The 115,343-nt window shown below is 27.8% G+C and carries 90 protein-coding genes (1 of these 90 running past the window's edge); 61 read left to right on the forward strand and 29 right to left on the reverse strand.

The annotated features are described in order from the left end of the window. The first annotated feature begins 15 nt into the window (after nucleotides 1–15). On the forward strand, nucleotides 16–1,428 hold the full coding sequence (locus JM47_RS02700) for a hypothetical protein (protein WP_208894871.1): 1,413 nt from the start codon (nucleotides 16–18) through the stop codon (nucleotides 1,426–1,428). 304 nt (nucleotides 1,429–1,732) lie between these two features. Further along, nucleotides 1,733–3,067 carry a GA module-containing protein gene (locus JM47_RS02705; RefSeq protein ID WP_208894872.1) on the forward strand — a complete coding sequence of 445 codons (1,335 nt, stop codon included), beginning with the start codon at nucleotides 1,733–1,735 and terminating at the stop codon, nucleotides 3,065–3,067. A gap of 83 nt (nucleotides 3,068–3,150) precedes the next feature. On the opposite strand, the gene JM47_RS02710 is transcribed toward JM47_RS02705, so the two are convergent. From JM47_RS02710 to JM47_RS02720, 3 genes are all read right to left on the reverse strand, one after another. Further along, a complete protein-coding gene (locus JM47_RS02710) occupies nucleotides 3,151–3,849 on the reverse strand; it encodes a hypothetical protein (protein ID WP_208894873.1) in 699 nt (232 codons plus the stop codon). Nucleotides 3,850–3,971: 122 nt separating this feature from the next. Next, the gene (locus tag JM47_RS02715; protein ID WP_038103034.1) at nucleotides 3,972–4,493 is read right to left on the reverse strand and encodes an adenine phosphoribosyltransferase; all 522 of its coding nucleotides are present in this window, start codon (nucleotides 4,491–4,493) and stop codon (nucleotides 3,972–3,974) included. 11 nt (nucleotides 4,494–4,504) lie between these two features. Continuing rightward, on the reverse strand, nucleotides 4,505–7,519 hold the full coding sequence (locus JM47_RS02720) for a hypothetical protein (RefSeq protein ID WP_208894874.1): 3,015 nt from the start codon (nucleotides 7,517–7,519) through the stop codon (nucleotides 4,505–4,507). Between the two features lie 295 nt (nucleotides 7,520–7,814). Between JM47_RS02720 and ybeY the strand changes: the two genes are divergently transcribed. The 26 genes from ybeY (at nucleotide 7,815) to JM47_RS02845 (ending at nucleotide 38,342) form a co-directional block, all read left to right on the forward strand. Beyond that, nucleotides 7,815–8,255: an rRNA maturation RNase YbeY gene (gene ybeY / locus JM47_RS02725; RefSeq protein ID WP_038101881.1), complete on the forward strand. Its 441-nt coding sequence runs from the start codon at nucleotides 7,815–7,817 to the stop codon at nucleotides 8,253–8,255. Between the two features lies 1 nt (nucleotide 8,256). After that, the gene (gene era / locus JM47_RS02730; protein WP_208894875.1) at nucleotides 8,257–9,171 is read left to right on the forward strand and encodes a GTPase Era; all 915 of its coding nucleotides are present in this window, start codon (nucleotides 8,257–8,259) and stop codon (nucleotides 9,169–9,171) included. A gap of 2 nt (nucleotides 9,172–9,173) precedes the next feature. Continuing rightward, complete coding sequence (gene recO, locus JM47_RS02735; RefSeq protein ID WP_038101877.1) at nucleotides 9,174–9,890, forward strand: DNA repair protein RecO; 717 nt, start codon at nucleotides 9,174–9,176, stop codon at nucleotides 9,888–9,890. 17 nt (nucleotides 9,891–9,907) lie between these two features. Next, nucleotides 9,908–11,314, forward strand: a complete 1,407-nt coding sequence (locus tag JM47_RS02740) for a glycine--tRNA ligase (protein WP_208894876.1) — start codon at nucleotides 9,908–9,910, stop codon at nucleotides 11,312–11,314. Then, complete coding sequence (gene dnaG, locus JM47_RS02745) at nucleotides 11,298–13,409, forward strand: DNA primase (protein WP_208894877.1); 2,112 nt, start codon at nucleotides 11,298–11,300, stop codon at nucleotides 13,407–13,409. Before JM47_RS02740 ends, dnaG begins: the two co-directional genes overlap by 17 nt. A 90-nt stretch (nucleotides 13,410–13,499) precedes the next feature. After that, entirely contained in the window at nucleotides 13,500–13,664 is a 165-nt protein-coding gene (gene rpsU, locus JM47_RS02750) for a 30S ribosomal protein S21 (RefSeq protein WP_038101883.1), read from the forward strand. A 107-nt stretch (nucleotides 13,665–13,771) separates the two neighbouring features. Next, on the forward strand, nucleotides 13,772–15,421 hold the full coding sequence (gene argS / locus JM47_RS02755) for an arginine--tRNA ligase (RefSeq protein WP_208894878.1): 1,650 nt from the start codon (nucleotides 13,772–13,774) through the stop codon (nucleotides 15,419–15,421). 5 nt (nucleotides 15,422–15,426) lie between these two features. Beyond that, a complete protein-coding gene (gene pgk, locus JM47_RS02760; protein ID WP_208894879.1) occupies nucleotides 15,427–16,689 on the forward strand; it encodes a phosphoglycerate kinase in 1,263 nt (420 codons plus the stop codon). Nucleotides 16,690–16,736: 47 nt separating this feature from the next. After that, nucleotides 16,737–17,828, forward strand: coding sequence for a M42 family metallopeptidase (locus tag JM47_RS02765; RefSeq protein WP_208894880.1), 1,092 nt, complete (start codon nucleotides 16,737–16,739; stop codon nucleotides 17,826–17,828). A gap of 63 nt (nucleotides 17,829–17,891) precedes the next feature. Next, nucleotides 17,892–18,611, forward strand: coding sequence for a purine-nucleoside phosphorylase (gene deoD, locus JM47_RS02770; RefSeq protein ID WP_038101860.1), 720 nt, complete (start codon nucleotides 17,892–17,894; stop codon nucleotides 18,609–18,611). A 102-nt stretch (nucleotides 18,612–18,713) separates the two neighbouring features. Next, complete coding sequence (locus tag JM47_RS02775; RefSeq protein WP_208894881.1) at nucleotides 18,714–19,121, forward strand: HU family DNA-binding protein; 408 nt, start codon at nucleotides 18,714–18,716, stop codon at nucleotides 19,119–19,121. A 110-nt stretch (nucleotides 19,122–19,231) separates the two neighbouring features. Next, on the forward strand, nucleotides 19,232–21,382 hold the full coding sequence (locus tag JM47_RS02780; protein ID WP_208894882.1) for a RelA/SpoT family protein: 2,151 nt from the start codon (nucleotides 19,232–19,234) through the stop codon (nucleotides 21,380–21,382). After that, the gene (locus JM47_RS02785; protein ID WP_208894883.1) at nucleotides 21,382–22,998 is read left to right on the forward strand and encodes a CTP synthase; all 1,617 of its coding nucleotides are present in this window, start codon (nucleotides 21,382–21,384) and stop codon (nucleotides 22,996–22,998) included. The genes JM47_RS02780 and JM47_RS02785 overlap by 1 nt, the downstream gene beginning before the upstream one ends. A 10-nt stretch (nucleotides 22,999–23,008) precedes the next feature. Further along, nucleotides 23,009–24,298, forward strand: a complete 1,290-nt coding sequence (gene hisS / locus JM47_RS02790; RefSeq protein ID WP_208894884.1) for a histidine--tRNA ligase — start codon at nucleotides 23,009–23,011, stop codon at nucleotides 24,296–24,298. Further along, nucleotides 24,291–26,015, forward strand: coding sequence for an aspartate--tRNA ligase (gene aspS, locus JM47_RS02795; protein WP_208894885.1), 1,725 nt, complete (start codon nucleotides 24,291–24,293; stop codon nucleotides 26,013–26,015). Before hisS ends, aspS begins: the two co-directional genes overlap by 8 nt. Before the next feature lie 9 nt (nucleotides 26,016–26,024). Then, the gene (locus tag JM47_RS02800; protein WP_208894886.1) at nucleotides 26,025–26,846 is read left to right on the forward strand and encodes a DUF1266 domain-containing protein; all 822 of its coding nucleotides are present in this window, start codon (nucleotides 26,025–26,027) and stop codon (nucleotides 26,844–26,846) included. Between the two features lie 16 nt (nucleotides 26,847–26,862). Next, nucleotides 26,863–27,363 (forward strand): peptide-methionine (S)-S-oxide reductase MsrA, encoded by a 501-nt coding sequence (msrA, locus tag JM47_RS02805; protein WP_208894887.1) that lies wholly within the window; start codon nucleotides 26,863–26,865, stop codon nucleotides 27,361–27,363. A gap of 68 nt (nucleotides 27,364–27,431) precedes the next feature. Further along, entirely contained in the window at nucleotides 27,432–27,671 is a 240-nt protein-coding gene (locus tag JM47_RS02810) for a hypothetical protein (protein WP_038102986.1), read from the forward strand. 166 nt (nucleotides 27,672–27,837) lie between these two features. Next, nucleotides 27,838–28,260 (forward strand): hypothetical protein, encoded by a 423-nt coding sequence (locus JM47_RS02815; RefSeq protein WP_038102983.1) that lies wholly within the window; start codon nucleotides 27,838–27,840, stop codon nucleotides 28,258–28,260. Between the two features lie 30 nt (nucleotides 28,261–28,290). Then, complete coding sequence (holA, locus tag JM47_RS02820) at nucleotides 28,291–29,223, forward strand: DNA polymerase III subunit delta (protein ID WP_208894888.1); 933 nt, start codon at nucleotides 28,291–28,293, stop codon at nucleotides 29,221–29,223. A gap of 17 nt (nucleotides 29,224–29,240) precedes the next feature. Beyond that, nucleotides 29,241–30,608, forward strand: a complete 1,368-nt coding sequence (locus tag JM47_RS02825) for a hypothetical protein (RefSeq protein WP_208894889.1) — start codon at nucleotides 29,241–29,243, stop codon at nucleotides 30,606–30,608. Between the two features lie 153 nt (nucleotides 30,609–30,761). After that, nucleotides 30,762–31,688 (forward strand): ECF transporter S component, encoded by a 927-nt coding sequence (locus tag JM47_RS02830; protein ID WP_208894890.1) that lies wholly within the window; start codon nucleotides 30,762–30,764, stop codon nucleotides 31,686–31,688. Nucleotides 31,689–32,075: 387 nt separating this feature from the next. Next, a complete protein-coding gene (locus JM47_RS03975; protein ID WP_244870374.1) occupies nucleotides 32,076–32,441 on the forward strand; it encodes a type III restriction endonuclease subunit M in 366 nt (121 codons plus the stop codon). A gap of 16 nt (nucleotides 32,442–32,457) precedes the next feature. After that, nucleotides 32,458–33,744 (forward strand): site-specific DNA-methyltransferase, encoded by a 1,287-nt coding sequence (locus tag JM47_RS02835; RefSeq protein WP_244870396.1) that lies wholly within the window; start codon nucleotides 32,458–32,460, stop codon nucleotides 33,742–33,744. Between the two features lie 4 nt (nucleotides 33,745–33,748). Next, complete coding sequence (locus JM47_RS02840) at nucleotides 33,749–36,178, forward strand: DEAD/DEAH box helicase family protein (protein ID WP_208894891.1); 2,430 nt, start codon at nucleotides 33,749–33,751, stop codon at nucleotides 36,176–36,178. 781 nt (nucleotides 36,179–36,959) lie between these two features. Then, nucleotides 36,960–38,342: an RNA-binding domain-containing protein gene (locus tag JM47_RS02845; protein ID WP_208894892.1), complete on the forward strand. Its 1,383-nt coding sequence runs from the start codon at nucleotides 36,960–36,962 to the stop codon at nucleotides 38,340–38,342. 281 nt (nucleotides 38,343–38,623) lie between these two features. Here JM47_RS02845 and JM47_RS02850 read toward each other — a convergent pair whose 3' ends face one another. The 3 genes from JM47_RS02850 to rpsO form a co-directional block, all read right to left on the reverse strand. Next, nucleotides 38,624–40,513: a DUF31 family putative serine protease gene (locus JM47_RS02850; RefSeq protein WP_208894893.1), complete on the reverse strand. Its 1,890-nt coding sequence runs from the start codon at nucleotides 40,511–40,513 to the stop codon at nucleotides 38,624–38,626. Nucleotides 40,514–40,535: 22 nt separating this feature from the next. Next, nucleotides 40,536–41,999 (reverse strand): DUF31 family putative serine protease, encoded by a 1,464-nt coding sequence (locus JM47_RS02855; RefSeq protein ID WP_208894894.1) that lies wholly within the window; start codon nucleotides 41,997–41,999, stop codon nucleotides 40,536–40,538. A gap of 121 nt (nucleotides 42,000–42,120) precedes the next feature. Continuing rightward, entirely contained in the window at nucleotides 42,121–42,390 is a 270-nt protein-coding gene (gene rpsO, locus JM47_RS02860; RefSeq protein WP_038102964.1) for a 30S ribosomal protein S15, read from the reverse strand. 475 nt (nucleotides 42,391–42,865) lie between these two features. On the opposite strand from rpsO, the gene JM47_RS02865 reads away from it, so the two are divergent. From JM47_RS02865 to JM47_RS02915, 11 genes are all read left to right on the forward strand, one after another. After that, on the forward strand, nucleotides 42,866–44,344 hold the full coding sequence (locus JM47_RS02865; RefSeq protein ID WP_208894895.1) for an MSC_0624 family F1-like ATPase-associated membrane protein: 1,479 nt from the start codon (nucleotides 42,866–42,868) through the stop codon (nucleotides 44,342–44,344). 2 nt (nucleotides 44,345–44,346) lie between these two features. Further along, entirely contained in the window at nucleotides 44,347–44,889 is a 543-nt protein-coding gene (locus tag JM47_RS02870; protein ID WP_051749415.1) for a DUF2714 domain-containing protein, read from the forward strand. An 11-nt stretch (nucleotides 44,890–44,900) separates the two neighbouring features. Continuing rightward, complete coding sequence (locus tag JM47_RS02875) at nucleotides 44,901–45,788, forward strand: MSC_0622 family F1-like ATPase gamma subunit (RefSeq protein ID WP_038102413.1); 888 nt, start codon at nucleotides 44,901–44,903, stop codon at nucleotides 45,786–45,788. A 13-nt stretch (nucleotides 45,789–45,801) separates the two neighbouring features. Next, nucleotides 45,802–46,299 (forward strand): MSC_0621 family F1-like ATPase epsilon subunit, encoded by a 498-nt coding sequence (locus JM47_RS02880; RefSeq protein ID WP_208894896.1) that lies wholly within the window; start codon nucleotides 45,802–45,804, stop codon nucleotides 46,297–46,299. Continuing rightward, nucleotides 46,286–48,751, forward strand: a complete 2,466-nt coding sequence (locus JM47_RS02885; protein ID WP_208894897.1) for an MSC_0620 family F1-like ATPase-associated subunit — start codon at nucleotides 46,286–46,288, stop codon at nucleotides 48,749–48,751. Before JM47_RS02880 ends, JM47_RS02885 begins: the two co-directional genes overlap by 14 nt. Before the next feature lie 2 nt (nucleotides 48,752–48,753). After that, nucleotides 48,754–50,277, forward strand: a complete 1,524-nt coding sequence (locus JM47_RS02890; protein WP_208894898.1) for an MSC_0619 family F1-like ATPase alpha subunit — start codon at nucleotides 48,754–48,756, stop codon at nucleotides 50,275–50,277. A gap of 2 nt (nucleotides 50,278–50,279) precedes the next feature. Continuing rightward, nucleotides 50,280–51,752 carry an MSC_0618 family F1-like ATPase beta subunit gene (locus JM47_RS02895; protein WP_208894899.1) on the forward strand — a complete coding sequence of 491 codons (1,473 nt, stop codon included), beginning with the start codon at nucleotides 50,280–50,282 and terminating at the stop codon, nucleotides 51,750–51,752. 111 nt (nucleotides 51,753–51,863) lie between these two features. Next, nucleotides 51,864–54,026, forward strand: a complete 2,163-nt coding sequence (locus JM47_RS02900) for a putative immunoglobulin-blocking virulence protein (protein WP_208894900.1) — start codon at nucleotides 51,864–51,866, stop codon at nucleotides 54,024–54,026. 20 nt (nucleotides 54,027–54,046) lie between these two features. Next, entirely contained in the window at nucleotides 54,047–56,485 is a 2,439-nt protein-coding gene (gene mip / locus JM47_RS02905; RefSeq protein ID WP_208894901.1) for an Ig-specific serine endopeptidase MIP, read from the forward strand. Between the two features lie 87 nt (nucleotides 56,486–56,572). Further along, the gene (locus JM47_RS02910) at nucleotides 56,573–57,991 is read left to right on the forward strand and encodes an IS3 family transposase (protein WP_318023472.1); all 1,419 of its coding nucleotides are present in this window, start codon (nucleotides 56,573–56,575) and stop codon (nucleotides 57,989–57,991) included. 68 nt (nucleotides 57,992–58,059) lie between these two features. Then, nucleotides 58,060–59,439: an IS3 family transposase gene (locus JM47_RS02915; protein WP_318023476.1), complete on the forward strand. Its 1,380-nt coding sequence runs from the start codon at nucleotides 58,060–58,062 to the stop codon at nucleotides 59,437–59,439. Nucleotides 59,440–59,531: 92 nt separating this feature from the next. Here JM47_RS02915 and JM47_RS02920 read toward each other — a convergent pair whose 3' ends face one another. Beyond that, the gene (locus JM47_RS02920) at nucleotides 59,532–60,914 is read right to left on the reverse strand and encodes a GA module-containing protein (protein WP_208894902.1); all 1,383 of its coding nucleotides are present in this window, start codon (nucleotides 60,912–60,914) and stop codon (nucleotides 59,532–59,534) included. Nucleotides 60,915–60,940: 26 nt separating this feature from the next. Between JM47_RS02920 and JM47_RS03900 the strand changes: the two genes are divergently transcribed. From JM47_RS03900 to JM47_RS02930, 3 genes are read left to right on the forward strand one after another with little or no spacing between them, the layout of a single operon-like run. Next, nucleotides 60,941–61,135, forward strand: a complete 195-nt coding sequence (locus JM47_RS03900) for a hypothetical protein (protein ID WP_222702322.1) — start codon at nucleotides 60,941–60,943, stop codon at nucleotides 61,133–61,135. Nucleotides 61,136–61,165: 30 nt separating this feature from the next. Then, nucleotides 61,166–61,639 (forward strand): hypothetical protein, encoded by a 474-nt coding sequence (locus tag JM47_RS02925; RefSeq protein WP_208894903.1) that lies wholly within the window; start codon nucleotides 61,166–61,168, stop codon nucleotides 61,637–61,639. 12 nt (nucleotides 61,640–61,651) lie between these two features. Then, the gene (locus tag JM47_RS02930; RefSeq protein ID WP_456300622.1) at nucleotides 61,652–62,824 is read left to right on the forward strand and encodes an IS1634 family transposase; all 1,173 of its coding nucleotides are present in this window, start codon (nucleotides 61,652–61,654) and stop codon (nucleotides 62,822–62,824) included. A gap of 181 nt (nucleotides 62,825–63,005) precedes the next feature. Here the strand turns inward: JM47_RS02930 and JM47_RS02935 are convergent, their stop codons facing one another. From JM47_RS02935 to JM47_RS02950, 4 genes are all read right to left on the reverse strand, one after another. Further along, nucleotides 63,006–63,416: a hypothetical protein gene (locus JM47_RS02935; RefSeq protein WP_208894905.1), complete on the reverse strand. Its 411-nt coding sequence runs from the start codon at nucleotides 63,414–63,416 to the stop codon at nucleotides 63,006–63,008. A gap of 67 nt (nucleotides 63,417–63,483) precedes the next feature. Beyond that, nucleotides 63,484–65,142, reverse strand: a complete 1,659-nt coding sequence (locus JM47_RS02940) for an IS1634 family transposase (protein WP_208894774.1) — start codon at nucleotides 65,140–65,142, stop codon at nucleotides 63,484–63,486. Nucleotides 65,143–65,448: 306 nt separating this feature from the next. Continuing rightward, nucleotides 65,449–67,107: an IS1634 family transposase gene (locus JM47_RS02945; RefSeq protein WP_208894774.1), complete on the reverse strand. Its 1,659-nt coding sequence runs from the start codon at nucleotides 67,105–67,107 to the stop codon at nucleotides 65,449–65,451. A gap of 216 nt (nucleotides 67,108–67,323) precedes the next feature. After that, complete coding sequence (locus JM47_RS02950; protein ID WP_208894906.1) at nucleotides 67,324–67,689, reverse strand: hypothetical protein; 366 nt, start codon at nucleotides 67,687–67,689, stop codon at nucleotides 67,324–67,326. Nucleotides 67,690–67,970: 281 nt separating this feature from the next. On the opposite strand from JM47_RS02950, the gene JM47_RS02955 reads away from it, so the two are divergent. Genes JM47_RS02955 through JM47_RS02965 form a run of 3 tightly spaced genes read left to right on the forward strand, consistent with a single transcriptional unit; the run spans nucleotide 67,971 to nucleotide 69,682 of the window. After that, nucleotides 67,971–68,477 (forward strand): hypothetical protein, encoded by a 507-nt coding sequence (locus tag JM47_RS02955; RefSeq protein ID WP_208894907.1) that lies wholly within the window; start codon nucleotides 67,971–67,973, stop codon nucleotides 68,475–68,477. Nucleotides 68,478–68,519: 42 nt separating this feature from the next. Next, a complete protein-coding gene (locus JM47_RS02960; RefSeq protein WP_038102195.1) occupies nucleotides 68,520–68,978 on the forward strand; it encodes an HIT family protein in 459 nt (152 codons plus the stop codon). A gap of 2 nt (nucleotides 68,979–68,980) precedes the next feature. Beyond that, nucleotides 68,981–69,682: a hypothetical protein gene (locus JM47_RS02965; RefSeq protein WP_208894908.1), complete on the forward strand. Its 702-nt coding sequence runs from the start codon at nucleotides 68,981–68,983 to the stop codon at nucleotides 69,680–69,682. Here the strand turns inward: JM47_RS02965 and hemW are convergent. Together hemW and JM47_RS02975 are read right to left on the reverse strand one after the other, a co-directional pair. Beyond that, nucleotides 69,679–70,755 (reverse strand): radical SAM family heme chaperone HemW, encoded by a 1,077-nt coding sequence (gene hemW / locus JM47_RS02970; RefSeq protein WP_244870375.1) that lies wholly within the window; start codon nucleotides 70,753–70,755, stop codon nucleotides 69,679–69,681. The genes JM47_RS02965 and hemW overlap by 4 nt on opposite strands. Nucleotides 70,756–70,760: 5 nt before the next feature. Next, nucleotides 70,761–70,976, reverse strand: a complete 216-nt coding sequence (locus JM47_RS02975) for a hypothetical protein (RefSeq protein ID WP_038102200.1) — start codon at nucleotides 70,974–70,976, stop codon at nucleotides 70,761–70,763. Nucleotides 70,977–71,137: 161 nt separating this feature from the next. Here JM47_RS02975 and JM47_RS02980 point away from each other — a divergent pair, with 161 nt between their 5' ends. Both JM47_RS02980 and JM47_RS02985 read left to right on the forward strand, forming a co-directional pair. Continuing rightward, nucleotides 71,138–71,725, forward strand: coding sequence for a hypothetical protein (locus tag JM47_RS02980; protein ID WP_051749389.1), 588 nt, complete (start codon nucleotides 71,138–71,140; stop codon nucleotides 71,723–71,725). A 149-nt stretch (nucleotides 71,726–71,874) separates the two neighbouring features. Then, entirely contained in the window at nucleotides 71,875–72,855 is a 981-nt protein-coding gene (locus JM47_RS02985; RefSeq protein ID WP_244870376.1) for a nicotinate phosphoribosyltransferase, read from the forward strand. Nucleotides 72,856–72,994: 139 nt separating this feature from the next. Here the strand turns inward: JM47_RS02985 and JM47_RS02990 are convergent, their stop codons facing one another. The 13 genes from JM47_RS02990 to JM47_RS03050 form a co-directional block, all read right to left on the reverse strand. After that, complete coding sequence (locus JM47_RS02990; RefSeq protein ID WP_208894910.1) at nucleotides 72,995–74,539, reverse strand: hypothetical protein; 1,545 nt, start codon at nucleotides 74,537–74,539, stop codon at nucleotides 72,995–72,997. Continuing rightward, entirely contained in the window at nucleotides 74,523–76,667 is a 2,145-nt protein-coding gene (locus JM47_RS02995) for a S8 family serine peptidase (protein WP_208894911.1), read from the reverse strand. The genes JM47_RS02990 and JM47_RS02995 overlap by 17 nt, the downstream gene beginning before the upstream one ends. Before the next feature lie 286 nt (nucleotides 76,668–76,953). Continuing rightward, entirely contained in the window at nucleotides 76,954–78,474 is a 1,521-nt protein-coding gene (locus JM47_RS03000) for a hypothetical protein (RefSeq protein WP_208894912.1), read from the reverse strand. A gap of 282 nt (nucleotides 78,475–78,756) precedes the next feature. After that, nucleotides 78,757–81,177, reverse strand: coding sequence for an MAG6410 family transglutaminase-related lipoprotein (locus JM47_RS03005; protein WP_208894913.1), 2,421 nt, complete (start codon nucleotides 81,175–81,177; stop codon nucleotides 78,757–78,759). Nucleotides 81,178–81,442: 265 nt separating this feature from the next. Further along, nucleotides 81,443–83,449, reverse strand: coding sequence for an AAA family ATPase (locus tag JM47_RS03980; RefSeq protein ID WP_244870377.1), 2,007 nt, complete (start codon nucleotides 83,447–83,449; stop codon nucleotides 81,443–81,445). Beyond that, a complete protein-coding gene (locus JM47_RS03015) occupies nucleotides 83,449–84,426 on the reverse strand; it encodes a hypothetical protein (RefSeq protein WP_208894914.1) in 978 nt (325 codons plus the stop codon). The genes JM47_RS03980 and JM47_RS03015 overlap by 1 nt, the downstream gene beginning before the upstream one ends. After that, nucleotides 84,426–86,450, reverse strand: a complete 2,025-nt coding sequence (locus tag JM47_RS03020; protein ID WP_208894915.1) for a hypothetical protein — start codon at nucleotides 86,448–86,450, stop codon at nucleotides 84,426–84,428. Before JM47_RS03020 ends, JM47_RS03015 begins: the two co-directional genes overlap by 1 nt. After that, nucleotides 86,443–90,192 carry an AAA domain-containing protein gene (locus tag JM47_RS03025; RefSeq protein WP_208894916.1) on the reverse strand — a complete coding sequence of 1,250 codons (3,750 nt, stop codon included), beginning with the start codon at nucleotides 90,190–90,192 and terminating at the stop codon, nucleotides 86,443–86,445. The genes JM47_RS03020 and JM47_RS03025 overlap by 8 nt, the downstream gene beginning before the upstream one ends. A gap of 454 nt (nucleotides 90,193–90,646) precedes the next feature. Next, nucleotides 90,647–91,756, reverse strand: coding sequence for a YbhB/YbcL family Raf kinase inhibitor-like protein (locus JM47_RS03030; protein WP_208894917.1), 1,110 nt, complete (start codon nucleotides 91,754–91,756; stop codon nucleotides 90,647–90,649). A 126-nt stretch (nucleotides 91,757–91,882) separates the two neighbouring features. After that, a complete protein-coding gene (locus JM47_RS03035; RefSeq protein WP_208894918.1) occupies nucleotides 91,883–92,290 on the reverse strand; it encodes a transposase in 408 nt (135 codons plus the stop codon). Nucleotides 92,291–92,524: 234 nt separating this feature from the next. Further along, nucleotides 92,525–94,960 (reverse strand): SGNH/GDSL hydrolase family protein, encoded by a 2,436-nt coding sequence (locus JM47_RS03040; RefSeq protein WP_208894919.1) that lies wholly within the window; start codon nucleotides 94,958–94,960, stop codon nucleotides 92,525–92,527. Between the two features lie 235 nt (nucleotides 94,961–95,195). Further along, on the reverse strand, nucleotides 95,196–97,022 hold the full coding sequence (dnaK, locus tag JM47_RS03045; RefSeq protein ID WP_208894920.1) for a molecular chaperone DnaK: 1,827 nt from the start codon (nucleotides 97,020–97,022) through the stop codon (nucleotides 95,196–95,198). Nucleotides 97,023–97,132: 110 nt separating this feature from the next. After that, entirely contained in the window at nucleotides 97,133–97,720 is a 588-nt protein-coding gene (locus JM47_RS03050; RefSeq protein WP_038103631.1) for an O-methyltransferase, read from the reverse strand. Between the two features lie 130 nt (nucleotides 97,721–97,850). On the opposite strand from JM47_RS03050, the gene JM47_RS03055 reads away from it, so the two are divergent. The 6 genes from JM47_RS03055 to JM47_RS03080 all read left to right on the forward strand — a co-directional run bounded on the left by JM47_RS03055 (nucleotide 97,851) and on the right by JM47_RS03080 (nucleotide 103,721). After that, entirely contained in the window at nucleotides 97,851–98,846 is a 996-nt protein-coding gene (locus JM47_RS03055; protein ID WP_208894921.1) for a ribonuclease HIII, read from the forward strand. Between the two features lie 42 nt (nucleotides 98,847–98,888). Then, nucleotides 98,889–99,164, forward strand: coding sequence for a hypothetical protein (locus tag JM47_RS03060; RefSeq protein ID WP_208894922.1), 276 nt, complete (start codon nucleotides 98,889–98,891; stop codon nucleotides 99,162–99,164). Nucleotides 99,165–99,176: 12 nt separating this feature from the next. Continuing rightward, on the forward strand, nucleotides 99,177–99,428 hold the full coding sequence (locus JM47_RS03065) for a hypothetical protein (protein WP_222702323.1): 252 nt from the start codon (nucleotides 99,177–99,179) through the stop codon (nucleotides 99,426–99,428). 30 nt (nucleotides 99,429–99,458) lie between these two features. Then, nucleotides 99,459–99,818, forward strand: coding sequence for a hypothetical protein (locus JM47_RS03070; RefSeq protein WP_038103623.1), 360 nt, complete (start codon nucleotides 99,459–99,461; stop codon nucleotides 99,816–99,818). After that, a complete protein-coding gene (locus tag JM47_RS03075; protein ID WP_208894924.1) occupies nucleotides 99,805–100,137 on the forward strand; it encodes a 4'-phosphopantetheinyl transferase superfamily protein in 333 nt (110 codons plus the stop codon). The genes JM47_RS03070 and JM47_RS03075 overlap by 14 nt, the downstream gene beginning before the upstream one ends. Before the next feature lie 107 nt (nucleotides 100,138–100,244). Further along, nucleotides 100,245–103,721: a hypothetical protein gene (locus JM47_RS03080; RefSeq protein ID WP_208894925.1), complete on the forward strand. Its 3,477-nt coding sequence runs from the start codon at nucleotides 100,245–100,247 to the stop codon at nucleotides 103,719–103,721. A gap of 85 nt (nucleotides 103,722–103,806) precedes the next feature. Here JM47_RS03080 and JM47_RS03085 read toward each other — a convergent pair whose 3' ends face one another. Continuing rightward, on the reverse strand, nucleotides 103,807–105,204 hold the full coding sequence (locus tag JM47_RS03085; protein WP_208894926.1) for a hypothetical protein: 1,398 nt from the start codon (nucleotides 105,202–105,204) through the stop codon (nucleotides 103,807–103,809). Between the two features lie 184 nt (nucleotides 105,205–105,388). Here JM47_RS03085 and JM47_RS03090 point away from each other — a divergent pair, with 184 nt between their 5' ends. Next, entirely contained in the window at nucleotides 105,389–106,807 is a 1,419-nt protein-coding gene (locus tag JM47_RS03090) for an IS3 family transposase (RefSeq protein WP_318023472.1), read from the forward strand. A 122-nt stretch (nucleotides 106,808–106,929) separates the two neighbouring features. Here JM47_RS03090 and JM47_RS03095 read toward each other — a convergent pair whose 3' ends face one another. Further along, nucleotides 106,930–108,225, reverse strand: coding sequence for a putative sodium/potassium/calcium exchanger (locus tag JM47_RS03095; RefSeq protein ID WP_208894927.1), 1,296 nt, complete (start codon nucleotides 108,223–108,225; stop codon nucleotides 106,930–106,932). 305 nt (nucleotides 108,226–108,530) lie between these two features. Beyond that, complete coding sequence (locus tag JM47_RS03100; RefSeq protein ID WP_208894928.1) at nucleotides 108,531–109,685, reverse strand: hypothetical protein; 1,155 nt, start codon at nucleotides 109,683–109,685, stop codon at nucleotides 108,531–108,533. A gap of 565 nt (nucleotides 109,686–110,250) precedes the next feature. On the opposite strand from JM47_RS03100, the gene rpsF reads away from it, so the two are divergent. The 7 genes from rpsF to JM47_RS03135 all read left to right on the forward strand — a co-directional run. Then, on the forward strand, nucleotides 110,251–110,694 hold the full coding sequence (gene rpsF, locus JM47_RS03105; RefSeq protein ID WP_051749343.1) for a 30S ribosomal protein S6: 444 nt from the start codon (nucleotides 110,251–110,253) through the stop codon (nucleotides 110,692–110,694). A gap of 33 nt (nucleotides 110,695–110,727) precedes the next feature. Beyond that, nucleotides 110,728–111,216 carry a single-stranded DNA-binding protein gene (locus tag JM47_RS03110; protein ID WP_208894929.1) on the forward strand — a complete coding sequence of 163 codons (489 nt, stop codon included), beginning with the start codon at nucleotides 110,728–110,730 and terminating at the stop codon, nucleotides 111,214–111,216. Nucleotides 111,217–111,236: 20 nt separating this feature from the next. Beyond that, nucleotides 111,237–111,473: a 30S ribosomal protein S18 gene (rpsR, locus tag JM47_RS03115; RefSeq protein ID WP_038101460.1), complete on the forward strand. Its 237-nt coding sequence runs from the start codon at nucleotides 111,237–111,239 to the stop codon at nucleotides 111,471–111,473. A gap of 82 nt (nucleotides 111,474–111,555) precedes the next feature. Next, complete coding sequence (gene rplI / locus JM47_RS03120; protein WP_208894930.1) at nucleotides 111,556–111,993, forward strand: 50S ribosomal protein L9; 438 nt, start codon at nucleotides 111,556–111,558, stop codon at nucleotides 111,991–111,993. 37 nt (nucleotides 111,994–112,030) lie between these two features. Further along, a complete protein-coding gene (locus JM47_RS03125) occupies nucleotides 112,031–113,560 on the forward strand; it encodes a replicative DNA helicase (protein ID WP_197021664.1) in 1,530 nt (509 codons plus the stop codon). Between the two features lie 23 nt (nucleotides 113,561–113,583). Beyond that, nucleotides 113,584–115,308, forward strand: coding sequence for a hypothetical protein (locus JM47_RS03130; RefSeq protein WP_208894931.1), 1,725 nt, complete (start codon nucleotides 113,584–113,586; stop codon nucleotides 115,306–115,308). Next, nucleotides 115,287–115,343 carry the 5' end (the start) of a uracil-DNA glycosylase gene (locus JM47_RS03135; protein ID WP_208894932.1) on the forward strand. Its footprint extends 588 nt past the window's final position, so 57 of the gene's 645 nt are visible here — the first part of the coding sequence; it begins with the start codon at nucleotides 115,287–115,289; its stop codon lies beyond the right edge, outside the window. Before JM47_RS03130 ends, JM47_RS03135 begins: the two co-directional genes overlap by 22 nt.

A 115,343-nucleotide genomic window follows, 5' to 3' on the forward strand; every position in this document is an offset into this window, starting at 1 on the left:
AGGATTTATTAATATATGAGTAAATTCAAAAACAAAAAAGCACTAGCATTATCTGTTGGTGCGATTATGGCAGGGGTTAGTGTTATAGGAGTGGCTGCAGCTTGTGCACCAACAAAAGCAAAACCAAATAAACCTTCTCAAGGTACTCAAAACCCATCTCAATCTGGTGGGACTGAATCTACAAACCCGGGAAGTGGTAACACTACAGCTCCAAGTGGTCAAGGTTCAGAAAATAATACAACTAATCCATCAGCAGGTTCAACTAATACAAATCCAGGAGCAACTAATACAAATCCAGGAGCAACTAATCCAGAATCAGGAACTAAACAAGAAGATCCTAAGACAGCTAATCCAAATAACCAAGCACAGCCTGAAAATCCTAATAATTCAGGTGGCGACACCAATTCAAAAAGTGATTCAAAAACTGAAGAGAACAATCCAAGTGTAGGTTCTGGTTCTAATCAAGAAATGAAAGATGATAAAACACCAAATTTAGGTTCTAAACCATCTGAAGATTCTATGGGTTCAGATCAAAAAGGTGAAAAACACGGTGGTACTAATGATCAGAATCCATCAGAAAACCAAAAAGTAGACCCCTCAAGTCCAGGAAGTGGTGAAAAGCCTGATATGCAAGCTGAGTCTCCAAAAGAAAATGATGATAGTTCAAGCAAACAAAACGAAGGTAAGAAAGGAACTGAAGCACCACAAGATCCTAATACTGAAAGCTCATCACCACAAGCTGATGAAAATGTTAAACCAGCAGCAACAGCTAGCTTAGATCCTAATGCTAAACTTACTGAAAGTAATGGTGACTTTGTTTTACCTTTAAAATTTCAAAATGCTAATAAAAAATTTGTAGAAGTCGAACTTGTTGATAATAGCAACGATGAAACTGTTATCAAGTCTGATAAAGTTGAAGTAAAAAATAATGAAGCAACTTTTAAATTTGAAGGTATTAAATTGATTAGCAAATACAAATTTAAATCAATTAAATTATTTGATGAAATTAATTCAAATACAAGCCAAACAATTAAGTTGTCTGATGAATTATCACAAAGAATAATTGATGTTAATAATATGGTTTTAGAACTTGCTGGATTTAAACGAGATGCTCAAAAGTATCCAGAAATTACATTAAAAGTATCTACTAAGTTATTTTCACAATTTGATGGAAAACAATTTGGATTTAAAATTGAAAATAACAAACGAGAAACTGAAGCGGCTACTTATTTTGCAACAGTTGGTCCTACAAAAATTTGAACTAGAAAATTAGGTGAATCAAATGGAAAAACAACATTCTTAATTTTCACTGATTTTAAATATGAAAATGAGCAAGGGGCAAGTAATTGATACATCAAAAACCTTTGATTTGGTAATGATACTCAAAAGAACAACTTACTAAAGGATACTATTGAATTTAAATCATAATACAACCATCTACTTCCTCATTTTATTACTTAAGCATAAAAATTAAACATATAAAAACATAATCAAAACCGACAGAAAATGTTGGTTTTTTGTTTCTATACAATTACATTCTAAAGAAAAACAGAAACCAAATTATGAATCTACTAAAACACTTTTAACCGGAACATTTACCCAGAAAGTCCCTTTTTTTTTTTTTTTTTTGCAACCCGAAAAATTGAATTTAGAATTGCTCTATATTTCACAATCCAAACTTTTAAAAGGGAATTTTCAACATAATTTTAACTATCAAAGGATTTATTAATATATGAGTAAATTCAAAAACAAAAAAGCACTAGCTTTATCAGTTGGTGCGATTATGGCAGGGGTTAGTGTTATAGGAGTGGTTGCAGCTTGTGCACCAACAAAGGCGAAACCAGCTAAACCAACTGAAAAGAAAGTAGAACAACCACAAACAGGTGGTAATGAATCTTCAAACCCTGGTGGTGGTAACACTACAAATCCAACTGACAAAGGTTCAAACAGCGGTGGAACAACAAATGCTAATCCAGGAAGTGGTAGCACTACAACCGGAACTAAACAAGGTTCTGAAACTGGTGGTTCAACAAATTCATCAGGTGGCTCAACTAATAATACACCAGGTGTACCAAACCCTGACAACAAAGGTTCACAAAATGGTGGATCAACAGAAGGGTCAAATGGTTCAACTAATGGTAAACAAGGCGATCAAGGTTCTGATCCATCAAATAGTTCTACAAACCAAGGAAAAGATAATTCTAACCCACAAAATTCTGGATCAGAAGAATCTAAGAAACAAACAGAAAATCCAAAAGATTCAGAACAACCTAAAAATGACAAAGATTCTGTAACTCCAAAAGAAACTGATACAGAAAAAGAAACTAAAAAAGATAGTGATATGGGTTCAGGAAATGGTGATAGCTCAGAAGGTGATAATAAAAAAGATAAATTAAATGATGACCAAACAAAAGAAAAAATGAACGGTCAACAAGAAGGAGAAGAGGGTAAAGCCGGAGATTCTTCAAGTGGTAATGTTGATGGTGGAGCTAATGGAAAAACACAAGGTTCACAACAAGATGCAGCACCAACAGAAGATACACCTGAACAAAAATTAGCATCTGAAAAAGAAAAAGCTAAAGAAGAAGTTAACAAATTAACCAACTTATTACCTGAAGATAAAGAAACATTCAATAATCAAATTAACGGCTCTAAACAATCACAAGATATCAATGGTATTCTTGTAAAAGCAAAACAAAAAGATGAAGAAAGAAAAAATCAATTAACACCTGTTAACTTTTGAGTTGATGATGAAAAATATTTTTGATTAAGACTAAAAACATCAAAAGAGACTTTTGCTGAAATTGAAAAAGATCGATTAGCCTTTAAATTAGAAAAAGGAAGATTAGAAGTTGAACAATTAGCATCAGGTTTTGGTGTAGGAAAAACTGAATACTTTGTTAGAAAACAAGTAAATGGAGATATAGTAACATTTGATATTTCATCTTACTTACCATTTAACAAAACAGATGAAAAAGGAACTTACCAAGTTACAAGTGTGTGATTAACTAAAGATAAGAGTAAGAACTTATTAAGCAAGAACACTAAAAAAGTAACAATTAACTAATATTAACACAACAAAAACCTAGGGGCATTCCTAGGTTTTTTCATTACTATTTATTAATTAAATACTAATCAATAACTGATAAATTATTCACTCTTGTTTTCATTAAGATCTTTAAAATCAGTATTATCAACATCAACAACAAATGCACGGAAGAAAGAATCAATTTTAGTATTAATATCCTTTGTACTTAACTCTTTTTGTTCTAATTGATTAAAGTATATTGCAGCTTTATTTATATCAATACATTTTTTAAATTCAGTAAAGCGATTGTATGCGTTAAGGTTATTTGCATTAAGGTTTAATTGTATTATATTTCTAAGTTCTTGTTCTTTTCCTTCTTTAAGAAATGTTTTAGCTACTATGTCGATTTTATTGTTGCTAGCTTCAACAATATAATCATTAATATATTCTCTAATAGATTTATTAGGAATGATTTTAACTTCTCCTCGCTCTATATCCTTTAAGAAGATAGAAGCATACTTTTGCTCATCTTTTGATAGATAAGCAAAACTACTATGTAGTTGTTTTTTAGCTGCTTCTATATCTTCAACATTAGATCCATCATTTAAAGATTTAATATATTTTTCAAATCGAGAGTTAATATAATCAGTATCAATTGAACCAGTATTGACTTCTAAAATACTTGAAGTCATATCATAGAAGTTAACTTTATTTTTATTTCTATGATTTGTTTTTTGATTAAGATAATTAATAGCATCATGATATCTAGTTAATAAAACATCAAATGTTCCTCGAAAGTAAGTTCAATTGCAACACCGCACTTGGGCTTACTTTCGAGGAAGATCGATTGCAAAATCAAAACCAACAAGCAAAGCTAAATTAAGAATAAAAAGACAAAAGAAAAAGTGCCAACTTAAAGGCACTTTTTTGATTATTAATTTAATTAATAAGTAATTAAAGCATTTACTTTACCACTTAGCTTCTTTTCACCTTCTAAGAAGTCAAGTTTGATTAAATAAGTACTTCCAACAACTTCACATCCAGCTTGACGAACTAAGTCTTCAATAGCTTGAACAGTTCCTCCAGTTGCTAATAAATCATCAACTATTAAAACTTTTTGATTTGGTTTTAATGCGTCCTTATGAATTTCTACACGTGAACTACCATATTCAAGTGTATATTCAGCACTATAAACATCCCCAGGTAGTTTGTTTGGCTTTCTTACTAAAACAAATGGTTTGTTTAGTTTTAAAGACAATGGAACTGCAAATAAGAAACCACGAGATTCAGCTCCTAAAATTACATCCACATCTAAAGTTTTAGCAAAAGCTTCAAACTCTTCTACAATCTTATTAATGATTGCAGGTTCAAGAAATAAAGGTGTAATATCTTTAAAAATAATTCCTTCTTTAGGGAAGTCAGCTACATCTCTGATTTTTGATTTGATGTAATCGATTGAAATCATAATTTTTGCTCCTAGAATTGATTAATATTAGCAATACTTTGTTCATCAAACTTGTCATAACTTCAGTTTGCTCCATACTTGCTATTTGCTTTTTTGTAAATAGCATATGTTAATAAACTATTTAATACAACAATTGTGAACTTAGTAAATAAAATACCAAAGACAACCATTGCATTTAAGATTACTAACTCATAAGGAACAAAGATCATTAAAGTTAATAAACAAACTAACATTACAATGTAAATTATATTATATCTACTTAAATATTGAAATAAACTATGGTGTAAATGTGTATTGATTTGTTTATTTGTTCATTCTTGATTAAATTGTAAGATTTTAATTAAATTAGCATACATATTAAAGCTAATTACACAAATAAGAACAAATAAGCTATTAGCTGCAGTTATAACTGTTTGATAAACTGGTAAACGGAATAAAGAGTTAATACCAAAGAAAATTAAAGTACATGCAACTACATTACTTAAAATTACTAAACAAGATTTTAATTTAAATCAAATAGCACTTCATATTGTTACTATTACACCAATGATTAAATAACTATAAATTGTATTTTTAAGTTGATCAGTGAATAATGGGATATGGTTTGAATAAACTAAAACATTATCTAAACCATAAGTTGTTTTAATAGTGTTTAAATCAGTTTCAAAATCAGCTGCATTAGCATCTAAATAAAGTGATGTAATTAATTTATCACTATTACCATAATCAACTAAACTGTTGATTTTATCAAGTTCAGTTTGATTTAAGATCTTATTAACATCAACTTGAACTAAAGTATTAAATAGTTCTGAATTAGTTGGTAATCATAAACCTAACATTAAAAGTCCAGCTAAAGTAATAATACCTATTAGTACTAAATAAACATATTTATAACTATTATTATTAAATAGCTTTTGAGCTAATAATGAATAGTTCTTTTGTTCTTCATATTCATTTAGTTTAGAGTCAAAGATGTTGTTATTGATTTTTAGTGCAGTTGATAGATATGGTTCATATAAATGGGTTTGTGGTTTAAATTCAAAAATTGTTGCATATGAGAAATGCATTATTAAACCTAATAAGTATGTAGTTAGTAAATAAGCAATAGAACCAAAGATTAAACTATAACCAAAGCTAGTGTTTAAACCAATTCCAAAATACATAAAGACTAAAGACATTAAGATTATTAATAAGTACATCATTCCATTATTAGTAATCATTTTCTTATTAGCTAAATAATATCCATTCTTATATGAATAACCTTTATTCATAAACCGTTTTAGATCACTTTGTAAGTTTACAAAACCAAAGACTGGAATAATTAAACTAACTAATAAAGCTGCATATGTTTCTGTACTAAAACCAAAATTAGCTGCTTTAGCTATACTTAATTGAACTAAATAACCAATTCCTAATAATAGTGCAAATATCAATCCATTGAATTTGTATAAAACAGCAACTATAATACCAATAATACCAACCAAAACACCAAACCCAATTAAGATACTATCTTTAATAGATAAGGTTTTAATAATACCTTGTTGATATTTTGATGCAATAATTGATGGTGTGTTTATATATTGATAAAAAGCATCTTGGTATTTTTTATCTTTAACTAAGAATTGTGGATAACTAATGTAGTTAGAAATTAATGAATTCTTTAATAGTAAGAAGTTATTAGCTGTTGATACTGAAGTATTAGCTTGATTTAATACTAAGTGATCAGTTTCATATTTATCAGCTTGCGTTGTTCTTTTTGGTTCAGTGAAATAATTAAAGAAGCTATTGTAATCAATTGCATACACATAACCTCGAACTAATGCTAATTTATTAATGTTTCAAGAATAAAACATTTCATAATCAGCAAAAGTCATTGGTGTTTGTGATTGTCTTGGATTTTGGGGATTTGGTTGTTGTAATACTTTATGCTTATTAGATCGATAAAAAGCATTTAGTAAACTAATAAGTTTATTATCAATTGGATTATATTGCTGATTTAAATCATTACTTGTAATTAAGAAATGTTCATAAGGTTTAGTTTTTGTTTCAGCTTTGATTCAATCAACATATGCACGATCTTCACCATTTGCTGGTAGGTTTTGATACACATCATCAACATCAGCTCATTTTTTAGGATCAGTGAATGGTTCATTGTGTGCATATGCTAATAGTGCAAGCATATTAAGTTTAGATACTAATGCATCCCGATTAACTCACATTAACCAAGAATTAGTTGGTTTAGCTCTTGGTCTATTGGTTCTTTGGAAATTAGTAATAGCTGTTTGACGAGATGAAGAAGTAGTTGGAGCGTAGTTGTAGTTTTTTGAAAACTCTTTATCAAACATCTCTAATGAGAACTTTTGATCGCTTTGATTAAGTTTAATTTCAACATGTGGTTGTTGGTTACGGCTTGTTTTAATTTCAAATAAATCAGGATTTTGATTTAAGGTTTTTCAGTTTTGTAATAAAAACTCTTGATCATTTAAACTAGTAGCTAATGTTGGTTTGTGATTATATAAACTTGAAATATTTTGTAATTCAATTCTATTAGACGAACTAAAAGTTGATAATAGTTGTAATTTAGCAGCAACTTTTTGTTTATTAGTAAATTCTTTATCAAGTAAATTAACTGATGCAAATTGTCTATAACTTGGTAAATTAAAATCATAAACTAACTCACCAAATAAAGCATTACTATCTTTAATATCTTTACTTTGATGCTTAATTGCTGATTTAACTTCTAATTCTTTTAAACCGAACCGATTATAAATAGCTGTTGTTTTATTAGCTATATTATTTAAACGAGCTTGATTTTCTGATTCACTTAGTGTCGGATCTAAAGCAAAATGGGTTTTAATTTGAATCCGATCATCAAAACTACTAGCTGTTTGCTTTTGATCTTTACTAATATAGTATCCAAGTCCACCTGAAAGCGAAGCAACCGCCACTGCGGTTGCACCTAATGCAATCCCTGCAAGAAGTTTCTTGCTATTAACATATTTGCTTTTAAATGCTTTAGAACTCATTTATAACAACAGCTTCCTTGAAGATGTATTTGACCTTATCTAATTATAAAAAGAAATAAGATAAGGTTAACAACAAATAATTATAACATTATTAAGGATTAATTTACTTTTGCTTTCAAATTCTGATTAAAAGTAACTAATTAAGAAAATGAAAGGAATTAAATTAATCAACAAATTATTGCATTTTTATAACTTTTAATCACTTTTTATCATTCTAAGTTACTAACTTAACCATTAAATAATATAATTAAATTTATACATTTTAATTAATAAGTGGAACTTTGAGGATATAGTAGTGCAATTTAGTGTTAATAATGAAGTTGTTACATTTGATGAAAATGAGTATCAATCTGACTTCGATGATATTGTTGATTTAATTAATGTTAAGTTAAATTTAGAACATCAACGTTTATTTGAATGTCACTTTGTTGATAAAGCAACAATATTAGATATCAATACTAAGTATCGAAACAAAAACTATGTGACCGATGTTATTTCTTTTGCGTTTGATGATTCAGAAATCATTACACCACTATTAGGTGAAATGTATATCTGTTATGAGAAAGCAATTGAACAGGCTAAAGAATATAACCATTCACTACGTCGTGAAATTTGCTTCTTATTTACCCATGGTTTATTACATTTATTAGGGTATGACCATGAAAATGAAGCAGATGAAAAAGTAATGTTTAAATTACAAGATGAAATTTTAGAAGAATTAAAAATTAGCCGTTAGTATGGAAACAATAGTAAATAAAAAATATGGAATAGTAGCAATTGTTGGTAAACCAAATGTAGGGAAATCATCCCTTATTAATGCCATTAGTAAAAATAAGGTATCAATTGTTTCAGCTAAACCACAAACAACAAGAAATGCGATTAAAGAATTGTATGAAGATGAAGATAGCGTCATTATTTTTACAGATACACCTGGGTATCATAATGAAGCTAACAAACTTGATATTTTTTTAAATCACGAAGTTGAAGTAAGTTATAAAGAAGCTAATTTGGTTTTACTTTTAACAAGTATGGATAAACCATTAAGTGAAGATGATTATAAAATTATTGACCATATTAAAGAAAACAAAAAAGAAAAGATCATTTTAGTTGTTTCAAAAGCAGAAACAGCAAAAACACAAGAATTAATCGATCAACGTGTAGCTAGTTTAAAACAACATTTAGATTTTTTAGATGTAATTCAGATCTCATCAACTCATAACATTAATATTGATAAATTACTAAACACAATTAAGCAATATTTAAAAAGTGATGTAGTAACTGATTATTTTCGTTCAAAAGCTGATAAAACCGATAAGTTCTGAGTTCAAGAATTGATCAGAGAACAATGCCTTGAACTACTAAAATATGAAGTACCACACGGTATTGGTATTGAAATCAATGAAAGTAAGTATGATAGTGCAACTAATCACTGATTAATTAATGCAACAATCATTATTGAAAAAGATTCACACAAACCAATTGTGATTGGTAAAGATGGACAAGTTATTAAACAAATCGGGATGAATACTCGTAAACAACTATTAGCTACATATGATTGTGACATAACATTAAAATTATTTGTTAAGGTTGAAAAAAACTGACGAGACAATAACACAATTGTTAAAGGATTAGGTTATAAAATTAATCAATAAAGATGGCTGAAATAGTAACAAAAGGTTATTTGGTTGCACGATCTGACTACGATGTTTTTGATGAAATATTAACTTTTATTAATGAACACGGAAACCGGTTTGTAATGTTTGCTTATGGTACAAGAAGGATTTCATCTAAAAATGCACGAAGTTTATTCTTTGGTAATTATTTAGAGTTTGAATTCTTTCATGCAAGAGCTGAAAATAAAATGAGCAAACTCAAAAAAGTAGTTAGTTTAGATCAAATTGATTATAAATATGAGAACACATATAGCTTAATTATCTTAAGTCAATTAGTTAGTAGTGTTGTTGAATTTAACTATGATTATTATCTCTTTTATCAAATGATTTTAGGTTATGTTTTATTAGAGATAGATGATTATTATACAGCTTGTTTTTTAATCATTAAATTTATGTTAATGAACGGGATTGTATTTAATTTAAATAGTTGTGGTGTTTGTAATAGTAGGATGCAATTACAAACACTTGATTTAAATCAACAACATTTAGTTTGTCATGATTGTTTTGAATTAAACCCAGATTTAATCCAATATAACATTAAATGTTTAAAGTTGTGACATAAACTAGCAAAGCTTAGTAATATTACTAATAAGGATGAAGTAGATAGTAATACTGCAAAAGCACTTTTAAAAATATTAGGTCATGTTTTGTATGATAAATTAGGTATTTATTTACTTTGTTTAAAACATATTAATTAACAAAAAGGATTGAGATTATGAAAAGAAGATATCAAAATCAGGAAGAATTAGTTAATTTTCTAAAAACTAATGGTTTTGTATTTGCAAACTCTGAAATTTATAATGGACTAGCAAATGCTTGAGATTATGGTCCACTTGGTGTTTTATTAAAAAACAACTTAAAAGCAAGTTGATGAAAAACATTTGTTACAAAACAAAAAGATATTGTTGGTCTTGATTCTGCAATCATTAACAATCCTTTAGTATGAAAAGCAAGTGGACACTTAGATAATTTTTCAGATCCATTAACTGATTGTAAAGCTTGTAATGCTCGTTTTCGTGCTGATAAATTAATTGAAGACTTTGATAGTTCAATTCAAATTGCAGAAAATACAGATAATGAAACATTTGCAAAAGTTCTTAAAGAAAACAACATTAAATGTCCTAATTGTAAAGCGTTTGATTGAACACCAATTCGTCAGTTCAATCTAATGTTTAAAACATATCAAGGAATTATCGAAGATGCTAAAAATGTAGTTTATCTTCGTCCTGAAACAGCACAAGGAATCTTTGTTAACTTTAAAAATGTGCAACGGTCAATGCGTTTACATGTTCCTTTTGGTGTTGCTCAAATTGGAAAAGCATTTAGAAATGAAATTACACCAGGTAACTTTATTTTTAGAACTCGTGAATTTGAACAAATGGAAATCGAATACTTCTTATATGAACAAGAAGCATATAATAAATTTGATTGATTTGTAGATAAGATCACTAATTGATTAGTTAATGATTGTGGCTTAGATCAAGAAAATTTAAGATTACATAACCATCCAGTTGAAGAACTATCACACTACTCAAAGAAAACAGTTGATTTCCAATATAAGTTTTTACATGGTTTCTCTGAATTATATGGAATTGCTTATCGAACAGACTTTGATTTATCAGTACATATGGAATTATCTAAAAAGGATTTAACTTATTTAGATGAAGCTACAAAAACAAAAATAACTCCACACGTTGTTGAACCATCAGTTGGTGTAGAACGATTGTTATATGCTATTTTAACTAATAATACCTATATCCAAACCCTAGAAGATAACGAAGAACGAATCTTATTAGATTTAAAATATGATCTTGCTCCTTATAAAGTTTGTGTACTGCCATTAGTTAACAAACTTAAAGAACAAGCAAACTTGCTTTATGAAAAAGTCTTAGATCTAAATGTTTCAGCTACTTATGATAGTGCTGGAAGTATTGGTAAAAGATATAGAAGACAAGATGCAATTGGAACAGTATATTGTTTAACAGTTGATTTTGAAACCGATTTAGAATCAGATGATCCAACATTTACAATTCGTGAGCGTAATACGATGGCTCAAAAACGAATCAAACTAAGTGATTTAGCTTCATATCTAAACCAAACTGCTCATGAATCAAAATGATAAATCACTAAATGGTTTCTTTAAAGAAATTAAAGAACGATTAACTGTTTCTCAAATTGCTAATAACTTCGTTCAACTAATTGGTTCAAACGGTAGTTATCGAGCTCTTTGCCCTTTTCATGCTGATAGCAACCCATCTTTATCAATTCATGATAAAAAAGGTGTTTATAAGTGTTTTTCTTGTAATACTGCTGGGGATTTAATTAGTTTTTATGCTAACTATAAAAAAATTAGTTATTATCAAGCGGCTATTAAAATCAATGAAGAATTTAATTTAGGAATTAGTATTAACCAAAATTTATCTAAAGCTTTTAAAGAACAGAAAAAACTAGAAAGAGTATATAAAATCAATCAAATTGTTTCTAATTTATATACTCGTTTTCTTAAAGCTGAACAAAATAAAGATGCTTTAGCTTATTTATTAAAAAGAGGGATTAATCAAGAAATTATTGATTATTTTAAAATTGGTTATGCTCCAAAAGAAAACTTTATCAATGATTATTTTTTAAATCATCAAATTGATGATGTTGATGAGTTTGGAACTAATGATCTAGGAAATTGATCATTACTAAGTTTAAATGAAACAGGAGAATGAAACGATTTCTTTAAAAATCGGATCATTTTTCCCATTTGTGATCCTTATAATAACATTGTTGGTTTTAGTGCAAGATCAGTTGGTAATTACACTCCTAAATACTTAAACTCAAAAGATAGTGATGTTTTTAAAAAACAAGAACTATTATATAACTTTAATAATGTCCTTAAACTTAGTGAACAAGAAACTAATAACATCATAATCATTGTTGAAGGATTTATGGATGCTATTGCACTATATAAAGTTGGTATTAAAAATGTAGTAGCAACAATGGGTGTAGCTTTAACAACTAACCATTTAGAATTATTATTAAAACATCAATTCAAAAACATTATTTTTTGTTTTGATAATGATCAAGCTGGTATTAGTACAACGATTAATCAAATCAATAAATTAGCTGATTATAACTTTAATATCTTTGTAGTTGATCAATCATTCTGAAACACTAAAGATGTTGATGAATACATCCTAAAGTATGGTAATGATCAATCAATGATTAAGCAACTAATCAATGGTTTTAATGAACCATTGCATATTAGTGTTTATTTAATGTTAAATGAACTTAAAAAAACCAATAATAATTTAAATTCAATTACTAAAATCAATTTACAACAAGCTTGAAAAAAGATTATTAGTAATTATGGCGAAATGGCTCAATTTGATTTTTATAAACAATCTTTTTTAGATTATTTAAAGATTGAACTAAGTCAAGAAGATGTTAAACATTGATTATTTAACAAACAAACTTATACTAAATCAATTAAACAAGATACTAATCGATCATTTAATCAAAATTTAGCTAAAGATATTAATTATAAAAATGTAACAGAAGAGTACACTAAAAACAAAAAACCAATTACTAAGATTAAAGATCCAATCAATGATGCTAAAAAGAAATTAGAAAAAGCTTTTTATGCTTATTTATTATGAATTTTAAAAATCAATGAAGTAGTAATTAACCAACCACTTAAAGTAATGATTTTTAAAATTATTTGTGAAGAAATCAATGAATGTTTACTATTTTTATCAGAACGTAATGAATTAGTTTTCTTAGAGATCCTGGAATGATTACATGAACTTTTAAATGTTAATCAAACTAAAGCTATTAGTTTATATAATAATAAACAAGAATTAATTGCTTTCTTTAATGAATTTAAATCAATTAATAATATTACTCATAAATTTGCTAATGAACTAATAATTTCTTTAGAAATTGATCAATCAATAGTTGATCTAAAAGCTAACTATACTAAAAGAGGACATGAGTTTTTAATTAATAAGTTTAATATTGCTTTTGTTGAATTTAAAAAGCAATATTTAAACTATGAACTTAAATTAGAAAACAAGAAATTAGTAGAAATTACTAATCAAATGATTATGGATGAGAATAATGCTATTAAATATAATGATATATTAGGATCAATAACTAATAAAATCTCTGAAATTAATTCATCTAAAAATAGTTTAGAAGCTAAATTAAAAATCCTAAATAGTAATTGTTAAGTACTATATTATAAAAAAGTTGCAACACTTTAGTATAAATAGGAGTATAATAAAATATAATTTATTTTTTACAAGATGGTAGGTGAGTTTATGTCAAGAGGAGTAGTAGTTGAAGGCGACTTAGAAAAAGCTCTTAAGAAATTTAAAAGAATTTCTAATGAAACAAAGCGTGACTCTAAGCGTCATGAATACTATTTAAGACCAGGCCTACGTCGAAAAGAAAAAACTAAAGAGGCTAATAAATACCGTTATTAATACTAACGATATATTATAAATTCAGTCGCATTTGCGATTGGATTTTTTTCTTTTTATAAGGTTATTTATTAATGGTAAAATTTAAAGATTAAAGTTAAGGAGCAGTTATGATTTTTTCTAAAATAAATAATTTAATCATAGAAGCATTAAACAAACTAGAGATTGATATTTCAAACTTTGTAGTTGATAAAACTAAAAACATTAAGTTTGGTGATTTTTATTCTAATGTTTGTTTAGTTTTAAGTAAACAACTTAAGAAAAATCCACTTGAAATAGCTAACTTAATTAAAGAACAAATTAAAAGTGATGATTTTTTAGAAGTTAGTGTCCAAGCTCCTGGTTTTTTAAACTTTAAAATCAAACCAACTGACCATGCTCAACTATTAAATAGTATTTATCAACAAAAAAATGAGTTTGGTAATTTTACTAAAAAAGATTTAAAGATCAATATTGAGTATGTATCAGCTAATCCTACAGGATTTTTACATATTGCACATGCTGCTAATGCAATTTATGGAGATACTTTAGCTAATTTATTAAACACTTATGGATATAGTGTAGAAACTGAATACTACATTAATGATGCTGGTAATCAAATTGATAAATTAGCAATGTCTGTATTAGTTCGATATTTACAATTATTTAATCAATCAATCCAATTACCATCTGATGCATATCATGGTAATGAAATTAATTTAGTAGCAGAACAACTTAAAGCTAAATATAATGATCAATTTATTAATGCTACATTAAATGAAAATGAATGTATATCTGATCAAGAAGTTAATAGTCTTATTAAACAATTTTCAATTGATTTTATGTTAGCTGAAATTAAAAAAGATTTAGCTTCAATTAGAACTAATATTCAAACATATACTTCAGAATTAATGATTCGAAATTCTGGATTAATCGAAAAAACACTTAAAAAAATCGAACCATATACTTATGTATTAGATAATGCTAAATGATTAAAAACAACTTTATTTGGTGATGATAAAGATCGGGTTTTAGTTAAATCAGATGGTTCATACACGTACTTTACCCCAGATATTGCATACCATGATTATAAGTTTAGTCATGATAATAAAACAGTTGATAAATTAATTAACATTTGAGGAACTGATCATTTAGGTTATATAGCTAGAATGAAGGCAGCAATGCAAACTTTAGGACATAATCCTGATGATTTAATTGTTGTTTGTGCTCAAGTGATGAAATTAACTAAAAATAATGAAGAATTCAAATTATCAAAAAGAAGTGGTCAATCATTAACAATTAAAGAGTTAGTTGAAATTATTGGAGCTGATGCACTACGATGATTCTTAGGTTCATCATCAATGAACTCTCATGTTGTTATTGATGTTGATTTAGCTTTATCTAAATCAAACAACAACCCACTTTATTATGTTCAATATGCTCATGCTAGAGCTAATCAAGTATTAAATAAACAACATTTAGAATTTGATTTTAGTGTTGATTTATTAACTGATGAAAAAGAAAAAGAGTTACTTAATCAACTCCACTATTTCAAGCACACCATTGCAAATGCTGCACAATTATATGAACCACATAAAATTGCTACATATTTATATGATTTAGCTCAACTATTTCATAACTACTACGCTAATGTTAAAATCCATGATCAAAACAATTTAGCTGTTAGTGCACAACGATATAGTTTAGTATGATGTGTTAAACAAGTAATTGCTAATGGTTTAGCTATTATGAAAATTCAACCATATGATAGTATGTTTTAAATATTATGAATAATTTACGCAAAAGAGTATTACGTGATGTTGATGTCACAAATAAAACTGTTATTTGTCATTTAGACTTAAATGTTTTAATTCATAATCACCAAATTGTGAATGATAAACGGATTCGAGCTTCGATGGCAACATTAAGTTATTTAATTAACCATAATGCTAAAGTAGTGGTGATTTCTCACTTAGGTAGAATCAATACACTTGAAGATAAAACATCTGGTAAAAATAGTTTAAGAATAGTAGCTGATACTTTAGCAAGAAAACTAAAACGCTTAGGTGCTACAGTAACCTTCTCACCTGAGAACACAGGAGATAATGTTGTTGCTTTAGTTAAAGAACTTAAACCTAAAGATGTTTTAATTCTAGAAAACACACGTTATTGTGATGTTAATGAAAAAGGTGAGTATGTTGGTCTTGAGTGATTAGCATCTGCTAAACTTGGTAAATTCTGAGCTTCTTTAGGAGATATCTTTATTGAAGATGCGTTTGGAGTTGCACATCGACTATTAGCAAGTAATTATCAAACAGCATCACATTCTAAAGAAAGTGCGATTGGTTTTTCAATCATCAATGAAACTAATCACATCGATTTAGCTTTAGATCTACCAAAACGTCCTTATTTAGCATTATTAGGGGGAAATCGAGTCACTGATAAAATCGATGTGATCGAAGTCATTTGCCAAAGAGCTGATAATGTGATTATTGGGGGTGGAATTGTTTTTACCTTCTTACATGTGCAAGGATTTGATGTTGGACTTAATTTAGTTGAAAAAGAAGCAATTGAAGATTGTAAACAAATTCTTAACAACTATGGAAATAAGATCACACTTTGTTTTGATTTTTTATGTAATAATGATTTCTCAGACACTAGACCAATTTATCGTAAAATCGATGAGAACTTAGATGGATTATATGCTCTTGATATTGGTAAAAGAAGTTTAAAGATCATCAAACGTGCTATTAAACATGCTCAAACAATTCTTTGAAATGGTCCATTTGGTGTGATTGAAAACATTAAATATTATGCTCAAGGAACAACTGAAATCATTAAAGCTGTAGCTAAGCAAGCTGATAAGGGTGCTTATACAATTATTAGTGATATTGATACTTCAAACCATGCTGAATTCTTAGGGTTAGATAAACGGATTAATTTTATTTCTTCTGGTGGGGGAGCTAGTTTAGCTTATATTGCTGAATCCGTTTTACATGGGATTGATCCAATTGAAGATCAACCAATTAAACGACATGTATACAAGTAAACTAAAATAATTTATAATTTAACCATATAAAAGAAAGAAAAATAGATATGTCAAAATACACACAAAAACAAGTTAAAGAACGTGTTATTGAATATATGGAACTAGATGGGATATCACGTCATGAAGAACGTGTTGCTTCACGTCTAAAAACTAATTTAAAAGATGCTAATGTAACTTATTTAAGAGACCAATTAGGATCAATTATTTTTAAGCACAACCATGCTAAAAAAGGACCTAAGATCTTAATTGCTACACATATGGATGAAGTTGGTTATGTAGTTCAAGAAATCCTTGAATCAGGGCAATTAAGTATTTCACCAATTGGTGGAGTATGACCAAATGCTGTGATTGGAACAGCAGCTAAGGTAATTGTTGATGAAAATACAAGTTATGATGGTGTATTTGGTCATACATCAATTCATATTCTAAGTCCTGAAGATCGTTCAAAAGCATATCCAAATAAAGACTTATATGTAGATTGTGGATTTGTAAGTAAACAAGAAGCAATTGATGCTGGAATTAAAATTGGGACAGAAGTTTGTTTTATAAGTCCAAAACTTAATTTCAAAAATGAAGATTATTTAGTTGGTAAAGCAATTGATAATCGGGTTTCAGTTGGAATTTTAGATTTATTAGTTAATGCTTTAGCTGATCAAGAATTAGTTAATGAAACATATTTTGCAGCAACTGTACAAGAAGAAGTTGGATTAAGAGGGGCAAAAGCTGCTGTTAGTTTAGTTAAACCAGATGTTGGTATTATCATTGATACAACAGCATCACATGATACATATAAATGTCCAGAAGGAACAACTAAACTTGGAAGTGGGGTTGCTATTCGAATCAATGATGGGGGTACTTTAGTTCACCCTGGTTTATTAGAATACTTTGAAACTCTTGCTAAAAAACACAACATCGATTGTTATCGATATGTTGCCCGAGGTGGGGGAACTGATGCTGCTGAAGTTCAGTTTGGACCTGATGGTGGTGTATTAACAATTGGGTTCTCAATTCCACAACGTTATTTACACTCTCCACTTGGAGTAGCTAATATGAAAGATGTAATGGCTGCATTTAATCTTGTTTATGAATTCTTAAAAGTGTTTGATGAAAACGAATTTAATAAAATTAAATTTAAATAATTCAATATTTTTAATCAATAAGCTATAAAATATTTAATTATACAGACATTAAGGAGAATTTAAATGACTGCACATAATCATGCAAACAAAGGCGAAATTGCCAAGGTTGTATTAATGCCTGGAGATCCTGCTCGTGCTAAGTGAATTGCTGAGACATTTTTAAAAGATGCAAAACTTGTAAACAATGTTCGTGGTATGCTTTGTTTTACAGGTACATACAAAAACAAATTAGTTTCAGTAATGGGACATGGAATGGGAATTCCTTCAATTGGAATTTATAGCCATGAATTATATGCTTTCTATGATGTTCAAACAATCATTAGAATTGGTTCAACTGGGGCTTATACAAAAGAATTAGATGTTAATGATGTTGTTTTAGTTAAACGTTCATATTCTGATTCAACATATCCTAAATTTATGGGGGCTGAAGTTGGGGAGGATAAATTCTTATATCCAACACAAGCAATTAATGATTTAATTCTAAAAACTGCAGAAGAACATAACATTGCTCTTAAAGAAGTAACAGCACATGCTTCTGATGTATTCTATAACAATGATTCAGAAAGTTTAGACCAATTAATTAAAAGAACTTCATCTGATTGTGTTGAAATGGAGACAACAGCTTTATTTGCAAATGCACAAGTTTTACAAAAAAATGCTGCTTGTTTATTAACTGTTTCTGACTCACTTGTAACAGGAGATGCACTATCACCTGAAGAACGTCAAACAACATTTAAGAACATGGTAGAATTAGCACTAAACACAGCGATCAAGCTAGTTTAATAATTTTTTAAAATCGTTTATTTTCGCATTATTAATTAAAAATCACTTATAATCTAGTAATATAAGTTAATTATTTATTTGATAGGGAGATGTGGTTCACGCATGGAAAACAACAACAAACCTAAAACAAGAAGCCAATTGGTTGATGTATTATCTAAAATGATTGGTCAAGACAAAAAGACGACAAAACACTTTATGGAAACATATGAGGCTTTATTAGTTTATGAACTTTCAAAAGCTAAAGAAGTCCGTTTAGGATCTATTGGTAAATTTAAAGTTACTGAGCGTGCAGAACGTAAAGCAATCAACCCTGCTACAAATGAACACATCATTATTCCTGCAAAAAATATCCCTAAATTCGCATTTGCTAAGGGAATTAAAGAAATCGTTAATGCTGGAATTATCGTTGATGATGGTCAAGTAATGCTTGAAAATGAAGAAGAAGATTTTGATGGTGAAGATGAATTCGTAGATGAATACATTCCATCAAAAGATGAAGAATTAAACTAATTATCAATAAAATATAGAGATAAGAAACTACTTATGTGGTTTCTTATCTTTTGTTATTATTAAGTTTAGTATAATTTAAAGATATCAAAGAGCTTGAAAGTTAGTTATTTATGCCAAATTTAGTTCAAAGACAAGTAAGAGATTTGTTAAATTTTCTTAAAGAAAAAAAGTATAGTACACATACGATTGATCTAGTTCATAAATCTTTTGAGTTCGCTAACTATCACCATGGTGATCAAGTTCGTAAATCTGGTGAACCTTATATCATTCACCCGATTGCAACAACTAAAATCTTAGCTTCATGAGATATGGATGAGAATACATTAATTGCTGGGATGTTACATGATGTATTAGAAGATACATATTGTACTGAAGAAGAGATGATTAAAACCTTTGGTAAAGAAGTAACAACTTTAGTTAAGTTTGTAACTAAAGTATCAGTTTATTCTAAAAACAACCGTAAAAATAACCTTTATACGAATTTAGCTGAAAAGTATTCGATTCAGGTTTTTATGTCAATGTCTTATGATTTAAGAGCAATGATTATTAAAATTGCTGATCGTTATCATAATATGCAAACGATCCAGTATGTTAAACCAGAAAAAGCTAAAAAAGTAGCTCAAGAAACATTAGATATTTATGCAAGTATCTCAGGTCGACTTGGGATGTATAAAGTTAAAACTGAACTCTTAGATATGTCCTTTGCTATCATTGATCCAGAAGCTTATAAATCAACTAAAGAAGCAATTGCTAACTTAATTGAAACCAATAAGAAAAAATGAGATGAAATCTTATTAAGACTTAAAAATATCTTAGAAGCTAATAATATTCCTGCTCGTTTTGAAAGTCGGATCAAAGGAGTTTATTCAACTTATAAAAAGATGCAATCTGGATATGAAATTAAACAGATCCATGATATTTATGCGATCCGTGTCATTTTAAATGATGTTTATATGTGTTATCAAACCTTAGGGTTAACCCATATGAACTTTACTTATTTAGTCAACACTTTTAAAGATTATATTTCAGCTCCTAAATGAAATCTTTATCAATCAATTCATACTACAATTGCATTTGATGAAGTTTTATCTGAAGTTCAAATAAGAACTAATAAAATGGATGCTTTTGCTAATAATGGATTAGCAGCTCACTGAAAATATAAAGAAGCTAATCAAAACGATATCTTATTAACTGTTAATAACATCTTATTAAGAGACTTTTTAAACAGTAATGAAAAAGATATTAATTCAATTAAAGATATTACAACAGGAACGATCTTTGATGTTTTAGTATTAAACTCAAACAAATTCATCACTGTTTCAAATGGATCAACCTTATTAGATGTGGCTTATAAATACAATGTTGATAACTTCTTTAACATTTTAGCAATTTATCGAAATGGAGAAAGATCACACTTTGATACTCATGTTGAATCAGGAGATACGATTAAGATCAACTACACTGAGAATCTTGAAACAATCAAACCATCTTGAATCAACTCTGCTAATAATGATATTGTTAAAAAACATATTCTTAATCACACTAAAAAATATGAACTTAATAAACAATTAACTAAATCCCAATTCCTTGCTAATGCTGAATTCTTTTTAGAAGGAAGAATTGCAAGTGAAGAACATGTACTAAACCGATTAGAAAAAGAATTTGATATTAAATCGATTAATACATTCTTAGATAACTTATCTGAAACTAATATTCCAACAGATACGATCTATAAGGTTTTTTCTGAAAATAAAAAAATTGCTAATGAAGCAATTTTAAATATTAAAAACCAAGCTTGGAAATGATTAGCTAAATCTTCATATTTTACAGGACTTGAGAATATTTATTTTACAAGTTTTAAGATTACAACATGTTGTACTAAAATCCCTGGCATTGATTGTGTGGCTAAGATCACACGCAACAAAGCTGAAATCCACAGAAACGATTGTGTTCAAGTTCGCAATTCAAAAGCAAAAATTGTTGTTGTTGAATGATCTGATGAAAAACTAGCAAATTGACCACGTTACTTTAAAGCTGCTTTATTACTAAAAGGTAATTGAACAGAATCAATCGGAAACACGATTTGTAGTGTTTTAACTAAGATGAAAGTTAATCTAGTTAAGATTGATATTAAAAAACATAAAGAAACAAAAGTTCATGAAACTTATTTACTAGTGTATGTTAAAAACTTAGATCATTTACAAAAAGCAATTTTAGAACTAGAAGCTAAGAATGCAATTTCAGGTTGGAGGATTATTTAATGTTAAAGAAAGCAGACCAAAAAACAAAATATATTTTTGTAACAGGGGGAGTTTACTCTTCTTTAGGTAAAGGTGTTAGTGCAAGCAGTATTGGACGAATATTAGTTGAATTAGGATATAAGGTTGCGATGCAAAAACTTGATCCTTATTTAAATATTGATCCAACTTATTTATCTCCTTATCAACACGGAGAAGTGTTTGTAACTAAAGATGGTAAAGAAGCTGATTTAGATTTAGGAAGTTATGAACGATTCATTAATTTAGATTTAAATGAATATTCTTCAGTTACTTCAGGAAAAATTTATTATGAACTTTTATTAAAAGAACGTAATAATGGTTTTGAAGGAAAAACTGTGCAAACAATTCCACATGTTACAGGAGCGATCATTGATTATATTATTAAAATCAAAGATTCATTAAATCCTGATTTTGTGATCGTTGAAATCGGAGGAACTGTGGGTGATTATGAATCGCTTGCTTTTATTGAAGCGATTGCTCAATTTAAACACAGTTATGGGGCAAATAATGTATTATGCATCCACTGCTCACCTCTTATTTACATTAATAATGTCCAAGAACTAAAAACTAAACCAACACAAAATAGTGTTAAATTACTTCGATCACTTGGTGTAAACCCTGATTTATTATTAGTACGAAGTGAAGTTGAAGTAGATGATTCAACACTTAAAAAACTAGCTTGATCTTGTGCAATTGATGAATCAATGATCTTTGCTTCTTATACTGCAGATTCAGTTTATTTAGTCCCAAACAGCTTATTTGCTCAAAAGATCCATATTTCAATTCTTGATTACTTTAATATTGATTTTGATCAATCTAAAAACATTGATAATTGAACTAATTTCACTAAAAAAATTACTGAACCTAAAAAACATAAATTAAATGTTGGTTTAGTAGGTAAATTTGTTGAACTTCCTGATGCTTATAAATCAGTTATTGAAAGTTTATTATTAGCTAGTTATGAGTTAAGTCTTGATCTTAAAATCAATTACATCCAACCAAATGAAATCAATAAAGATAATATAGAAGAAAAACTAAAACGAATGCATTGTTTATTATTCCCTACTATTTCAGGGGATAATAAAGGATTTGATGGTGCTTTATTAGCAATGCAATTTGCACGAGAATTTGATGTACCAACGCTTGCTTTTGGAACAGGAATTAACATCTTAGTAGCTGATTATATTAAAAATGAATTAAACCAAGAATTAGTGTTTAATCAAACATCTAATAATAATGATTTTAGTTATGTGATAAATGGATTTGTTCTTAATGATAAAGAAATTTATCGAGTTGGAGAATATGAATCTAAAGTATTAGCTGATTCTTTACTAAATCAAGTTTATAACACTAATTTAATCTATGAACGTCATCGTCACCACATTGAACTTGATAGTTCATTTGTTAATCAACACTTATTAGCTAATCAATGATTAATTAATGCAACAAGTACTAAAAACAATTATATTGATGCTATTAATTACACACCAAATAAATTCCATTTAGGTTTAATTTACAATCCTGAATACAATTCAAAACCAAACAAGGTGAATCCTTGTTTTATTGCTTTACTAAAAGCTTGTTTAATTATTAAATAAAGGAACTATTATGAGTAATTATAACCGTGTTAGAGGAACTGTTGATCTTTATGGTTTAGATATGTTGTTATTTAAACAACTTGAACAAACCTTATTTAAGATCAGTAATCAATACCACTTCAAAATGATTCAAACACCAATCTTTGAAGAAGCTAAATTGTTTCAAAGAACTGCAGGTGATAGTTCTGATTTAGTTTCTAAAGAAATGTATTTGTTTAAAGATAAAGGTGATCGACTTTTAGCATTACGACCTGAAGGAACTGCAGGGGTTATTAGAGCTGTTGTTGAAGAGAAAATGTTAAACAACAATCCATACCCACTTAAGTTAATGTATTTTTCAAGTTGTTTTCGATATGAACGTCCACAATCTGGACGTCAACGTCAGTTTCATCAATTTGGTGTTGAACTATTAAATGCAAATTCAATTTATGATGATTTTGAAGTCATTAGTTTAGCTGATCAAATTCTTAAACAATTAAAGATTGTTGATTATAATTTAGAAATCAATTATATTTCAACACCAAAGCAAAGATTAGCTTGAATCAATGCTCTTAAAACTTATTTTTATCAATATTATGATCAACTAACACTTGTTTCTCAACAACGTTTAGAAACAAATGTATTAAGAATCTTAGATGATAAAGAAGAAGCACATAAAGACTTTGTTAAAAATGCCCCTAAAATTAGTGCTTTTATAAGTCAAGATGAACAACAAGAATTTGATCAATTACTTAAGTTATTAGATCAAGCTAATATTAAATATCAAATTAATTACAACTTAGTACGTGGTCTTGATTATTATGAAGGCGTTGTTTTTGAATTTGTATCAACAGCAAATGTTTTAGTAGGTCAATCAACGTTAATTGGCGGGGGAAGATATGGTTCATTAGTAAGTGAACTAAATGGTCCTAATGTACAAGGAGTAGGTTTTGGTTTAGGAGTTGAACGAATCTTAATAATGCTTAAGTATTATTTAGATCAAGAGCAAACTAATCAACTATTTAAAAAAGATGCACCTGTTTATTTAGTTGGTTGTTTAGATGCTAATTTATTAACAAATCTTAATCAATTAGTACACCATTTAAGAGCTAATTCTAAATTAGTTATTGAATCTAACTATAATAGTTATAAAATTGATAAACTCCTTAAACAAGGAGAGCGAATTAATGCACAATATTTATTATTATTAGCTCCAACTGAATTTGCTAATAATCAAATAATTGTTAGAAATTTAGTAACTAAAACCCAACAGTGCGTTGACTATCATCAATTTATTAAGGAGAACATAGATAATGAGTAATATCAAACAATTATATTGTGGACATGTTAATGCTTCTTATATCAACCAAACTGTTAAGATCAATGGTTGAGTAAAACGTGTTCGAAAAATGGGTAATTTAGTTTTTGTAGATATTAAAGATCGATATGGATTAGTCCAAGCTTTTGCAACTAGTAATGATCAAATTTTTGATCAATTAAATGCATTATCAAGAGAAGATGTTATTAGTTTAGTTGGTGTTGTATTAGCACGAAAACAAGTAAATAGTTCAATTCCAACTGGAGAAGTTGAAATCTTAGCTACTAGTTTAATCATCCACTCTAAATCTAAAACACCCCCATTAATCATCGAAAATAAAACTGATGCAAATGAAGAAGTGCGTTTAAAATACCGTTATCTTGATTTAAGACGTGATGTTAATTTACAAACTTTTGTACTAAGAAGTAAAGTAACAAAAAGTATTCGTGATTTCTTACACAATCAAAACTTCATTGAAACAGAAACGCCAATGCTAGCTAAACCAACTCCTGAAGGTGCAAGAGATTATTATGTTCCAACACGAACTAAAAAATTCTATGCTCTTCCTCAATCTCCACAAACCTTTAAACAACTTTTAATGTTAGCTGGGTTTGATCGATATTTCCAAATTGCTAAATGTTTTCGTGACGAAGATTTAAGAAGTGATCGTCAACCTGAATTTAGTCAAGTTGATATGGAACTATCATTTGTTGATCAATATCAAGTTCAAACACTAGTTGAACAACTACTACACCACATCTTTTTAGAATGTGCTAATAAAGAAATTAAGATTCCGTTTGATCGAATGGATTATAAAGATGCAATCCATTATTATGGAACAGATAAACCAGACTTAAGATATGGTTTAAAAATTAATGATGGTTGTGCTTTCTTTAAAGATACAACTGCTTTATTTATTAAAAAAGCTTTAGAAAACAAAGCTGTTGTTCGTTATTTATTTGTTGAAGATGTTCACTTAACTAAAAAACAAATTCAAGGGCTTGAGAAATATGCTAAAGATAATCAAGCTAAAGGATTAGGTTGAGTTTGTGTACAAGATAATAAAGTAGTTGATGGTTCATTAGCTAATATCATTGATGATCATCATATTTATTTAAAGATTGCACAAACTCATAACAAAACTAAAGGAACTATTTTAATAGTTGCTGATCAATATGAAATAGCTACACAAGCACTAGGGGCAGTGCGAGTCCAATTAGCTACTTTATTAGATCTAAAAGCTAACAAAGAAGATGCATTTGTTTGAATAGTTAACTGACCACTATTTGAATATGATCAAGATAATAAACGATATGTAGCTGCACATCACCCATTCACAGCTCCAACAATTGAATGTGAACATGATTTTGATACTAATCAAAGCAATGCTAAAGGGCAAAGTTATGATGTGGTATTAAATGGTTATGAACTTGGTGGGGGATCTGTACGGATTATTAATCCAGAAATTCAACAACGAATGTTTAATGCTATTAATATGCCAGCATCTGAAGCTAAAACCAAATTTGGTTTTTTACTTGAAGCATTTAGTTATGGTGTACCACCTCATGCTGGAATTGCACTTGGTTTAGATCGATTAATGATGATCTTAATTAATAGTGAAATGATTAAAGATGTTGTTGCTTTCCCTAAGAATAATGCAGGGGTTGATATGATGTTAGATTGCCCTTCAGAGATTGATGATAGTGAACTTAAGAGGTAGGATTAAAACGTGAAACTAAACAATCTTAATAATGCTTCTTATTTTTCTAAAAACATTAAAAACTACGAACAACATTTAAAAGTTTGAAATCAAGTTCATAATGAACTAATTTCAAATCTATCTAAACTAAAAACAGATTATAAAAACCAAATAACTACTAAGCAATTAGATGAAGCTACTTTTGAGTTTGGAATGTATTTATCAAACTTTGCAGCGATTGGTTTAGATCTAAACTATAAAAGCAAACCATTAATTGTTGATGATACTAAAAGTGAATACCAAATACATAAAGAATTATTTTCTTTATTAGAAGATTGTTATGGTATTTATGAAGTTGATCAATTCTACCCCTTCTTAAATGAGTTAATTCAGTTTACTAAAAGTGATCAACTAGCTACTTTATCATTATTCAATGATTATAATCAATTAACTAAAATAACTGAAAATGAACTTGATATTAATCCATTTGAATTTATGTTTATTAATGCTTTTAATGGATATAAAAACTCATTTTTTTATTATACTCAACAAGCAAGTGCAATTGTTCTTTTATTAAGAATTGGTTATCAATTACAATGAGTTAATGATGATATTTTAGTTAATATTACCCAAGTTATTAGTTTACAAATTACAGAACGATTTAATAGTTGATCTGAATTTATTTACAACTACATTTTAGCAATGGTATATGACCAATTAGATGAAGATAATCCAGATCAAGCACTAAATGTTGCATTATTTTGAATCAATCAATTACAACCATTGCTTTTAATGCTTAATTTAGAACAAAAAGATAGTTGAATTAAAAACGTTATTAAATATGTTGAATAAACAAGGAGTAGAATAAATGATTAAAAAAATTTATTTAGCTGCAGGCTGTTTTTGAGGAGTACAAAAGTACTTTGATAGTATCGATGGGATAGTTTCAAGTAATGTTGGTTATGCTCAAGGAAATGTAGCTAATCCATCTTATCAACAAGTTTGTACTGGTAATACAAATCACACTGAAACAATTGAAATTGAATACGATGATCAAATCATTGACTTAGTTACTATCTTAGATCACTACTTCCATATTACAGATCCTTTTTCATTAAATCAACAAGGACATGATATTGGAACACAATATCGATCTGGAATCTATTATTTAGATAGTGAACAAGAAACTATAGTTAAAGATTATGTAGCTAATTTACAACAACAAGTTAACAGAAAAATAGTTGTTGAAACACTTCCTTTTAGTTGTTTTTATTTAGCTGAAGAATACCACCAAAAATACTTAAACAAAAACCCTACAGGTTATTGTCATTTTAATGTTAATGCTAAACTAAATAGTTTTAAAAAATAATAAATAAACTAAAGCTAAAACTTAGTTGGTTTATAATATATATGTAATTAAAAGTTAGGAATTTTAAGATGACATATAATAAAATTGTTCGTAATCTAAATACAACTCCGCTTGATAGTAGTAAACACTATCATATTTATAAAATTCTTACTACTAAAGAAGAATTAAGTAAAGGTGTTGTTGAATTAGTAGCAACAAATGAAAAAACTTATAGCATTGATTTAGCTGATCAAGTAGATCAACTAAAAGATGGCGATTGCATCGTTGATGATGGACATGTTATTGTTGCTTTATATTTAGAACAATAATTTTGATTAAAATCAACAAAAAAGAAACCTTGCTTATTTTTTAAGTGAGGTTTCTTTGATTTTAATTCATATTTGTGCTAATATAGTAAAATTATATATAAATATAATATTAAAGATAAAAAACCTATCAGATAATAATTTATCATAGAAGAAAATAGGAAAAACAATGAGTAAGAAAAAAACCTTTAAAATCACTTTAACTGATACTGAAGCCGATTTATTATCTAAAGCTAAAAAAGCAATTGATCCAGATAATGTATTACCAATCGAAATTTATGTTGAAGATGTGATTCATAAATGTTTACAACGTCATTTTAATAAAGATGATAATCCCGAAAAATCTTTATATTCACTATTCTTAGGGGACGAAGTTGTTAATAATCCTTTTGTAGAATTATCAAAGATGTTTAAAGATCAAAAAATCGAACCACAAGATTTTATTAACTTCATTGAAGATATGGGTCAACAATACAACTTCTTTGAGGAGTTGCAAGAAACTAAAGCTAAAAAAGAAACTAAAAAACAAAGTGCAACTGAACAAGAAGAAAAAGAACCTAAAGCTAAAAAAGTAGTTAAGAAGTTTTCATAATTAATTTATTAAAAGTATGAGTGATTAGTAATGGATCTAAATAAAATATTTCATATCATTAATAGTTCTGATTTAGCTTTTAATAAAACCACTATTAATCAACTATCTAAAGGATATGATCTAGTTGAAATTAATGATCAATTTAATATTGATGATTTAATCAATAACTTAGATCAAGATATGCTTTTTAATCAACCATCTATTTGGCTTTTTAATAACAGTAATCACTTTAGTTCTAATGAACAATTTAAAAAAACTTACCAACTATTAACTAAATTACTAACAGCTAAGCAAGTTTGTATTTTTATAGTAACTAGTTTAGCTAAAAGCAAGGATGTACTTAATTTTATTGATCAATATGCTAATGTGTACACTAGTTTTGAATATAATCAAAAAACAGCTTTTAATTATGTTTTAAAATTATGTGCTGATTTACAAATTAATTTATCTGATTATCAAATTAATAGTTTAATTAATGCAACAGCTTATGATATTAATCTATTACATAATGAGATCCATAAAATTTCTTTACTTAATCAACAAACAATCAGTAATGAAGTATTTGATCTTATAGTAAGTGATTATAGTAATGAACTTGTTTTTAAAATTATTGAACACTTATATCATCAACAAATTAAACAAGCACTTAAAATAGTTGATTATTTATTAAGTGTACAAACCAATGAGATTACAATCATTAATGCAATTGCTACAATGATGTGTAAACATTATTATGTTAAAAAACTAACTGAATTAGATTATGATCAAGATCAAATAGCTACTAGTTTAGAAATCAAACCATTTGTTGTATCGATTCAACAAAAAATGCTTGTAAATTTTTCAAGTGATTGAATAATTGATAAAATTAAAATGCTGTTTAATTTTGATTATTTAATCAAAACCAACCAAATTGACAAAAACCATGCTTTATTTCTATGGATCTTGTCTTTTTATCATATTTAATTTAAAAAGGAGGGTTTATGTCTAATCAACTAAAAACATTAGATCAAAGCACTCAAGACTTATATTTAAAAAGTAAACTCCAACTAAACACGGTTTTTTTAAAGCCAGAATTAAATGCTGCTTTAAAAAATGATCAAACATTAAGATCACAAGTGTTTGGAGCTATTAATATTGTTCATTACATTGAATCTAACTACCAAACAGAAAATTCAACTTTTGATGAATATTCTAAAGCCATTACTGTTTATGAACCTTATAAACAAGTAATCTATAGTTTTGATGATCATGATAACTTATTAGATGCTATTAATAGTTTACGAGTTTATTTACTTAACACTTATCAAACAAATACAGATGAACTTGTTGATGTATATGGAAATGTTTTATTTATTTATACACCAACTTCAACTGAAACTGATCAAGTAGTTGTAACTGATGAAGTTGTTTATCAAACTAAACCAATTGAACAAGATCAAGAGCAAGAGATAAATCAAGAACAACAAAATGCTAATTTTAATCAAAGTACAAATAACTTTGATCCAACATCATTTGGTTTTAACCCTAAGATTGCAGATGATTTTAAAGAAATGCAAATCAATGCAGTTGTTAATAACATCTTTATGCATAAAGTAATGAGTAATGAAGTGTTTATTTACAACAGCAAACCAAAAGTGATTCCAATTCTTAAGATCTTATACATTGTTATGTTAGGATTAATGTTTATTTTCTCAATTGTCTCTTTTGCATTAATCAATGTCTTTGGTAAAGAAATGTTTACAATTGCAACTGCAACCACAATATCTGGACAAACACAAACAATTGTTATTCCCTTAGCTAGAGGAGCTACTATTCCCTTTGATTTAATTATTTTATTATTAGTTATTTCATGGTTTATTTATGGAATGATTAAGGGATGGAAAAATGATAATATAAGGTATCATTTCAAATTCATGGTTCCATTAGTTTTTGTAATCATTTTAGTAATTGTAAAATTAGTTGGAAGTTTTAGTGGTGTGTTTAGTTTTGCAACTGATGATATTTTAGATAGCTTTAATAAGATTTGAAACAAGCATGTGGAAGCTACAAACCATCCAAATGCAGCAGCTGCAGGGCTTAGACCAATTGCACCTGAAGATTTAGAATCAACAAAAGCTCACTACCAAAGCATTATTATGGGTTATTTTGCAACTACAATCATTGTTTTTGCTGCTTTATTATTTGCTTTAATTGTGATTGTAACAGCTATTTTCTTCAATCCTAAAAAAGACTTTGAACGAGTTAAAGAATTACATGAACAAATTAGAGCTGATTTATTAGCTGGTAAAATTGATCCAAGTTTATACCAAATCAAACCAGCATCAGCTCGAGATTCAATGTGAATATAAAAAAAAGGATAAATAAGTGAAATGAATTTTCGCTTTGAGCTTAAACCATTAGCAAATCAAAAAGTATTAACGACCAAAATAGATCAAATAAAACGGAAGTTCTTACTTTTTTTCTTCCCTTTTTACCCTCTAAAGCTATTTAAATCAATATCAATGATTACATTGTTTGCAGTTTTTTTAGCAATCCGATTAGGAATGTCATTTCTTAATGTACGTTTACCTGGTTTTGGTTTATCACTCTCTTTTGCATGATTACCATTAATGGTACTAAGTTGATATTTTGGTCCAGTGATTGGTTTGTTTGCAGGTGCTCTTATGGATACTTTAGCTTGAGCACTTAAACCAAGTACTTGGTTTTGGTTATATGCTATTCAAGAACCAATTGTTGGACTTTTAGCTGGTTTGTTAGGATCAATTGCAACATTAAGAAAAAGTGCTACTAAAACCTATTGGGATCTTATTATTGTTCAGTTTGTAATTTTAGTTTTTGGTTTTATTACAATCTATGTGCTTTTAACATTACTTAATGAAGGTAGTGTACAATATGATGCTAAAAACAAAAAGATTGCTCCTTTGTTTAGTGCAATCAGTCGAAATGATCCTGAGATCGGAGATGAATGGTTATATATCTTTAAATATTTAGCAATTGCTTTTATTTCAGCATTTGTTCTATTCATTGAAATTTTCTTATTATCTTATTATATTAATGCTAAAAAGAAAAAGAAACCAAGTAATAATTTAATAGTTACAATCTATACAGCTTTATTATGTATTTTAAGCACAATGATCTTCTCATTTGCTCTAGGTTCTTATACAGCTGTTAAATTCTTAGAATTTTTAGGTAGAAAACCTACTAATTATCTAAGGTATGGTATTAATTATTATTTATTACCAAGAGTAATAAAAGAAAGTATTAAAACACCAATTTATATTCTTATTCTTTCATCAGTTTTAATTACTTTTGAATATGTCTTTATTAATGTTAAAAAGATCAGTCAACTTAAATGATCTAAAATCGATCATTTTAATGAAAATAACTGATTTAGTAAAAGAAAAAACAAACAAAAAACATCCTTATAAAACAAAAGGTGTTTTTTGTTTGTAAATAGCTTAGTAGATTGATTAATTGTTGTTGGTGTTTGGTGTTTATATCATCACACTATAATATTAAAAATATCATTTAAATTAGTTAATTTTATGGGCTTTAATAAATTTTAGAGACGATAGTTCTTAAATAGTTTACGTACTAAAGATGATTATGTAACTAATAAACTTTTGAAAAACAAAAATCAAAAAGTGCTTTTTGTTGATAGAGAGCTATATCATTTAGCTTCTAATTCAATATTAGCTCAATTTGTATTAATGATGTAATTAGCTAGAGTTAAATGCACCAAAATAATAGTTGTTTCATAGAATTAGTCAATAATTAAATATAATAATAAAAAATAATTAATTTATGGAGGAAATATGACTAAAAGTTTAAAAAGCTTAGAAGAATACAAAGAAGATCTTAAAAATATATCAAAAAGTCTTTTAAATGATGACCAAAAAAGCTTAATTATAGAGATATTAGAAAATTCCAAAGAACAAAATTTAGACAATATATTCCAGCTTTTAATTCAAAAAGTTAAAATTGGCTTTACTTTTGATGTTGCACCTAGTGTTGATGCAAAACAAGTTGCACTATTAACAAAAGACGACAAAATGTCTTTTGTTAATGATTATCTAAAACATCAAAATAACAATTTAATTATTGGTGAAAACTATGATGTACTTAAAAATCTAATAGTATTAGAGAGAGAGAGAGAGAGAGAGAGGAGCGTTAGACGCTAAATACGATATTATCTATATCGACCCTCCATACAATATAGAAAAAGCAAAAGCTGAAGGTAATCAATTTTCAGAAAAAGAAGATGTTAAAGCATCTAAATTCATTTATCGAGATAAATTTAGTCGCAATGGCTGGCTAAATATGATGAATGAAAGACTAAAAATGGCTCACACATTGTTAAAAGACGATGGTGTTATTTTTGTTTCAATTGATGATAAAGAACAGGCCTATTTAAAAGTATTAATGGACGAAATTTTTAAGGAAGAAAACTTTGTTGCTAACTTAGTGTGTCAGAAGAAAAATTCTGGTAGTGGAGATGATAGTAAGCATCTAAAAGTGCTAACTGAATATATACTACTTTATACTAAAAATATTGATAAATTAGTTATCAATACTATCAAAAAGGATATTGATACAAATGCTTATAAATTTGAAGATGAACATGCGGATACAAGGGGTAAATATCTTATAAAACAACTTGACGTGGCCTCACTATCGTGATCAGAGAAACTTGACTATGAATTTGAATACGAAGGTAAAATTTATTATCCTGGTGGCAGCAAAGAAAAATGATTAATTCGTCAAAATGGTAAACATGCTAAAAAAGATTGGCAGTGAAGATGAAGTAAAGATAAATTAATTGATGGCATAAAAAATGGTTATATTGTTTTTAAAAACAATAAAATTTATTCAAAGCAATATCAATTTGTTGATAATTCAGGAAATCTAATAGAACGTCAAGATAAATTTAATAACTTAATAATTGACTCTAATAAGCATGGAACACAAGGTACAGCAGTTCTAAAAAGTGTTTTTGATGGTTTTAAAATTTTTGATCATCCTAAACCAACAAATTTACTAAAACATATTATAAACATGCATCCAAACAAAAATGCCCGTGTTTTAGACCTTTTTGCCGGTTCAGGCACTACAGCTCACGCTGTTTTAGAACTTAATAAAGAAGACGGCGGTAATCGTAGTTTCACCATTGTAACTAATGATGAAAATGGCATTGGCACAAATATTTGTTATGAACGAGTTTATCGAATTAATAAAGGCATTGGCACAAATGGACAAAAATTCGATTGAGCTAGAAAAAACGAGCCTTTCAAAGATAATTTAAATGTTTTTAAAGTTAAATATTTTGATACATCAATTACTAGCAAACAAAATGACTTGATTAAAGAGACTTTTAGAGCACAACTTAAAGACTTCAACATTACAAAAGTTAATGAAGAAAATATCGATGACCGAAATATTCTTGTTTCACTAACTGCACTTAAACCAATTAAAAATAAAGAATAACATTATGATACTTTCGAATACACAAAAACGTGCTGTAAGTCAACTTATTGAACGCTATAATGATTTTTTAAATAGCGATCAAGATCAAGATAAAAAAATAGTTTATTTTAAAGCCCCTACTGGTAGTGGTAAAACCTTTATGATGGCTAATTTTATCCATCAAATGATTGAAAATAATCGTAACGATGCCTCGCCACATAAATTAGTTTTTATTATCGCTACTCTTTCATCAGCAGATTTACCTTATCAAATGGAACAAAACTTATTAGAATATAAATATGTTCTACAAGCGAATTATGAAGTTATAAGAGTTGAATCTCCTAGTTCAAGTTCTTCTCAGAATAAAAGGGATTATGATCCTCAATTACATGCTGATGTTGATAACGTATTTATATTTGGAAAATCATCATTTGGCAAAAACCGGATTTTAACCGAACATGGCATACTTGATGCGTTTTTAGATCAAATTAAAAACGAAAATTATCGACTAATTTATATTAGAGATGAAGCACACTATGGCTCAAATGAAGTAAAAATTAAAAAAGGTGGAGATGTTCAAAAATTTGAAACCAGAGTAAGCAATGTTGCTAGCTACATTGTCAAAATGACCGCTACTCCAGATTATAGTCAAAACATAGTAGCAATCGATGAAAAAGAATTTGAAAATGATAACATAAAACTAATTAAAAACAATCTAGTTTTCAACGAATCAATTAATGATATTGATATTGATAAAATTGATGATACCCAAATTATTGAAACAGCTTGTGAAAAATTTAAAGAAGTAAAACTTCGATATGCACAAAACAATAAAGAAACACTAAATGTTCGTCCTGCAATGCTTATTCAAGTTGACAATGAAAAGAAAGAGCAGAGCGAAGAATTTCAAAAATATATTGAAAATCTAACTAAAATTATTGAAAAACACAACTTAAGCTGGGTTAAATATTTTTCAAATGAGAAAATTACTTCTAATAAATTAATTGATAGCGATTCTAAAGTATCACTTAAAGAAATATCGCGAAATGGATCAAACTATGATGTAATTTTATTTAAAATAGGTCCGGCTACAGGATGAAATATTCCAAGAGCTTGTATGCTTGTCCAATTGAGAAATGTTGCTTCGAAAGTCTTATCAACACAAACTATTGGTAGAGTTCGTCGTGTGCCTATTCCTATGGAACGAGTAAACTTTGATCAAAATTCAATTGCTAACACATATTTTATTTATTCAAATCATCAAGAAGTAAAAAAATCACGTATTGAATATCAATTACAAAAACAATACAAAGATGTTAAATTTGTTTATGGTCAAATTAATACCGAAGTAATTCAAAAACAATTAGATACAAGAAAATATGAGCAACAAATTATTGAAAATATTTTTGACAAAAAACGTTTTATTGATCGACAACAAGAATATTTTGATGACTTCAAAAAATATGAATTCATTGATGGAAAAACATCAACTTATGGAGATAAAGTAAAGATCGACTCTAAAATTACTAATTCAATTGAGCTTGAATTATATGTTAAAGGTCAATTACATAACTTAAGAAAATATTTACCAAATGAATTAATAAATACAATGCATAATTTAACCCTTAATGAAGAAACTGGCGAGTATTTAGTTGATAAAAATATGTTTTGTTACATATTAATAAAAGAAAATTTGGATAGTATTAAACAAATATATAACAATAATTTAGAAAAAATTAATAGCGTTTCTGAGAATAGAGTTTATCAAATTAAGCAAAGTAAAAATTTACCTGATAAAAGCTTTATAACTATTTCTGAAAGTAACAAAGAAAATAATATTACTTTTAAAGATCCAAATAAAATCAAATACGCTTATATCCCAATTGATCCTAACCAAAATAACTACTATTTTGATTCAAAACCTGAAATCTCATTTGTAAAAAGTATAAGAGATTTTCTAGTGCGTAATGATAGCAATGTGAAATTATGAACTAAAAACCCTTTATCAAGTAATATATCATTTGAATATTTTGATAATAATTCAGAAATATTATCATCATTTCCAGATTTTATCTTTGAAATAATTAAGCCAAATAATATTAAACACTATTTATATATAGAAGTTAAAAGCATTGACGATTGCAATCCAGATAAAACCACTAAACTAATTGATTCATATAAAAAATATATAAATGATTGAAAACAAATCAAAGAATATCGATCTTTTAATAATATTTATGAGACAGAAATTACCATTGCTGTATGTTTTGTAAAAATAGATAATAATCAACATAAGTGTTATCTAATTGGTGCAAGCACTAATGAAGAATTTAATAAAAAAATTTATTTAGAGATACCTAACAACATTAAAGTTGACTTTATTAGTAATCCCAACAAATATAATCCATATGATAATGCTAGTCATATAATTGATGATATACTGAAGAGTTGCTAATTTATTCAACTTTTTAATAAAAGTATAATTACAACACAGAAATAAGTAAATTCTGTGTACTTGAAAGTAAGTTCAATTGCAACACCACAGTTGGGCTTATTTTTATTCTACATACTTGAATAGAAAAAATGATTTTTAGATAAATTTAATTATTTTTTGTACAAAATTAATAGACAATCAAGACAAAATACTCTATACTATGTTGCTAAATTGTAAGTTGTTTTTATGCCACAAACTTTTATCAAATTTCTTTTTAATTTTCTGCTGATTGTTGATGGGTTTTCGTTTAATAAAGTAGCTATTCTTCTTATAAAAAAACAATATTTAAATGATTAGATATAACAATTCTGTCTTCAATTGTGAGATGCTTATATTTGTTTTTGCTTAAAATCATATGTAAATATTTTGAAACAGTATATATCTTCAGTTTTGGAAATTACTAATTTATCAAGTGTTTGGGATAGGAACCAACCATTATTAGATAATGGGTATAAAGAAAGAATAGGACAAGCGTTAATAAATTCAGGTTATGTTAGACCTTGTAAAGATAAAAAGGGTCAACAATTACGTTCACAAAACGACAGAGAAATACTACTGTTCATACACATTTATTGTAGAATAAAGGAGAAGTAGGCGTCTGCCTTTAGGTGGCTGTAACTTTTTATTATTTGTTGTTTATTTAAAAATTGTTTTTAGATAACACGTTATATGCGAAAATATTCCCCACTTTGTTCCCCACTTATGATATAATAAACGTGGGTAATAAAAGGTTGATTAAACTATGAGTAAGTATTTTGAAATCATAAAAAATTTAATAAGTCATCAAACAGAAGAAGAGTGGTTCGAATTTAAAGAAAATTGGGACGAAGCACATGGAATAGGAGAATATATATCTGCGCTATCAAATGCAGCTGCAATTTGTAGACAGGAATATGGGTATCTTGTTTGGGGTGTAAATAATGAAACTCATGAAGTTTTAGGAACTAAATTTAATTATAGAGTCGCTGTTAAAGGTGAACCTTTAGAGCATTATTTAGCAAGGCAATTGAAACCGGATATTGTTTTTTCTTTTCATGAAGTGGATTTTGATAATAAGAGGGTAGTTCTATTAGAAATTCCTGTAGCTAAAAATGTTCCAACTTCTTTTGATGGAATAAGATATATTAGAATAGGTTCAAGTAAAGTGAATGTTAGTAAATATCCTGATAGAGAAGCTAATTTATTTGAAGTACTAAGCAAAAAAGAAAAAACAATAGATAGTATTGAATCTGAATATCAAGATTTAACTTTTGAAAGATTGTTTACATATTATGCAGGCAAAGGAATTTCTCTGAAATTTGAAACTTTTAAGAAAAATCTTGGGCTTTTAACTAAAGATGGTAAGTATAATTTGATGGCTCAATTGCTGTCAGATGACAGCCATATACCTGTAAGAGTATCGGTATTTAGTGGAGAAACGAAAGCAAGTCCTCTATATTCTGTAAAAGAGTTCGGTAACACTTGCATTTTGTTAACCTTAGATAAAGTATTACAATATGCAGATGTAATAAATATAATCCAAGCAGATGAGAACAGAAGAATTACTACAAGAAAAGATGTTGCTTTATTTGATATGAATGCTTTTAGAGAAGCGATTATAAATGCTTTTGTTCATAATAAGTGGATAGATGGTAATGCACCGATGATTACGGTATATAGTAACCGTATAGAGATTCTTTCAAGAGGTACACTTGATCCGAAGCAGACGATTGAAGGGTTTTATATGGGTGAGTCTATCCCGGTTAACCAAAAACTGTCGAAAATATTTTTACAACTTCACATCAGCGAGCGTTCAGGAAGGGGCGTTCCTAAAATCATAGATAGTTATGGAAAAAATGTGTTTAATTTTAGAGAAAATTCAATTGCAGTTAACATTCCTTTTAATTGGATTAACAATGTAGGGGATAAAGTGGGTAATAAAGTGGGAGATAAAAGACCTCTAAATGATAGACGAAAGAAAATTTTAAAAGAAATAAGAAACAATCCTAATGTAACTCAAGCACAATTATGCAAAATTATAGGCATAGGATTAACAGCCATCGAAAACAACATTAGATTTTTGAAAGAAAATGAATATATAGAACGAGAAGGATCTAACAAGACAGGCTATTGGAAAATTAAGTAATAGTACTTGAAAGTAAGTTCAATTGCATCGCTGCACATGGGCTTATTTTTTATTCTACATACTTTAATAGAAAAAAAAGATCAAATGCCATCATTAAATTTTTTACTTTAATAATGTTGCAGTTGATCTTGCAATCAAGCAAGTACCTTTAAAAATGTACTTTTTTAGAATTAATTTTATATTTTAAGAACCTAAACAATAATTAACTTTAAATAAAGAAATGATTAGCAATGTTAACTAAAATTAAGCAGTTTTTATATTCTTAATTACATTAACTTATATTACTGATTTCTTACTTCTTTTGGTTGATTATTAGTTTGATTAGTTGGAGTTGTAATTGTTGGAGTAGGTTTAGTATTTATTTCTTTTTCTTTTTGTTCTTGAATAAGTTTTTGTAAGTTATTAATTACTTGGGTTATATTATGTTCAGAATAAACAGGAAATCTAGGATCATTATATAAAGTAAAAGTAGTATTAAAAGGAACTATTTTATTATTAACTTCTTTATTATGAACAAAACTAATTTTTAAACCAATATTTGATTCTTTATCTCAGATTACTTTAATTTGATTAATTGCACTAGGATCTGGTAGTAGTCCATGTTCTTTGTTTAAGAACTTAGGATTAACAATACTGTAAATAAAATGGGTATATGTTTTTACAAATTGTTCAAATTCATCTGATTGATTTTGACTCTTGTCAAAAATCAATCCTCCTTTAGCATATATTCCTTCTTCTCTTTGTTCAATAGCATGTAATCTACTTACTAATTGTTTAAGATGTTTTAAGTATTCTAAAAAAGTATTGTTATCAAAGTTAGAAGTTAGAATGTTAGTGTTGTAGTTAGTATCTAAATAAGTATTTGATCTTTTAGTAAAAGCTAGATAATTTTTAATTAAATCTTGATTAATATTACTTACATTATCATTAAAGAAGATTGGTGTAAAGTTACCATAAAAAGGTCCTGCTTTATTATTAGTAATATCAACTACTCTAACTCCTCCTCAATAGATGCCAATGATATTATTATTAATATCAAAAACTGGTGAACCACTTGCTCCTGGTCCTAAGTCAAATCCTTGGGTTGGGATATCGTATGAATGGTATGGATACTTTTTAAGATTCTTATCAAAGAATGGTTTGTTATCTTGTGTATAGAAAGCAATTTTATTACCAAAAACAATTGGGTTATCGTTACGATAAGTTTTTGCATCTGAAAAACTATCGATATAACCAGTTGCATAATTAGCATATTGATGGTAGTAAGAATAATCCCCATCATAACTATTTTTAGCTGTAAAGTGGGGATAACCAGCTGAATAAAACAATGAATTTTTTAATTTTTGTTTATTTAAGATCACATTTCCAAAACCAATTCCTTTAATTGGTTTGAAGTTTCTAAAGAAAGGAATTTCTTTTTTCTGTCTTCTTGTTGGTGTAATTTTAATGATTGCAAAATCTGATGCTTTATTATGATTTCTAAGAGCATTTAAATCAGAACTATCTGCTCCATAATTAATCGCTTCATCTTTAATACCAACAGGAAGAATAGTATATGTTCCTGGTGAATATTGATTAACTTCTGCTTCTTTTAAGGGAAGAATTTTAGACTGAGCAGTTGCTGTTTTAGAGAACACCAAACTATTTCTAAATCCTTCGTTATAATCAACAATTGGACTTTGTCCAAGTTGTGTTGAACCTATTGTTAATTTAACATCTTGAGCAGCTGCAGCTACTAAACCAATTACATGCATATTAGTAGCAATATAGAACGTTTTAATATCATCAATTGTAGCTTGATCATAGTTTCTAACATTATCTTCAAGCTCAAAATCAAAGATCCAACCACTTCCATATATGTTAATAGCAGTATTTCTACTAGTTCTCATATTAAAACGCAAAGACATTACAGTTTGATTAGCGTGAACTGTATTTTCGTTTGCAAATGCATTTGGATTTGATTGTGAAACTTCTTTAGCTTTGTCTTTAAGAACACCAAACTCAGAGATTTTATCACTTACATCATGACTACTAAAAGGATTATTCAAACCCGGATAAAATCATGAGTTAATGTAGTTTAAAAATGAACAAGCTGCAATTGTTGTACAAACAACAACCCCAGTTGCTACAAATCCACTTAAACCTGCTATTACTTTTCATGCTTTACGCATAAAACTATCCCTTTACTTTCATTTAAATAAAATAAAAATAGTTATTTTTCTTAGATTGATCTTTAAAACTAATTTGGACTAATAACTTTACATCCTTATTAGGATTTTTAATTAATTTAATTTGATTAACATCATTTACATTAAATTGATTATAAGTATTGAAATGATTAAATTGGGTTTGTACACCTTTAATAAAATCATAAATTAGTTTTATTTGTTCTTGTTTATTTATTGTTGTTTGTTGATTGATCGATTCAACAACATTATTAAATTCTTGTTGATTATTTTGGTTTAAATTAGCAACTAAGTATTTAGTAGCAAAAACATGATCTAAATAGGTATTATAGTTTAATGTAGCTTTTAGATAATTTGCTAATAAATCTTGCTTAATTTCTTCTTTTAAATAGATTATTGGTGAAAAATTACCATAAAATTGGCTATTATTAGTTTTTTCAACAATTCTAAATCCACCCCAGTAGATACCAATAAAGTTATTATTTGTATCAATCACAGGTGAACCACTTGCTCCAGATCCTAAATTAAAATCTTGTTTTGAATAATCATAAGCATCATATTCATATTTCTTAATTTGTTTAACTAGATCATTGGTAACGTTTTTTTGATGTCTAAAAACATTTTCATCATAATAAACCGGATTATCTTCTCGATAGTTAATTGCTTTTTGATCACTACTTAAATAAAAAGGTTTAAAAGGAGCAATTAATTTTGGATCATTACCTTTATATTGTTTGTAATATGGTCTTCTTGTTTTATTATCTTTAATGATGGCATATCCTGCACTATAAAAATCAGTATTAGAAACATCATTAAAACTACTAAAACTAGGTAAAGTGTTGAAATTAAAGTTTACTAATCAAGGTAAATGTTGTTTTTGAAAATCTGAAGGAACAACTCTAATGATTGCCATATCAACAGCTTTAGTTCTAGTTTCACTATTATTAGCTAAACCAACTGGAAGAATTGAAAAAGATGCTTTTTGATCTTTATGATTTGATTTGTTTGTTTTAATAAATGCTTCAACGCCATCAAATGGATTAGCAAACAAATCAGGATTTAATCCTTTATTGTTTTGATTGATCAATTTTAAACTTTTAGCTTGACTTATTTTTAATCTAGCATCATTTCTAAGTGCTGCTACTAAATTAATAACATGAATATTAGTAGCAATATATAAAGCTTTAATATCTCTTAATTGAACATTATCATAAGTTTTATTAGGATATAATTCAACATCAAACAACCAACCAGTTCCTGTTAATAAATTAGAACTTTGATTAACTTCAAAACTTAATGAAAAAACATTTTGACTTAAAAAAAGAGTTTGTGGGGTTAGTTGTTGATTGTTTTCTAAAAGACCTGTGTTATGTTCTACTGTTTCTTGTTTTGGAACAGAACAAGCAACAATTAAACCAGCTGGAAGAATAAGTGCAACTGGTAAACTAGTTCACAAAAATCATTTTTTCATACTATACCCCTTTCTTTTGTATTGTTATATTATAAATTAGATATTAAAAAGATAGAGAATAAAAATAAACACCAAGAGCAACAATTATGTCCTTAGTGTTTATTTAATTGGATTTGATTAATTACCCACGTAGGTTTAATTCTTTTACAATTTCACGGTAACGTTCAATATCAGTTCTCATTAAATAAGATAATAATTTCTTACGTTGAGCAACTTTCTTATATAAACCACGCTTAGAAGTTTTGTCTTTTTTGTTTTCAATCATGTGTGATGTTAATGAAGCAATTTCAGCTGATAAAATTGCAATTTGAACTTCAGTTTTACCAGTGTTTTGTTCACTACCACCAAACTTAACTACTAAGTCAAGTTTTTGTTGTTTAGAAACAGCCATGATTATATCTCCTTTTTTAAATCAAAATATTCGCCACTACCGAGCTTAAAATCGAGATTTATTTCAAACCAAGTAATGGTAGTTTAAGAAATAATTATATATTATTTGTAAATATAAGATATTAAAATATATAACTAAATCTTATTAAGTATAGCATAATACTATATATAAAGGAAAAAGAATATAAATTCATTTAGAACATAGAAAACAAAAACAAAAAATTTGTTATTTTGTTTAACACTTATTAAATTTTATTGTTAAAATAGTATGCTAAAAAGAGCCATAAACCATTTTAAGGGCTAAAATTAAATAATAATTAGGAATCTTATTTATTTAATAAATAACAAGGATGATCCTTTTTATAGCCTTAATTAAGTGTTGTTTATGTACCAAAATATTATTTACTAAAGGATGAAAAAAGCAAACAGATACATATAATAATCTAGTTAAAAATTGTTTGTTTAAAATAATGTTTATGCGTTTATTAGAAATTAAAAAGAGCTCCTTCTTTTGAGGGAAGCGATCAAAAGATAAGCTTTGTTCGCAAATCTTGCGGATCGCTTTAATACTCTTCTATCTGGCCGCTTCAGTTGCAGTGGTCTTCACCTTAGATTCGTATTTTTTTAAGGGTCAATCAATCGGACTTGAAAGAGTATTAGTTCAAAGTCCAAATTCAGTGTATTATGCAGGAGTGGCTTTTATAACTAATGCTTCCTTCTTGCTGGGTGCAATGTTTGCAGGAGTTTATGGAGCATTTAAGCTTTTAAGTAAGCACGAATGGAACTTACGACCAGTTGCCCCATTCTTAGCTTTATTTATTGCAATTGCAATTGGTAATTTAGCTGCATACTTCTTAGTTGATCATGTAGCTAAAGGTACAAACGGAAGCTTTATATTGCAATCATCTTGAAAAACAGCTTATATCATTGCTTGACAAATAATTTTAGTTTATCTAGTTTGAATTACTTACTATTTTGCTATTTATCGTCGAACAAAAGGACACGACTTAAAATTCATTAAAGCTCAAGGTTATTACATTATAAGTCTTGTAGCAATTGGTGTATTGTTAGCAATTGGAGTTGGGATCTTTACAGGTATTGTATTCCATCCAAGTAATCGTGGTAATGTGCTTAACTTAGAAAGAAATGCTGTTATCATTGGATTTGAACAATTCGGAGCAAGAATTCACGAATCACTTTATGCTTTCTACACATTCTTAATCATCATTGGTTTAGTTGGATTATTATCTTTATCAATCTTACCTAAACTATTTATGTATAAAGAAACAAGAGCTATTCTTGAAGATAAAACTCATATTTGAGCATTAGCTTATACTATCTTCTTAGCAACATTTGCTTACTTCTCTTCAATTGCTTTTGGTGAATTTAAAGTTAATGAGTTTGGTGCAACACAACAGTTTGCTAGTTTATGAGGAATGTTAGTTGTTGGTGTGATTTTAATTGGATTATATGCTATAGCTAACTTTGCTCCATTCACATCTTATTTAAGAAGCAAATATGGTTTTGAGCTTTTATTTGGAACTGTTTCATTAGTTTGATTATTTACAATTTGTTTATCAACATTTAATGATAATCAATCAGAAAACTTCAAGGTTCTATTTATTGGAGCGATTAGTACAATTCTAATCGTTGGAATATTTGTATTTAAAAACCCACAAATAGTGACTTATCAAAAAGTGATCTTATCAATCTTCTTAGCATTAATTGCTTTTGTGTTAATGATTAATGCTTACAACCACCACTTAGAGATGCATGCCCTAAGTAGAGGAGGATCAAGACGAAGTGTTGATTATGACTTACCGCTTTTAACTAAAACATATATTCCGATTTTAATTTATTTCTCTACTTACTTAATTGTTGCAACAAGTCTAAAATTAAGTACAGTCTTAAAAAATAAATGAATCATTGGTGCTAACAAGAAGGAGAATAACTAATTATGACTTCACGTAAAGAAGCTGCAAAACTTAACAGAGACAATAGAACTGTTGAAACTTCAAACCATGGCATGAAAAGTGCTTATGACAAATATGAACAATTAATCCAACAAGATAACTTTATTTCAGCAAACGCTTTATTAGCAACAAGTTTATTAGATGCTAATTTAGCATATGACTCAAACGAAGCTAAAACCTTTGTTTTAAACCTTAAAAAAGGTGTTGAAAACAAATTAGATATTGTATTTAAATACTTCATTATTACTTGAACACGAAATTTAAGATATAGCTTAAAACGTTTAATTCCTAGTTTATCTCAAAAAGAAAGTGTTAATTCTGATGCTCTTAACTTTGTATCAGCTAAGAACTCAGCTTCATTAGATAGTTTATTAAATGCTTTAAATAATGCTATTAATCAATATTTAATTAAAGAACATAGACCAGTTGAAATCGTTGATGGAATTATTCTTTATGTTTCAGTTGAAACAAAGAGTTTAAAAGTTGCTTTTAGTGAAAACATTGTTAAACCAAGTGAAACTGAATAAGGTTAAAGCTTATGAACCTAAAAACCAAAAAAGAAAAATTAGAGAATTATATTAAACTGAACGACATTGTTAACTTAAACTGAAGTATTTCATTAATTGAAATTAACCGGTTAATGAACAAAACTAATAAAGCAAGTTTGCATGTTGACTTAAATTCTCGTCTTATTAATGTGCTAAGTACATTAGGAATTGAAATTGCTAATCTACATGCTGTTAACAAACATTGATTTTCGAAAAAAAGCAAAAAACGACCACTTAAAACACTTTGGATTTATCCAACATCTGATGAAAAATATACAACTGCCTTTTTTACAGCTGTTGAAGAAGAAATCTTAGCTTCAATTCAACCCCAAGATGAAATGGTATGTATTGGTAAAAAAGCAATTGCTTTTGCTTTAAAGAACAACATCAAAACTTTAGTTAGTTATGAAAATGAATTAGATATTAACCAAATAGCTATTCAATTAAGTACAGTTCTTGGTAAACACATCAAAGACTTTGGTTATGATAATGTTTATTTTATGGTTAAAAACCAAGGACAAAAAGATTTAAAAACAGTTATTTTCCCAGTTGATAAAAACAATATCCAACTACCTGATAATGACTTAATTAAAACTGAACACCTTAAAAATGAAAAGTTATTTACTAAAGCTCTTTTCTATCCATCTGTTAAAGTCTTCTCTAAGAATATGTTAGTTAACTACTTCTATACATCAATTAACTTACTATTATTAGAATCATTATTTATTGTTTATAAAAACAAACTAATTAATGAAAACAAAACCCTAAAAGAATTAGAAGAAAAAATTAAGTATAACAAACGTGAAATCTTAAAGATTAAACGTGAGTTAGAAATTGAAGAAATGAATCTGATTGAATCAGATAAATTAATTAAGTAAGGAGTCGCATTTTATGAGTTTATTTAAAAAACCAAATTTATTTAAAGCGACTGTTCACATTAACTATTTAAATACTTCAAAACAAATTAATAATGCTTTTGCTTTTGTAAACATTAATGAAGAAGATAGTTGAATCAATATTGATAGTAACTTTATTGCATGTAACCAAAACTCATTAATTAAAATTCATACACCAAAACATGAATACTATTTATTTGTTCCATCAGCTTTAATCTATAGTGATCAACAAAGTAATATCTATATTAATATGGTAAGTAAACCAGTTTGACTTGTAGCTGATAAAAGACATAAGGATGTTATAACTAATAAAGCTCATGAACAAGTTAAGCAAGCAATGGAACAACTTGATATGATTGCTGCTAAATTAGATTATGAATTTAATTTGAACAATGTCTATGAATATGAAAAAACACTTAATTTAATATATGAAGCTAGATTAAAAGGTGTTTTATGTTTAATTGAAAGGGAGCTTGAGCATGAAAAAAACTAAAAAACAAGTTGTTGGTGCAATTAGTGCTGTTGCAATATCAACTACTATTATTAGTTCTGCAGCAATAGCAACCACAACAAAACAAGATAAAAAGTTAAGTTTAAATTCTCAACTTCACCAAAATCTAGGACCTGAACAACCAGCTAATCCAAACCCAACTCCAAATAATCCAGCTAACCCAAATCCTCCTAAAGAAAATAAGAAGATTGAAGATTCACAAATCCCAACTTATACTAAACAAGTTGATGATACTAAAGAAAAAGAATTAAAAAAGATTGTTGAAAATAGTCTTAAAAACTTTAAAGAACAAATTGATAAAACTTTAGAAAATGAACTATTAGACAATAATCAAAAATACAATACTATTTTCTATTTACACGAACTTCAAAAATACTTTACTGAGAAAACAAAAGAAGATGGTTCTTACAAAGACCCTTCTAAATTCGGATTTCATGTAATTGCTCCATATTTAATTGCTAAGTTCAAAAAACTTAAAACTGGAAAAATTACATATAATGGCGAATCATATGATAATGTTCCTTGATCTGATGAAGAGAAATTCAACTATGAACCATTTGCTGAAAAGAAAGAGCAAACTGGTGAGTATGAAAATGATTATGGTGATCAAGAACGATTTAGCAAATTTGTTAATGCTTACTTTGAATCTTTAAGTAAAGAAATTACAAACATCATTAATCATGAAGATGATCAACCTAAACTTGATGTTGACTATAAGATTACACCAAAAGTTGATGACAAGAACCGTTTCTATTTAGAAAACTCAGGACCAACTGATTCAAACTATAAAGATTGACAAGATTGAATCCAAAAGAAAATTGAAAAACGATTCCTTGCTTTTGATTTAAAACAAGCTCAAAAGATTATTGAACAAGAAAACCAAGAAGAACCACAACAAGATCCACTTGAAATTATTCCTGGTGAAACTGATATATCAGATCCAAATGGACAAACTTCTAAAGTTCCTGAATCATTTAACACAAAGGAGTTGAGAAATCAAAAACCTTGACTTCGTGCTGAATATGTTAATAAGAGTAATCAAGAAATTATTGATGCCTTTAATAATGAAGCAACTAAGAAAGATGTGTTCTTCTTTAAAAACGGAGCTCAAAGTAGAATTAGTTTAGAAGTAACTGAAGTTAAAGAACAAGGTGGTAATTTAGTTGCTAAAGTGCAATTGGTTGATAAAATCAAATCAAAAGCATCTGATATTCCAAGAACTGAAATATATGAAACTTCTATTTTCCAAATACCAGAACAATATAAAGATAAAAGAGCTTATTCACTTCTAACTTATCAATCAACACAATCATTAAATAATGTTTTTGATCGACTATCTCGTGATGGCTTAGGTATTAATTTAGATAGTTATGATATTACACAAACAACTGGATTAGTTAATCAAGTGCGTTTAGCAATGCGTAATATCTCAACTGGGGTTATTAAATTAATGTTCTCAAAGAGTTTTACACAAGCTCAAGATACATTTATTAGAAATGCTTATAATGCTTTTGTGAATAATTCAATTTCACAAAACAGAGCAACAAACTCAGTTACAAACAACTCTAACATCTTACTTATTGAATATATTCGTGCTTCAAAAGTTAACCGTTTACCAATTCTTCAATATTTAACGGTTACATTAAACCTTAAAGCATCACACTTAAGAAGTAAGTTTATAAAACCACCTGAACCTAAAAAAGGTGAAAATAATAGAAATCAAGGGCAAGGGCAAAACCCAGCACCTAACCAACCACAAGCTCAAAGTGGAAATTCAGCAGCTCCAAAAGCAGCAACTGAACAAAACAGCTTCTCAACACTACATCAAGACCAAACAGTTCCAAGTCCTGAATCAACTCAAGCAGCTGCACCAAAAGTTGATTCAAACCAACAAGTTCAACTTGATGTTAATAATGTAACTCTTGCATTTAATAAAGCTAACATTTCATTAATTAAGTTAACAAAACTATTTGATCGATTAACTATTATTAAGAATACAATGCAAGAAGATAGTGCTAAACGAAGCATTAACCCTATTACTTGATTTGATGCAATCTTAAATAAATCAACTGAACACTCAAACATTTTCTTAGCTTTATTTAGTGCACACCAAGATATTGCTAACTCATCACCAAACACTAACCAACCTGCTGCACCTAATAATGGTGGTTTAGTTACTAACCAACAAGATCAAACAACTGAACTTAGTCCAGACACACAACCAACAAACAATCAACAACCAAGTGAAGTTGCTTTATCAAAACAAACAATTAGCTTATTATTAAACGAAATTGAAAAAATAGATCGTCCTTCTAAAACTGCAGTTGGTGTTTTTGCAGCCATCGGTAGCTTAGGAATTATCTTACTAATCGCTTTACTTGTTACATTCACTAAAACAGTGAACCGTAACCGAAGAAATAAGGAGAAAATTTAATCATGGCCAAAAATCCAATTATTAGCTCAATTCAGGATTATGTCATCTTAGCAATTGGTGCTTATGACTGAAAAGAAGGGCAATTTTTCACAGTAAAAGGTAAGCCAAAATCACGTGCTTATGTACTATCAGCTACAACTGATCAAGCTTACTTATTAATTGATACAGCTTCAAATGATTTTGAAATCAATGATGAATTAGTCGAAGACGAACAATTTGTATCTGCTAAAACATCAATGGAATTCTTTGGACACATTATTGATATTGATGGAAAATGTATTGATGATCCATCAGTTAATTTCAAAAACTTTATTAACCAAGATTCTAAAGTGTTCTCAATTGCAGAAGATATGATGCACAGAACACGTTTAAATGAACAATTAGCAACAGGGATTTTAAGTATTGATATTTTCAACCCTATTGGTTTAGGTCAACGGGAATTAATTATTGGTGACCGTCAAACTGGTAAAACACACATTGTTTTAAATGCAATCATTAACCAAAAAAGAACAAAAGTTAAATGTATTTATGTAAGTATTGGGCAAAAGCGTCAAAACCTTTCATATGTTTACAAAACACTAAAAGATCATGGTGCACTTGAAAACACAATTATTATTGAAGCACCTGTAACAAGTCCATTCCAACAATTCTTAGCTCCATATGTTGCAATGGCACATGCTGAAAACTTATGTTATGAACATGATGTATTAATTGTGTTTGATGACTTATCTAAACATGCAAGCATTTATCGTGAAATTGCTTTATTAACAAACAAACCAATTTCTAAAGAAGCTTATCCTGCTGATATTTTCTATGCTCACTCTCAACTATTAGAACGTAGTGGAAAATTTGTTGGTAAGAAATCAATTACAGCTTTACCAATTTTAAGAACAATTGATAATGATATTACTTCATTAATTGCTTCTAACATTATTTCTATTACTGATGGTCAAATTGTTACAAATGCTGGTTTATTTGCTGAAGGTAAGATTCCTGCAGTTGATGTGGATTTATCAGTTTCAAGAACTGGTTCATCTGTTCAATCAAAAACAATGGGACGAATTGCTTCTTCTCTTTCTAAGACATATCGTGCTTATCGCAAACAAACAAAATTATCAAAAATTAATTTTGATTTAAATAAAGAAACAACTGAATTACTTAAAAAGGGTGAACAAATCCAAAATATGTTGATCCAAAAAGGATTTAGTTACCAAGCAACTGATGCAATCTTATTATCTGCTAAGATCATTGAATGAGGACTTTTAAACAACTTATCAAGACCAGATTTAGCAATCAAATTCATTGATGCCTTAGTTAGTGTTGATGCTCGTGCTAAAAAGATCTTTACTTCACTTATTAACAACAAACCAATTGATGATGCAATTGCTCGTGATTATATAGCAAATGCAGTCAACCAATACTTCAAATCAATTAATGTAAATGAAGTTATTGAAACAAAACTTGATTTTGTTAGCTTCAATGCTAATGAACTAAAAACTATTATTAGCAACATTAAGGAGATTTAATCATGACAGGAAAAATTACACAAATCTGAAATAATGTAGTTGAAGTTGCATTTGATAAAGTTAGCGGTGATAGTTTAAAGATTGATCACATTCTAACAATGCATGATAATAAAACAACTTTATTAATCAAAAGAATTCTTTCTAACCAAGTAGTTCGTGCTGTCATTGTTAGTGCTATTAAACAAATTACAGTGAATGAACCTGTAATTAACACTTATAAAACTTTACAAGTTCCTGTTGGTGATAATGCTAAGAATAAGGTTTTTGATATTCTTGGTAATCAAATTAACAAAGAAGTTAAAAGTGAACATGCTCCACTTTATGTGGATATGAACAGTTTAATTACTAAGCCTAAGAAATTAGATAGTGTTCAAAAGATTATTCCTACTGGAATTAAAGTAGTTGACTTCTTTACACCAATTGTTGAAGGTTATAAGCTTGGTATTTTTGGTGGTGCTGGGGTTGGTAAGACGGTTTTAATGAAAGAAATCATTTTCAATGCTGCTCGTCTTAAACAAAAAACAACACCAATCTTCATTGGTTCAGGAGAACGTAGCCGTGAAGGGTTAGAGTTATATGAAGAGCTTAAAGAATCTTCATTAATGAAAGATGCAATTATGTATGTATCACAAATGAACGAAACACCAGCTGCTCGGATGAGTATTGTTCCTTATGGAATTACAGCTGCTGAATATTTACGTGATACTAAAAAAGAAAATGTATTCTTATTTATTGATAACATCTACCGTTTTATTCAAGCAACAAACGAAGTTTCTTCTTCACTTGGTAAAAAGACATCAATTGGGGGATATCACTCAACACTTGATACAGATATCTCATTAGTTCAAGACCGTTTATATGTAAATGATAATGGATCAATTACATCATTCCAAACAGTATTCTTACCAATGGATGATTTAAGTGACCCTGCTGCTTTCTCTTTATTCTCACACTTAGATGGATCACTTGTTTTATCTCGTGAACAAATGGCTAAGAACATCTTCCCTGCATTTGATCCACTTGAATCTAATGCTAACTCTATTAACCCAAACATCATTGGGAACAAACACTATGAAGCAATTATTAAAGCAAAAGGAATTTTAAAGAAATTTAAAGACCTTGAAGATGTGCTTTTAGTATTAGGGATTGATGAACTCGATGCTGAAAGTAGAAGAGTTGTTAAAATTGCTTTACAACTTCAAAACTTCTTTACACAACGATTCTTTATGGCTGAAAACTTCACTAAAGAACCTGGTGTTTATGTAAATATGCAAGATACTATTGATTCTGTAATCAGAATTATTGATGGTGAATTTGTTAACCAACCAGCTGAACTATTCTCATTTATTGGTTCAACTTTAGATATGAAAACTGATAAGGAAATTGAAGCTGAAGCAATGGCTGCTATGAAAAAACAAAAACAAGCAGCAATGGATAATGAAACTAAAACTAAAAAAGGTTGAAGACGATCATAATTAATTATTAGGCAAAATTAGCACAGTAACGTTTTAGTTAAAGTGTTTAGTTTTGCTTTTGCTTATTTTATCCAACTATAATCTAATTCATAAAAGAAGGTGGTGAATGGGTTGAAATTAAAATATAAGATCTTAATTGGAACAGTATCTGCTGCTGCATTATTAGGAATTATAATCCCGATTGCCATTAAAATACCAGCAGATGGGATTCATAATGGTGTTGGTTTAAAAGGTGTTATTTATAAAACTAATCAAAGTCAACAACAAGATAGTATTAAAGAACAATTAAATGAAACTAATCATAATTCATTAGCTGATCTATCTAATGCTAAAATAATTAACACAGATCCTAATCCAAAAGAAGAAAATCAAAAACAAGAAGAGAAAATAGTTATTAATCAAAATGATGAACAACTAAAAGCTCCAATTCTAGCTGAACAACCAATTAATCCATTTACACTTCCTGAAATTATTCAAGAAGAAGTAAAAGTTGATGGCTTTAGTACTAAAGCAAAAATTAGAAACCAACCAGAACGAATTCAATTCTTATCTGATCAAAAAAATAAGATCAGCAACCCTGATCAATATATATCAGATCATGTACCAAATGTTGTTGCTTTAGAATTAACTGATCAATTTAGTAAATACACAGCTAAAAAAGCAGCTTCTGAATTCAAACAAACTTTTAGTAGTATTGCCGAAGCTCTTAGAATTTTAGATGGTAGAAAACTAACAGAGTTCTTAGCTAAAGATACTAACTATTGAAACCGGTTATTTGCTCGTTTTACTGATTTATTTAACAGTCCTAATCTTAAAAATTTTTTAACTGATGAAGGATTAGCTAAATTTAATCAATTTAATCAACTACCACAACTAGAACGATTTGCTAAATACTTTGCTTATTTAGATACTAATAAGCTTAATGAACTAAGTGCAGATGCAAAAGCAAAACTTCAAAAGGGCGAAGTGCTTGAATCAAGAAATCTTTATGTTGATTCAAAAGGAAGACTAAACTCATCAACCTTCACCCCTTTACCTGGTTTTAATAAAGTCATTGCTCGACTTGATTATGAAAATAAAAACAAACGGATCTTTAAACTTAAAGATATTTATAACCGAAAACCAGATAACATTTTAAATGGTGAGTATGATGGGTGAATTAAACGTGATGTTACCCAACAATATTTAACTAAAGGGATTAAAATCTATGATGGAGTTAGTATTGCTGCATTAGCTGAGCAATCATCTAATCCAGATCAAAAACAAGATAAATTAGTTGTTACATTTGATTTTTCTAACCCACAAACCAAAGCTAATGCTAAACAAACGCTTTTATCATTAAAAGAAAACAACCAATTAGTAACTGGTTATCGAGTTATTAATATCTCTAATAGTTTAGAAGATACTAATGCTCTTAAAGAAGTTTTAGCTAACTTACCTGATAAAATCTTATTATTAGAATTGATTTTTAATCAAATTAATTCAACTGCTTTAGCTGCACTTGAAAACAAAAGTATTAGTGAATTAAGTTTATATACAACAAATCAAGATAAAGTAGTTGATTTTGCTATTAACCCCCTTTATTTAAGAAATGTTAGTTGAATTAATACTAATAACATTGGTAATGATTTAAACCAAATCAATAATAACTATAAACATATTGTTTTTAATACAATCACTTTTAATCAAGAAGATATTAATAAAAGTATTAAAAACTTCAATAATCCTTTATCAAGAATTAATTTAGGATTAAGAATGGCTTATTGAGTAAGAAACAATGAACCATTCTTCCAAGGTTTTAGAGGATCTGGAAAATATACAGATCATAATGAATTTGCTAATGGATATCCAAGTAACTTAGATTTATCAAACACTAATCTTAAAACCTTAGCAGGTTTAGAATTTGATGATAAAAAGAAATTAAGTAATGGTTTTAGATTATTACATTCACTTAAATTAGCTAATAATAGTGAACTCTATACTTTAAAAATAGAAGAGATGAACAATGCTTTATTTGCTAAGGTGATGAATTTAAACCCAAATCTATCTAATCCATCTACAATTACATTTAGTAATGGATTAGAAACTAAGATGATTAAACTTACTACAAACAATCCTAATCAAATCTTAAGTTCAGATGGAATTGCTAATTTAAAAACATTACTAAAAACAGCAACATCTAATTTTAATAATAAACCAATTATTGTAAGTAAAAATAGTGTTGCTTTAATAAAACAACTACAAGATCATAACATTGCTATTATGCAACAGTAGTTAGATTGGAAAATAATTGTATGAAACTAAGAAATAAAAAAATATTTGCTTTTTTGGCAGCTTCATTATCATTAGTTACAGTTGCAACAATTGCTGTAGCATGTAATGATGAACTTAAAAAGCATGATCCAAATCAAAAAGTTGAAAACAATAACGATCAAACAAAAGAAAAACAACAAGATCCAAATGATGTTAATAAGCTTCAAAATGGTACTGGACAAGCTGAGGGTGAGAAAAGAGTATCTGTAGAGCCACAATTAGGAGAAGTAACTACTAACACATCTGAATCTATTTTAAATGATACAAAAGATATTAAAGTAAACTTTGATAGCTTTTCACAAAACGGAAATGCATCTATTGATCAAGTTTATGCTCATAGAACAAATGCAAACAACATTACGGTTAGTTTAACTGGAGCAAATGCAGATCAATTCGATGCTAAAGTAATCAATGTTGAACATGAAGTTAACAACGGAATGAATGTTTCAAGTATTACTGGTAAACTAACTGCTTATGTGCAGATTTCTAGAAAAGGAAATCCAAATGATAATGTTGTTCGTAAGATTGAATTAAGTGGTTTCAAAAGAACTCCATATGTTGAACATGCTGACGGTGGAATCGATGTTGGTGATGGATCTAGTTTAACTAAAGATCAAAGAATATCATACTTAAAATCTTCAAATACACAAGAAAGATTTAATTATGACAACCCAGAGTATATTAAACGATTAAAAAGACAAATCGAAGACCCTAATTATGGACGTTACGGAGAAAATATTAAAGTAACTGACAGTCAAATTAATTCTTTTGATGAATTGGCTAAAAAACACCATCAAGATAGTTATGACAATGCTCGTTTAAAAGGATTTACTATACCTAGCTATAATACTAATGGCTCAGTTGAAGGGCTTTCTGCTTTATTAACAACACAACGTGGGCAAGGTATTTCTTGAGCTGATACAGTTGATCGTAATCAAAACCAAATTCAAGGATTAGCTCGAATTTTACCAAACGCAACTTACTTAAGAGCTGCTGAACAAACTTTTTCAATTAAATTTACTTTTAAAGATCCTAAATATCCAAATGATCCTAATAAATTAAGATGAATCGCAGGAACTGTTTGAATTTTAGACTTTGAAAAAAATGGTCAAGGATATCCAACTAAATGATACTTTGGTACTAATTTACACGTTGCACATGAATTACAAAAGAATGATATTGTTTCAGTAACTTTAACAAGAATTAACAAGGGAGCACCACTTCGTAAGAAATTCAAATGAATAGCTCGTGATTCAAACTTTAAAGCGTTTAACTTCACATATCCTGAAAACTTACAAGGAAAACAAAAAGAAGATTCTCCTATTAAAAATTTCTATTCAGCTATTGATTTCTTAAAAAAAGATCCTCAAGATTACTTAACTAAAGAACAAAAAGATAAGTACAAAGATACAAAAGAGTTTTTAGATTTTGCAGTCATAGAAGCGGATTTTTCTAAATTCAAAAATATGATAAATGTCGCACAAGCTGATAACGAAAGTGAAACTAAAAGTTCAACAGATGAGCAGTTAAGAGAAGTTATTAAAGATTTAACTAATGATTATGCTAATAGACCTAATGAACATATCAAATTCTTAGAAAAATCTTATTTAGCTGATTATTCAAAAATTAACTATCCATTAGTTGGATTAAGTAATTCTGAATATGCAAAGAATGGTGATCAATTATTTGCGGTTGGTTATCCACGTGCTGATTGAGACTTCTTCTTTAAAAAATACATTGATCCAGAATATGATGATTTAGAAGGTAAAAAGAGCAACTTCAGTTTATGGATAAATGGTGATTCTCGTTTATTTGACCAATTAGAGAGCTTTAATGAAGCAACTGGTAAATATGCAGTTGATGGTGAAAGAGTAGAACGTGGAAACTTCTTATCTCAACAAATAGGATACCGTACATTTACTAACCGTCCTGGTGTTATGGATGCATTTATTGGATTACCAGCAGCTGGTAATAGTAGTAAGGAAGTAGATCACAAGTTATTTATTACTCACGATAATAAAACTCTTATCTCAACAGGTTTACAATATATTCCAAGACACTATGCACCATATGGTGGCGCTTCAGGTTCTTCTATAAGAACTAAAGATAATAAGATTGTTGGTGTATATCACACTTCTAATATTTCTGTTGGTACAGGGATTGCAGCTGCTTTAAGATCTGAAGGTTATGATTATGGTAACTTGTATGGCACTTATAAACTTCCACAATATGATTTAATCTATGGTGGTGGAGCAGATCAAAAGAAAGATAGTGGAGATGCTTCTTATCGTGATGCTTTAAAAGCTAAATATGGTAATAATTTTAAAACAAATCTATTTAGCGAAGGTGTTGACAAAATTCCAGATCAATATAAATTTAACTCTACACCAAAAGTTGACGATTCTAAAACAAATAATTAATAATTAATAATTAATAATTGACAAGAAAACAAAAAACAGTGAAATGAACCCTAAAAGTTGGACAACCAACGAAAGGATTCATTTTTCATGAAATTAACATACAAAGATAAGTTAGAGATCTACTCTTTGTACAAAGAAAAAGATTTTTCATTTAATAAAATTGCAAAGAAATACAATTTAAACAGAACCGTTGTTTGATACATTATTCGGTTAATAGAAAGGCATGGAACTAAGATTGTTTATCGTTCTAGGAATAAAAAATATTCTAAAGAATTCAAAAAAGCAGCAATTGATCGTGTTTTGCTTAACGGTGAAACTTATGTAAGGGTATCGATAGAATTAGGATTATCTAATGTTGGTTTATTACACTCATGAATTAAATCTTTTCTTGAAAACGGGTATAATGTTGTAGAGAAAAAGAGGGGCCGTAAACCATATGAACAAAAAGCAAGAAAACAAGACGAACATCTCATTGAAGCAAGAAAATGAACTTTTACGAAAGCAGAATTTACGCCTTACCATAGAGAACGAATACTTAAAAAAATTAGATGCCTTAGTTCAGAAAAGAGAAAACCAACAAAAGAAGAAATAGCTCAAGCTATCACAGAACTAAGGCAAGAATTGTTATGTAGTTTGAGATTCATTTTAGAAGTAATTAATAGCAATCCAAATTGTCCAGGCATTTCAAGAAGTGATTATTATTACCACCTTAAAAAGGTAAGTAAGGATCTGAAAAACAAGGAAATAATGAGCCTTATCACTGAAATTTATTACCACCACAAAAAACGCTATGGATACCGTAGAATCACACTAGAATTAGCAAATAGAGGGATTTTAATTAATCATAAAAAAGTGAAACGTTTAATGAAACTAATGGGATTATTTGCTCTAACTCCTAAAGCTAAATATCGATCATACAAAGGCGATTTAAATGGGGTAGTGAAGAGTCATCTATTAATCAAGATTCAAGATCAAGTTGCTCATAAAACTTATTATCAACGAGATTTTTCAACCACTTCTTGTAATCAAAAATGAACAACTGATGTTACTGAATTTCGCATCACTAATAGCAAAGTATACTTATCACCAATTATGGATATGCACAATAGAGAAATTATTGCTTTTAATATTTCAACAAGCCCTAACTTTCAACAGACAGTTAAGATGATTGGTGAAGCTTTTCAAAAGTTTGAAGACTTAAGTGGGTTAATATTGCATTCAGATCAAGGCTGACAATATCAAATGCGCCAATACCGCCAAATGCTAGCTGAGAAAAATATTATTCAATCAATGTCGCGAAAAGGTAATTGTCTTGATAATTCGCCTATGGAAAATTTCTTCGGTAAACTAAAAAACGAAATGTTTTATGGTCATGAATCTGAATTTAAAACGGTTGAAGAATTAATCCAAGCTATAACAAACTACATTCATTACTATAATAACGAAAGAATACAAGTAAAATTAAAAGGATTGACTCCTGTACAATACAGGCATCAATCCTTATAACAATAGACAAGAATTAATTTGTCCAAAAAATCGGGTTCACTACAAAAGATAAGTTAGAGATCTACTCTTTGTACAAAGAAAAAGATTTTTCATTTAATAAAATTGCAAAGAAATACAATTTAAACAGAACCGTTGTTTGATACATTATTCGGTTAATAGAAAGGCATGGAACTAAGATTGTTTATCGTTCTAGGAATAAAAAATATTCTAAAGAATTCAAAAAAGCAGCAATTGATCGTGTTTTGCTTAACGGTGAAACTTATGTAAGGGTATCGATAGAATTAGGATTATCTAATGTTGGTTTATTACACTCATGAATTAAATCTTTTCTTGAAAACGGGTATAATGTTGTAGAGAAAAAGAGGGGCCGTAAACCATATGAACAAAAAGCAAGAAAACAAGACGAACATCTCATTGAAGCAAGAAAATGAACTTTTACGAAAGCAGAATTTACGCCTTACCATAGAGAACGAATACTTAAAAAAATTAGATGCCTTAGTTCAGAAAAGAGAAAACCAACAAAAGAAGAAATAGCTCAAGCTATCACAGAACTAAGGCAAGAATTGTTATGTAGTTTGAGATTCATTTTAGAAGTAATTAATAGCAATCCAAATTGTCCAGGCATTTCAAGAAGTGATTATTATTACCACCTTAAAAAGGTAAGTAAGGATCTGAAAAACAAGGAAATAATGAGCCTTATCACTGAAATTTATTACCACCACAAAAAACGCTATGGATACCGTAGAATCACACTAGAATTAGCAAATAGAGGGATTTTAATTAATCATAAAAAAGTGAAACGTTTAATGAAACTAATGGGATTATTTGCTCTAACTCCTAAAGCTAAATATCGATCATACAAAGGCGATTTAAATGGGGTAGTGAAGAGTCATCTATTAATCAAGATTCAAGATCAAGTTGCTCATAAAACTTATTATCAACGAGATTTTTCAACCACTTCTTGTAATCAAAAATGAACAACTGATGTTACTGAATTTCGCATCACTAATAGCAAAGTATACTTATCACCAATTATGGATATGCACAATAGAGAAATTATTGCTTTTAATATTTCAACAAGCCCTAACTTTCAACAGACAGTTAAGATGATTGGTGAAGCTTTTCAAAAGTTTGAAGACTTAAGTGGGTTAATATTGCATTCAGATCAAGGCTGACAATATCAAATGCGCCAATACCGCCAAATGCTAGCTGAGAAAAATATTATTCAATCAATGTCGCGAAAAGGTAATTGTCTTGATAATTCGCCTATGGAAAATTTCTTCGGTAAACTAAAAAACGAAATGTTTTATGGTCATGAATCTGAATTTAAAACGGTTGAAGAATTAATCCAAGCTATAACAAACTACATTCATTACTATAATAACGAAAGAATACAAGTAAAATTAAAAGGATTGACTCCTGTACAATACAGGCATCAATCCTTATAACAATAGACAAGAATTAATTTGTCCAAAAAATCGGGTTCACTACACAGCCAGCAAAAAGGCTGTTTTTTGTTTAAATATTAAGGATATTTTGATTAAGCATTTTCAACTTCATTACTTGGAGTTTTCAATAAATTAGTTTCAGTTTTGTCATTTTCTAATCAAATGCTTGAGACTTTGTATTTTCCTTTTTCTTCTTGACCACCATAAGATTGATTAGATGAAATCTTAAAGATAACATCATTTCCATCTTCTCTTACATACTGTTGGAATGTAAATTTATTATCTGGCAAATTGAAACGTGTAGCAATTTCAACACTTTCACCAGCTCCAATTTTTTCTAAACCAAACATAAGTCTTTTGTCTTTTATTTTATTGTAGGTTTGCTTACTAGTTTTTAATTCAAGTCAGAAATATTTATTCTCAGCCACGCTAAGCGTTGCAGAAGTAATTTCATTTTTTATTTCTTCAGCTTGCTTTTTAGCTTCATCTTGAACTTTTTTAGTATTAGCAGCTTGAGCTTCTTTTAAGGCTTTTTCAACTTCATCTTTTTGATCCACAGTTTTAACAGCCTTAACTCTTTCAACGTATGAAGCACGTTCAACTTCACTTAATGCTGATAACTTACCGATTTTATCAATAGCGTTTTGCTTTTCTTCTTCTAATTTTGCAATAGCTTCCTTAGCATTCTTGTTTTCAGTATCTTTAGCTTCAGCTTGTTTAACTATATTTTCAATTTCTGCAGTTTGATTTGTATCTGAAATTTTATCAACTTTATCTGTAAATTCTTTTCTTTCCACATCAGATAAATTAGCTAAATTCTTAATAGTAGCATTCGCTTGTTCTTTCTTTGTTTTAAGAGCAGCTTCAGCTTCTTTTTTCTTAGCTTCTTCAGCTTCTTGTTCTTTCTTCTTTTTATCAGCTTCAGAATCTACATTATTAGAACCTTGATCTCCTTCTTCCTTTTTACCCGCATTATCAGGAGTTGCACCAGGTTCAGGATTCATAGGTGGTTGAGTTACTTTTGGTGCTTCACCATTTGTAGGTGGAGTTTGTTCATTTTTATCTTTAGAACCTGATTCACTACCAGAACCTGCACCTGATTTATCACCATCAGTTTTTGGATCTTTAGGTGTAGTTTCTGGATTTGGTGCTGGAGTTGAAGAATCGCTTGGTGGAGGTGTTGTGTTATTTTCTGAACCTTGGTTTCCAGAGTTTGATGAATTCCCACTTCCTGGATTAGAATTAGTTGTTCCACCACTGTTTGAACCTTGACCAGTTGGATTTGTAGTACTTCCACTACCTTGTTTTAAAGATTCAGTTCCACTAGTTTGTGGTTGTTCTACTTTCTTTTCAGTGGGTTTAGCTGGTTTCGCCTTTGTTGGTGCACAAGCTGCAACCACTCCTATAACACTAACCCCTGCCATAATCGCGCCAACTGATAAAGCTAGTGCTTTTTTGTTTTTGAATTTACTCATATTTATAAATCCTTTGATAGTAAATTATGTCTAAAATTCCTTTTATCAAAGCTTGGATTTATTTGAAATATGAAGTGATTTTAGAAACTATTTCTTCTTTTGCAAAAAAAAAAAAAAAAAAAAGACTTTTTGAGTTAAATGTTCCGGTTAAGCAATTTTTAGATTCCCTACCATCTTCATCAATTTATAATCAAAAACCAATTAAAAATTATAGCTTTTAAGTGTTTTTATACTATTGGTATAATATTTACATGAAAAAGAAAGCATCAGAAGTAAGAAGACAATGGAGAACATCCATTTCACGAGTTAAAAAGGGTGAATATTTATCAATTGGCATCCCTAAATTAGATAACAAAGGATTTGTTATGAGATTTGGTTATGGCTATATTGAAGATTTAAAACAATATGTTGATGACCCTTTAAAAGTAATAAAAGCTGTTATTGCGAACTTCTCATTATCATTAACAAAACAAGAAGCTAAAGCACAATTAGACAATATTTTAAAAAAGGATAAACTAATTAACAAACAAACCATTATAAGATATAAAGGTTTAGAAGTTGTACAGAAATTATTTAATTATTTTAATATCTTTGATGATTATAAAATATCTCAATCAATCTCTTTTAATCAATTAGTTTTTAAAACTATTGATCAATCTATTAAAAATATGACTTCAATCTTTAGTAGTTATACTACTAATAAACATGATCAATTAGAGTATTAATTTAATAATCAATTATATAGTTCACTTGATTACATTACTAAAAACAAAGATTCTATTTTAAAGAACATATACACAACTGTAGAATCTAAAACTAATTTAGATACTAACATTTTATACTTTGATGTATCAAATAACTATTCTAAAAAGAATTCAAACCAATCATCTAATAAATCTAAATCACTTAAAAACTGAACAGTGAACAATAAAGATTTTATTGTAGCTACTTTATTTAATAGTAATAAGATCCCTTTATACTACAAAATTTTTCCATCTACTTATTCTAAAAAAGACACCTTTATTCCTTTATTATTAGAAGTTGCTAAAATCTATAATAAAGATCATTTAACAATTATTGCAGACAAATCTATTTGTACTAACAAGAACATTAGATTCTTAGAATCAATGAATTGAAAATACATTACTTTTTATAAAATGCAACCAAGAAGTAAAGATTTTAGCAACTATGTTCTTAGTTTAGATGATTATCAAACTGAAAACAATATAAGATATAAAATTAAACAATCTCAATCTCTATATAACAATAAAAGAGCTAATAGATCTGTTTTATATCAAATAATCACATATAGTGATACTAAAGCTTTAGAAGATAGAGAAAACAGAGAAGTTATAATAAATAGTTTTACTGAAAAGATGGATCAAAACCAATTAGTATCTTATAAAGATATTCATCTATCTAACTCTTATTCTTTTATTAAACCAGTTAATAATACTTCTTATTATCAACTAGATAAACAAAGAATAAGAGAAGAAAAGTATGATGGTTATTATGTTTATGTAACCAACATATCTAATTTAAAAATTAGTGAAATTATTAACTTATCTAATAATAGTTCTACTTTTAAATCTATTGATCTATTATTAGATAATAAATCAATATCATTATTAACAATTAATCATATAGAAGCTTATATCTGTTTATGTTTTATAACATTAATCTATTTAAACTATTTAATCTATAAAATTAATGATCAATTAAAACTAGAAGATCAATATAAAATAACAGAAGAAAAGCTGTTTGATGTTCTTTATAACATTAAAGAACTAGAAGTATTAATTAACAACCAAAAGGTTGATAATTTAGACATTATTAACCAAGAAGTTAAGAATGTTTGAGAGACTTATAAATTATTATTAGATGTTTTGGTGAGAAATGGATTGGAGTAGATAGGATAGGAGTTTGTTAGTTGTCTTTTGTAGAGGTACGTTTATAAGGTAAAGAAAAAGAGAGTCTGTGCTCTCTTTTTTAGTTTGTTTATAGATCTTATTATCAATTAATATCTTTTATATTAGGAAATGGATGGAATGCTTAATCTTAATTGTTATACTAATCGATATTTATTAGTTATTATGCTTGGTTTTGCTTAGTTTGTTTTAAGACATCGTAGAATATTTTTACTAAATCTTCGTTAATCTTCTTGAATGAGTCATCCTTATCTCATTCATCAGTATATTCTTTTTTAGCACTGCTTAAAACATCATCTAACTTAGCTTCAATTTCCGTTAATTTTTCAGGTAACTGAGAAACTAATTGGTGAATTAAGTTAACAAATTGTTTATATTGAGAGAAGAATGTAACTAAATAAGCAACTGTAGTAGATTTGTTTGCTAACATTTCAATATTTTTGTATTTTTTAACAACAGTTCTGAAATGCTCATTGTATTTCTGAGCTATCTCTTTTAGTTTTTGTTTATCATTTAATTTTTCAATTGTTAAATCTGATAATTTATTCAAAGCGAATTCTTGTTGTGTTAACATAAAGAAAACACTTCTTGCTCTTTTTGTCCTGTGTTTCCCACTTGTAGATTTTAAAAAAATAATGCCGTTAAATCATCCCTTTTTTGGATGCTCAAGCTAACACTTTTTCATAGATAATCCAGCTGGATTTTGTGCCTTTGTTAACAAAATCAATTTCTTGAACAACCATATTATTAACAATCTCTTTAATTGATTTAACATCATTTACGATTTCAACTAATTTTTGTTCTGTAATTTTTTCTAATCCCTGAGCAACTAATTCATCATTCATTCAATGTAGTATAAATCTTAAGAAAACAAGAGACACAAAACATAAACACAAATATCCTAAAATGTGTTCGTATTTAGATAGGTAAATCGGTCTTAATTCAAGTGTACTTTTTAAAGTTCTAAAGTTCGATTCGATTTTTCATTGTTTAGTATAAATTTCCATTATTTCTAGAATTGATAAATCGAATCGGTTTGTTATATAAACGAAAAAACCATCGTATTTTTCATCTTCTAAAATCTTTTCTTGATCAAGAATATAATAAGTCGTTTTGTCTACAGCCTTGTAGTATCTGCACTTCTTAGCTCCCATTAGTTTTTCTTGTGTAACAACACCTTTTTTGTCCATTTTCTTAGTGAAGTTGTTGATTAAAACTTCTCGATCATGTCGGTCTTTTCTAGCTCTTTCTTCGCTATGAACAACCACTAATCTTTTAGTTGATGCAGCATCTTGACTATCACCATTTGCTGGTTTCAAATCAATAATTTTGTATTTTAAATTATCATTCAATTGAGTATAATCGTCAGAATTCGTAATAGCATTTTTGATTTCTTTTTTAGTTGCTTTTAATCGATAAGCAAACACATAATTTCAACCGTTAGATTCTAAGAATCTAATATTTTCAGCATTATTCATACCCTTATCACCAACTATTGTGATGTTTTTAATTTCGTAAATACTAGCTAATTCTTCTAAAAACGGAATGAATGTTTTTTGGTCTGGTGTGTTTCCTGGGAAACATTTATAGTGAATTGGAATTCCATTTTCATCAGTTGCCATTGCGATTACAATTTGGTCTTCTTTGGTTTTTCCATCCTTTGAATAACCAGGCATTTTTAATCCTGTTCTAGTGAAACTTTCAAAATATGCTGTGGTTGAATCAAACCACATTACACTAATGTTTCTTTCGTATTTTTCGCTAATTTTGTCGTTTAAATTTTTAAGCAATATATGTGAATTTTTTGCAAGATACTCAAGAGATCGATAATATGAATTTTTAGAGAAAACATCTTGTTCTTCTTTTTCAATCGATTTCATTGTACCAAGTATACTTTTAGGTCCTTTGATTCGGTGTGAAAGCAATTGAATCAATATTGTTCTTAAGGTACTAGACTTTGTTTTTGAGCACCCTTTTAAAAGATCAAAATGATCAAATAATGTCTCAAATAATGAAAACATTTTATATTCTTCTTTAACTTCATTTTTAGCCGTTTCATTTGAATCTAAAACAGATTTTACTTCTTGTTTAGTTTTATCATCAAACGTCATAAATGGAAAATCTTGAGCGTTTATTTCTTCATCTCAATCATATTCATCACTAAACATCATCAGTTCGTCAACCGAACTAATTACAATTTTTGTTTCCGACTTTTTAGTATTGGGACCAGTTAAAATAGCAGGTGAACTTTTCACTTTTTTAGTTGTAGTTTTTTTAGAAGTTTTGTTGTCTGTTTTCATATTTTTACTCGTTTTGATATCTTAATTCTTGCATCTTTGTAATTATTATAAACTTTTATATTTTTATAAAAATATAAAAGCAAAATAAAGCATTTTAACTCTTTTTGTACCAAAAGAGAAAAACCCAGCAATAATTTTGAAAAAATCTTGCTCATTACATTCTTTTATAAGTCTTATTTTTATATATAAATATATAAAAGAAAAATAAAAAAACCCTTAACTCGTCATTAAGTTAAGGGTGTAATTGAACAAGTGGGAAACACAGGCCTGTGTTTCCCACTTGTAGATTTTAAAAAAATAATGCCGTTAAATCATCCCTTTTTTGGATGCTCAAGCTAACACTTTTTCATAGATAATCCAGCTGGATTTTGTGCCTTTGTTAACAAAATCAATTTCTTGAACAACCATATTATTAACAATCTCTTTAATTGATTTAACATCATTTACGATTTCAACTAATTTTTGTTCTGTAATTTTTTCTAATCCCTGAGCAACTAATTCATCATTCATTCAATGTAGTATAAATCTTAAGAAAACAAGAGACACAAAACATAAACACAAATATCCTAAAATGTGTTCGTATTTAGATAGGTAAATCGGTCTTAATTCAAGTGTACTTTTTAAAGTTCTAAAGTTCGATTCGATTTTTCATTGTTTAGTATAAATTTCCATTATTTCTAGAATTGATAAATCGAATCGGTTTGTTATATAAACGAAAAAACCATCGTATTTTTCATCTTCTAAAATCTTTTCTTGATCAAGAATATAATAAGTCGTTTTGTCTACAGCCTTGTAGTATCTGCACTTCTTAGCTCCCATTAGTTTTTCTTGTGTAACAACACCTTTTTTGTCCATTTTCTTAGTGAAGTTGTTGATTAAAACTTCTCGATCATGTCGGTCTTTTCTAGCTCTTTCTTCGCTATGAACAACCACTAATCTTTTAGTTGATGCAGCATCTTGACTATCACCATTTGCTGGTTTCAAATCAATAATTTTGTATTTTAAATTATCATTCAATTGAGTATAATCGTCAGAATTCGTAATAGCATTTTTGATTTCTTTTTTAGTTGCTTTTAATCGATAAGCAAACACATAATTTCAACCGTTAGATTCTAAGAATCTAATATTTTCAGCATTATTCATACCCTTATCACCAACTATTGTGATGTTTTTAATTTCGTAAATACTAGCTAATTCTTCTAAAAACGGAATGAATGTTTTTTGGTCTGGTGTGTTTCCTGGGAAACATTTATAGTGAATTGGAATTCCATTTTCATCAGTTGCCATTGCGATTACAATTTGGTCTTCTTTGGTTTTTCCATCCTTTGAATAACCAGGCATTTTTAATCCTGTTCTAGTGAAACTTTCAAAATATGCTGTGGTTGAATCAAACCACATTACACTAATGTTTCTTTCGTATTTTTCGCTAATTTTGTCGTTTAAATTTTTAAGCAATATATGTGAATTTTTTGCAAGATACTCAAGAGATCGATAATATGAATTTTTAGAGAAAACATCTTGTTCTTCTTTTTCAATCGATTTCATTGTACCAAGTATACTTTTAGGTCCTTTGATTCGGTGTGAAAGCAATTGAATCAATATTGTTCTTAAGGTACTAGACTTTGTTTTTGAGCACCCTTTTAAAAGATCAAAATGATCAAATAATGTCTCAAATAATGAAAACATTTTATATTCTTCTTTAACTTCATTTTTAGCCGTTTCATTTGAATCTAAAACAGATTTTACTTCTTGTTTAGTTTTATCATCAAACGTCATAAATGGAAAATCTTGAGCGTTTATTTCTTCATCTCAATCATATTCATCACTAAACATCATCAGTTCGTCAACCGAACTAATTACAATTTTTGTTTCCGACTTTTTAGTATTGGGACCAGTTAAAATAGCAGGTGAACTTTTCACTTTTTTAGTTGTAGTTTTTTTAGAAGTTTTGTTGTCTGTTTTCATATTTTTACTCGTTTTGATATCTTAATTCTTGCATCTTTGTAATTATTATAAACTTTTATATTTTTATAAAAATATAAAAGCAAAATAAAGCATTTTAACTCTTTTTGTACCAAAAGAGAAAAACCCAGCAATAATTTTGAAAAAATCTTGCTCATTACATTCTTTTATAAGTCTTATTTTTATATATAAATATATAAAAGAAAAATAAAAAAACCCTTAACTCGTCATTAAGTTAAGGGTGTAATTGAACAAGTGGGAAACACAGGGTTCTTCTTTTTTGTTTTCTGGTTCTTTAGGTTCAGACTTTGTTTTCTCTTCGTTTTTTTGATTAGGTTGTAGTTCAATGATTTGTGGATTTTCTTTTTTAAGTTCTGTTTTAGAATTATCTTTTTTTGTTAAATCCATCATCTTATCATTATTGTTAAGTTGGGGGTTAACATTTTTTTGTTCTTCTTTAAGAACTGTTATTGGCTGATCTTTTTGGTTTTTAGTTGCTCCTAGTCCTGCTCCTAAACCAACTGCTAAAGTGGCTGTAATACCAAGTGCAACACTTAATGCTATAATAATCTTCTTTTGTTTCATTTTAATCCTTTAAATTCATTTATAACATAGTTCTTAGATATAATAATTTACTATAATATTTAAATTAATGCAATATAATATGATTTAAAAATAATTTATTTATATTTGTATATTATAGATAAATTAGACTTTAAACTATATCAATTAGTATAAAATATTAATATTATTGTTTTTTAGGAGGTCTTATTTTGTTTGATAAAACTCTAAAAACAAACCGAAAGATGATATCTTTACAGATTGCTCTATTGTTGTTTACAATAGTGTGAGCATGCTTTATTGTTATGTACTTTTTAACTGGTAGCATTGTTACATCTGGTAATATCGGGATTCGTGCAATTGCAGTATTACTTGGAACAGATCCAAACCAAGCTGATTTTAAAAAACATCTTCCTGAGTTAGCTCAAATTGCTATTTTCTTAGAAAAAGCAATTTTAAACTCTCTTGCTAATAATGAAAAACAACTGGCATTATTAAATTTAATTGCAGTTGGTGGAATCATTGGAGCTGGTATTTTCTGCTTCTTTATAGGATTTGCTAACTTCGTTAAGGTTTGTGTAATGATTTCGCAGGTTAAAGAATATAATAGATCAGCAAAAATTGCAAGATTAGACAATAAAAGAAATGTAGTAATCTTGATTATGAGCTTTTTATGATTCATCGTTTTAATCAATGTAATCTTAATGCTTGCATTAAGTGTTAGTTGAAAAGTAACTACAAAGAAAATGATTAGTGAACATAATAAAATACAAACTGAACAGTTTAATAACAAAACTAACTATATGTACTAAATCATTTCATAAAATAAAAAAAAATTAAATAGGTAATTTAAGATGGTTGATTGTATTTTTTGTAAGGTATGAAATAAAGAAATACCAAGTCAAATCGTAGATGAAAATGAACACGCATTTGCGATTTTAGACATTAATCCAGTTAGTGATGGACACTTATTAATTATCCCTAAGAAACATTATCGAAACTTTGGATTAACAGATCCAGATGTGTTAGCTGGCATGATGCGTCTAGCTAAGAACTTAACATTTGTTTTAGAAGAAACATTTGATGATATTTCTGGTTTTAATTACTTAATGAACACAAACCCAAGTGCAGGGCAAGTTGTTTTTCATACTCATTTACATATTATCCCCAAGTATGAAAAAGACCTTGGGTTTGTTTATTCTGCTAAAAAAGAAGAAAATACACTTGAACCAGTTGATAAGGTTTATAAAAAACTAAATACTAAATTACAGAAAATGAAGAAATCACGTTTAAGCAAACACTATATGGTTTAAATATGAATCCAGTTATTGATTTAGAAACACTACTTAAAAAACTAAAACCATTACTTAAAGATTTTTATGATGGTTATATGAAATCATTTATTTTAGCTATTGATGATCCTAAGATTCATGAACAAAATAAAACTAATTTAATTGATAATATTAACCACTTTAAAACAATTATTAATAGTTTAGATAAAAAACTATTAAGTTTTCAATATCCTTATTTAAACAATGAACTTAAAACTTTACTAAATAATAAGAACATTGATCAACTTTCTTTATATCAACTCTATTATTTAAATAATTTAATCTTTATATTGATTCCTCATATTCTTCATAACTACTATTTAGACCAACAAGCTAATCCATTTAAAAAACTAGCTAAATTATTAGCTGTTAATTGTTTAAAACTATTTAAAGAATGAGATCAAACTGAAAACAAAAGTCTTGAACAACTAAGACTTAAAACAGTTCAACCAAACTCAAACCAAGAATATCATAATCTAATCCCATATCAACAACTTAAAACTACATATGAACAAATGAAACAACTATATAATCATTTCATTTTAGTTACTTGAGAACCAAAACAAGTAAGAGTTGTTTATAATACTTCTTTTTTATATTACTATTCTTGATTAATTGCTTTATTTGCTGTTTTAGTAATTATTGCTTTAGGAATTGGAATTTGAGCAATTACAGCTCAAATCTAAAAAAGATCTAAAATACTGTTGTGTAATAAATTAATATCATCAACCACTAAGTGGTTGTTTTTTGTTATACTAACAGCTTTTAATTTATCTTTAAACATTTTATAAGCATTATTAAATTTATCGATATTTAAATCAAGTCCATTCACTAATCTTAAGCCCATCATTAAGATTTGTTGATTGACTTCATAATCAGTTAATTGATTAGTGATTAATTTTGGATCTTGTAATGGTTTATCAAAATAGTATTGGATCTTGTTTTCAAAACCATGAGCACCATATCCAATTCCAATCCAATCATTACTTAATCAATAAGCCATATTGTGTTTACAACAATAGTTAGGATCAATTGTTCAATTAGCTACTTCATATCTTAAATAATTTATTTCACTAAATCGTTTAATGATATATTCCATTTGATCAGCTTCTTGTTCTTCATCTAAAATTAACCCTAATTTTTTCATTAATGATCCAGACTTAATTTCTAAAGCATAAAATGAAACATGGGGAATTTGATATTTTAAAATAAATTTAAAAACATCTTCTACATCATCTAATGTTAAATGATGTAAAGCATAAATAAAATCACACGAAACATTATAAATATCATTTTGATGTAATAAATCAACAGCAGCCGCTACATCTTCAATTGTATGGATACGATTGATTTGTTTAAGAATCTGATTATTAGTTGATTGTACTCCTAAACTGATCCGATTAACTTTATATTTCTTAAACAAATCAATTTGGTTTTGATTAATTAAATCTGGATTACACTCAATACTAAATTCACAATCATCATTTGCATAAACAGAGATCAGACTCAACAACTTTTCAAGTTCAGCATCAGTTAAACAATTAGGTGTTCCCCCGCCTAAGAAAATAGTATCAAACTGTTTAAATTTAAACTTTTTAGTTCACTTTTCTAAATCATTAAAATACCCATCCACTAATGGTTGGGTATGTTCATTTTTAAGAATCCTTTTAAAGTCACAATAAGTACATATGTGATTACAAAAAGGAACATGGACATATAAGTGCTTGGTATTAGTACTAAAAATTAATTGATGATTCATCACACTTATGCATTAACTTCAAGACTATATAAATAAGTAATAACATATACTAATAATACAATTACACAAGCACAGCAAAAAGTAAGTAAGACACTAATTACAATTCTTCAAGTTCTTGGTAATTTCTTATGTTTCTTAACTTTATTTCGCTCTTGTTCTTGTTCATCAAAAACAACTGTTTTAGTAACTCTTAGTCTTGGGTTAATGTCTTTTTTAGTCATTATTATTCCTTATTTTAGAATTAATTTAATTTTTGCTTTTTATTTCGGTTTTGAAATAGTTATAATTTATAAATATCACACTAAACCTAACAAGGATTTAGTTAGTGAATAATATTATACATTATATAATATATTGATCGATTTTGAAGGAGCATTTTTAAATGCGAAATATTAGAGCAAACGAAAATAAAACAGTTGTGAAGCTTTTAAATATCAATGATAAAGGGATGAAGATATTAAATATCCTTATAGTAGCCTTTGCTTTTGGTTTATTCGCTTGTGCGATTATTGGTAGTTTTGATGCAAAAGCAACTAAGTATGCAATTGGAATTGGAGTTGGGTTAGTACAATTCATTGTATTAGGTTTATTAATTTATCGAGTTATAGTAGTTCATTACCAAAACAAGTGAAGTAAAAAAGAAATTATTTGACAAGGGATCTTATTTGGTTTATGGTTCTTTGGTTTTATTTGATGAATGTGAGCAACTGCAGCAACTACTCAAGCCTATGAACAAATCGTTCTTTTTTATGATTTAAACAAAGCTAAAAACCCAAATTATTCATTAATTGTAATGACAGGAGTTCCTTTTGAACTCTTTAAATCATTAGTTTTAAGTCTATGATTTATTGTTATTAAAACAGCAATGTTATTATTTGCTTCTACATTCTATAACATGATGTTTAATAGCAAAATGATTGCTGAAAATGCTAAAAAAGCCAACAAAATGGCTGATCCTAACCATAAATAAAACATATGTCCAGACACAAACCGATATCTTTAACCCAAAACATTGATTTTATTTTTGATAATAAAATAGTTGATCATCATTACACAAATTTTGCAACCATAACTAGTTGTAATATCACTAAACAATATCTACCAGACCATAATGTATTAATGCAATTTAGCAATAATACTAAAAGTAATATTATGGTTTGTGGAACTGCTGAAGTATTAGCTTTATTAGAGTTTTCAATTCACAAAAAACAACTAAAACAACTCAAGATCAAATATGTTCCTGATGGAACAGTTATTAAAAGTAAAGATGCTTTATTTTCAATTGAAGGATCTTATGAAGACTTTGGTTGATTAGAAAATTTAATTAGCTCAATCCTAGCTAAAAGAAGTTCAACAGCAACAAATTGTTATAACATCTTATGCGAACTAAACGAAAGCCAAGATCTTATTATTAATGATAGTTGCTCAGTTGATTATAGTTTACAAGCTTATGATGGATATGGAGCTGCGGTTGCTGGTGCTTATTTATTTACTACTAAAGCTCAAGTTCAATTTCTAAAAGATATGGATCATTCTTTTGAATTTGTTGATTATATTCCAAACAATATGATTCAACAATATAATGGTGATCTTAAATTAGTAATTGAAACTTATTTAGCTAACAAGAAAACTAATAACTTAATAGTTAGTTTAAATTACAATAACAATGTAATTAATGATTTAGAAAACATCAGAGAACATCTAACTAATTTATATGCTATTAGTTTAGATTTAAGTGATGATCTAATTGATGAAAGCTTAATTGCTACTTTTGGTAACATTAGAAACTTTGATCTAAATGGTGTTAACCACCATTTAGTCCAACATGTTCGTAAATGATTAGATGAAAATGATGCAGAACACATCAAAATTATTATTCAATCTAATAATATAAGCTTAGAAGATATTAAACGTAATAAACGAAACAATATAGCTGTTGATATTTATGCACTAACATCTAACTTAAATGATGATTGAGTAGAAATAGGCTCTGATTTAGTAGCATTTGATCAAGTTGCTCAAGCACCTGCAGGTAAAAAACTAGCTAAAAACCAGGATGATTTAGTTTCTTATAAGTACACTAGTTGATGAAGTTTTTAAAATAGTTTAGTTTAATAATTAATATTGATTTATACACAAAAATAAGTAGGTTTGTTGCCTACTTATTTTTAGTTATATGATTATTGATTAATATGTTTTGTTAGATTGTTATACTAATATTTGTTAATGTTGAAATCTTTTATTTATTTCAAGGTAATGAGTCTCAATCAGTTTTTGGTTTTTTATATCAAGTTTCATAATCAGTTTTTTTAGTTTTCAGTTTGAGTTTGTATTGTTCAATATCGTCTAATTGATCTACTTCAAAAAAGAAAGCTACATAAAATCCTCAAATTGCAGTTGGCTCACTATTTCGTCTTTTAATTATTTCTTTTGTACTAGAAAATTTAGGTAAATAATTATATTCTAGTTCTACATTTATAGTTTTTGTTTTAGGATCAACATCATACTTTTTAGCTATATAAGTGTTATAGTAATCATTGTTATAATAACTATGTTCTTCTTCTAATAATAAAGCTACTAAAGTCTTTTTATTAAAATCAGTTTTAATATTTTTGTCTAATGAATCAAAACCGATTTTTGTAGCTAATTCTTCTTTATTGTTAATAAATATAATTTTGTTAGTAGCATCTTCATGATTATTATCTAAAGCTCTAGCACTAATTATCTTGTGGTGTATATTTTTTTCATTTTCAAAATGACGAGAAAATTGAGCATATATTGGTTTATTATCAGTTGTTAAATAATTAACTCCATCTTTAAAAACTAATCGTTCTTTGTTTTTATCATTTGTGAATGGATTCCAGTTTAAATTAGTTTTATATTTAACTGATAGTATTTTATTAGTAATTGAATCATCTAATGGGATAGATGTGTATTTAGTTCGCTTTCTTTCATCTTCATCTAAATATACACCATCTTCGTATTCTAATTTAACAATTTTATATTGATCATAAACTGAATAAATACCATCAAAGATGAAGTCTTGTGTTGGGCTTTTGATTTTAGTTTCTAAAGAATAGAACTCTTCATTAGTATTTAAATTTTGAATAACTAATTTTGCTACCTTATCTTTTCATTTTGATAAGTTATTAAGTCGTAGTTTGAATTCATTATAGAAGTATTCAATAATTTTTGCATTGGCTGATAGTTTGATATCAGATAGTTTGCTAAAAACAGATAAGTCTTCTTTTTCATTAGTGATTTGATAATCACTTGATTTTGAATCATTGTTAAGATCATCATAAATAAGTACTTTTTTTATGATATATTCATTATCATCTTCTAAGTTTTCAAAAGCAACTAAAACTGAGCCATCATTAGCTATTTTTGTTTTATTTGAAGTAATTAAAACATTTTGATCATCAGCTTTTTGGAGTTGAATTTGTACATATTTATTTTTGTATAATGAATTCAATCCAAAGCTTAATAAGTATTTATTATCCTTTAGTTCTAGATAGTTATTTAAGTTATTTAGTAAAATTGCATTTGGCTGTGACAAGAAAGATGTTGTTATTGGTTGAGCTGGTTTTAGTGCTACAAGTGGTTGAGTTTGTTTAACCACTGTAGGATCAGTTATCTTTATGTTTTCTTCAAGTAATGATTTTTTAGGGGTACTTTTTGTAGATGGGTTTTTGTTTTTTTGAGAACAAGAAACCGCAATAATTGGAGCAATAGATAAAAATAAAAAACTAGCCATTATTTTAAATTTAATATTGATCTTCATCACTTATTTCCTCAGCAAATGTTAATGCCGCATCTGCAGCTTTAAATAAATTATCTTGTCTAACAACCTCGATTCTATATTCTTCTCCATCAGCTAAAAATTCAACTAATCTTACATTGAAATCTCCCTTTGTATCAATCTCTTTAATTAATTCATTTTTAGAGTTATAAACATATAAACCAAAAGAAATTCTATCTCTGATTCAAAATATTTTATTGTTCATTATTCCTTCTCTTTCATAAGTATCTAGATCACCAAGTTTTTTCTTTAAATCTAATTCTTCGTCATAACGATGTACCTTGCACTGGTTAAGTTGTGCTATGATGTCAAGTGATGATTTCTTGTCATGATTTTTATTATAATACTGCTTTCATAAATCTATACATCCAGATCCATCACCAATTGGTATATGACCCGTTCAATTGGGTTCATTTATAGGTTTAGAATTGTTTTTAGCATCTGAGTTAGTTTTAGATAAATCATGTTGATTCGCATTTAATCCATTAAAATGATTAATTAAATATGAATTGAAAGGATCGTTAGCCTTCTCATATAATCATGAAAGACCGACTCTAACTCTACTTCCTTTTTTGAATTTTTTGTTTACAATTTTAACAATTTTACCATTTTCATTATAAGATTGATTGGTATCGACTGATAATAAGGGATCTTCCCCTTTGATATAGATCAAATTTCTAAGAGCTTCTTTTACTAAATAATAATTAGGAATGCCAAATCCGAGTTGGTTTGTGTAACTATAATTTGGATCTAAACTTACAGGATATGGCAGTCAATTTATAGAACCTGGACTTCAACTTCCTGTAATTAAAGCAGATTTAAAAATAATTGAATTATGCCCCTCATCAAATTGTTCTTTATTAGTTTGCAAAAGCATTGATGCTATAGCAGTTACAACAGGAGCAGAAAAACTTGTTCCTTGGTCTTCAAAATTTTCTTTAGTAGGTTTTATAAAATCAAATCGCCCCGGGGTAGTAACGGACAAATAGTTTATGTTGTTTCCTATTTGGCTATATCCTGCTTTTGCTGGAGCAGGTCTATTATTGTATTCGTATTTTGAAAGAGCTCCTACAACAATTGAATTCAAAGATAGTTTTCTCCCAACCAATTCTTTAACTGCTGGCTCTTTGTTAAAACTATTACCAGCTGAAAAAATATAAATAAGTTCTGGATTCTTGACAATTGCTTCATCAATCGCTCTTGAATATTCATTATATTTTCTAAGATATGGATGGTCTTTAATTGATTCTTTTGTAAATCCATAACTATTATTGATTACATAAGTTTTAAGTTTTTGTAAGTTTTCGTCATCTAGTTTTATAGAATGTCGCAAAAGTTTAAGCTTTACTGTTTGATTTATCCCTTTTGATCCAGCTATTATTTCGGAAACTTGGTTTGGATGATATTTATTATATTTTTTATCTATTTTATCATCTTCTAAATCAAGTAAGTTTAAATCATTATTTCATTCGAGTCTACCAAAATTGTTTGAATTAAATTTATCAATTTCTGATACACCAACTATTACATCACCTAATTGACGGAAGGTATTTTTGAAATGAAAATATCTTGTTCCTTTATCTAAACCAACATATTTAAAATTATTATAGTTTAGTTCTGTTTCTTCTAAAGTTGATGCTTGTTCAAAGTTATTAACTATAGCTCCATACCATAACAACTCTTCTTGTATTCTCTTTTCAGAATCTATATTTTGTTTAAAAATAATTGGTCTCTTGTATCAATTTTCTTCTAATAAATATCTATCGATTAAGATCCCATCGATATCTTTTTTATTTTCATCAAAGAATTGCTTTAAAGGTCACTTAAAATAATCGTATTTATCTTGATTTGCAAGAATTGTTATCTTTTTATCAAATTCAAAAAACTTATAATCATATTGATTTCTAAGATAACTTTTATATAGATGCTGTTCTAGTTTTGACATTAATGTTTTTTTATTAATATTGTCTTTTATTAATATTTCGAACCCAAGCTCAAAATTACTAGTATATTGCAAATTATTTGCAGCAATTCCTAAGAAAGGAACGGATGCAACTATTGGAATTATGCCAATTAAAATAGCTCGTTTAATTATTAATCTTTTGTTCATAAAATTAATTAGATCCGTTTCTATTAGTAGTTAATCTTGCAATTAAATACTAAATTAGAGATAATAACAAAAAAATTTTATAATTGCTTTTGTTAAATTTATTATATCACGACTATAAATTAAGGGGTTTTTGCATATAGTTAGTTCTTTATAGGTTTTATAAATGGTTCAAGACACTAATTTTTCACAATCACTTTTATATTCAAAAACTAGGCTTATGAAAATAAAAACACAACTATGACTAAACATAATTGTGTTTGGTTTTAGTTATCAATATATGATTAGCTTACTCATTTCAAGGTAATGAGTCCCAATCAGTTTTTGGTTTTTTAGACCAAGTTTCATAATCGGTTTTTTTAGTATCGATTTTTAACTTATATTCTTCAATATTTTCTAATTTATCTATTTCAAAAAAGAATGCTACATAAAAATCTCAAAATGCAGTTGGTTCAGTATCTGGTCTTTTAATTATTTCTTTTGTACTAGAAAATCTAGGAATGTAATTATATTCTAGTTCTACGTTTATAGTTTTTGTTTTAGGATCAACATCATACTTTTTAGCTATAAAAGTGTTATAGTAATCGCGGTCATAATAACTATGTTTTTCTTCTAATAATAAAGCTACTAAAGTCTTTTTATTAAAATCAGTTTTAATATTTTTCTCTATTAAATCATGTCCTATTTTTGTAGCTAACTCTTCTTTGCTGTTTATAAATATAATTTTGTTAGTAGGATCTTCATAATTATTATTTAAACCTCTAGAACTAATTATCTTACCGAATAGATTTTGTTCATTTTTAAAATGAGTTGGAAAATGAGCATATATTGGTTTGTTATTAGTTGTTAAATAATTAATTCCGTATTTAAAAACTAATCGTTCTTTATCTTTGTCATTTGTGAATGGATTTCAATTTAGATTAGTTTTATATTTAACTGATAAAGTTTGATTAGTAATTGAATCATCTAATGGAATAGATGTGTATTTAGTTCACTTTCTTTCATGTTCATCTAAATATACACCATCTTCGTATTCTAATTTAACAATTTTATATTGATCATAAACTGAGTAAATACCATCAAAGATGAAATCTTGATTTAAGCTTTTGATTTTAATTCTTAAAGAATAGAACTTTTCATTAGTGTTTAAATTTTGAATAACTAGTCTTGCTACCTTATCTTTTCATTTTAATAAGTTATTAAGTTGCAGTTTGAATTCATTATAGAAGTATTCAATAATTTTTGCATCTGTTGATAGTTTTATATCAGATAGTTTACTAAAAACAGATAAGTCTTGTTGATCATTAATAATTTGGCGTTCAATAGGATTAGAGTTGTTATTATCATAAATAAGTACTTTTTTGATGATATATTCATTATCATCTTCTAAGTTTTCAAAAGAAACTTGAGCTGATCCATCGTTAACTATTTTTGTTTTATTTGAAGTAATTAAAACATCTTGATCATCAACTTTTTGGAGCTGAATTTGAACATACTTATTTATATATGATGAGTCTAATTTAAAGCTTAGAGCATACTTGTTATCAACAAATTTCAAATTCTTATCTATGCTATTTAATAAGATTTGTATTGGTTTTGCTGGTTCTAGTGCTACAAGTGGTTGAGTTTGTTTAACTACTGTAGGATCAGATATTTTTACATTTTCTTCAAGTAATGATTTTTTAGGAGTACTTTTTGTAGCTGGGTTTTTATTTTCATTTGTACAAGAAGCTATTAATAAAGGAATAGAGATAGATGAAGCAACTGCCCCAATCAAAATAGCTTGTTTGATTATTCTTTTTCTTTTCATAAAAATTGATTTCATCCATTTCTATTAGTAATCATTTATTGATCGATTACTAAATTAGTGTAGTAACAAAAAACAATTTATAGAATTCTTTCTGTTTAAAGTTATTATAACACGACTATAAATTTAAGTATTTTATGCATATAAATGACTAAACCGATTATGAATGATTAAGAATGATAATTTTCTTCAATCTTTCTATTAGAAAAATATCTTTATAAAAGAAAAACACAACTATGACTAAACATAATTGTGTTTAATAAATATTGTTTTATTTAATCTTTTTTAGTAAACAGTTACTTTAACTGTATCAGATGCAAGTTGAGAACCATTTGGTTTACTTCTAACTTGATAAGTTCCTGATGATAAATTACTTAATTTAGTAGTAGTTATTTCTTTTCAATCAGCTGTGCCATCTAATCGGTATTGCATAGTGTTATCAACGCCAATAATTTGTTTATTGTAATATTTAACTTCTCTATCTAGATCTCTACCTTTAGTTAATTTGATATGTTGGATCTTAGAAGCAGAATGTTTAGCATCTGGTTTTCTACGAACATAGATGTCTATTGTACCAACATCATTAAATGGAATACTATTTCCTTGTATATCTTTTCAGTCTCCAATAGTAGTTCGATATTGCATATTTGAATCTACATTAGTTAATACTCCAGATGAATTTGTATCAGCAATAAACTTAGCTTCAGGGGTTGGTTGTTGTTTTACATCAAAACTTACTTCAGAAGTACTTGGTTTGAATTGGTATCCAATTTTAAAGACATCAATCTTAATATTATTTTTTCCATTAGGGATATCGAAATTTGTTAAGTAAACTAAATATCCATCATTAGTTTTTTCTAATCTATCAATGAATGCATTTTGAACTTCAATGTTTTCTAAGCCAAATTCAACTTCACCATTGGTTTGGATTTTAATGATATAAGAACTCTTGTCATTTGTTGTTGGTGAAATAGTTAAATCAACTTTTTTAGAATCAACATTTTTAATTTGATCTTCTAATAAATATCAGAAATATTTAAAGTTGTAATTTCAATCAACTTTTCTACCAACATTAGGTTTGTATCTAGTACCTGTAAGATCTTTGATGGCTTTTTCTAATATTTCTTCATTTTTAAATTTTCAAGGTGTATTAACTAAAAATCAAGTTCTTTTAGGCTCTTTTGTGAAAGTTTTATGTATAACCCTTCTAACTCCAATTTCATCAACCACAAAGTTGTCCATCTTTGAAGCACGATATTTTGTCCCCATTGAATTTTTATTAGGGTTAATATAATCTCTAGGTCTCTTAAAATTCTCATCTAATAATAAGAAGTAATTATAAATAGTGTTTTGTTTGCCGGTATTTTTGTTTCAACGTTTTGATCTTACTCCTCAAGTTGTATCCACATGGTATCATTTACCTTCAATTTCAACTAGATTTCAAATGTGGTTCTCATATGTGTTTCTAGCAATTAAAACAGGTCCAACAATTAATTTAGATGGTATACCAAGTTCGTCAAGTAACATCTTATAACCTTTAGCATATCCAGAACATACACATTGTTTTTCAACAAGTGATGAATAAGCAGTTTGGTCATCAACCAAATTACCACGCTCAACATATTCTACATTTTGAGTCATTCACTCATATGCTTTTAATGCTTTTTCGTAATCTGATAAATTGTGTCATTCTTTGGTAATTTCTTTTGCAGCTTCTTTTGCTTTTCGGGTTTCAATTTCATTTACTGTTTCAGAATTAGAAAAAACTCTAACTATAGCTTTATATAAATATCCTTGATATTCTGCTCAAACTTCTGATTTACCTTGTTCACCATCATACTTAAGACCTGAGACAGTTCCATCATCTTTAAGTGAAATGATTGCCCCTTCTCAAGTAGATCCACTCTTATAAACTTGACTTTCAGGGTATCGAGTTCTTACATATCATTTAACCCCTAAAACTGGTTTTCCATCTTTACCTAATAACTCTAATTTAAAGGAATCAGAACCATTTCCAAGTACTTCTACATAATCATTTTTAAGTTTAAAATCAGAATGTGTATAGTAATTTGGTGCTAATTGGTCAATCCCTAAAATACGATCTCTTATTTCTTGTTCAGCTAATACAGCAGGTTGAACTGGTTGATCGATTTGTTTAGGATAGAAGCTATCATCAACATGTTTAAGCGGTTGTTCTTCTTTAGTATTTGAATCAAAAGGAGATTGAATTTCTTCTTTTGGTTGGTTTGATGAACTATCAACTAGTGGATTAGTAGATTGATTCTTTGTTTCAACTTCTTTTTTACTATCAACTAAATTAGAGCTACTTGAATTATTTGGAGAAGGTTGAGAGTTATTTGAACCAACAACACTTTTATCATCTGGTTTTTTATTAACTTGATCAGATGGTTCAGTAGGTTTTTGTTTATTCCCTGTTGCAGGACTACTACTTTGATTATTTAAAACACTTGGTTTATTTTCTTGTTTCTTCTCACTAATCTTAGTTTTATCTGTTTCTTTAAATAGTTGACTATTCTTCTTTTTAGAATTTGAATTATCTCTTTCATCAAGCTCTTCTAAAAGAAAGTGTTTTTGATTAACGCCTTGTTTATCTTCATTTTTACAACTTGCTACAAAACCAATAATAGGTAATAAACCTACTCCTATTAATAAACTAGAAATGATAATTTTCTTCTTTGTTTTCATAACCACTAACTCCTTTAGTAGGAATTTGATTCTAATTCATTTAGTTAATAAATAAAATTAACTTACATAGCATAATATTTTTAAAAATTAACAAGAATTATAAATTTATATATAAATTTTATAACAAAATAACATTCTCTTCGCTTTTTTAGTATTGGTTCAATAACTTTTAAAACAATATTTCAATAAATATGTTTAATTAATTCAAACTTAAAGCAAAACAAAAAACCAGAGCAATCTCTGGTTCTTGTTCTAAATAATCGATTTAATCTTTAATTGTTGCTTTAAAAGCAAATGTGCCATTGTTTGTATTATGTTTACACTCAATATTTAAAACTACAAATGTTCCCTTTTCAGAGTTAGCTAATTTATTTTGGATATCTTTATTTTGTTTAAAAATAGCATTTGAAATAATGCTTACTAAATCATCTTCTAAAGCAATGATTAAAGCTCTTGCTCCCATATTATCATCAGAATTATTGATTACAAATTGATAATAATGTTCAATATTATCATCAAATTCTAATTTAATAGATTTCTTATCATGTAAGAACTTTTTAATCTTTTCAATTTTAGATTTAATGATATCAAGCTTAATAGTAGGATCGACGATTCGATTAAAAGGAATAATGTTTGATTTACCGATCCTATTAAGTATTTCTGGTCTATTTAGTTTTTCTTTAAAGTGTTTGTCAACTTCGCTTTTAAAATGTTCTATTATTTTTTCATTAGTACCATCTTTTGGCATTGTGCTTGCACCAATGTTTGATGTAAAGATGATGAATGTTTCTGAAAAATCAACAAGTTCTCCTTTAGATGATGTTAGTCGACCATCTTCTAAAATTTGTAAAAATTTATCAAAGATTTTTTGGTGAGCTTTTTCAATTTCATCAAATAAGACAATTGAAAATGGTTTTTCAATAACTGCGTTTGTTAATGTACCACCAGCTTCATAACCAACATAACCAGGAGGTGCTCCTAATAGTTTTTGGTCTGATTCTTCATGATTGTACTCTGACATATCAAATCTTATGATTTGATTTGCATCTTTAAAAACAAATTCAGATAAAGCTTTAACACTTTCAGTCTTACCAACACCAGTTGGTCCTGCTAAAAATAAGATTCCTTTTGGTTTGGAATTATTAGCAACTTCTGAACTTTGTAAAATACCTTGTAGTCCAACATTGCTTCTAATTAAAGTTTCTTTAATTTTCTTACCAACATGTTCTTGACCTTTAACACGACTATTAAAGATTTCAGTGAATTTAGCTAAACTATCATCATTTATTTTTTCTCATTCAGAATCCTTCTTTTCAAAGAAACAAAGACGATAAAGTTCTTTAAAATCCTTAATTTCATATGGTCATCGATCTGCAAAATCCTTAAGTTGAAGCAATTCTCTAAAGGTTAAACCATTAGTTATTGATGCAGCTGTATTAATTTCTTTTTGTGTTTCTAATTTAGTAATTAGTTTTGAAAATGTTGATCCTCTTAATTTAAAGAATGCTTCTCGTTCAACTAATGATGGGGTTGGAATATTAAGTGTGCTAACTTCTCGATTATTAGCAAATAAAATCGAATTAAACATTTGTTCATTTTTAACTATTAAAATTAATTTCAAATTAGACGGCTTAAAACTGTGTGTAATTGAGCTAATCTCATTTGTTAATAAATCAATGATTGAATTTATTTGCGTTAAATCGAAACCTTGGTTTTTTTCACTTAAAAATAAATCAGCTAAATCTAAAATAAAAAGTGTTCTTTTTGTATAATATGGATCACTAATTTTTTCAATAATTAATTGTTTTAAACGTTCAACAATTGAAACACTATCATTGTTCATTGACCCTACATTAAAGTCTGATAGTGATAAACTTGATTGTTCATACCCATCATCAGTTTCAGATTCATCAATCTGATTTTGTTTGATTTTTTTAACTCTAATATTACCATGAACAACATCAGCATCTTCTTGTCAATTTGAGTTATAAAGGAAGATCTCATTAAACCTAAAATTAGGATCTTGATATAAAAAGTGCATTAAATATTGATTAAAAGTAAGAATATCTTTTGATTCAAAATCAATTAATGAATCTAAATAAGTTTGTTTACTAAGTTTATTGTTAATATCATCTTCTTTTGCTGGTTTTTTAATATTTAAATCTAAGATCTTAGGAATAACAAAATCAGATGTATTGCCTTTAATAATTAAAATATTCTTATTTAAAAGCCTTATTTTTAATTGGTCAACAATTGTAGCTTTAAAACTCATTATTTACCTCATTGTTTAATCTTTTCTTTAGCTTTATATTTTGGTTTAGATGCAACAAACTCTCTTATGATGTTTTGTTTAAGAACTTTCATTTTTGAATGGTTTTCAATATAAGCTAGCATTTCTTTTGCTGTTTTAGTGCAAACATGAGAAGCATAATCACCAATCTTATATGAAACAGTATTATCAGCTGAAACTGTGAATTCAATTTGCTCCCCTATCTTATTTTCAAAAATATAATAAGAAGCTAACCCCTTACTTTCAACTATTACCCTTTGTCCTTGAAATTGATATTGTTTATTTTTAACTAAGAAATCAGCAAATGGTTTAATGATTTGATTATTATTGATTAATTTTTTAATTTGTTCTTTATACCATAATTCATAATCAGTAATATCTTTTTTAGTTGTTACTTGATGGATGCGAGATAAGAAGTATGATTGAACATTTTGGTCATCGTGTTGATAGATGTGTTTATAGTACTTTTCTTTAAAAACCTTTAGTTCAGATGGATCAGCTTTTATACTTACTAGTTCATTAATTAAATCACTTAATACATTTTCATTAACTTCTAGATTATGTTCATAAATTTGCTCTAATGCTTTAGTAGCAATTTGTCCATATTCATAAACATAATATTCAAAATTATTAATAGAAGATTCTGTTTTTGTAGTGTAATCAATTGCTTGAATAACATTTAAAGTTAATTTTTCAATCTTATCATATTGTGTTCTAAAAAACCCTTTCTCAGAGTATTGCTTTGCTTCATAACTTCCTGATAAAAACTGTACACTTTCAACAATTGATTCTTTGATATTTTTTAATTCAATAATTGATTTTTTAAGAAGTTCATTGTTTTGGTATTTATTAGAATCAATAGCATTTTGGATAATTTTAATATTTTCATCACAAATGTTATGTAATTGCTCTTTTTCTAGTTCATCTAAATTAAGTGTTATTGTAGCAAGATGACTCATTACTTATTACCTTTGTTTTTAAAATTGTTAATATATCTATCAATTGCTTTTAGTTCTTCATTATCTTTTATATGTTCTTTATCATCTTTATTCTTGTTTTTATGAAGATTATGAGCAAAATTATTAGATAAATAAGAGTAGTAATCAGCAAGTTGTTTATCCTTTTTTCTTAAAGTTTTAGATCAGTTGTTAACTTTTTGATCATCAGTTTTATTAGCAAACTCTTTAGCTAGATCTTCAAGTTGATTTCTTAACTTCATTGCTAGGGTTAAATTTGCTTCCTTTATAAAACCAATATTCTCATTTAATTGTTCATTAGATTGTTCTAAGAACTTATTGATATATTCAATGTGAATATATGCTTTTATATTTGAAACAATTGTAATTTCTTTGATTGAATCGAAAAATGATAAAAGTTCTGAATAAATATTTTGATTTAAATTATTTGCTTTTTTTTCTTGAATTCTAGCTTCAATTGAAGCTTTATGTTTTTCAAATTTTTCATTTATCATCTTATTAGTCTTAGTTCAAAACTCAGTTTTAAAAACAGGGTGATTATTGTATTGACCAATTCATGAATCAAAGTTATAAGCAAAAATCTCAATTATTAAATCTTTATTTTCTGCATCATAAAAGTTAAAAATACTCATATTGTTACTTCTTTTAACAATTTCATCTCTTAACTCTTTTCGATCTTTAGTAAGAATTTGATTAACAAAAACTGAATAATCTTTAATATCATTAATTTGATTAAAGATATTAATAAATACATCTTCATTATTATATAAAGCTTTAATTTGTTTAACTCAGTCTTTATAAGGAACTTTAATTAATTCTTTAACATCAATTAAAGTATCTAATGATTCAATGCTTTGAATTTCTTTTTTTAAAAATAGTTTAATCTGCTCAGATAAATCAACTTTTTCTAAGAAAGCTTGATCATATAAATCGCTTTTATTATATATTTGTTTTACAATGCTTAAGTATTCATCTTCATTAATTTCAAAAGGGATAATTAGTTGATTGTACTCTTTATTAAATTTGTGTTCTTCAATATATAAATTACAATTAAATTTATATAAATTAAATAGTTTCTTTTTGTAAATAATGTAATCTAAAAATGGTTCAAATTCAACTTTATTTGTTCATTTAAATAAATATTCATTATCAAATTTATTCAAATCGAATGGGTTGTTATCTACTACTTTTAAATCAGAAAATTGTTCATTATTTGGGAAAATTTTATTAATTAGTAATGTTGCTGAATTCTCTTGCATTTTATATATTTGTGGTTTTTTAAGTTCTTCAATAAAAACAAGTTGATTTTTTGTTTTCGTTGAAATCTTTATATCAATTTTTTCTTCTTTATATTCTAAACCGGTTGAATAAATTGATTCGAAAAAAGCTATTAATAATCCAGGAGTTTTATCTCTTTTGATGTCTACAACTATTCTATTTTTTGATCGTTCAATATCTTCTTCGGCTTTTGCTATTTTTTGTTCTAATTCTTCATTAATATCTGTGTTATCATACCAATCAATATAAGTTTTTTTATCTATATTTTGTTCATTAAAATATTCTGTATACTCTTCTGATAAAAATTTAGGTCTTAAATAAAATACATTATTTTTTTCGGTAGGATTTGAATCTAATAAATAAAATTTATTATGAGATATATAACTTTCGATTTTGGGGTGGATCTTTATCTTTTTAACTTCGTATTCAAGTAAATCTTTATCTTCTAAATCTTTATAAGAACCATTTAGACTAATTACATTTAGACCAATTAAATCTCTAACTATTTTTAATCAAAATAATCTAATTAAAAGATCATTACGGATATTGAAAATATCCTTAAATATTTGTTTTAATGTAAAATATTGTTCCTTTTCATTAGATAGTTCATATAAACCAACAATGAATGTAGCATGATAAAAATCCATTGCTTTTAATTCTTGAACTTTGAAGTTTATTTTCTTTTCAATTATCGGAAAATGAAATCTTAATAGTATGTCTTTATTCATTGCTTTTATCCTCATAAATAGCTCTAGAATCTATATATTCTCTATGAAGCTTAACTTTGTAGTGTTTAATATATTTAATTAAACTGTTTGGGGCATTTTTTCAGCCTCTAGGTTCTAAATATTCTTCAAAACTACCAAAGATAATCAATATATTCTTTGTTCTAGAGAACGCAACATTAAGTCTGTTAACATCATTTAAGAAATCAATGTTTTTATCCCACCCTTGGTTATTAATTGACTTCTTAGTTCTAATTAGATCTACTAAAATAATTTCACACTCTCGACCTTGGAAGTTGTCAATTGTGTCAACAACAATTTTTCGTTTATTACTTAGATATTTTTTATGAATATCAGGTTCGATTTCTTTAATTAGTTTTTTGATTAATGTTGCTTGGTTTCGACTTAAACAGATAATGCCAATATGAGCAAAATCACTATCTTTTTCTAAAAGTTTTTCAATCTTTTTATCTTTAAGAATTAGCTTCAACGATTTAATGATAACATGTGCATTATATTGATTAATTTTTGCTTCATTTTTCTTTTGAGTATTAAAATCTTTGATGAATTTACTTTCAATAACTCCATCATCAATTAATTTGCCGTTGTCAAAATTAATATAATCATTAATTTTGATTTCACCAGCATTTTTGATTGATTCAAAATAATCATCAGATAGTTTGTGCGTTGATACTAAATTAAGTTTATTCTCAAAGTATTTAAATGAATATTCTTTAAAGCATTTATCACTTTTAGCTGTTTCTAAAGGTTGTTCTTTTTCTTCATATAAAATATTAACAAAGCGAGTTATTTCATCTGGGAATCGGTGTTGATGTGTTAAAAACTCATATGAGCATTTCTCACTTTCTATATCTTTATTTAAAGTGTTAATTGTTTGTTCAAAATATGGAAAATTCAAGATTTCAGCAATTTCTTCTTTGTCTAGTTCTTCATAATCATTTTCCATGATTCCTTCTTTTTCTAACGCTTCATATAAATCATCTGAGAAATTACTTGTTGGTGGTAATTGGTATGCATCCCCAGCAAGAATGATTTTTTTACAGAATAAAGCACGATTAATTAATTCATATAAATTAGTTTTAGAAGTTTCGTCCATAATTGATACTTCAATTGGATAATCTGTTGTAATATCGATTAATTCATTTTTATGTTCAATTTGTGTGCTTGATGTTGTAGTTAATCCAAATAAATTGATTAATTGATTATCCACTAAAACATCTAGTAATAAACTATCATTATTATCTAAAACGGGGTTTTCGATATCAAAATTTAAGTTAAATTTATTCAACCTTTGATAAACTCTTGCTTTAATTTCATCATTAATTTCATCATTTTTTTGAAATTCTGAATTTGAACTTGATTTTAATTTTTCTAAATCTTTAATATCAGAAATCTTTTCAAATAAACTTTTATCAGTTGCTTTATCAAACCCGTATTTTTCAAAAATTTTCGCTATTTCATCAATAATCCCTAATACATCATTATATTGAAAATATTCATTTCTTACTTCATCAAGGTTAAATTGATTTGTTAAAATTTTTTCAAATACAAGTTTACGCACAAACTTGTTATTAAAATTATCTCTATATCTTATTAAATCATTAATAAAATCTGTGTTTATTTTTTGATTATTTTTTATATTAACTAAATTATCTTCAGAAGATAATGCTTGTTTGTATCTGTACGGAATTAGTTCCTTTGCATATGGATTATTTTTAACTTTATTACCACTTGCAATTTTGTAAGCAAACACATTAGGATCAGTTGGTTCTTTTTTAGCGAAACGATCAAATGCATTATCGATCGCTTCGTGTGTAGATGAAGTTAAAACTACATTCTTGTTTGCTAGATGGTAGTATTCAATTAATGAACAAATAACTTGTGTTTTCCCTGTTCCTGGTGGACCTTGAAGTAAGAATAAAGCATCTGAATAAATAGCTTTTTTAAAGCTATCTTCTTGTTTCTTGTTTAGTTTATTCTTTTGAGTTATTAATTTGATATTTTCATCACTGTCTGCTTTTGAAGCATCAACCTTAAAGGGTTTATATAAAGCTGGAACTAAAAGCGGTTGTTTATAATCCCCATCAAACAAAAAGTTCATTGACACTTTAGAACGCGTAATAATTGCTTTTTCACCAGGACTTAAGTTAGATATTGGATATCTTTTGATAAAGTTTGGATTATTGTAATGTTCCTTATCAAAGTAGTTTTCTACTTCGATGCTTATATCTTTGTTTTTACCTTTAGCTCAGATAGTTAAATTTTCAAGTTTGAAAATATTTAATTTATCTTTTGAAATTCATTCTTTTAAATCATTGAAATTTTTGATTTTATACTTATTAGCATTGATTGCTTTTTCTTTTTCTGTTCTTTCATTAGCTATCTCTTTTTGTTTAGAGTTTATATCATTAATCTTTGATTCGATTTCTTTAATTCTTTTGTCAATGATATCTAATTCTTTTTTAGCTTGCTTTTTTAATTCATCAATTTTTTTAGGCTTTTGTTTTTCATCAATTTTTTCATCTATTTTTAATTTATATATTTCATTAGATAATCTATTTTTTATGGCGTTTTTGCTTTTTTGTTCATCATTTAAATCATCGTTACATTTTTTAGATTGTTGACTAGCTTCATCATTCTCTTTATCAAGGTCATTTAATTTCTTAGTTAACTGATCAATTTCTTTTTTAAGATTATCAACTAAATCATCAAGTGGTTTATCCTTATTGTTTTCTAATTTGCATTTAACATATAAAGAATCTGAAATGTTGTTTTTAGATAAAATATCTGAAAAATATCCTTCAAAAGATTTCTTTTTATCAGTATTTTTTCCAGCTAATAGATATATTTCATTATCTCTTAATTCATGTGTAATAGGTTTTTCTGTATCTTCATCGATTTCAAGTTTAAGTGATTCCTTATTAGAAAGATTTAATAAAAATGTATTATGAAGATCTTTGTTATTCTTGTTATCATAAATCTTAGAGAAAGAATGAATATACTTTTTATTTTTTGATAAGTTGATATTATCTTCTTCCTTATCATCTTTATGATTTCGAATTGATTTTATATTAGAAAGAGTTTTTTTATTTTCGTGACGCATAGTAGAAAGGAGACTTTTGCGTCCACAACATTCCATGTAAGTATTACAAGTGAAAATTAATTCATTTATTTTTTTTAATTCTTTGAATTCTTGTAATTTATTGTTATAGTTACAAAATGAAATTCTTTGTAAACTAAAAGAAGAGAACTCACCATCTTGTAAACTGATATCAAATATTAAGGCAACTGTGTTTGCATTAAATGAAACTTTTTCCTTACCCGGACTAAAATGCTTCAAACTAACGTTTTCTAAATCTTTTGTTTGAGCTAAAATACAAAAATTAGTATATTTTTTGGAAGAAGGATTACTTGTTTTTCATTCCAAACGATCTCAAATACTTCTTCCACATCTTTCTAAACCAACTGCAAAGATGTTAAAAATATTGTTTACTTCAAGATTATTTAATAATAAAGAAAAAGCATTCTCACTATGTTCGAGTGAATTTATTGATGAGTCAATCTCTTTTTGAATTAATTCTTGAACTGTTGGATTGCTATTTTTAGCACCTTTTCAACCTTCTATTAGTTGTTTACTTCTTTTTTTAGCATTTTCATTAGAATTGAAAAGGATATATTTTCCAGAACCACAGTCTTCTAAAATGTTTAAATATAACTTGTCCATTACATATACCTTTTTAAGTCGAGATTAAGCTTTTCGAAATAAACTAGTAATTTAGTTATTAACATTTATAAAATAAAAAATTGGCTTTTATTTTTAGATAAAAGCCAAAGATTTTTAGATTATAGTATGTTAAATGAACGTGATTTCTTAGTTTTATACGATTGCACAAAAATCTTGCAATCTCTAAAATATCCTAAGTATCAATTGAAATAAAATTACTCGAATTACAATTCGAAAATTCTTTGCATATATTATAATTTCTTTAATTTGTAAAAAAAAAAAAAAAAGCACTATATATTTAAATGTTCCGGTTTTAGGTATTTTTTATATTTTAAAAATTTATGTTTTGTCCCTTTAATTGTTTCTTTATAGCTTTCTAAATTTCTTAGAGAGCAAAAAAATACTAACATCATTCCTGTTAGTATTTCTAGTTTAAAAATCGTTGCATCTTAAATTATTTAAATAATTTAGAAGTATAAGCTATTACATGCTTTGAAATTAAATCAAACATTCCTGCAACTGATTCATCTTCACTTGTTTTACTTAGTTCACTTAGTTCACAATCAAGCCCATAAACATGAATAGTATATAAACCTTTATATCTAGCATCTTTGTCTTTAAGAATTAATAAATCATCAACTAATGGTTGATATAAATCAGGATTAATATCAGTTAAATCAGCTCTTAATCCATATGAGTTTTTAAATTTAATTCTTTGTTCATTTGCTTTATCTATGATTTGAGCAAAGTTAACTAGTGGTACACCAAACTTATGAGATAGATGGTTTGATGTAATCATTACTGCATATGATTTAGCACTAGAGCTATCAATAATTTTAATTTTAGCTTTAGGGAATTTAGTATTTTCTAATAATTTAGCTTCATCATATATATGTTGTTTGATATTTAAAACTTTTACATCTTCAATTTGGTGGTATGAATTATCAACAGCTTTAAATAAATGGTAGTTATCATACTCTCTTGATGATTCAACAACTATGTTGTTGCTATCTAAACTTAGTTTAGGAGAGTTAACATAAAACACTCCCATATTTAATACTTTAGCATCATAAATTGTTCGCTCAAAATCAGATAAGTGCATCACTAAATTACGGTTTGTAGAAATCTTATGCTTTAAAGCATAAATTTTAATTTCATACTTGTGATTTTTGTTTGGCGGGAATGGTGCATAATATTGGTTGTGTGCTAATTCATTGTTGATTTCAACTAATGGGTGAGTTAGATATTGTGAAGCTGTATGTTCACCTTGATATAGGTTTCCTTTATTAAGTTTTGAATCATTAAACTTAATATAAGGTTCAAAGATATTAAGAGCTAATCAATGTACAAAAGGAACGCCCATTGCCCCTGATGCTTCATAGTCAATAATTGAAATAGCATAACTTGCTGCTTGAGCTAGTTTAGTAGGTGATCAAGCCATTTGTGGTGAGAAATGATTTAAACCAATTGATGTTGGTGCAAAATTGTAAAATTGGTCTAAATTTTCAACCTTAATTTGGATTGGACTGTTAATTGGAACAGCATGTAAGAATTTATTATTCATAGCAAAGAAAACCTTGTATATAGATGTTTAAATTATAAAACTATAATATTATAACAAGACTAAAAAAAGTAACCTTATATTAGCTATAAGATTACTTTAGTAAGTGTGTTGGCTAAAAAATCAATATTACTCAGTTCTCTCTTCATTGTTTCTTCTACTGGACAGCCATCGATAGTAACGTTTAGTGTTAGTATTAAAGGCTTTACACATTTTAGAAACACTGTATTGATGTTTAAATTTTTCAATCACTTGCATTTTTTGTTCAAATTCAATTTGGCAAGATCTAAAAATTTCAAGCTCGATATTTAGTTCTTTATTAGCAAGTTCAAGCTGCATGATTTTCTTCTCTAAATCTTTGATACGCTCGTTCTCACTAAGTGCAGTATGCTTCTTGTGTATATTAATTCATTTATAAATAACTGTACGATGAATGTTAGTTAAATTTGCTATTTCAGTGGTGGATTTACCTTGATTGTATAAATCTACGATTGCCATTTTAGTTTCAATATTATAAGTTCTGCGGGTTTGCTTCATTCAAATCTCTCCAAGATAATAAGGTGTTTTATAACTAGCAAGTTAAGAATTTTGCCTATACACTAATAAATATAATAACATATTTTGCAAATACCCCCTTGTGTTGAATCACCAAAAGCAAGACTTTTTCAAAAAATTATTCCAAGATATTTGAACTATTTAATTATACCTTTTGATATATATATATATATGAATAAAAAATATCAGCCAAAAGGCTGATTTTAATTTTTGATTCTATGATTTGAATCAACTAAGGAATCCAGAAGCTAGATTTGATAAAAGAAGACTAGCTACAAGTTTTTGGACATCAAATGGATGATCTGAAATTATATTTTCAACTATGTTTTGAATTGATTTAGATTTATTAAAGTAGTGGTTAGGTTTTTCTAATAATTTATCAACAAAGAATTCAATGATTTTCTTTAAGTTTTCTGGTTTAGCTATTTGATTCTTTGATCTACTTACTAAAAAACTACCTACTCCGCTTGATTGAGAAGCATATTTGTCTAATAATTGTAATGCACGCTCTGGAGTTAAAAATTGCCCTATTAAATTATTAAGAATTAGTTTTAATTTAGACTTGTCTTTAGCAAAAGGACTATCTGTACAAACCTTTTTTAAAATATTAAATATAGTACTTTCGTTTAATAAATTTACTTTTAAGACATCTAATAATAATTTTGATGTAATAACTTGAGTACCAGCTTTTTTATTTTTATCTAAATCTTTACTATCAAATTCATCTTGAATCTTAACAATTGCTTTATCTACAAAATCAGTTTCTAATATTACATATGTCAATATTTCTTTGTTAAGGTTAGCTAACATTTGCTGATCAGTTGATGATCCATTCTTATTAGCACTTAATAATTGTTTAAACTCAGGAACGAGTTGTGGAATTAAATCTAAATGTTCAGATATTCATGATTTAATAAATTCTGCAGCATTACTTTTATCTTTAAAGAATTCTCGAACTTTTCTATCATTTTGTAAATTATTAAATTTAAATAATAATTCATTACTTCTTGAACCTAATACTTTATTAATGATGGTTGCATTAGAAACATTAAAAGCAACTGTTTGCTTAAAGCTATTATTATCTTTACTAAAGTATGCTTGATCTCAAGCATTAACTAATTGTTTAGCTAAGTTAGCATCTTTTTGTGAACTATAATTTTCACCTAAACTAAGTTTTAGTACTAAATCTTGAGCCATTTTCTTATAACCATATTCTGTTGGATGGATATCAAAAATAGCTTTAGCAAATTGATCATTGTTTTGATTTCAATCATCTTCATCATTAACAGCAATGAAGTTAACATTTGTATTTAAAGCTGCTTTTTTAATTGTTTGATTTAAGACAGCTAAAATTTCATTTCCTAGTTTTTTATTTTCTAGTTTAGCAAATTCATTAATGATGTTTTGTAATCTTAGCAATGGCATTGGATAACCAACTAAGTTAATGTTTAGATTTGGATTAATTCTTTTAAGAGCTTTTATTAATTTTTCTAAGTTGTTTTGGATGGTTCTTGAGATTTGAGTTAAATGAGACTTAAGTTGTTCTAAAGCTAATAGCTTTTGTTGTTGAGTTTTTGCACTAAACACCGCTTTTATTAAATTGATGTTCATTGTTTGTGTAAAATCATTAGCACCTAAGGTAATCGTCATTAAATTAGCATCTTTAATAGCATTAACTAATCCACTAAATTGACTTTTATCATAATTTGATGAAATTTTTGAAGTATCGTTTAAATTCAATCCAAAATTTTTAAAATAGGGATCTAATTTATTTTTATATAAAGCTTTTGAATTAGTATCTCTGTCTTTTAATTTTTTAAAGAAATTAGCTTTATGATTTAATCTTGATAAATATGAAGCATCAGCTTCATTTAAAAAATACAATCAGTCATCAACTTTTGAACCAGTTAATCCTAAATTTAAGAAACTACTAACTCTATTAGGTTCAATCGTATTAAAATAGTTTGCTACAAAAGCAGGAAATGATAATCCAGAAATTGATTTATCTTGATTCATCTCACCACGAAGATCAAACCCAACTTCACTATTATATCCCGCTGTTACTGAATCCCCAACCGCTAAATATTTAATTGTTTCATTTGATTTAATTGCAGCATTTTCATAAACTTGTTGGTTTTGAATTTGATCTTGTTTGTTATTTTTTTCATTATCTTGTTGTTTAGGTTCAAATGAACTTGAATTATTAACTTTTTGATTATTTTGATGATTAGTTTGATTAACAGTGATATTCTCTTTTGAAGGATCTTGATTTATTACTTTAGAATCTTGATTTGAAGGTTTAATATCTTCTTGTTTAGGTTCAATCTTGTTATTAACTGATATTTGTTTTCTAGGAGCAATATCTTGTTCAGAATCATCAACTATTTGATTATTAGTTTGATTAGATGCTTTATTTTGATTAGTTTGTTTTTTAGCTTTTTGATTTTTGTTAATAAACTTTGTTTGTACTCTTTTAGTATTAGAACCAGTTACATTGTTTGTAGTTTCTTGTTTGTTATCTACTTGTTGAACTGGGTTTTGATCAGAAGCAATTTGTGAACAAGCAACTGCAGTTGAACTAATCATTGCAGTTGATAAAACTAATCCACTAATTAATAATCCAACAAATCGTTTTTTGTTTCTTATTTTCATATCTTGCTCCTTTATTTAATGTATTTTACTAAATACTATTTTATCTTTTCATTTAGATAATTAAAGCTAGCTATCTTTTAATTATAACATTTGTTTAAATAAGAATAGGAGTTATATTAAACCATAAAAATTAATTAATTTAGAATTTTAGTTAATTAATTAACTAATATTAATAAGAAATAAAAATCTAGAAAAGTTATAAAGGCCTTTCTAGATTTGAATCATAATTTAGTTATTAGTTTGCTTTATCTTCTTTATTTTTTGAATCAACATTTTCATCAGTTACTGTGGCTTCAGTTACATCATCAGCCGAATTTGATGATCCACTTTGTTGTGCTTGAGCCGCAAATTGAGCAGCTTGTTGAAGTAGGTTTTCGATTTCATTTAATTTCTTTTCTAAATTTTCGTAATCTCCACCATCTTTATACTTAGTTAACTCATCAATTTCTTTTTCAAAATTAGCTTTTTGTTCAGCTGGCATCTTTTCATCGTTTGTAATTTGTTTTAATTGAGAAATTAAACTATCAGCACGGTTAACAAGTTCACGTTCGTGTTTTACTTTAGCATCTTTTTCTTTGTTTTCTTCTGCTTCTTTGATCATTCGATCAATTTCTTCTTGACTTAAACCTTGTGAATCTTTAATAGTGATTGTATTTTCTTTTTGTGTCTTTAAGTCTTTTGCAGTTACTGACATAATACCATTAGCATCGATGTTGAACTTAATTTCAATTTGTGGTACACCACGAGGTGCTGGTTCGATTCCACTTAATTCAAAGTTCCCTAATAATTTATTATCAACAGCTAATGAACGTTCCCCTTGTACAATTCGAATATCAACAGATGGTTGGTTATCAACAGCTGTTGAGAATACTTGAGATTTAGAAACAGGAATCTTAGTATTTCTGTTAATTAATGGAGTAGCAACCCCACCCATTGTTTCAATTGATAAAGTTAAAGGAGTAACATCTAATAATAAAATATCATCAATTTCACCTGCAAGTACTCCACCTTGAATTGAAGCACCAATCGCTACAACTTCATCTGGGTTTAATGAACGGTTTGGTTCTTTATTAGTTAATTCTTTTACTAAATCCTGAACAGCTGGAATTCTTGTTGAACCACCAACTAATAATACTTGATCAATTTCATTTAATGATAGTTTAGATTGTTCAATAGCATCTAATACTGGTTTACGACATCTTTCAACTAAGTGTCTTGTTAAATCATTAAAAGTAGCACGGTTTAGTTCTTTTTCAAAGTTTACAGGACTACCACTTTCATCCATTGCAATGAATGGTAATGAAATTGTTGTTGTATTAATTCCTGATAATTCAATCTTCGCTTTTTCTGCAGCATCTTTTAAACGTTGCATTGCCATTTTATTTTTAGATAAATCTAAGTTGTGTTCTTCAATGATTGATTTTAGTAATCAGTTGATTACAGCTTCATCTCAATCATCCCCACCAAGTTGGTTGTCCCCACTTGTTGCTAATACTTCAAAAGTTCCATCTGCCATATCTAACACAGATACATCAAATGTTCCTCCCCCTAAGTCAAAGACAAGAATTCTTTGTTCTTTATCCATCTTATCAATTCCATAAGCAAGAGCAGCAGCAGTTGGTTCATTAATAATTCTTTCAACTACTAAACCAGCAATTGTTCCTGCATTCTTAGTTGCTTGACGTTGAGCATCATTAAAGTAAGCAGGTACTGTAATCACAGCTTTTTGAACTTTTTGACCAATTTTCTTTTCAGCATAATCTTTGATGTAAGATAAAATCTTAGCTGAAATTTCTTCAGGTGTATATGCTTTGTTTAGAATTGTAACTTTTTGATCTGTTCCGATTAAACGTTTAACTGATGAAATTGTATTTGGGTTTGTAATTTGTTTACGCTTAGCAGCATCTCCTACTAAAACTTCATCCCCATTAAAAGAGACAACAGATGGAACTGTTCTTTTTCCTTCTGGTGTTTCAATAACAATTGGTTTCTTGTTTTCAATAATAGCAACACAAGAGTTAGTTGTTCCCAAATCAATTCCTAAAATAATTTCTTTAGCCATGTATATATACTCCTTACTAATCAATATCAATTCTTATTATGTTTGCGAATAGAGATAGTAAAAGTATACAATAAAATTTAGCAATTGTCAATTAAGAGTGCTAAAAATTGTTATTTAAATGTAATTAGTGCTAACCCATCATCTAGATCAACAAATTCAACATTAATAGCTATATTAGTTTTTAGATAATCAACTAATGCTTGATTAGCATTTAATAGTTTTTGTTGGTTTTTAGTTAATTTAGTTAAACTTGATATCTTTTTTAAATAAATATTATCAATTATCATTAACCCATCTCTGTTAAGATAATTTAAGTATTGATCAACTAAATCAATCTGTTTTGATTTTGGTCCATCTACTAAAATCACATCAAATTTATATTCACTTCTATAATCAAAACAACTAATATTAATTAATTTGATTCAGTCAAATTGATCACAAAACGATTTAGCTACTAAATGTTTTTCTAAATCTTTTTCTAGTGAATATATTACTTTTAAACTACTACAAAAAGTAGCCATATACAAACAACTAAACCCATAAGCTGTCCCAATTTCTAAATATGATTGATATTGTTTAGAATTAATCATATTAGCTATATATTGAGCACTACTATCTCTAAGTTTTGGAATACTATCAGCTTCACTTTTAGACTTAGCTAATTCTAGTTGTTGGTTTAATAGTTGGTTTTTAATCATTATTAATACTTTCAATTAAATCATTTAATGATCCACTTATTAATAATCTTAATAAGGAATAGAATAGATACTTGTATAATTTAAAGATAATTAATTATAAGCTAAAAGCTATCTAGTTTTAGCTTCTTAGTTGAAGGGAAAAGAATCTGTGCAACACTTAAGTATTAAAAAAGTCGATTCTAAAATCCTAGAACAAATTATTAATTTACATTCTAAATACTTTATTGACTCAACTAATGAATATGTTAGTTATAGTTTTAAATACAAAACAACATTAATCCAAATATATACTAATAACACATTATATATAAGTTCAGAAGATATTAATTTATGAATTAGTTGAGTCAATAAATATAATCCTAAACTAGCTACTTATTTATCAAACAACTTCTTAAAGAATGAATATATTAAACAACAAGAAGAGATAGATATAGTAAGTGAGCAAGAATTATATAATCAATTTGATGTATTAATTGGATCTGATGAAGTAGGGATTGGAGATTTCTTTGGTGGGATTGTTGTATGTGCAGTTGCTTTAAATAAAGATGAACTAAATAAGTTTAAAGATCTAAACATTAATGATTCTAAAAAAATTAGTGATCAATACATTTTAGAATGTTATGATACTTTAGTTCAAAACACCACTTATTGTATTAAACACTACAGTCCAGTTCAATATAATCAACAAATAGCTAAATATCAAAATATGCACATTCTTAAAACAAGTTTACATATAAATGCAATTAATGAATTAAAAACTAAAATACCTACATCAAATGTTGGGTTAATATTAGATGCATATTGTTCACAAACTAATTTTAATAAGTATGCAAAAGCAGCTAATCTAAATTCTTTAAACTTTGATGTTTTAGTGCCTAAAGCTGAAAGTTATTATTTATGTGTAAGTATTGCAAGCATGATTGCAAGAGGGTTCTTTTTAAAAGCAATGCTTAGCTTATCAACTAAATTAGGTATTGATTTACCCCTTGGGGCATGGAATTTAAAGATAAAAAGTGTTGCACACCAAATCATTGATCAAAAAGGGTTTGCTGTTTTAGAAAAAATTACTAAGAACCATTTTAAACCATTTATTGAATTAAAAAAACAAAATGATTCAAATTCTTAAGCATTTTTACTAATTAAGTTAGTGAAAGGAATTTGAAAAAATATGCAAAAATTAAATCATCACTTAAAATTAGAATCGATTGGTGGGGCTGCTAAAGCTAAATCAATGGGTTTATGGGGTGGAATGATTTTGGGCAGTTTATTTGGTGATAGTGTCTCCAGTATTTTTAATTTAGCTGCTCAAATTGTTTATATGAACAATCCTAATCCACTTTATTCAAAACGCGATTTATTAGATAATCCTGCTCCTAAGATTTATACAAGATTAAATCGTTATCCAACTGCATCAAGCTTTAATGTAGGATCCCCATTCTTTTAAATAGTTATGCGGTTGTTAAAACATGAACAAAAAGAAATAGCAGGTGGAGCTGCTATGTTTGCAATCTTAGGAGCGGTTGCAATCGGAATTAATGTTTTAGTTGGAATAGTTGCAGGAGCTATTAACATTTATTATGCTGCAAAACAAGCACCAATTAAACCAATGAAAGTTGAAGTAAATAAACCAGTTGTAGAAGAAACAGTAAAATGAAGCATTCTACCATCAGTTAATTTAACCCACCAACTTTATTACCAATCTAATTAGTACTATTACACTAATACAAAGGAATTAGATATGACTAAATACAATTTTAAATCAGCTAATGAAATTAGTTCTAAATATGAACATCTTAAGAAAAAATTACCAATTAATAGTGCTGGGTATGACCCAAAAACTGTTGATGATTTTATTGATAATATCACTATCTTTTTATCTGAACTTGAAGACCAATTAAATAGTGCACAAACTGCTTTAGCTAAATTAGAAACACTACAAAGTGATAATCAAATATTATGATCTAAACTAAAAAGTGTGCGTGATTGTATTCAAAAACTAGGTAAGGGAGAATACGATCCTAAGACATCATTTGTCAACAATAAAACATTACCTAATCTTGATGATATCGAACAAGAGCTTAAGAATGAATATAATTAATGGGATCGATCTTGTTAATTTAACAAGAAATGAATTTAATGATCCAGCTTTTGCTAAAAGAATTATGGTACAGCAAGAGTATGATCATTATTTAGAATTGGTTGATCAAGCAAAAGTTAAGTATGTTGCAAGCACTTTTGCGTGCAAAGAAGCTGTTATGAAAGCTTTTAAACTTACTTATGGTTATAAACAAATATATATTAAAAAAACAGAGCATTGTCGGTTAGTATATTTAAATGGTATTTATCAGGACAATTTAACTCTATCAATTTCATATGCTGATCAATTTGTAATAGCTAGTTTAGTTGGATTTAATTAAAATTAAAAGCACATTTGTGCTTTTTTATTTGCTTTAGTTATGTCTTTTAGTGTTTTTTATTTAGTCTGTAATAAACTAGATTTATTAATGCAAATTAAGGATTAATTATGCTTAAAAATAAGAAGAGAATAATAAGTGTTGCTTGTTTGCTTACTATTGGTTTAGGATCAACAATAGCAGCCAGTTGTAAAACTGAAATAGCTAAAACTATTGAGAAGCAACAAGAAAATAACCCTGTTTTTGAACTAAAACAAGTTAGTTTAAACAATGATAAATATGATTTAAGTTTCAAAGTAAATAATCTAGATAACAAAACAATTGCTTTAGTTCTACACCCTAAGAATGACAAAAATAATAAGATTATTTCAGATAAAGTAACTGTTAGTAATAATGAAGTTACTATAGGTTTAGCTAACTTATCAAAAGAAGTAATATATGAATTAGATCAAGTCCAAGTTTTTGAAGTAAACAAAGAAGCACAAACTATTAATTTAAACCAACCAATTGATATTAATTTAAACAATGATACTAATAATAAAACATTAACTAATGTAGTTAAAAATGATAAAAAATTAGAACCATTTGCTGATAATGTAGTTGTTGGTGATACTAATGGTTTAAATAGTTTATTAAGAAATAAAACAACATTAGTTTATCAAAAAGATAATAGTAATATAGAAGCGGATGCTAGTTCATTTACTAAAGAAAATTTGGTTAAGAAATATGGTAGTCAAACATCTTATTTTAGTAATTTAGATAAAGAAGTTAAAAATTTTAACGAGAGTTTACAAATAAGTTCATCTGATAAGGAAGATAAAGAATTAATACCAGTAGATACATCTGTAAAAGATAATCAACTAAGCATTGAATTTAATAGTAATTACAATAATAAATCTGTTGAAATCAACTTAAGATCATTAAACCCTGCTGTTAAGACATCTAAAGTATTAAAAACCGAAATAAAAGAAAATAAAGCTACTTTTGATCTAAAAGATTTAGTTAATCTCTCTCATCAATTTATGTTAACAACAATTAAAGTTGATAACCAATACATTGATTTAGAATACAACCCTGAGTATTTAGTAACATTTAAACCAAGCACTAAACCAGAATTAATCAACTTTAGTTTTTATACAGAAAACAATCAATTATATGGATCAGGTATTTTAAAAACAACTGAAAATGATCTAAACCTATTAAATAAACAATTTGTATTTAATTTTAAACCTAAAGCTGATGAAAATAATGATCATATAGCTGTTAAGAAATTAGTAGTTAACTATAAAGATTTATGAAAATTTGCAATTAATAATATCTTTAGTAATGTTTTATATGAACTAAGTTCAATCAAAGTAGTTGAACCTAATTTAACTTCAGCTGAAATCGATGTTGATTTAAATGATCAAGATATTAAATTTAGTTTTAATCAACAATATCAACAAGCTAATTTAACAAGTTTAATTTTAGAGCAAGAAAACAAAGAAGTTAATTTAGATAGTGCTACTAGATTATTAACTAAAAAACTTAATTTAAATAGTCAAGCCCTAAATGAATTATTATCTAAAACATCAGAGCATAACCAAATTCCTTATTCAAGTTCTAACTTTAATGCATTAGTTAACTATTACTTTGATAAGAAATCAACATCTTCAACAATTTATTCATCAGCTAAAGAAGTAGAACTTATTAAAGATAATAAAGTACTTGCTTATAATGTTTTAATGGGTAAGGAATTATTATCTAATCAAATTTTTAATATTGATCAATCTAAAAAAACAGCTACTTTAAATAAAGATTTATCTAAATTTACTAATCTTAAAGATCTAGATCCAGAAAATGTAATGTTTAGTTTTGTCTTTGAGTTAGATCCAAACTCTAAACCATTAAATTTAAATACTAGACTTTCTTCATATGAATCAGCTAACTCAAAAGTTAGAATCAATGTTCCTTATGCATTATTACTTAAACAAAAACAACTAAGTAATGTAGATTTCATTTTAGACTATAAAAATGAATCTACTATTATCCAATCATTAATTAGAAAAGAAATTATTAAAAAAGTTCAATTTGATTTGAAATTAGAAAACAATATTTTAAGTCTAGAAATAAAAGCTAAAGACACACAAATTAACAACTCTTTAGCTGCTCATAATTTAGCTTCTAATCAATCTGTATTTGTAAGTAATAGTGATTTTTATGTTCACTATTTAGGTGGTACTAAATTATCATTTAATGAAAAACCAGTTGATGCATTATCACATGGTTTAAATGAAGTTTCTGTTAATCATTATGATTTATCAAAGAATAAGACACCTGGTGAAAAAAATTCAACAAAACGTTTATTTGTTGAAGATAACTCAAAAGGAATTCAAGCTGCACGCGAAAGAACTTTTGTACTGAATCAAAACTTCGATGGAACTTGAAATATGATTGGTAAAGTCAAACCAAATGATGATAATGACCATAGATATTATGTAGGTACAAACTGACATATTTGAGATGTTGTTATTAGACGTTTCTATAAACCAACAACTGAATATCAAAAAATTGATTTAGGTGGAGATGTTTTATTAAACACACCTACATTGATTAGTAGAGATGAAACTGATAGAAAACGACCTCTATATACGAATGATAATCCGGATAAATCAAATGTATTTGATATGTATTGGAAACTAAGATATAAGAATCAAAAACATGCTCAGCCTGATCCTGATGATTGATATAAAGAATCAGAAAGAAATTTATCAAAAGATCCAAATAGTTATAGCGTCCACTTTGATTATGGTGAACATCCAATTACTGTTAAATTAGTTAGAGATTATATCGATCCAATTAATAGACTTCATTATATGAAAGATAATCAAAATGAAGATATTAGTTATAATCGATTTAGAAATGCTCGTTATTACTCTAAACTTGACTTTGCAGTAGCAGAACTTGATGTTAGTTGATTCTTTGTTAATTTTGCTGAACAAGCTAAAAAGAAGCTAGAAGAATATACTTATAAAAATAAGAAACTAACTAAAGAACAAAAAGCTGTTGTTGATTTCATTTTAAACTGAAAAAATCTACCAAGTCTTGAATTAAGTAAGCAACAATACAACTTTACTCCAAGCTCTAATTTAAACTTCTACTTAGCAGCATTCCCTAATGAACAATCTGCTAATGCAGATGCACCTAGAAATGCAAATAGTGATCGCCCAATCCGTCGTTATCGTGAATATTTATTAGCACACCACGTTAATATGCGTTTTGATGTACCATATGACGGAGCATCATTTATACCAATTATGGTTGGTTTCTGAGAAAAGAACACAGATTTAGCAGCAGGTTCTTCTGGAGCTTTTGTATATGATCACGAGGGTAAACTAGCTGGAGTGAATGTAGCAGGAGATGGAGATATGATCAATCCATATCGATCAAGAGATTACTTTATGTTAACTGATAACCAACTAACTTCATTCTATGGTAATGAAGATCTAGTTAACCAACAATCTTTCTATCACCATGTTAAACGATTAAGTTGGTTATATCCTAATAAATATCAAGATATATTTGCATCTAAAAAGAACTCTCAATAAGTAATATCTAAATAGTTTATTAATTAAAAATTAGAACACATCATGAATTGGTGTGTTCTAATTTTGGTTATTTAATCGTTATAAATTAAGCTGCAGCCTTCTTATATTTTATTTCAATTTCTTTTGATGCTTGGTTTAATAATTCTATTTTTTTATTATCTTCCGTATATCACAAATTTATAAGCTTATATTTACCTTCTGGAGCTCCTGTTGACTCGTTATAGTATTTATGCGTTTCAATAACAACTAGCATAGAACCATCGCTTAATTCTTTTCCAATTATAAATGGACCTTTATCACTTGCTGAAAGGCTAGCTGAGTCATCCTCTTCTTCATAAAGCCCTTTATTAAAACCTACTATATCAAGTAGCATTTTGAATTTCTTAGTTTTTATTTTTTCAAATGTTTCTTTAGAAGTTTTGAATTGGAAATTTAGATAATTTCAATCTTTATTAGGTCCGTCTAAACGAATTGAAGCTGAAGTTGGTGTTAGTTTACCTTTTCTTTCATTTTCTTTTTCAGTATATTCTTTAATGATTTCTTCTATTTTTGCTACTTGGTCATTACTATTAATATCATCAATTTTCTTTATTAGAGCTTTTTTATCATCTTCTAATAAATAAACAGAACTAGAAACCTTTGTTTTAGCATCTTGTTTCTTTTTATCTAATGTATCTTGATCAGTTTCTTTTTTATCTGGTTGTTCTTGGTTTTTAGGAGTTGTATCGTTGCCAGCTTCCCCATTGTTTGGACTAGGAGTTTCAGTATCTGTTTCTCCTGGCTTTTGTTTCATTTCACTTTCTTTTGAATCAGGTGTTGGTTGTTCAGTATCTGAGTCTGCCTTTTTACCATTTTCTGAATCTGAACCAGATTGTTGTTTATTTGATTCTCCAGACCCAGCATTTTCATCTGGTTTCTTATTATCATCAGAACCAGAACCTTCTTTTGGTTGCTCATTTTTGCCAGTTCCTGTATTACCATCCCCAGATCCTACTTTTGGTTTATCAGGAGCTTCAGTGCCTACATCATCCTTAGGTTTTTCTGCAGTGCCACCATTAGCATCTGGTTGATCACCTTGCATTTTTTTATCTTCTTGTTTAGTAGAATCCTTACCAGTGCTAGATGATCCTGCTCCATCTTTAGGTGAAGTTTCAGGATTTGTATTAGTTGAGCCTGCTGACGGATTAGTTGTGTTGTTTTTAGAACCTTGTTTACTTGGGCTTGTAGTGCTACCACTTCCTGGGTTAGCATTTGTTGTTCCACCATTGTTTGAACCTTGACCAGTTGGAGTTGTAGTACTTCCACTTCCTGGGTTTGTAGATTGAGTTCCACCAGATTGTGATGGGTTTTGAGTACCTTGAGAAGGTTTATTTGGTTTCGCTTTCGTTGGTGCACAAGCTGCAACCGCTCCTATAACACTAACCCCTGCCATAATAGCACCAACTGATAAAGCTAGTGCTTTCTTATTTTTGAATTTACTCATATATTAATAAATCCTTTGATAGTTAAAATTATGTTGAAAATTCCTTTTTAAAAGTTTGGTTTGCGAAATATAGAGCAATTCTAAATTCAATTTTTCGGGTTGCAAAAAAAAAAAAAAAAAGGACTTTCTAGGCAAATGAAATGAACCCTAAAAGTTGGACAACCAACGAAAGGATTCATTTTTCATGAAATTAACATACAAAGATAAGTTAGAGATCTACTCTTTGTACAAAGAAAAAGATTTTTCATTTAATAAAATTGCAAAGAAATACAATTTAAACAGAACCGTTGTTTGATACATTATTCGGTTAATAGAAAGGCATGGAACTAAGATTGTTTATCGTTCTAGGAATAAAAAATATTCTAAAGAATTCAAAAAAGCAGCAATTGATCGTGTTTTGCTTAACGGTGAAACTTATGTAAGGGTATCGATAGAATTAGGATTATCTAATGTTGGTTTATTACACTCATGAATTAAATCTTTTCTTGAAAACGGGTATAATGTTGTAGAGAAAAAGAGGGGCCGTAAACCATATGAACAAAAAGCAAGAAAACAAGACGAACATCTCATTGAAGCAAGAAAATGAACTTTTACGAAAGCAGAATTTACGCCTTACCATAGAGAACGAATACTTAAAAAAATTAGATGCCTTAGTTCAGAAAAGAGAAAACCAACAAAAGAAGAAATAGCTCAAGCTATCACAGAACTAAGGCAAGAATTGTTATGTAGTTTGAGATTCATTTTAGAAGTAATTAATAGCAATCCAAATTGTCCAGGCATTTCAAGAAGTGATTATTATTACCACCTTAAAAAGGTAAGTAAGGATCTGAAAAACAAGGAAATAATGAGCCTTATCACTGAAATTTATTACCACCACAAAAAACGCTATGGATACCGTAGAATCACACTAGAATTAGCAAATAGAGGGATTTTAATTAATCATAAAAAAGTGAAACGTTTAATGAAACTAATGGGATTATTTGCTCTAACTCCTAAAGCTAAATATCGATCATACAAAGGCGATTTAAATGGGGTAGTGAAGAGTCATCTATTAATCAAGATTCAAGATCAAGTTGCTCATAAAACTTATTATCAACGAGATTTTTCAACCACTTCTTGTAATCAAAAATGAACAACTGATGTTACTGAATTTCGCATCACTAATAGCAAAGTATACTTATCACCAATTATGGATATGCACAATAGAGAAATTATTGCTTTTAATATTTCAACAAGCCCTAACTTTCAACAGACAGTTAAGATGATTGGTGAAGCTTTTCAAAAGTTTGAAGACTTAAGTGGGTTAATATTGCATTCAGATCAAGGCTGACAATATCAAATGCGCCAATACCGCCAAATGCTAGCTGAGAAAAATATTATTCAATCAATGTCGCGAAAAGGTAATTGTCTTGATAATTCGCCTATGGAAAATTTCTTCGGTAAACTAAAAAACGAAATGTTTTATGGTCATGAATCTGAATTTAAAACGGTTGAAGAATTAATCCAAGCTATAACAAACTACATTCATTACTATAATAACGAAAGAATACAAGTAAAATTAAAAGGATTGACTCCTGTACAATACAGGCATCAATCCTTATAACAATAGACAAGAATTAATTTGTCCAAAAAATCGGGTTCACTACATTGTTGGGTTGGTTTTAGTTTTTTTTTTTTTTTTTTAATGATTAATAATTCTCTTATCTAAAAGTAGAAAAGGTATTATTAAGCAGCCGCTGGCGCTGCTGGTTTTTGTTCAACTGTTATTGTAATTTTATTACTTTTTGAACTTAATAGGTTTTCAGTTTTTTTATGAACACTTATTCTATCAAGAGTATATGTTCCTTTATTACCATAGTAAATATCACCTTGTTCAGTTGTTACAAAGAATGTAACATAACCATCTTCAATTTCTTTTACATCTCTGTTATAAATTGGTTTCTTTGGATCATTGTTTACCAATCAAACTGCAGTTTTATCAGTCACTTCATAAAGTATGTTAGTACCGTCTTGTTTGTTTCAATTGAAAACTAAATCAAATTTGTTCTTTTTGATTTCTTCAAAAAATTCTTGTTTAGCTTTGAATACCATATTAAGATAGCCACCATTCTTATCTTTTTCTAAAGATAATAAAGTGATTTTTCTTGATTCTTCATCTGCTTTTTGATTTGTTTTATCTGCTTCTTTTCCAGCTTGGTTTTCTTGTTCTTGTTTTTTAGAATCATCTGATTCAGCACCATTAGATGAAGTATCGCCTTTTGGTTTATCACTCATTTCAGGAGTTGTTTGAGATGGATCTTTTTCTTTATCTTTTTCTGACTTACCATCACCATTTTTATTTATAGTATCTTCTTCAGTTTTTTCAGTCTCTTTATTGTTTTTAGAATCATCTGATCCACTTTCTACATTGTCTCCTGCAGGAGGACTTTGTGGATTATCTGGATTTGAATTTTGACCACTTGCTGAACCTGAACCATCTTGTTGTTTGTTTTTGTCTTCGGTTTCACCTTTAGGTTTATTGCTGTCTTCTGTTCCAGAACCTTCTTTAGGTTTTTCGGTTTTATTAGTTTCTGGACTACCATTGCCAGATTCTACTTTTGGTTGTTCACCATTTTGTGAACCTGGAGTAGAAGTATCGCCTTGCATCTTGTCATCTTTAGGCTTATTAGTATCTTTATTATCAGTAGAAGTTCCACTATCATTTTTAGGTGTAGTTCCTGCAGAAGTGTTTGTTGAACCACCTGTTGGATTAGTTGTCCCACCGTTGTTTGAACCTTTATCAGTTGGTGTTGATGGAGTATTCTTTTCTGAACCTTGTTTAGTGCCATTTGTAGTACTTCCGCTACCTTGCTTTGTAGATTCAGTTCCACCTGTTTGTGGTTGTTCTACTTTCTTTTCAGTGGGTTTAGCTGGTTTCGCCTTCGTTGGTGCACAAGCTGCAACTACTCCTATAACACTAACCCCTGCCATAATCGCACCAACTGCAAGAGTTAATGCTTTCTTGTTTTTGAATTTACTCATATATTAATAAATCCTTTGATAGTTAAAATTATGTTGAAAATTCCTTTTTAAAAGTTTGGATTGTGAAATATAGAGCAATTCTAAATTCAATTTTTAATGCTGCAAAAAAAAAAAAAAAAAGGACTTTCTAGGTAAATGTTCCGGTTATAGGTGTTTTAGTGTGAATTATAATTTTGTTTTATTTTGAATAATATGGTTTTATTGTTTCGTTAGATGTAATTGCATAGAAATAAAAAAACCAACATTTTCTGTCGGTTTTAATTATGTTTTATTATGTTATTAACAAACTAGCAATAAGTTAAATATTAAAATTCAACACTTTCTTTAAGTAAGTTATTTTGTTTTTTATCACCAACTACCCAAAGGTGTGTAATTTTGTATTTTTGTTTATCTCAAAAACTAAATGGATATGTTTCAAATGTTACATTTCCTTTGTTATCTTTAGAAATAAATCTATTAGGAATTCCAGTTTCAGCAGTGTTATCGTTAGTTATCTTACCTTCTGAATTTTCTACAATGAATTCAAAATTTTTCTTTTCGATTTGTTTTCATAATTCTTCTGGCGTTGATACTTCAAATATTAGAAATCTTTGGTCAGAAGCTTGTCTTTTAACCTTTAAGCTATTAAATTTAAGTTCTGCTTTAGTTTCTTGTGGTTTAGTACCCATTTGAGAATCAGCTTTTTTTCCTTCAGTGCCACCACTTTGTTGCTCACCATTTGCAGTTCCGTTATTTTGCATTTGATTGTCTTTTTGCGGAGCAGTTTCATCTTTTTTAGCTTGATCTTGCTGAGCAGTATTATCAGATTCAGTTTTCTTAGTTGTTTCTTGATCTGTTCCTTTTTCTCCATCTTTTTTAGCATCAGAATCTACATTAGTAGTTGATCCACTACCTTCTTGCTGATCATTATTTTTTGTAGAATCTTTTGAAGAGTTGCCTTGTTCTTTTTGTTTTCCTTCTGATTTACCACCGCCATTTTCAGTTTGTGGGGTTGATGGTTGTTCAGTTTGTTTTTCAGTTTCACTAGGTGCTGGTTCATTTTTATTTGTTTCAGGACTAGCACCCACACTTGGTGTTTCATTTTTTGGTGTAGTTTGTGGAGTTGATGGAGTTGATGGAGAAGCATTTGATGACCCGCCTGATGGATTTGTTGTTCCACCATTATTTGAACCTTGCTCACCTGAGTTTGTTGCACCTGGTGTAGTATTAGTTGAGCCACCTGTTGGATTAGTTGTACCACCAGTTCCTGAACCTTGACCACTTGGATTTGTAGTGTTACCGCTACCTGGATTTGAAGACTCATTTCCACCTGATTGAGATGGGTTTTGAGTACCTTGAGAAGGTTTATTTGGTTTTGCTTTCGTTGGCGCACAAGCTGCAACTACCCCTATAACACTAACCCCTGCCATAATCGCACCAACAGATAAAGCCAGTGCTTTTTTATTTTTGAATTTACTCATATATTAATAAATCCTTTGATAGTTAAAATTATGTTGAAAATTCCTTTTTAAAAGTTTGGTTTGAGAAATATAGAGCAATTCTAAATTCATTTTTTCGTGCTTCAAAAAAAAAAAAAAAAAGGACTTTCTAGGTAAATGTTCCGGTTAAAGGTGTTTTAGAGAAATAAAAATTGATGGTTACTTTTTGATTTGCCATCATCAAAAATCACCAAACTCAAAACCTACTAAACCTATTAAAATCTATTTATTCAACATAATTTTTAAACATTAAAAGATCTCAATTTAATATTCAAATAACAACCAAAAACTAGATATAATGATAAGAACATAGTTATATAGATAATTTAGCTAATCCTAATAAATATCTTTTACTATATCTTATATATAATGCTAATAAATAAAAATGATATAGCTGAATTTGCTATAATTTATTAGTTTAATTTATATTTGCACCTAAACTAAATTAATTACTTTATTAATAGACCGTTTAGGTTTTATTTATTTTATAGATTTAAACACTCTTGCTAATTAATTTTAGCTACTAAACCATAAGAGAGGAAATAACATGGCAAAATATGAAATTATGCTAGTTGTTCGTGGAGATATCGAACAATCTGCTGCAGATAAAGTTGCTAATGAACTAAAAGCTGTTTTAAAAACAGAAGTTAAAGAAAACAACTATGAAGGTTTACAAACATTAGCATATGAAATTAATAAAGTAAAACAAGCATACCGTTATGTTTTTAACTTTGAAACTACAGATAACACTGCAATTAGTGAATTTAGACGTTTTGCAAACATTAACAAAAATGTATTACGTCACTTAATTATCAATCTTGAAAAAGATTACGGTTACAAAGCAACTATTAATCCTAAAAAAGTTGCACGTAACGAAAAGAAAGGTGAAATCTTCAAAGTTCGTCAAGCAGAAGCTGCACGTCGTGCTGCTGAACGTCAAGCAGCTTATGAAGCAGCTCGTGCTGAACGTGAAGTAAACAAAAAAGCGTAGTAAAATTAAGAAAGTAAATGTTAGGGTAATATTATGCTAAATCGTGTGTTCTTAGTTGGTCGCTTATCACAAGATCCTAGACCATCAACATCAACTCAAGGGTTATCAATTTGTAATTTTAGTATTGCAGTTGATGGACCAACGCGTAATATGCCTACATCTTTTATTAATTGTGTCGCATTTGCTAAAAGTGCTGATTTCATTAATCAGTACATCAAAAAAGGTGATCCATTAGTTGTTGAAGGGGCATTACAATCTCGAAGTTATGTTAACAAAAGCGGACAAACCGTTTATGTAACTGAAGTTGTTGCTAACAATGTTCAAGGACTTGGATCAAGAAAGAATGACCAATATAATGCAGTTAATGATAATGTAAAACAAAACAATAACTTTGATTATAACATTGGATCATATTCAAACGCTAACCCAAACACAACATATAACAATTCATCATCAAATCAATCAAGTAATGATGATTTAAGTGATGAACAATCAATGTGAATGGATAGTTTAGATGAATAAATAAACAAAAGGAGTTAATCATGGCTTTTAATCCAAACAAACAACGTCCTAGAAGAAAAAAAAGATGTTTACTATCTTCAAAAGGAATTGAACACGTAGATTACAAAGATGTTCAATTATTACAAGGATTTATTAACAATAATAACAAAATTGCACCACGTCGTGTAACTGGTTGTAGCGCTCGTATGCAACGTCGAGTTTCTAATGCAATTAAACGTGCACGTTTTGTTGCATTACTACCATACGTAAAAGAATAATTGACAATGAACAGTGAGATGATGTGCTTTGCAGTCGTTTCACTGCTTTTTGTACATTTTTAAAATTAAAAAGGTGGTTTTTATGAAGGTTATTTTATTAGAAGATATTAAAGGATTAGGTTCTAAAAATACAATTGTTGAAGTAGCAGATGGATATGCTAAAAACTTTTTAATTAGACAAAAGAAAGCTGTTGCTTATACAACTACATCTCAACAAATCTTAAACCAAAACCTAGAAGCTTTACAAGCTCAAGAACAAGAAGCTATTCTACAAGCTACTTTACTAAAAGAAGAACTTGAATCAAAAATATTACACTTTAGTTTAAAAGTTAATAACTTACAAACATTTGGTAACATCAGTAATAAACAAATCATTGAAGAACTAAATAAAGATAGTAAAGTTGTAACAAAACATATGTTAACTAAACCACATGCTTTAGGTATTGGCGAACATATTGTTCAAGTGCAAGTACATAAACAAGTAGTTGCAAATATTAAAGTTGTTGTTACTAAAGCCTAATTAATCAATAGTACTATCGAGGTTTAATATGAGTGATATGGCAAAGACGCATCAAAATATGCTAATTGAAGCATTGCGTAAAATTATCAAAGCAATCTTGGTCGATAACCTTCACGCTGATGTTGCTTTAAATAAGATTAACCCAAAACACCTTGATAGTAGTATCGGTGTTATTAAGGATATTTTTTTAGCAATTTATAAACTAAAAACTTCAGATCGAAGTATTAATCTAGAAACAATCTTATCAGTTGGTGCTGAAGATTCAAGTAAAGTTAACAAACTTGATCAATTAGAAAAAATTAAAGAAGAAATAAATATTATTTTAGATATTGAACTTTCTTATAGTGAGAGTTTAGAAGATCTAATAGATATTGTTAAAATTGGTATTACACAACAAAATCTAAAAGATTTTGCCACTAATTTATTAAATCTAAATATTGGTTTAAATAATTATTTAGTTGAATATGATAACATTCGGGATCAATTATTACAGATCTTATCTGATGTATCAACTTCATCAATGAAATCAATTAATAGTGTAGTTGATGAATATAAAGAAAAACTAAATGATTTTAAAACAGAAAACAAATCACCAGATTTAGTACCAACTGGATATTCAGGGATCGATGCTTTTACTAATAATGGTTTTCGCCCAGGGGAATTAGTTGTTATTGCTGCACGTCCTGGGATGGGTAAAACAACTTTTGCTTTAAATGTTGTTGTTAATAACATTAAACGGATCATGCAACAAAACGAAGAAATTGAACAACAAATCATTTTAAACCAAATGAATAAAATCAATGTTAAAAACAAGAAAACAAAGTGTATTGTTATTTTTTCATTAGAAATGCCTAATGAACAAATTCTTAAAAAAATGATTGCTGCAGAGACTCATATTCCAAGTAGAGAAATTGAAAAACTTGATTTTCTAAAACATCCAGAATATGAAACAAACAAAAAGAATAACTCAGCATTTGCTAGTAAATTAAAAGAGATCAATCATTGACCGATCTACATGGATGATAAGAACCCATTAACAATCTTAGATATTGAATCAAAATTAAGAGAAATAGCTAAAAAGAACGATATTGCTTTTGTTGTAATTGATTATTTACAATTGATTTCACCAACAGAACAAGGATCAATGAACCGAGCTCAAGAAGTTGGTAAAATTTCACAAAAACTTAAGAGTTTAGCTAAAGATTTAAAAACACCAATTATTGCATTAGCTCAATTATCACGACAAGCTGAAAATCGTGCTTCTAGTGGTTTAATTAAAAACAATGCTCCAAAGGGAATGTTTAATTCGCAATATGATGATTCAGGACCAAAATTATCTGATCTAAGAGAATCTGGATCAATTGAACAAGATGCTGATATTGTTGCTTTTATTCATTACGATCGAGCTGCTGTTGTTAATTTACAAAATTCAAATAATAACAATTCACAAACATATGACCAATCACCTAATGTTAAATTTGATATAGCAAAGAATAGAAGTGGTACAACAGGATATGTGATTTTAACCTTTAATAAGCAAATATCTCGTTTCTTTGCCTTTAAATAAACTAATAATTAAAAGGGGTAATTATGAAATTAATTAAAAATAAAAAAAGGTTGTTCGCTCTCTTAGCAACTAGTGCACTAGTAATAGTTCCTTTAATTGCTGCATCTTGTTCAGCTGCTGCTAATCCTGTTGTTAAAGCACACTATGTAACAATTAAAGATAATGGAAAATTAGCATTAACAATTAAAGCTCCAAATGGAGCTAATGCTGTTCACGAATTAGCTTTCCAGAACCAAAATCTTTTAAATCAACAATACTTTAGATCTGGTGATCTATCTTATGTAACAATTAAAGATAATAAACGAGTTGATAAAAATAACAAAGAAATTGATGCTAATGGTTATGTTTTAGTTAATGAAAAACCAGAAGTTGTTTGAACAAAAGATACTGATCCTAAAAAGATTAATCCAATTAGTATTGCTGTGCTTCAAAATGAAATGCTTAGAACAATTCACAATGGTTTATCATATCATCCACTAAGTACAGATAAAGATACTAAAACAAGCACTTTACCAATTAACTTTGAAACTTTAAATACTCAAACTAATCAATATGAATTAAATAAAACAATATATAATGAACAAAAATTAGCATCAATTAAAAATGCTGTTGATGTTTATAATAAAGCTCAAGTTAGTGATAGTGTTTATGCATACGCTACAACTATGACTGATGAGTTAACTAAGTTTTTAGCTCAAGAAGTTAATGTAAAAGATTATAACTTCCGTTCACAACAAGATTCAGAAGTTAAACAAGAGTTCTTAAATGGATTAGTAAGAGGAGTAGGAGCAGGAAGACGTACATTTAAACTTGCTCTTTATAACTTTGAGTTCGAATACGAATTCATTAAAGGTGTTAAAGATTTATCAATTGATTTACCACAATTTGGTCAGCCATTAACTGATCAACAAATAGCTGATCGTAGTTTACATAATGTTTTTGTTAGAGTAAAAAATATTAAATTACACTATGCTTGATTAAACACATCAGCTAAAGATGGAGCTAGTTTTATGCTTCCTGAAAAAAATAGTGCTGATCCACTTAAAAATCCACTTAGTTTAGTTAATGCTGCTTTATCAGTTGATGATAAAAAAGTTTATAAAGATGGAGTTAAAAACCTTGTTTATGCTTTACCAATCAATGATATGGTATTTAACTTTGCTCCAGCTACTTTAAGAGTTGATCGAACTAATCAAGAACTAACTTCAAAAAATGAAGCATTAATCAAAGCTAATAACAATAATAAAGAACTTACTCAACAACAAAAAGAAGGTGCAGTGGTTCATTATGAATACTTCACTGGTGCTATTAATAAGATTCAAGCTTTTAATGTTTTAGGTAAAGAATTAAAAGCTGATACAAAAGCTTTATTTGAATTAGAAAATAGAAAATACACTGAAGATAAAGAAATCTTAGATCATCTTTATTATGAACACAATAATGGTATTAATGGTGTTTATCCATACGCATTCATAGTTGATAATCAACCAATTGTTCGTGATAGCTTTGTCTCTTCACGTAAATTTGTTGAAGCAATCAAAAAATCTGTTGTTTCTAAAAAAGTTGATGAAAAACAACAATATGCTAACTTAGCTTTTGCAGCTTTAGCTAATCCTAAAGCAACTATAGGTACTGATGCTAATAATACAGCTGCAGCAGCTAATTTAACTAAATATGTTGTTGATTTAAATAAAGTTGTAGCATCAAATCAAAATGTATCTGATTCATGAAATGAAAAGACTTCATAATTAATCATTGTCTAAAACAACCTTATGCAACAAAG

The sequence above is a fragment of the Ureaplasma diversum genome (assembly GCF_000941095.1).
Lineage (GTDB): Bacteria > Bacillota_I > Bacilli_A > Mycoplasmatales > Mycoplasmoidaceae > Ureaplasma > Ureaplasma diversum.